The organism is Pseudoalteromonas sp. A25 (genome assembly GCF_009176705.1).
Lineage (GTDB): Bacteria > Pseudomonadota > Gammaproteobacteria > Enterobacterales > Alteromonadaceae > Pseudoalteromonas.
In genome coordinates, this window is sequence record NZ_AP021846.1 from 2759871 (window position 1) to 2875213 (window position 115343).

Annotated in this window: 95 protein-coding genes and 26 tRNA genes (2 of these 121 cut by a window edge); 62 read left to right on the forward strand and 59 right to left on the reverse strand. The window is 42.3% G+C overall.

Annotated elements, in window-relative coordinates:
- Positions 1–174, forward strand: partial view of a helix-turn-helix domain-containing protein gene (locus GDK41_RS11810; RefSeq protein ID WP_152086604.1) — the 3' end only. It extends 873 nt beyond the left edge of the window; only the last 174 of its 1047 coding nucleotides appear in the window; its start codon lies beyond the left edge, outside the window; its stop codon occupies positions 172–174.
- Positions 175–602: 428 nt separating this feature from the next.
- Here the strand turns inward: GDK41_RS11810 and GDK41_RS11815 are convergent, their stop codons facing one another.
- Positions 603–1499 carry a DUF2306 domain-containing protein gene (locus GDK41_RS11815; protein WP_232056455.1) on the reverse strand — a complete coding sequence of 299 codons (897 nt, stop codon included), beginning with the start codon at positions 1497–1499 and terminating at the stop codon, positions 603–605.
- A gap of 342 nt (positions 1500–1841) precedes the next feature.
- Here GDK41_RS11815 and GDK41_RS11820 point away from each other — a divergent pair, with 342 nt between their 5' ends.
- From GDK41_RS11820 to GDK41_RS11840, 5 genes are all read left to right on the forward strand, one after another.
- Entirely contained in the window at positions 1842–3437 is a 1596-nt protein-coding gene (locus tag GDK41_RS11820; RefSeq protein ID WP_152086605.1) for an L-lactate permease, read from the forward strand.
- Positions 3438–3595: 158 nt separating this feature from the next.
- Positions 3596–5506 (forward strand): aminotransferase class V-fold PLP-dependent enzyme, encoded by a 1911-nt coding sequence (locus GDK41_RS11825; RefSeq protein ID WP_152086606.1) that lies wholly within the window; start codon positions 3596–3598, stop codon positions 5504–5506.
- A gap of 273 nt (positions 5507–5779) precedes the next feature.
- Positions 5780–6295 (forward strand): class II glutamine amidotransferase, encoded by a 516-nt coding sequence (locus tag GDK41_RS11830; protein ID WP_152086607.1) that lies wholly within the window; start codon positions 5780–5782, stop codon positions 6293–6295.
- A gap of 112 nt (positions 6296–6407) precedes the next feature.
- Positions 6408–6701, forward strand: a complete 294-nt coding sequence (locus tag GDK41_RS11835) for a nuclear transport factor 2 family protein (RefSeq protein ID WP_152086608.1) — start codon at positions 6408–6410, stop codon at positions 6699–6701.
- Positions 6702–6925: 224 nt separating this feature from the next.
- Positions 6926–9343 (forward strand): PAS domain-containing hybrid sensor histidine kinase/response regulator, encoded by a 2418-nt coding sequence (locus GDK41_RS11840; RefSeq protein ID WP_172971605.1) that lies wholly within the window; start codon positions 6926–6928, stop codon positions 9341–9343.
- Between the two features lie 454 nt (positions 9344–9797).
- Here GDK41_RS11840 and GDK41_RS11845 read toward each other — a convergent pair whose 3' ends face one another.
- From GDK41_RS11845 to GDK41_RS20240, 10 genes are all read right to left on the reverse strand, one after another.
- On the reverse strand, positions 9798–10946 hold the full coding sequence (locus GDK41_RS11845) for a hypothetical protein (RefSeq protein ID WP_152086609.1): 1149 nt from the start codon (positions 10944–10946) through the stop codon (positions 9798–9800).
- Positions 10943–11911 carry a GlxA family transcriptional regulator gene (locus GDK41_RS11850; protein WP_152086610.1) on the reverse strand — a complete coding sequence of 323 codons (969 nt, stop codon included), beginning with the start codon at positions 11909–11911 and terminating at the stop codon, positions 10943–10945. Before GDK41_RS11850 ends, GDK41_RS11845 begins: the two co-directional genes overlap by 4 nt.
- Before the next feature lie 165 nt (positions 11912–12076).
- Positions 12077–14491 (reverse strand): ABC transporter permease, encoded by a 2415-nt coding sequence (locus GDK41_RS11855; protein ID WP_152086611.1) that lies wholly within the window; start codon positions 14489–14491, stop codon positions 12077–12079.
- Positions 14484–15203, reverse strand: coding sequence for an ABC transporter ATP-binding protein (locus tag GDK41_RS11860; RefSeq protein ID WP_152086612.1), 720 nt, complete (start codon positions 15201–15203; stop codon positions 14484–14486). The genes GDK41_RS11855 and GDK41_RS11860 overlap by 8 nt, the downstream gene beginning before the upstream one ends.
- 14 nt (positions 15204–15217) lie before the next feature.
- Positions 15218–16489 (reverse strand): efflux RND transporter periplasmic adaptor subunit, encoded by a 1272-nt coding sequence (locus GDK41_RS11865; RefSeq protein WP_152086613.1) that lies wholly within the window; start codon positions 16487–16489, stop codon positions 15218–15220.
- Positions 16490–16646: 157 nt separating this feature from the next.
- On the reverse strand, positions 16647–18716 hold the full coding sequence (locus tag GDK41_RS11870) for a winged helix-turn-helix domain-containing protein (protein ID WP_152086614.1): 2070 nt from the start codon (positions 18714–18716) through the stop codon (positions 16647–16649).
- 144 nt (positions 18717–18860) lie between these two features.
- Positions 18861–19421, reverse strand: coding sequence for a hypothetical protein (locus GDK41_RS11875; RefSeq protein WP_152086615.1), 561 nt, complete (start codon positions 19419–19421; stop codon positions 18861–18863).
- A 45-nt stretch (positions 19422–19466) separates the two neighbouring features.
- On the reverse strand, positions 19467–20030 hold the full coding sequence (locus GDK41_RS11880; RefSeq protein WP_152086616.1) for a hypothetical protein: 564 nt from the start codon (positions 20028–20030) through the stop codon (positions 19467–19469).
- Between the two features lie 220 nt (positions 20031–20250).
- Entirely contained in the window at positions 20251–20397 is a 147-nt protein-coding gene (locus GDK41_RS20235) for a hypothetical protein (RefSeq protein WP_172971606.1), read from the reverse strand.
- A 547-nt stretch (positions 20398–20944) separates the two neighbouring features.
- A complete protein-coding gene (locus tag GDK41_RS20240) occupies positions 20945–21091 on the reverse strand; it encodes a hypothetical protein (protein ID WP_172971607.1) in 147 nt (48 codons plus the stop codon).
- Between the two features lie 222 nt (positions 21092–21313).
- Between GDK41_RS20240 and GDK41_RS11885 the strand changes: the two genes are divergently transcribed.
- Together GDK41_RS11885 and GDK41_RS11890 are read left to right on the forward strand one after the other, a co-directional pair.
- On the forward strand, positions 21314–22174 hold the full coding sequence (locus GDK41_RS11885; RefSeq protein ID WP_152086617.1) for a LytR/AlgR family response regulator transcription factor: 861 nt from the start codon (positions 21314–21316) through the stop codon (positions 22172–22174).
- A 133-nt stretch (positions 22175–22307) separates the two neighbouring features.
- Entirely contained in the window at positions 22308–22847 is a 540-nt protein-coding gene (locus GDK41_RS11890; protein ID WP_152086618.1) for a cytochrome b, read from the forward strand.
- 65 nt (positions 22848–22912) lie between these two features.
- Here GDK41_RS11890 and GDK41_RS11895 read toward each other — a convergent pair whose 3' ends face one another.
- The gene (locus GDK41_RS11895) at positions 22913–24520 is read right to left on the reverse strand and encodes a cyanophycinase (RefSeq protein ID WP_232056456.1); all 1608 of its coding nucleotides are present in this window, start codon (positions 24518–24520) and stop codon (positions 22913–22915) included.
- A gap of 437 nt (positions 24521–24957) precedes the next feature.
- Here GDK41_RS11895 and GDK41_RS11900 point away from each other — a divergent pair, with 437 nt between their 5' ends.
- From GDK41_RS11900 to iadA, 3 genes are all read left to right on the forward strand, one after another.
- Entirely contained in the window at positions 24958–27885 is a 2928-nt protein-coding gene (locus tag GDK41_RS11900; RefSeq protein WP_152086619.1) for a TonB-dependent receptor domain-containing protein, read from the forward strand.
- A gap of 138 nt (positions 27886–28023) precedes the next feature.
- A complete protein-coding gene (gene yfcC / locus GDK41_RS11905; protein ID WP_152086620.1) occupies positions 28024–29433 on the forward strand; it encodes a putative basic amino acid antiporter YfcC in 1410 nt (469 codons plus the stop codon).
- A gap of 12 nt (positions 29434–29445) precedes the next feature.
- A complete protein-coding gene (gene iadA / locus GDK41_RS11910; RefSeq protein ID WP_152086621.1) occupies positions 29446–30612 on the forward strand; it encodes a beta-aspartyl-peptidase in 1167 nt (388 codons plus the stop codon).
- A 121-nt stretch (positions 30613–30733) separates the two neighbouring features.
- Here the strand turns inward: iadA and GDK41_RS11915 are convergent, their stop codons facing one another.
- The 9 genes from GDK41_RS11915 to GDK41_RS11955 all read right to left on the reverse strand — a co-directional run bounded on the left by GDK41_RS11915 (position 30734) and on the right by GDK41_RS11955 (position 33943).
- Positions 30734–32335, reverse strand: a complete 1602-nt coding sequence (locus GDK41_RS11915; RefSeq protein ID WP_152086622.1) for a methyl-accepting chemotaxis protein — start codon at positions 32333–32335, stop codon at positions 30734–30736.
- 224 nt (positions 32336–32559) lie between these two features.
- Positions 32560–32635: transfer RNA gene (locus GDK41_RS11920), tRNA-Glu, on the reverse strand.
- A 73-nt stretch (positions 32636–32708) separates the two neighbouring features.
- A tRNA-Glu gene (locus GDK41_RS11925) sits at positions 32709–32784 on the reverse strand.
- 211 nt (positions 32785–32995) lie between these two features.
- A tRNA-Glu gene (locus GDK41_RS11930) sits at positions 32996–33071 on the reverse strand.
- 71 nt (positions 33072–33142) lie between these two features.
- Positions 33143–33218, reverse strand: a tRNA-Glu gene (locus GDK41_RS11935).
- Positions 33219–33291: 73 nt separating this feature from the next.
- Positions 33292–33367, reverse strand: a tRNA-Glu gene (locus tag GDK41_RS11940).
- A 73-nt stretch (positions 33368–33440) separates the two neighbouring features.
- A tRNA-Glu gene (locus tag GDK41_RS11945) sits at positions 33441–33516 on the reverse strand.
- 238 nt (positions 33517–33754) lie between these two features.
- Positions 33755–33830, reverse strand: a tRNA-Glu gene (locus GDK41_RS11950).
- Positions 33831–33867: 37 nt separating this feature from the next.
- Positions 33868–33943 (reverse strand) — tRNA-Ala (locus GDK41_RS11955).
- 579 nt (positions 33944–34522) lie between these two features.
- On the opposite strand from GDK41_RS11955, the gene GDK41_RS11960 reads away from it, so the two are divergent.
- From GDK41_RS11960 to GDK41_RS11995, 8 genes are all read left to right on the forward strand, one after another.
- A tRNA-Val gene (locus GDK41_RS11960) sits at positions 34523–34598 on the forward strand.
- Positions 34599–34700: 102 nt separating this feature from the next.
- Positions 34701–34776 (forward strand) — tRNA-Val (locus GDK41_RS11965).
- Positions 34777–34792: 16 nt separating this feature from the next.
- Positions 34793–34868, forward strand: a tRNA-Val gene (locus tag GDK41_RS11970).
- Between the two features lie 215 nt (positions 34869–35083).
- Positions 35084–35159, forward strand: a tRNA-Val gene (locus GDK41_RS11975).
- Between the two features lie 16 nt (positions 35160–35175).
- Positions 35176–35251, forward strand: a tRNA-Val gene (locus GDK41_RS11980).
- 33 nt (positions 35252–35284) lie between these two features.
- Positions 35285–35360 (forward strand) — tRNA-Val (locus GDK41_RS11985).
- A gap of 281 nt (positions 35361–35641) precedes the next feature.
- A tRNA-Val gene (locus GDK41_RS11990) sits at positions 35642–35717 on the forward strand.
- Between the two features lie 440 nt (positions 35718–36157).
- Positions 36158–37789: a tetratricopeptide repeat-containing response regulator gene (locus GDK41_RS11995; protein ID WP_152086623.1), complete on the forward strand. Its 1632-nt coding sequence runs from the start codon at positions 36158–36160 to the stop codon at positions 37787–37789.
- Here GDK41_RS11995 and msrB read toward each other — a convergent pair.
- Entirely contained in the window at positions 37786–38232 is a 447-nt protein-coding gene (gene msrB, locus GDK41_RS12000) for a peptide-methionine (R)-S-oxide reductase MsrB (protein WP_152086624.1), read from the reverse strand. The genes GDK41_RS11995 and msrB overlap by 4 nt on opposite strands.
- A gap of 22 nt (positions 38233–38254) precedes the next feature.
- A complete protein-coding gene (locus GDK41_RS12005; RefSeq protein ID WP_152087582.1) occupies positions 38255–38740 on the reverse strand; it encodes a DUF2919 domain-containing protein in 486 nt (161 codons plus the stop codon).
- Positions 38741–39027: 287 nt separating this feature from the next.
- On the opposite strand from GDK41_RS12005, the gene GDK41_RS12010 reads away from it, so the two are divergent.
- A complete protein-coding gene (locus GDK41_RS12010) occupies positions 39028–39453 on the forward strand; it encodes a GNAT family N-acetyltransferase (RefSeq protein ID WP_152086625.1) in 426 nt (141 codons plus the stop codon).
- A gap of 23 nt (positions 39454–39476) precedes the next feature.
- On the opposite strand, the gene GDK41_RS12015 is transcribed toward GDK41_RS12010, so the two are convergent.
- Positions 39477–40286, reverse strand: a complete 810-nt coding sequence (locus GDK41_RS12015; RefSeq protein ID WP_152086626.1) for a helix-turn-helix domain-containing protein — start codon at positions 40284–40286, stop codon at positions 39477–39479.
- Between the two features lie 95 nt (positions 40287–40381).
- Between GDK41_RS12015 and GDK41_RS12020 the strand changes: the two genes are divergently transcribed.
- The gene (locus tag GDK41_RS12020) at positions 40382–41614 is read left to right on the forward strand and encodes a hypothetical protein (RefSeq protein WP_152086627.1); all 1233 of its coding nucleotides are present in this window, start codon (positions 40382–40384) and stop codon (positions 41612–41614) included.
- 49 nt (positions 41615–41663) lie between these two features.
- Here GDK41_RS12020 and ligA read toward each other — a convergent pair whose 3' ends face one another.
- From ligA to GDK41_RS12050, 6 genes are all read right to left on the reverse strand, one after another.
- Positions 41664–43682: an NAD-dependent DNA ligase LigA gene (ligA, locus tag GDK41_RS12025; protein WP_152086628.1), complete on the reverse strand. Its 2019-nt coding sequence runs from the start codon at positions 43680–43682 to the stop codon at positions 41664–41666.
- Positions 43683–43758: 76 nt separating this feature from the next.
- Positions 43759–44490, reverse strand: coding sequence for a cell division protein ZipA (gene zipA / locus GDK41_RS12030; protein ID WP_152086629.1), 732 nt, complete (start codon positions 44488–44490; stop codon positions 43759–43761).
- Between the two features lie 18 nt (positions 44491–44508).
- Complete coding sequence (locus GDK41_RS12035) at positions 44509–47907, reverse strand: AAA family ATPase (RefSeq protein ID WP_152086630.1); 3399 nt, start codon at positions 47905–47907, stop codon at positions 44509–44511.
- A 55-nt stretch (positions 47908–47962) separates the two neighbouring features.
- Positions 47963–48694, reverse strand: coding sequence for a TrmH family RNA methyltransferase (locus tag GDK41_RS12040; protein WP_152086631.1), 732 nt, complete (start codon positions 48692–48694; stop codon positions 47963–47965).
- A 68-nt stretch (positions 48695–48762) separates the two neighbouring features.
- On the reverse strand, positions 48763–49488 hold the full coding sequence (locus GDK41_RS12045; RefSeq protein WP_152086632.1) for a DUF6445 family protein: 726 nt from the start codon (positions 49486–49488) through the stop codon (positions 48763–48765).
- A gap of 233 nt (positions 49489–49721) precedes the next feature.
- Positions 49722–52217 carry a S8 family serine peptidase gene (locus tag GDK41_RS12050; RefSeq protein WP_152086633.1) on the reverse strand — a complete coding sequence of 832 codons (2496 nt, stop codon included), beginning with the start codon at positions 52215–52217 and terminating at the stop codon, positions 49722–49724.
- Positions 52218–52699: 482 nt separating this feature from the next.
- On the opposite strand from GDK41_RS12050, the gene GDK41_RS12055 reads away from it, so the two are divergent.
- The 5 genes from GDK41_RS12055 to GDK41_RS12075 all read left to right on the forward strand — a co-directional run bounded on the left by GDK41_RS12055 (position 52700) and on the right by GDK41_RS12075 (position 56558).
- Positions 52700–53167, forward strand: a complete 468-nt coding sequence (locus GDK41_RS12055; RefSeq protein WP_152086634.1) for a curlin subunit CsgB — start codon at positions 52700–52702, stop codon at positions 53165–53167.
- 23 nt (positions 53168–53190) lie between these two features.
- Positions 53191–54849, forward strand: a complete 1659-nt coding sequence (locus GDK41_RS12060) for a curlin (RefSeq protein ID WP_172971608.1) — start codon at positions 53191–53193, stop codon at positions 54847–54849.
- Between the two features lie 77 nt (positions 54850–54926).
- On the forward strand, positions 54927–55310 hold the full coding sequence (locus GDK41_RS12065) for a CsgE family curli-type amyloid fiber assembly protein (RefSeq protein WP_152086636.1): 384 nt from the start codon (positions 54927–54929) through the stop codon (positions 55308–55310).
- A 2-nt stretch (positions 55311–55312) separates the two neighbouring features.
- Positions 55313–55735 (forward strand): curli assembly protein CsgF, encoded by a 423-nt coding sequence (locus GDK41_RS12070; protein WP_152086637.1) that lies wholly within the window; start codon positions 55313–55315, stop codon positions 55733–55735.
- Positions 55722–56558, forward strand: coding sequence for a CsgG/HfaB family protein (locus tag GDK41_RS12075; protein ID WP_152086638.1), 837 nt, complete (start codon positions 55722–55724; stop codon positions 56556–56558). Before GDK41_RS12070 ends, GDK41_RS12075 begins: the two co-directional genes overlap by 14 nt.
- Here the strand turns inward: GDK41_RS12075 and GDK41_RS12080 are convergent.
- Positions 56503–57198: a helix-turn-helix transcriptional regulator gene (locus GDK41_RS12080; RefSeq protein ID WP_172971609.1), complete on the reverse strand. Its 696-nt coding sequence runs from the start codon at positions 57196–57198 to the stop codon at positions 56503–56505. The two genes, GDK41_RS12075 and GDK41_RS12080, sit on opposite strands and share 56 nt — an antisense overlap.
- A 396-nt stretch (positions 57199–57594) precedes the next feature.
- Here GDK41_RS12080 and GDK41_RS12085 point away from each other — a divergent pair, with 396 nt between their 5' ends.
- A complete protein-coding gene (locus tag GDK41_RS12085; RefSeq protein WP_152086640.1) occupies positions 57595–57891 on the forward strand; it encodes a hypothetical protein in 297 nt (98 codons plus the stop codon).
- Between the two features lie 65 nt (positions 57892–57956).
- Here GDK41_RS12085 and speB read toward each other — a convergent pair whose 3' ends face one another.
- From speB to GDK41_RS12110, 5 genes are all read right to left on the reverse strand, one after another.
- Complete coding sequence (gene speB / locus GDK41_RS12090; protein ID WP_152086641.1) at positions 57957–58880, reverse strand: agmatinase; 924 nt, start codon at positions 58878–58880, stop codon at positions 57957–57959.
- Positions 58881–58883: 3 nt separating this feature from the next.
- Positions 58884–60797, reverse strand: coding sequence for a biosynthetic arginine decarboxylase (gene speA, locus GDK41_RS12095; protein WP_152086642.1), 1914 nt, complete (start codon positions 60795–60797; stop codon positions 58884–58886).
- Positions 60798–61024: 227 nt separating this feature from the next.
- On the reverse strand, positions 61025–61615 hold the full coding sequence (locus tag GDK41_RS12100; RefSeq protein WP_152086643.1) for a CBS domain-containing protein: 591 nt from the start codon (positions 61613–61615) through the stop codon (positions 61025–61027).
- Between the two features lie 53 nt (positions 61616–61668).
- The gene (locus GDK41_RS12105; protein WP_152086644.1) at positions 61669–61950 is read right to left on the reverse strand and encodes a hypothetical protein; all 282 of its coding nucleotides are present in this window, start codon (positions 61948–61950) and stop codon (positions 61669–61671) included.
- 77 nt (positions 61951–62027) lie between these two features.
- The gene (locus GDK41_RS12110) at positions 62028–63329 is read right to left on the reverse strand and encodes a hemolysin family protein (RefSeq protein ID WP_152086645.1); all 1302 of its coding nucleotides are present in this window, start codon (positions 63327–63329) and stop codon (positions 62028–62030) included.
- Positions 63330–63588: 259 nt separating this feature from the next.
- Between GDK41_RS12110 and cysZ the strand changes: the two genes are divergently transcribed.
- The gene (gene cysZ / locus GDK41_RS12115) at positions 63589–64314 is read left to right on the forward strand and encodes a sulfate transporter CysZ (RefSeq protein WP_152086646.1); all 726 of its coding nucleotides are present in this window, start codon (positions 63589–63591) and stop codon (positions 64312–64314) included.
- Between the two features lie 135 nt (positions 64315–64449).
- Entirely contained in the window at positions 64450–65784 is a 1335-nt protein-coding gene (locus GDK41_RS12120) for a glycerophosphodiester phosphodiesterase family protein (protein WP_152086647.1), read from the forward strand.
- Positions 65785–65843: 59 nt separating this feature from the next.
- On the opposite strand, the gene GDK41_RS12125 is transcribed toward GDK41_RS12120, so the two are convergent.
- From GDK41_RS12125 to GDK41_RS12135, 3 genes are all read right to left on the reverse strand, one after another.
- Positions 65844–66611 carry a substrate-binding periplasmic protein gene (locus tag GDK41_RS12125; protein ID WP_172971610.1) on the reverse strand — a complete coding sequence of 256 codons (768 nt, stop codon included), beginning with the start codon at positions 66609–66611 and terminating at the stop codon, positions 65844–65846.
- A 91-nt stretch (positions 66612–66702) separates the two neighbouring features.
- Positions 66703–69021 (reverse strand): response regulator, encoded by a 2319-nt coding sequence (locus tag GDK41_RS12130; RefSeq protein WP_152086649.1) that lies wholly within the window; start codon positions 69019–69021, stop codon positions 66703–66705.
- Positions 69018–70043 carry a cytochrome-c peroxidase gene (locus tag GDK41_RS12135; RefSeq protein WP_152086650.1) on the reverse strand — a complete coding sequence of 342 codons (1026 nt, stop codon included), beginning with the start codon at positions 70041–70043 and terminating at the stop codon, positions 69018–69020. The genes GDK41_RS12130 and GDK41_RS12135 overlap by 4 nt, the downstream gene beginning before the upstream one ends.
- 233 nt (positions 70044–70276) lie before the next feature.
- Between GDK41_RS12135 and GDK41_RS12140 the strand changes: the two genes are divergently transcribed.
- Complete coding sequence (locus GDK41_RS12140) at positions 70277–72031, forward strand: winged helix-turn-helix domain-containing protein (RefSeq protein ID WP_172971611.1); 1755 nt, start codon at positions 70277–70279, stop codon at positions 72029–72031.
- A 499-nt stretch (positions 72032–72530) separates the two neighbouring features.
- On the opposite strand, the gene GDK41_RS12145 is transcribed toward GDK41_RS12140, so the two are convergent.
- The 14 genes from GDK41_RS12145 to hemA form a co-directional block, all read right to left on the reverse strand.
- A complete protein-coding gene (locus tag GDK41_RS12145; protein WP_152086652.1) occupies positions 72531–74132 on the reverse strand; it encodes a formylglycine-generating enzyme family protein in 1602 nt (533 codons plus the stop codon).
- A gap of 195 nt (positions 74133–74327) precedes the next feature.
- Entirely contained in the window at positions 74328–74693 is a 366-nt protein-coding gene (locus GDK41_RS12150) for a cupin domain-containing protein (protein ID WP_152086653.1), read from the reverse strand.
- A 338-nt stretch (positions 74694–75031) separates the two neighbouring features.
- Entirely contained in the window at positions 75032–76117 is a 1086-nt protein-coding gene (gene rlmM, locus GDK41_RS12155; RefSeq protein ID WP_152086654.1) for a 23S rRNA (cytidine(2498)-2'-O)-methyltransferase RlmM, read from the reverse strand.
- A 12-nt stretch (positions 76118–76129) separates the two neighbouring features.
- Positions 76130–76498: a DUF423 domain-containing protein gene (locus GDK41_RS12160; RefSeq protein WP_152086655.1), complete on the reverse strand. Its 369-nt coding sequence runs from the start codon at positions 76496–76498 to the stop codon at positions 76130–76132.
- Entirely contained in the window at positions 76491–77120 is a 630-nt protein-coding gene (locus tag GDK41_RS12165; RefSeq protein ID WP_152086656.1) for an alpha/beta fold hydrolase, read from the reverse strand. The genes GDK41_RS12160 and GDK41_RS12165 overlap by 8 nt, the downstream gene beginning before the upstream one ends.
- Positions 77120–78013, reverse strand: a complete 894-nt coding sequence (locus GDK41_RS12170; protein WP_152086657.1) for a transcriptional regulator GcvA — start codon at positions 78011–78013, stop codon at positions 77120–77122. The genes GDK41_RS12165 and GDK41_RS12170 overlap by 1 nt, the downstream gene beginning before the upstream one ends.
- 56 nt (positions 78014–78069) lie before the next feature.
- Positions 78070–78924 (reverse strand): 3-deoxy-8-phosphooctulonate synthase, encoded by an 855-nt coding sequence (gene kdsA / locus GDK41_RS12175; protein ID WP_152086658.1) that lies wholly within the window; start codon positions 78922–78924, stop codon positions 78070–78072.
- A 12-nt stretch (positions 78925–78936) separates the two neighbouring features.
- Positions 78937–80187 carry a DUF819 family protein gene (locus GDK41_RS12180; protein WP_152086659.1) on the reverse strand — a complete coding sequence of 417 codons (1251 nt, stop codon included), beginning with the start codon at positions 80185–80187 and terminating at the stop codon, positions 78937–78939.
- A gap of 23 nt (positions 80188–80210) precedes the next feature.
- Positions 80211–81014, reverse strand: a complete 804-nt coding sequence (locus tag GDK41_RS12185; protein WP_152086660.1) for a tetratricopeptide repeat protein — start codon at positions 81012–81014, stop codon at positions 80211–80213.
- A gap of 174 nt (positions 81015–81188) precedes the next feature.
- Entirely contained in the window at positions 81189–81563 is a 375-nt protein-coding gene (locus GDK41_RS12190; protein WP_152086661.1) for a SirB2 family protein, read from the reverse strand.
- A gap of 12 nt (positions 81564–81575) precedes the next feature.
- Positions 81576–83123, reverse strand: coding sequence for a response regulator (locus tag GDK41_RS12195; RefSeq protein ID WP_152086662.1), 1548 nt, complete (start codon positions 83121–83123; stop codon positions 81576–81578).
- 34 nt (positions 83124–83157) lie between these two features.
- Positions 83158–84012, reverse strand: coding sequence for a peptide chain release factor N(5)-glutamine methyltransferase (gene prmC, locus GDK41_RS12200; protein WP_152086663.1), 855 nt, complete (start codon positions 84010–84012; stop codon positions 83158–83160).
- Positions 84013–84014: 2 nt separating this feature from the next.
- Positions 84015–85100, reverse strand: coding sequence for a peptide chain release factor 1 (prfA, locus tag GDK41_RS12205; RefSeq protein WP_152086664.1), 1086 nt, complete (start codon positions 85098–85100; stop codon positions 84015–84017).
- A 7-nt stretch (positions 85101–85107) separates the two neighbouring features.
- A complete protein-coding gene (gene hemA / locus GDK41_RS12210; protein WP_152086665.1) occupies positions 85108–86364 on the reverse strand; it encodes a glutamyl-tRNA reductase in 1257 nt (418 codons plus the stop codon).
- Positions 86365–86447: 83 nt separating this feature from the next.
- On the opposite strand from hemA, the gene lolB reads away from it, so the two are divergent.
- The 17 genes from lolB (at position 86448) to GDK41_RS12295 (ending at position 93381) form a co-directional block, all read left to right on the forward strand.
- Complete coding sequence (lolB, locus tag GDK41_RS12215) at positions 86448–87032, forward strand: lipoprotein insertase outer membrane protein LolB (protein WP_232056457.1); 585 nt, start codon at positions 86448–86450, stop codon at positions 87030–87032.
- A gap of 1 nt (position 87033) precedes the next feature.
- Positions 87034–87882 (forward strand): 4-(cytidine 5'-diphospho)-2-C-methyl-D-erythritol kinase, encoded by an 849-nt coding sequence (gene ispE, locus GDK41_RS12220; RefSeq protein ID WP_152086667.1) that lies wholly within the window; start codon positions 87034–87036, stop codon positions 87880–87882.
- Between the two features lie 80 nt (positions 87883–87962).
- Entirely contained in the window at positions 87963–88910 is a 948-nt protein-coding gene (locus tag GDK41_RS12225) for a ribose-phosphate pyrophosphokinase (RefSeq protein ID WP_152086668.1), read from the forward strand.
- A gap of 166 nt (positions 88911–89076) precedes the next feature.
- A complete protein-coding gene (locus GDK41_RS12230; protein WP_152086669.1) occupies positions 89077–89694 on the forward strand; it encodes a 50S ribosomal protein L25/general stress protein Ctc in 618 nt (205 codons plus the stop codon).
- A gap of 19 nt (positions 89695–89713) precedes the next feature.
- On the forward strand, positions 89714–90298 hold the full coding sequence (pth, locus tag GDK41_RS12235; protein WP_152086670.1) for an aminoacyl-tRNA hydrolase: 585 nt from the start codon (positions 89714–89716) through the stop codon (positions 90296–90298).
- A 46-nt stretch (positions 90299–90344) separates the two neighbouring features.
- Positions 90345–91436 carry a redox-regulated ATPase YchF gene (gene ychF, locus GDK41_RS12240; protein ID WP_152086671.1) on the forward strand — a complete coding sequence of 364 codons (1092 nt, stop codon included), beginning with the start codon at positions 90345–90347 and terminating at the stop codon, positions 91434–91436.
- 263 nt (positions 91437–91699) lie between these two features.
- Positions 91700–91776 (forward strand) — tRNA-Met (locus GDK41_RS12245).
- 45 nt (positions 91777–91821) lie between these two features.
- A tRNA-Leu gene (locus GDK41_RS12250) sits at positions 91822–91906 on the forward strand.
- 44 nt (positions 91907–91950) lie between these two features.
- Positions 91951–92025: transfer RNA gene (locus GDK41_RS12255), tRNA-Gln, on the forward strand.
- Position 92026: 1 nt separating this feature from the next.
- A tRNA-Met gene (locus GDK41_RS12260) sits at positions 92027–92103 on the forward strand.
- Positions 92104–92119: 16 nt separating this feature from the next.
- Positions 92120–92204 (forward strand) — tRNA-Leu (locus tag GDK41_RS12265).
- Positions 92205–92357: 153 nt separating this feature from the next.
- Positions 92358–92432, forward strand: a tRNA-Gln gene (locus GDK41_RS12270).
- Between the two features lie 57 nt (positions 92433–92489).
- Positions 92490–92574, forward strand: a tRNA-Leu gene (locus GDK41_RS12275).
- 147 nt (positions 92575–92721) lie between these two features.
- Positions 92722–92796: transfer RNA gene (locus GDK41_RS12280), tRNA-Gln, on the forward strand.
- A gap of 1 nt (position 92797) precedes the next feature.
- A tRNA-Leu gene (locus GDK41_RS12285) sits at positions 92798–92882 on the forward strand.
- A gap of 249 nt (positions 92883–93131) precedes the next feature.
- A tRNA-Gln gene (locus GDK41_RS12290) sits at positions 93132–93206 on the forward strand.
- Between the two features lie 90 nt (positions 93207–93296).
- A tRNA-Leu gene (locus GDK41_RS12295) sits at positions 93297–93381 on the forward strand.
- A 142-nt stretch (positions 93382–93523) separates the two neighbouring features.
- On the opposite strand, the gene GDK41_RS12300 is transcribed toward GDK41_RS12295, so the two are convergent.
- A complete protein-coding gene (locus GDK41_RS12300) occupies positions 93524–94681 on the reverse strand; it encodes an FAD-dependent oxidoreductase (protein ID WP_152086672.1) in 1158 nt (385 codons plus the stop codon).
- A 241-nt stretch (positions 94682–94922) separates the two neighbouring features.
- Between GDK41_RS12300 and miaB the strand changes: the two genes are divergently transcribed.
- The 7 genes from miaB to GDK41_RS12335 all read left to right on the forward strand — a co-directional run bounded on the left by miaB (position 94923) and on the right by GDK41_RS12335 (position 101488).
- The gene (gene miaB / locus GDK41_RS12305; protein ID WP_152086673.1) at positions 94923–96356 is read left to right on the forward strand and encodes a tRNA (N6-isopentenyl adenosine(37)-C2)-methylthiotransferase MiaB; all 1434 of its coding nucleotides are present in this window, start codon (positions 94923–94925) and stop codon (positions 96354–96356) included.
- Between the two features lie 51 nt (positions 96357–96407).
- Entirely contained in the window at positions 96408–97448 is a 1041-nt protein-coding gene (locus GDK41_RS12310) for a PhoH family protein (RefSeq protein ID WP_152086674.1), read from the forward strand.
- Positions 97445–97903: an rRNA maturation RNase YbeY gene (gene ybeY, locus GDK41_RS12315; RefSeq protein ID WP_152086675.1), complete on the forward strand. Its 459-nt coding sequence runs from the start codon at positions 97445–97447 to the stop codon at positions 97901–97903. Before GDK41_RS12310 ends, ybeY begins: the two co-directional genes overlap by 4 nt.
- A 60-nt stretch (positions 97904–97963) precedes the next feature.
- A complete protein-coding gene (corC, locus tag GDK41_RS12320; RefSeq protein WP_152086676.1) occupies positions 97964–98842 on the forward strand; it encodes a CNNM family magnesium/cobalt transport protein CorC in 879 nt (292 codons plus the stop codon).
- Positions 98820–100397 carry an apolipoprotein N-acyltransferase gene (gene lnt, locus GDK41_RS12325; protein WP_152086677.1) on the forward strand — a complete coding sequence of 526 codons (1578 nt, stop codon included), beginning with the start codon at positions 98820–98822 and terminating at the stop codon, positions 100395–100397. The genes corC and lnt overlap by 23 nt, the downstream gene beginning before the upstream one ends.
- A 327-nt stretch (positions 100398–100724) precedes the next feature.
- Positions 100725–100970, forward strand: coding sequence for a helix-turn-helix domain-containing protein (locus GDK41_RS12330; RefSeq protein WP_152086678.1), 246 nt, complete (start codon positions 100725–100727; stop codon positions 100968–100970).
- Complete coding sequence (locus GDK41_RS12335) at positions 100967–101488, forward strand: GNAT family N-acetyltransferase (RefSeq protein ID WP_152086679.1); 522 nt, start codon at positions 100967–100969, stop codon at positions 101486–101488. Before GDK41_RS12330 ends, GDK41_RS12335 begins: the two co-directional genes overlap by 4 nt.
- Before the next feature lie 20 nt (positions 101489–101508).
- Here GDK41_RS12335 and GDK41_RS12340 read toward each other — a convergent pair whose 3' ends face one another.
- Positions 101509–102255, reverse strand: a complete 747-nt coding sequence (locus tag GDK41_RS12340; protein WP_152086680.1) for an SDR family oxidoreductase — start codon at positions 102253–102255, stop codon at positions 101509–101511.
- A 55-nt stretch (positions 102256–102310) separates the two neighbouring features.
- Complete coding sequence (locus GDK41_RS12345; RefSeq protein ID WP_152086681.1) at positions 102311–102844, reverse strand: hypothetical protein; 534 nt, start codon at positions 102842–102844, stop codon at positions 102311–102313.
- A 364-nt stretch (positions 102845–103208) separates the two neighbouring features.
- On the opposite strand from GDK41_RS12345, the gene GDK41_RS12350 reads away from it, so the two are divergent.
- The gene (locus tag GDK41_RS12350; RefSeq protein ID WP_152086682.1) at positions 103209–104399 is read left to right on the forward strand and encodes a type III PLP-dependent enzyme; all 1191 of its coding nucleotides are present in this window, start codon (positions 103209–103211) and stop codon (positions 104397–104399) included.
- 72 nt (positions 104400–104471) lie between these two features.
- Here GDK41_RS12350 and GDK41_RS12355 read toward each other — a convergent pair whose 3' ends face one another.
- Genes GDK41_RS12355 through GDK41_RS12365 form a run of 3 tightly spaced genes read right to left on the reverse strand, consistent with a single transcriptional unit; the run spans position 104472 to position 107881 of the window.
- A complete protein-coding gene (locus GDK41_RS12355; RefSeq protein ID WP_152086683.1) occupies positions 104472–104954 on the reverse strand; it encodes an FKBP-type peptidyl-prolyl cis-trans isomerase in 483 nt (160 codons plus the stop codon).
- The gene (locus GDK41_RS12360) at positions 104954–107377 is read right to left on the reverse strand and encodes a Lon protease family protein (RefSeq protein ID WP_152086684.1); all 2424 of its coding nucleotides are present in this window, start codon (positions 107375–107377) and stop codon (positions 104954–104956) included. Before GDK41_RS12360 ends, GDK41_RS12355 begins: the two co-directional genes overlap by 1 nt.
- Positions 107378–107422: 45 nt before the next feature.
- Complete coding sequence (locus GDK41_RS12365; protein ID WP_152086685.1) at positions 107423–107881, reverse strand: zinc ribbon-containing protein; 459 nt, start codon at positions 107879–107881, stop codon at positions 107423–107425.
- Between the two features lie 173 nt (positions 107882–108054).
- On the opposite strand from GDK41_RS12365, the gene leuS reads away from it, so the two are divergent.
- The 7 genes in view from leuS to mrdA are tightly spaced (at most 55 nt apart) and all read left to right on the forward strand, a layout consistent with a single transcriptional unit that may run on beyond the window.
- Entirely contained in the window at positions 108055–110643 is a 2589-nt protein-coding gene (gene leuS, locus GDK41_RS12370) for a leucine--tRNA ligase (protein WP_152086686.1), read from the forward strand.
- 7 nt (positions 110644–110650) lie between these two features.
- Positions 110651–111145 carry an LPS-assembly lipoprotein LptE gene (locus tag GDK41_RS12375; RefSeq protein ID WP_152086687.1) on the forward strand — a complete coding sequence of 165 codons (495 nt, stop codon included), beginning with the start codon at positions 110651–110653 and terminating at the stop codon, positions 111143–111145.
- Complete coding sequence (gene holA / locus GDK41_RS12380) at positions 111145–112182, forward strand: DNA polymerase III subunit delta (RefSeq protein ID WP_152086688.1); 1038 nt, start codon at positions 111145–111147, stop codon at positions 112180–112182. Before GDK41_RS12375 ends, holA begins: the two co-directional genes overlap by 1 nt.
- Positions 112183–112186: 4 nt before the next feature.
- Positions 112187–112816, forward strand: coding sequence for a nicotinate-nucleotide adenylyltransferase (gene nadD / locus GDK41_RS12385; protein ID WP_152086689.1), 630 nt, complete (start codon positions 112187–112189; stop codon positions 112814–112816).
- A 55-nt stretch (positions 112817–112871) separates the two neighbouring features.
- Positions 112872–113189: a ribosome silencing factor gene (gene rsfS, locus GDK41_RS12390; protein WP_152086690.1), complete on the forward strand. Its 318-nt coding sequence runs from the start codon at positions 112872–112874 to the stop codon at positions 113187–113189.
- A gap of 3 nt (positions 113190–113192) precedes the next feature.
- A complete protein-coding gene (gene rlmH, locus GDK41_RS12395; RefSeq protein ID WP_152086691.1) occupies positions 113193–113663 on the forward strand; it encodes a 23S rRNA (pseudouridine(1915)-N(3))-methyltransferase RlmH in 471 nt (156 codons plus the stop codon).
- A gap of 10 nt (positions 113664–113673) precedes the next feature.
- On the forward strand, positions 113674–115343 hold the 5' portion of the coding sequence (gene mrdA / locus GDK41_RS12400; RefSeq protein ID WP_152086692.1) for a penicillin-binding protein 2. Its footprint extends 199 nt past the window's final position; only the first 1670 of its 1869 coding nucleotides appear in the window; the start codon lies at positions 113674–113676; its stop codon lies beyond the right edge, outside the window.

The window sequence follows — 115343 nt, forward strand, 5'->3', positions numbered from 1 at the left end:
ATGCGTGTTGAATACGCAAAAACAATATTGAGCGCGCCAGATAAGCAAGACTGGCCTGTACTTGTTGTTGGAATTGAAAGTGGCTTTGCTTCTGCCGCCCCTTTTACACGCGCGTTTAAAGAGTTTACAGGTTGTACACCCGGACAGTATCGCAAACAAAAGCTGGCACTTTAGTTCATTAAACCAAGAGTGCTAGCAAGCAAAGTAATCTCCATATACTTAAACGTGAGTGAGCACACAGCGTTTTTGCAACTTCGCTATGAGCGCTAGATAATACCAATTTTATTAATACATTGATCATTCTATCGAGCTAAATAACTCATTAACTGCGTTAAATATTTCTCATGTAGAATAATTTATCTGCCGCAATATCTGATCACCAATTTAATGCAATTGGTATAACAGCCTTATTCGAAATGCTTAAAAACACCCAGCATAAAAATAAAAGTTTAAAAATTAATAACTTAACTAAAACCACAAAAACTGGTTTGCTACTTTTTTAGCTAACCTCATAGTTTAGGGCACTGTTACTCCTACTTGTTGCAGAAATGAAAGTGCCCTCAACCCATTGAACTAAAATATGCCACAACATACCCAGCGGACTAAAATACAATTGGGTCCCCACTCATTACCTGCAATAAAAATGGCGTGAAGCCAAATATCCCAGCCGACATAAGCACAGTAAGCACAAGCATTACCAGCGCAGTCATCATTTTTACATCAATGCGCTTGCTCTTAGCACCATAAAAATATAGTTGCGACGCCGCTAATGGTAAAAGAAAGCAACCAAACGTCCAGATAGGAAAAAACAGATCTCCAAAAGCTGGGTTACCACCCACGGTAGTGCCAGTGATAAAGTAACTAAACACACCGACTCTAAGGAACCACTGCGCATTAGAGACTAAAAATAGACGGATAGCCCATTTACGATGACTCGCTATGTTTTTGTTTATAGCAGTTTTAACCGTCATGTAGGCAAAACCTAGAATAAGAAATCCGTTAATACTCGTGCCTATCTCAGAGATAAGATCTGGGCTCGCGCCTCTTATCCAGGATAAGTAAAAGCCTGACATCGCTAAGAAAAATACCGTTGCTAAGTAAACATACCCATTGATTTTATGAAACTTCGGTGCCAGCGCTCGCACTTTTGGTATGAGTTGTAAAGCGCCGCCAAAGGCGACAATACCAGCACCAATTACATGAACAAAAAAGAGCACGTTGCCTGCTGTATCGCCTTCTTTGTGTGGCGTACTACCAAACACTTCCCAGCGATTCCAAATTTCCATGTTGTCGTTAATGACCGAAAATCCGTAAAACTTGATAATGTAATAAAAGAAAAACCACTGACCGGCCATTACAGCTAAAAACCAAAATATTGCCGAATACTTTATCACCTTGTCAGCCAAATTTACTTTTACCTTTTTGCTCGGTTGTGCTCCGTTAGCCCCATTTAGCTTTTTTTCGTTTGCCATCGAAAAGTTGTGTGATGTTGACCCCATAATATGTTCCTTTAACGCTATTAAATTTTCATCAAATTTATAGCAAGGAGCTATTTAGATCGTCCGAATGGGCATATTCGTACTAATCAAGCAAATAGCTGGGTGTTTTTTAGACAAAAACCACTTTTTATCCGCTATTGACACTGCCGTAACTATTTTTTGTAAACTGAAGAGAATGCACTTTTGGTGTCATAGTTTCACTGCTATGGTGCGCTACTTACTAAATCCTATGCACAAAACTACCTTAAAAGTACTTAACTTTTTAGATTGCTTTGACGATATTCATTCATCCACTCGCATGTTAAGCTGAACAAAAATAGGTCATGGATTCCTTATTAACTTATGACGCTCCTACAATTTCTCACCGCACTAGTGCCTATTCTCAGCGTTTTTGTGTTGTTGGTTTTGTTCAGACTGCCAGCTAAACAGGCCATGCCTTTAAGTCTAATTTTATGTGCATTAACCACATACATTTTTTGGCAAGTACCCGGGCTACAAATAGTCGCAGCTTCGTTTGAAGGGCTCGTCATCGCATGTACCATTTTGTGGATTGTCTTTGGGGCTATCTTGTTACTCAAAGTCTTACAACAAACTGGCGCAACGACCACGATTAAACAAGGTTTTACTCAGGTCAGCCCAGATAAACGAGTACAACTGATTATCGTCGCTTGGTTATTTGGCAGTTTTTTAGAGGGCGCAGCAGGCTTTGGAACCCCCGCTGCAATCGCAGCCCCATTGCTTGTCGCATTGGGCTTCTCGCCTTTAAGTGCGGTAGTTTTAGCACTCATTGCCGACTCAAGCGCTGTTTCGTTCGGTGCTGTTGGCACCCCGGTTATTGTGGGCATTGGGCAAGGTGCGGTAGGAATGAGCTATCAACAGATCTCAGCCATTGCATTAACAGCTATTGGGATTGATATATTCGTTGCCGCTTTTTTACCACTGATCATGGTTTTAATTTATTGTCGCTTTTTTAATGACCATTCAAGCTGGCGTGAGGGCTTTGTTATGGCCCCATTTGCTATTTTTAGCGCACTGGCTTTTACCATTCCAGCATATTGTGTTGCCTGGTTATTTGGCCCAGAGTTTCCTTCTGTGCTTGGCGCTATGGTTGGGTTGGTTATTGTCTGTCCGCTCGCTCAAAAAGGCTTTTTGCTTCCTAAGTCAACTCAAACACTCTGTACTGCTTCGCTCGATATATCGCCACAAAACGCAACAGCACCAGAGCTAAGTTTGTTCACGGCGTGGATGCCCTATGTGATAGTAGCGTTGCTGTTAGTGCTGACTCGACTCCCCTCTTTACCCTTCAAATCAGCATTGCAGAGCGTAAATATCGAGTGGAATCAAATTCTTGGCTCCCCTATTTCAACAAACATCATGCCTTTATATCTGCCGGGCAGCGTGTTTGTGATCACCGCTTTGCTGGCCATTTGGCTACAACGTGGCACATTCACTCAATTACGCACAGCATTCACGCAAAGCACGAAAATGCTACTGCCTTCAGTCATAGCACTGTGTACAGCCGTGCCTATGGTGCGCATTTTTTTGCGCTCTGATATAAATGGATCTGGGCTCAGCGCCATGCCCATGGCATTGGCTGAAATCACCGCGCACCATTTAGGTCATATTTGGGTTTTTATCGCCCCACTTGTTGGCTCGTTAGGAGCATTTATTGCGGGCTCAGCGACGTTCTCAAATTTAATGTTTTCAAGCTTTCAGCAAGCCATTGCCAGCGGCGCAGGGCTTGATGTTCATCTTGTTTTGGCGCTGCAAATGCTAGGCGCAAATGCTGGTAACATGATAGCGGTGGTAAACGTCGTTGCGGCTGCAAGTGTTGTAGGACTAAGCGGCAAAGAAGGAGAGGTGATCCGCTACACACTATTACCTATGCTTTATTACTGTATGTTTGCAAGCCTTGTTGCATGGCTTGTCTACGTGTAGCTAAAGGCGATGCTTTTTCGCTGTAGATTGGATAAGCAAAGCAGCGCTATATAACGTGACAGTACATTGCCGAGAAAATTTTCGAAGTATTCATTTCACAAATCTTAGTGGTTTGTTTACCCTATTGAAAATTTTCAAATTTTAATGCGAACATCATTATGCTACCTGTCCTTCGTATCTTGCTAATCGAACAAGAGCCAGCCGTCTTACAAGCGCTTTCAACAAATCTGGCAAAAACAATCCCTAACTTTGAACGAGAAGATGTTCAGATAGATATTATCGAATGTCTCGACCTCCCGAACGCTTTGGAACATGTCACCGAAGATGGTGATATTCAGGCTGTGGTTCTGAGTTGGGATGCGCTCAATAAAAGTGAAGAGCAAGTTTACAGTCGATTTATCGACCAGTTAAAGAGCATTCGCCTTGAGTTGCCTGTGTATGTTATCGGCGACGATACCAAAGGACTAGAGATAGTCAACGAATCCGAAGAGATAGAGTCTTTCTTCTTCAAAGATGAAGTTATCTCCGATCCGGAAGCTATTTTAGGCTATATGATCAACGACTTCGACGACAGATCAGAAACCCCATTTTGGACGGCGTATCGCAGTTATGTTGGCGAAGCAAACGACTCTTGGCATACACCGGGGCATAGCGGTGGTTCTAGCTTTAGAAACTCCCCTTATATCAAAGATTTTTATCAGTTTTATGGTCGCAATGTATTTGTTGGTGACTTGTCGGTATCGGTCGACTCGTTAGGTTCGTTGTCCGATAGCACCAACACCATTGGCCGTGCGCAAGAGTCGGCTGCTGCAACGTTTGAAGTTAAGCGCACCTATTTTGTTACAAACGGGTCGTCTACCTCTAATAAGATCATTTTGCAGACCCTGCTTCGCAAAGGCGATAAGGTGATCATCGACCGCAATTGCCATAAATCTGTGCACTATGGCATTTTGCAATCGGCCAGTTTCCCTATTTATTTATCGAGTATTTTAAATCCGAAATACGGTATTTTCGCACCACCGTCGCTTGCTGATATCAAGATGGCGATTGAACAAAATACCGATGCGAAGTTGTTGGTGCTTACCGGTTGTACCTACGATGGTCTGCTGAGTGATTTAAAACAAGTGGTCGATTTTGCCCATCAACATGGGATAAAGGTATTTATCGATGAGGCTTGGTTTGCGTACTCTCTGTTTCATCCCAGCTTACGTTACTATTCCGCGATTCATGCCGGTGCTGACTACGTCACGCACTCTGCGCATAAAGTGGTATCGGCGTTTTCTCAGGCGTCTTATATTCATATTAACGACCCCGATTTTGATGCCGATTTCTTTCGAGAAATTTACAGTATTTACGCCAGTACATCGCCAAAATACCAGCTTATTGCCTCGCTCGATGTGTGCCAAAAGCAATTGGAAATGGAAGGCTATAAATTGCTCAATGCCCTGTTGAACCACGTGGAAGAATTTAAGCAGCAAATGGCCTCGCTTAAGCATATTAAAGTGCTCTCTAAGCAAGACTTTATGGAGATATTCCCACATTTTAGTGGCGATAATATGGGCCATGATCCGCTCAAAATTCTTATCGACATAAGCCAACTGCCCTATTCGTTAAAAGACATTCATAAATTCCTGCTGGATGAAATTGGCCTAGAAATCGAAAAGTACACCCATAGCACCATCTTGGTTCTACTTACGTTAGGCGGCACACGCTCTAAGATCATTCGTTTGTACAATGCCTTGAAAAAACTCGACAGCGGTAAAGTAAAGTTGTCTAAATCGACGCGACGCGCTCGCTTACCTGAGAATTTACCTGCCATAGATTTGGCGTGTATTCCAAGTGATGCATTCTATGGCGAACGAGAATCAGTGCCTATGAGCAAAGCCAACAACCGCATTTGTGCGGGTTTAGTTACCCCATATCCACCAGGTATTCCGCTGTTGGTGCCAGGCCAGCACATAACTGAAGATCATATCGATTACCTAAAAGAGTTGGCAGGGCAAGGCTTGACGATACAAGGCAGCTTTGATGGCGAGATCTATGTACTTGAAGAGAAAAAGGACAAGTAAAAAGCGCCACAGTCTTTGACAACCTCTCTTGGCAGCAAGGTCGCAAGACATTGCTGCTCTATCTGCATTGCGAAAATCTAAGTACAGTCTGCTTGATAGTCGTTGTTTGATTAAAGATTTGCGCGAGTTTAAGGGTTAGGCGGCATAATCTGGCTATTATTTCTTGAGTGTTCTATTGTAGTCGTTTTGAGTATCCCCATTGGCCATGGGTAACTCTTTAATTTATAAAGTCTAAATTGAAGAGGCAAAAGTGCAGCCTCGGATAATGGACGGTTGGATCAATTTCCCAATTTTAAGCGCAGTATTTTAAATAGCTTGTCAGATAAGGCTTTTAATCTGATCAAAGGCAACACCGACTCCGAATACGCTTTTGCATTGTTTATGGATACGATTGATTTTCGTGACAACTTATTGGCTGAAGAGTTAAAGCTCGCACTCTATGAAACCATCAGACGTATTATTCAATTTCGAATAGATAATGGCGCAAATACTAACGCGTTTATTAACTTTGCAGTGAGTGACGGTATCAGTACAGTTGCCACCCGTTTTGCAACGGATGCCAATAGCCAACCTGCCTCACTATTTTATACGCAAGGTACTTTTGACTACGAGCAATTGGCTGACGATATCACCGTTAATAAAGAGTCAAATGGCAATATCATTATATGTTCAGAGCCACTTACCGAAACATCCGAAGGATGGATAAAAGTAGCGCGTAATCACGCCATCGTTGTGGATTCTAATAATTCGGTCACGGTTGAAGCAATTCCAATCCCTTTTCAAAGCTAATGTGTCGTGTATGAGATAGAAAACCAGAGCTGAACGACCATAATTTGAGAATGTGCTCGCAAAGCATAATAATAGTACTTATAAACAACACAACCGCAATCTCCCAGATAAAATGACCGGATTGGTTGGCTTTTTACAAGAGTTTGTAGAAGATTACCCGGAGTATTCCTATGACGTTAAGCGTATTCTGGTCGACGGTGATTTTGTTATCTTCCACTCCCATGCAACGCTTTTCAAAGATGATAGAGGCAACGGCCAAAAAGGGATGAATATAATCGATACTTGGAAGGTTGAAAATGGGCATATTGTTGAGCACTGGGATTCTATTCAAGCACTTGATGGATTTATGCGCTTTTATTCGCAGGTAAGCGGTGGAACTATCCGTAATGATAACGGTGTTTTTTAACGATTAACCCGATGTAAGTAGAATAGTTTGATCCGATTTCTACGACTATTCTACTCTATACTTCCATATTAGAAACCAATAGTTACTTACTATTTAAAGCCATAAAGCTGACTTTTACGATTTCTTAAACATTACTGTTCACCTAAATAAATAACTCTGCCTGTAAACAAAGAGCAAGTTCCCTCTATACTAAGCATAATGCAGATAAAATATTTAACGGACCTATGCACACAAAGCTCACATTACTTGAACACAGAGTTCAGCAATTAGAAGCCCAACTTGAAGAAACAAACGCCGAACGCATAAAATACAAAAAGTTATTCGATGTATCTGGCGATGCGCTCTCTATTATCGACTTGAGTACCGGTCGCTTTATTGAATGTAACCAAGCCGCTGTTGTGTTGCACGGAGTAGCAAGCAAAGCGCACTTCCTTAAGCTACGCCCTGCGGATATTTCTCCGCAATTTCAGCCCTGTGGCAGATCCTCTGAAGAAATGGCGCGTGAATATATCGAAAACACATTTACATCAGGGCCTCAGCTGTTTCAATGGACTCACTCTCATTCAGATGGTTCAACGTTTCCTTGCCTAGTTTCTCTCACAGCGCTTCCTCTTGAAGATAAAAACCTCGTACTAGCTATCGGTCGAGACATTACAGAGCTGTATGAAACACAAATTCAATTAGATAATGCTATCAGCGATATAGAGCGATTTCAGTCAGCATATTTAGAAGAAAAAGAAAAATTTGAGCAATTTGTTAATTTAGCGCCAGTTGGTATCGCTATTAGCCGTTTGTCTGATGGTTCTTTTGAATATGTAAATGATGAGTTCAGCTATTTTAGTGGCTACAACGTTGATGAGTTAAACAATATGGATTATTGGCAACTCACACCCAAAAAATATGAGCAACAAGAACAACAACAGCTCGAGTCTTTAATGGCGCATGGACGGTACGGCCCTTACCAAAAAGAGTATATTCATAAGCGTGGCCATATGTACCCAGTTTTACTATCTGGTGTAAAAATAGCTAAAAGTGATGGTAGCGAATACATATGGTCTGTTGTTCAAGATATATCAGTACAAAAAAGCATTGAAAAACAATTGCAGGCAACAAAAGAAGAGGCAGAGCTGAGTGCCTTTAGAATGAAGCTTGCGAATGACTCTGCAGGCATCGGCGTGTGGGAGTGGGATGTCATTACCAATGAGCTAATATGGGATGAGTGGATGTACACGCTCTATGGTATCGATGAAACAGACTTTTCGGGAGCCTATGAAGCATGGGAAAACAGTGTTCACCCTGATGATATAGCAACGACTAAAGCGCAACTATTCGACGCAATCGCTGGAAAGGGCCGCTATGATCCCGAATTTCGAGTGGTTCATCCAGATGGGCAAATAAGAACCATGAAGGCAAGCGCTGAAGTCATTAGAGATAATAAGGGTCAAGCCCTAAAAATCATCGGCGTGAACTATGATATCACTGACAAAGTCAATGCGATTGCTGAATTAAAACAAGCTACACAAGCGGCCGATGAAGCCAATCGCGCTAAAAGCGAGTTTTTAGCCAATATGAGCCATGAGATCCGCACTCCAATGAATGCAATTCTGGGCAGCTTGCAGTTGCTACAAGCTACCCCACTCAATGAAGATTTAAAAACTATTCTCGTTAATGCATCGTCTTCAGCTAAGTCGCTACTCACACTTATCAATGACATACTGGATTACTCTAAAATAGAGAACAATAAACTAGAGCTTGAACAACAACCTTTTTTATTTGCCGAAGTAGTCAGTTCGGTAAGATTTGATGTTGATACACTGGTTAGCAATAAAGGTATTAGCCTGACCCATACCCTTGATGAAAGCTTTATCGACGGTTGGTTAGGTGACATTGTGAGAGTAAAGCAAATTCTACTTAATTTGGTGTCAAATGCGGTTAAGTTTACCGAAAAAGGCAGTGTTAAAATCGTACTTAGCTGTAAAGAGCATGAAGGAAAAAAAGCCGTATGTGTCACTGTCATTGATTCAGGGATCGGCATGAGTGAAACCGCACAAGCTCGCATATTTGAGCGTTTTGAGCAAGCCGATAGCTCCACCACACGAAAATTTGGTGGCACGGGACTTGGCATGTCTATTACCATGAGCCTAGTAAAACTGATGGGGGGTACAGTTAAATTAACGAGCAAGTTAGGCGTTGGCACAACCATAGATGTCATATTGCCACTGGAGCCAACTGATAGAAATATTAAAAGCCAAGTACACAAAGCAGTAATCGCACCTCAGCTAGATGGAAAGCACATCCTTGTCGCCGAAGATAACCCAATTAATCAGGTACTTATTAGGTCGATGCTCAAAGATACCCATGCCACAATCTCACTAGTGGAAAATGGTAAGTTGGCAGTCGATGCCGTTAAAAATGAACACTTTGATTTGATCCTTATGGATATACAGATGCCTGAAATGGATGGCGTTGAGGCGTTAAATGAAATATCTAAAATCAAACCTGATATTGATATCGTCGCACTTACTGCAAATGTCATGGTGGCAGACGTTGAAAGGTATTTACAACAAGGCTTCGTAGCGCATATTGGCAAACCCGTCGATATGAATCACTTATACGGTGTATTAACTCAATATTTAACCTAAACTCGGGGTAATAGATATGACAAAGTTAGTTATATCAGTCCATTACCAAATCATACAGTGCTGCTATTTTGTGCAGTTCATGGCGAGTTCGCGTACGTAATAGCGAGCGATTGCTAGCGAATTCAACGCAGAAATACGCAAAAAGTGCAGTGCTGTAGCATGTTGCTTATCCCAAGTTCAGGTTACTTAACTTAAAGTTGCTCACATAGTCACCTATATGAGTAACTTTCCAATCGACATAACCGAAACGTTAAACCATTAAAAGATTATATTTTTTAATAGTTTGGCATAATTTTAATGCTTACAAATGATACCGATTTGCTGAATTGAGTGGCCTCTATTTAGTTGAGAAAACCTACCGATAGCAAGGCAAAATAAGTCGCTATTCAGTTGCTCTAAATAAGAAACTTTTAACACAGCGAGTGTTACGATTTAGTATATGGAATACAACTTATTACTCGTAAAGATAAGCCGCTGCAGCTTGGCTCATTTTCTTAAAGTCATGACCAACGCCCTTTACCGTATGGTGCTGCCAATTAAAGGTTGCTCCCAACTTATTCGCGTATCGCTCACTATGCTCAAAAAAGTGGTGGCTTCTTGAGAGTCTACCTAACCCTCGTTTATCTGTTGTAGGCGTATGGAGCATACTGCCTCGGGTTTCATTTTCATTATCCAACTCACCAATTAATAAGGTAAGCTTTTTGGCAAAACTATGGCGCAAATGCTCATCTGACAAGCGGCTATTTTTTAATCCAAACGGAATATTTTCGTTGCGATTAGCTTGGGTGTAAAAGCCCGAGTTTGCAGCCACTATCCGCTCGGCTTTTGAATCCGCTTGAAATATGGCAAAACGGTGTAGTATTTGTCCACCGGCCGAATGGCCAAAAATATCATAATGAGTTTGTGGTGCCGCCAACGCGCCAATGGCACTTTCAAAAATTCGGTCAAAGTCGTTAAACATCCAAGTTTGTGCCTCATTATTGATATCAAATACCAATTCATTGTTTTTAAAACGGTATTTACTGGTTTTTTGTCCCTCAGCCAGTGCTTGTTTATTATTAAAAACCAAGTTCGACACTATGCCAGCCAAATGGTAGCTAGCAAAGTCATACTCCTGTTCAGCATAAGCTGGTGATAGTATCAGTACGTTATGCTTCTCTGAAGCCTCCACCCAACTATCTCGGTAACTCCAAGCATTTCGCCCCGCCCCAGGGATAACCAATAATACCTTCGAGTTGCTATTGAAATCGCGTGGCTTATGGTAGAACACATTGATGAGTTTATCCTCACGCCCTTGCCCACCTGAAATAAAATAGTTCCCGGAGCCTGTGTGAAGTGTTAAACCTTGAGTAACCGTTCGCGGGTGCAGCTCGATGAGGTTCATTTTACAAATTGGGCACTGTCCGTCCTGCTCATAGACGGTCGTTTGATATATATTCTTAACGTGAGGGCACAGTTGACAGACATACTTTACCTTTGTGTCATTGCCTACTTTCACCAACGGTGCGTGTTCATGATTATGAGTTAGCTGTGAAGGGACTGATTGAGCAGTAGCTTGATTGCTAAATACCAGCGAGATAATAAATAGTGCTAAAAACTTCATAATAATTCCTCACTCTGTGTTAAAAAAGCGCTGCGATAAGCGCTTGGACTAACAGAAAAATTGCGCTGAAAAGCGCGATTAAAGCCATGACTGGTATGATAACCAAGGCTAAACGCTATCGATTTTATGCTTTTATCAGACGTAGCCAGCAGTTCACTAGCTAGTTGCATGCGGTACTTTTCAATATATTGTGCAGGTGTATTATCGGTCTCTGATAAAAACAATCTGTGACATTGTCGCTCACTCAGATGCACCACTTGTGCTAGGTCTTGCACCGAAATCTCTTCATGCACATGCTCTTTTATCCATTCATTGACCATTTCCATACGTGGCGTTCTGGGCTTTTGCATGTTTAATAAATCAGAAAACTGCTTTTGATTGCCTGAGCGCTTTAAATACACCACTAAGTGTTTTGCAACCTGATGAGACGCCGCTTTTCCTAGGTCTAGCTCAATTAAGCGCAACGTTAAGTCAATACCAGACGTAACCCCAGCAGACGACCAATAGCGCCCGTCTTGAACATAGAGTTTTTCGCAATCGACATTTAAATGTGGAAATTGCATTTTAAGGTCTTCGATAAACGCCCAGTGAGTCGTGACATTGGTGCCTTCTTTAAGTCCGGCTCTGGCAGTAAAGTATACGCCTGTGCATATTGATACAACTCGCTCACAGCGCGACATCAGGCTCGCAAGCGCCTGCAGTTGTTGCGCCGTAAATGATTCACTTCTGGAGCCCTTTCCTCCAGGGATCACCAAAGTATGACACTCCTCAACCTCGCTAATTGCCAATTCAGGCATAATTTGCAACCCTGCTTCACAACGCACGGGCCCGTTGTTAAAACCAATCACTTTGAGAGAATAACTGTCTGATACTGCCTGACTGGCTTCGTAAAAGGCAGATTGAGGGCCCGACAAGTCAAGTAACTCCATACCTTCGTAGGCTAAAAAACAAATACGTTTATACATTGCGCTTTTCTACTTAATAACACAGTAGCCAAGTATACATCTAAACCAAGTATGGCTTAAACGACACCAAAGCAACCAATGCTGCCATTATTAATCAAAAATTAGTATCCGTTTAGCCTAACAAAGATAAGGGGTAACGATAGGTTTACCCCTTATCTGCGTTGTTTATTCGCTCGCAAGCGCCGCGGCGGGCTTAGCATGAATCGCTTTAAATGCAATCACCATAATTGTTACGTAAGCAATTACCAAGCTTACAGCAACCCCCACAGCAAACGCACTTACCGGCAACTCTATACGATAGATAAAGTTATTCAACCAGTTGCTTACATGCCAATACGCAACTGGTAATGCCAGTATATTTGCCAGTAATATCAATATCGTAAATGGACTTAGTAACATAATGCATAACTGATAGTTTGCTGCGCCCAATACCTTACGAATGGCAATTTCTTTCACTTTACGTTGCGCCATAAAGGCTGCCAGTCCAAGCAAACCTATACTTGTCACCACAAATGCAAGTACGGTAAATACGTTCAGTAACTTAGTTTGTAAGGTTTCGTTTCGATAAGAGGCTGAAAACAAGTCATTGAGCCAGTCATATTTAAATGCCACATTACTATCTAGGCTCAACCAGATCTGCTCTAACTCTTTCACTGTATCTAGGTCCGCGTTGCCTGTTAGGCGTATTGATAACCAACGTAATGATAAGTCTTGTGGTTGCTCAGATAATACGTACAGCATGGGGGCTAGTTGGTTTTTGGCATTAATATAGTGAGTATCTTCAGTAACGCCTATGATTTGATGAGTATGAAAGCCCTCATTGGTCCCCCCCAATACGATGCTCTTGCCAACAGCGTCCTCTGCGCTCCACCCCAAAGTTTGCGCCAACGTTAAGTTGATCACTAATTTGCCCATACTATTTGCAATGTTTTGTTTATCTTCTTTATAAGCATCATTGACATACGCCTTCCCAAAGCCTCTTCCCGAGAGTATTTTAATGCCAAATGTAGCAAAGAAATCATAGCTCACAGGGTTATTCCCGACCCATACTTCAGTATCCATCGCATCGGGTCGTCTAACCACATGAGAAGTGCGCGTAGCCTTGGTTGGCACGGTATGAGACATCGTAACCGCTTCTACTTCACTGAGCTGCATTGCTTGAACTTTAAAAGCGTTGTAAACACTGGCACCGCGGCTCACTACCAGTACATTGTCTCGGTCATAGCCTTGGGGCATATTTTGCACGTAGTGCATTTGCCAATTCACCACTAAGCTCACGACCAATAACAAAGCCGCAACGGCAAACTGAGACACAATCAGCAGTTGCCTAAATAACACATTACCGCGAGATGTATTAATTACCCCTTTAAGCACCAGTGCAGCGCTTTGACTACTTAAGAAAAATGCAGGGTACCCACCAGCTAGCAATGACACTAAAACACAAATAGCAAGCAACTGCCCACACAACTGACTATTTAACTCAATTGCTAAGTTCACGTTCATTAACTGATTAAACCACGGCAAACAAAGATATACGCCAAGAATAGCGAATACAGCTGCCAGCAATGTGAGTAAAGTAGACTCAAATAGATATTGAGTAACCAGCTGCAGGCGGCTTGCACCGATGGCTTTTCGCACCCCCACATCTTTACCTCTGCGCATCGCAGCAGCAGTCGCCAAGTTGGTAAAGTTAACACTTGCCAAAAACAAAATAAGCACAGCAATAATACTAAACGCCTTGACCATCATTTCACTGCCTGATGCAACGAGTGATCGCGTAGTGGTATTGTTTAAATACACATCAAGTAAAGGTTCAAATTCAACACGGTAGCGCTTGTAAGAAGTCAGCCCTTTGACTCGTTGGTCATAAAAGTTACTCACACTGTCGTTTAGCGCAAGCACATCAGTGGCACTTTTAATTTTGGCAAAAGTTATGGTTGCATTAAAGTTCCAAAGTTGTGTCCACTGTATATTGGGTAACAAGCCAAAGTAACTTTTTAGTGGTAACAATATTGTTTCTGGTAGGGTATGCGGCTGCAGTGTTTTTTTGATTACGCCAGTTACCAAATATTGTTCACCATTAACCGTTAATGATTGACCAATTATATTGTTCACTCTGCCAAAATATTTTTGCGCTAATAGTTGATGAAGCACCACACTATTAGGTGAATTAAGCGCCGTGTGAATATCTCCTTCGATAAGCTCAAAGTCGAAAAAAGTGAAAAAGTTGCTATCTACAAAGATGGCTTGTTGAGCATATACACCGTCGTTTTGCTTTATCGAGACTGACGATGATGAAATACGCGTTACGTCTTCTACTTGTTGAAAATTGCTATTTAATTCACCGGCCAGCCGAATAGGTGTTAACGCTTGAGGTTTGTTGTCATCTCTAAACAAATTTATCCGATAGATATCTTTTGCATCTGTAAACTGGGTATTGTAACTCGATTGATGAGCAACATATTGCTGGATTAAAACATAACATCCAATCCCTATCACCAAACCCAATAACTGGATAAGACTAGTGAGTTTATCTCGGTATAAGTGCCGAAATGCCACAAGAAAATAAAGCTTAAACATTTACAGCCTCCTTGCTTTGGCCACGTCTTGCTTTAACAACGGCACTGTCTGTTCGTACTTGGCCATCTAAAAGTTCAATAACACGCGTGCCAAAATGTACATGTTCAGGCGCATGCGTTACCATCAAAATAGTCGTGCCATCTTCTTGGTTTAATTGGCGAAGCAACTGCATTACCTGCGTTGAGTTGTTTGAGTCTAAATTTCCGGTTGGCTCATCCGCCAAAATAAGCGCAGGTTTAGTTACAATAGCGCGCGCAATCGCAACTCGCTGCTGTTGACCACCAGAGAGCTTTGCGGGTAAATGCTCGCGGCGATGTAAAATATCAACACGACGCATCACCTCTTCTACGCGTTGTTTTCGCTCTTGCTTACTTACTTTATGATAAATGAGCGGCAGCTCAATATTTTGCTCTACTGTGAGCTCATCTAACAAATTAAAGCTTTGAAAAATAAAGCCAATATACTGCTTACGCAATACTGCTTTACTTGCCTCGCTGATGCGCTCTACTTGAGTATCAAAAAAAGTAAACTGACCTTCGTCGATGCTATCCAGCATACCTAACACATTAAGCAAGGTAGATTTTCCACAGCCAGAGGGCCCAAGAATTGATACAAACTCCCCTTGTTCAATACTCAAACTCATATTATTAATGGCTAGAGTTTCAACATGCTCTCCAACAAAAGACCGAGATATTTTATTTATTTTAATCATTACGTTACCTGCTTTTAGTTATTTTTGATTATGGTTAGGTGTTCAGCGTCAGCAAAGCTGGCATAAGAAGAAGTGATCACCTGCTCTTGAGGGGCAAGCCCAGACAGCACCTCTATATTTTGTGGATTTTTTCGACCTGTGGTGATCATGCGCTTAGTGGCTTGCTCACCATTTTCTGATAATACAAACACCCAGTTGCCTGCGGTGTATTGCATAAAACCACCATTAGCAATCTGTAGTTTGCTTTCACTGCTTGAGAGGTTAAATTTAAGTTGTAAGCTTTGTCCTAAGCGCAGTTGCGACATCACACTTAGCTCATTGATATTGAAATCTATTTTAAATGTCCCCTGCTCAATACCGGGATAAATTTTAGCAACTGATAGCTCTATGGTTTGCTGACCCAACAAAAAGGTGGCTTTTTGCTCCTTGTGTACGCGACTGATATAAAACTCATCAACTAACGCCGACACTTTATAGCGCTCAATCAAGTCAACTTGCCCGATACGTTGCCCGTTACTTTTTGACTCCCCTACTTTGGCATCTAAAAAGGTTAGCTGCCCGGCACGCGGTGCTTTGATCACCAGCTTATCTAAGCTAGCGCGAGAGATAGCTAAGTTTGCTTCCAATGTTTTGATACTTTGTGACAGTTGCTCTAACTGTTGAGTTTGCAGCAACGCCTCTTTTTGCTGGCTCTGTTTGACCGTTTCACGGTATTTTATTTGATACTGCAACTCGTCTTGCGTCTGTTCAAAAGCCTGCTGAGAGATCAGTTGTTGATCGGCCAAGCGCTTGTTACGTGCAAACTCCTTTTCAAGCTTAAGCACCTCATAATCAAGCTCTATTACATCTCGCTTGAGTTTGAGTTGATTTTGCTCAAGCGCCAAGCGCGTGTTACGCATGTTATTGATCTGCTCCGATACCTCGGCCTCTCTGGCCAACACATTAAGCTGTAAGTTGGTGTTGCTAAGTTTTAGTATTGGCTGATCTTGTGCGACCAATGCCCCTTCTTGCACATAAACTTGTTCAACACGTCCGCCATCTATGGCATCAATATAAATCGTGTCTTGTGGTTCAACCACTCCTCTTAGAGGAAGGTACTCAGTGAATGCCCCTTGCGAAACCGCGCTCACCGATAACGAACCTTGCGGTACGTTATAAGTCTTACCTTGCGAGACATTGTTACTTGCAAAAGTGATCGCGCCATACACGCCAACTGCGCTAAGGCCACCAATAAGCACCTTGGTGTAAACTCTTGAGTTTGTTTTTTTTGAAATTGGTATATCCATACATGCTCCTGCCAAACTGGTTAGCTAGAGCATGCTCATGAACGTGTAAAAAGTAAGGAACGCTAAATGATTTATGAGTGAATTGTTTGCGCAAAGTTGTGACCAAGTGAGTGGTCACAACTTTTATAAGTATTAATTACAATAAGATAAACTAATACTATGGTGAGATAGTTACCATAACATCGGCAATGGCTTGCGTCATTTTGGTTGCTAATATGCCATGTTTGTTCACACTAAAGTCGAGTGTTTCTGGCTGGATACCCCATTGTGATACACGTTCATCATCTATTGATGCATATTGAATCTGCGTACTATTTTGAGTTGGGCACAGCACACCTTGTTCAAAACGATGCAAATTCAGTTTTCGCTCACTTAACGCAGGCTGACATACCAAGGGTAAATCTCTCATTCGCTCAGCGTGTGCTGACAATAAGACAACCTGACCGCTTTGCTGTGCAACCAGTGCATATTGCTGCTGGGCTGGTAAATACAGGCCACCAACATAGCCTTGCACAAAATCTGTGAGCTCGTCGTTCGTTAAGTCAAACAGCATCATATGCCAGCGGTTGTCAATCAGCGAGCTAAACAGCAGTTTCTCGTTCGATTGCCAACTAGCTGCTTGGATCGATTGATTGTTTAGTGGTAGCTGTCGCATAGTTTTCGTTGCTATATCAACAACAAATAATTGATTGTCAGCTAATACCAACAACTTTGAATCATCAAAAGAGAATGCCAAGTGATACAACTTTACCTGATGCTCAAAAGATGAAATAGCCATGGGCGCTGTCATTGTGTCATCAGTTTTTTGGACCAAGTATACCTCAGAGCCCGTTGAGCGCTTTGATACAAACGCATAACTGCTGGAATGATTTGCTAATGCTGGCAAGTAATCCATTACCGATGAGTTATTTTGCTCAACAACTTGTGAGCGCATATGAGTTTGCTCAAAAAAGCTGTGATAAACCAAATCGCGATTAAGAAGATAAGAAACGAAAACATAATCTTGCCCATTATTAACCCGCTGCATATGTTTAACCCGAGAGGTGTTACTAGCCACAACTGCGCGTTTTTCGCCAGCTAAACTGCTTTGCCATAACTCATACGCGGGATGTGGCGAAGGGTGAACAATACTTTCACTATCATGGCTAAACACAACAGACCGCATTAAATAATTGAGTTGCCCTGTTTTAGTTAGCACTGCACCATCTAAAGATAAGGTATAAATAGCAGTGACAGGCGCAAACTCGCTATTAAGCATCACCAGTGATTTGCCATTTGGTGCAATATCAAAGGCATAATTACCTTTACCGGCGGTAATTGGCTGATTCAGGATCTCTTTTTTACCCGTTGCTAAGTCCAGTCTAAATATTTGATAGCCCTGTTTTAAGGAAACCCTATCGTTAAAAAATAGCGATTTCCCGATGGGTGAAAACACTAGGTGTGGCGCGCTTTGCTCACCGCAAGCGCTTAGCCGCTGCCATGATTGCACATTGTCTACTTGCGTGAGCGCTGCTTTATAAATCACACATTGCTCCGCCGATTTTGCAACAAATGCCACCTGTTTACCATCTGGCGACCAAGCCAAACGAGACAATTGCCAGTCAGGCAAACTTAGTACAACACGCTGATGGTCGCCCAGTTGCTCTATCACAATTGTAGAAGCGCCTTGTGCACTGACGTTGGTGTAAGCAATACGTGTCAAGTCGGGCGACATAGCAGGAAACAGCTCTTGCCCTACATCTCGAGTAAGCGGTTTAATTGATTTGGTATGTAATGTACTGGGTGCAAAATATTGCGCTGCCAACATACCTATGCCCACCAGTAACACCGCCACGAGTGAGAACACCGTTTTTCGAGTAGTAGCACGTCTATGAGGCAGCTCTAGAGTGCTGATGTTTTTTTGAGTGGGCTGCTCACTGGCAGTAACAACCTGAGTTAGGCAGTAGCCTTTACGCGGCACCGTAACTATAAACTGTGGCGTTTTAGGATCATCGCCCAGCGCCCTTCTTACTTTAACTAAGGTGCGGCTAATAGCATTGTCAGTCACTATTGTGCCCGCCCAAACTTGTTCCATTAGCTCATCTTTGCTGATCACCCGTTGTGGATTTTGGAAAAAATATACCAATAGATCATATACTTTTGGTGCCAGCGGCACGACTAACCCAGCACAACGCAGCTGTTGATGATGCGTGTCGATTTCAAATTGTTGGCAGTGTAAGTAGCGCAACCTTAAACCTTATTCTTTTTATTTTATAAATACACCGCTGTAGCTTACTGCAAATCGATAAATTAGGTAAGCCAACGCAGCTTAAAGATGAAGTTTTGTGTTATCACGCATTTAAGTCATAACAATCAGCTTTCATGTTGATATTTACGCAGCCTCAGTACGCTGCTTAAAGTAGGCTAAAGTTTGCCGGATTGGGTAGATAGACATCGCAGTTACTGCAATTATATTGCAGCTCCAAACTCCGATTGTATAAATGGGAGAAAGCTCATGATAATCAAAATAGCCTCTGGCCAATAACTGAATAAATATCAACGTAATAACAGTAAACTTTGCGTACAAACAAAATCTCGCTGTTTGCGAAAACAAACAGCCTTTCATCCTGTGTGCAATAGTAAGCATTGCAATAAATAAAAAGAGGTTTCCAATCATTCCAGCATAGAACACTCTAATGCGATAGACCTGTTCAAACTGCAACGACAGCAGATATTGCTCAATTTCACTTCCATAAAGATGAGATAACCCAAAACACAATATCGTGATAAAACAGGAATGCATTTCATGCAGTTGTAGTGATTTTAAATCTTTCCCTCGCGCATAAAATAATGACCAGCCATGTTTTGGCAATTGCGTTACTAAAAACCAGAGTACAATAAGCGACTCATAGCCCTTCAATATCCATCCTAATTGATATAAAAACTCATTCATGGACAACTGCTCTATAAGTGCCGATTTCGAGTAAGCTAATAAGCACTATAAAGCCTCTCTACGTTGTTTAATAAAAACTAGGGTTTGACGGATGGGGTAAACAGACATCGCAGACACTGCGACTATATTGCAGATCCAAACTGCCACAAAGTAAACCATCACAAGCGCATGGTAATCAACATACCCCCTTGCGATAAGCTGTATAAATTGCAAGGTGATTACAGCAATCGTGGTGTACATACACACTCTAGTCGTTCTAGAAAATAAACATTGCCGAGCCCGATGATAACTGAAGATCACTATCAGATAGATGAACTGAATGATCATACCTGATATGTAAAAAACTTTGATTTTATTATTTAAATCAGCGATGAGCGGACTTACAAAAAACTGCTCGATTTCAGAGGCGAACACATGGAAAACGAACATACAAAGAATAGTCATAAAGCAAGAATGCATTTCGTGATGCTCTAAGGATTTGAATGACTTTCCTCGTACGTAAAATAATGACCAACTATATTTTGACCATTGCGATACGAAAAACCAAAGAAGAAGAGCAAATTCATACCCTTTAATTATCCACTCTAACTGATACAAAAACTGACTCATGAACGGTAACTTTATGTTGATTATATTTGTAAAGCTTCATGTGACTAAAACTATCGTTCACTTCTAAGCATTTTTTTACCCTTAAAACAGTGCAGTCACCTCTGGTTTATTCGAAAGCATTACTGATCTTTTGCTAAACCCTAGCCTATTATTAGAATCATTAAACTGTGTTGGATACCTTTCTAAGAAACAAAATTTATCACAAGTGGATAACTTATGTTCACTTTTTAAAATAAACCAAAATTTGGCGGACTGGATAGATTGAAATAGCAACAACACCAATTAAGTTGCTCGTCCAAAATATTGACTTATAAACAGGCTTTAATTCATGATAATCAAAATAACCTCTTGCTATCAACTGCATCATGGCAACTCCCATTATAATGAATGTCGTATAAGAGCATATCCGAGCTGTTAAAGAAAACAATAACCTTTGCATTCTATGCAAGCAAAACAGAGTTAGCAAAAACATGAACTGGTTAACTAATATAACCAGGTAAAAAACCCTTATTTTGTCCCCCAGTTCTGGCAAAAATAAGGCTAGAAGAGCTACTTCTATTTCGGTTCCGATCAAATGGAAGATTAAAAAGCACACAATAGTTGTAGAGTAAGAGTGAATCTCATGAGATCTTAAGGACACGAGAGAGTTACCGCGCACATATAACAATGACCAGCTATAGGCGGAAAAATGAGTTACAAAAAACCAACTCAATATCAAGATCTCATACAATAATACAATCCGATTTACTGAAAATAAAAACTCTTTTAGGTCCATAGCGCCATTATCTATAATAATTTCATGAAATTTGAGGTTATGAGGTAGGAGAGTATAAGAATTTAAAACGATATATCTAATAAAAACATGCAATTATCCTAAATCTATTTTTTACTAAAAGTCTAAGCATTCCTACTACCTACAAGTGTTCTTCACTTAAACTAACTAAATATGCATAGAGCATCAGTAAACATACCATATCTTCTGTAAGCATGCTTTGTAAAACAGTCAAAGCCCACGCTAAACAAAGTACCTGAGCTATTAGATAAGTACTGAGTAAAAACATGGTTCACCTTCAGTCAATCAAGCTTCGGAGTAAAGATATAAAATGCTAATTTTTAGAAAGTAAGATGAAAAAACATACTCAACACTGTTTATAAAATCCGGCATACATTACATCTAACGAGACTTCTAAGTATTGCGAACTTTATCCCCAAATCCGGGTCTATTTATGCTAATTTAGAACCTTGAAACATTGCTCACAACACACATAGTTAGGTATTGGCTAGTGGACACATTACTTAAACAACACTTTTATCGATTGAAAGATTATCAACTCATGTTGATTGGCTGGGCAGTGATCCTCACTGTTGTTTGCTTAAACTGCACGGCGCACAGTTTATTGATTGCTAAAGAGCGAGTTGATATTGCCTCTTCTATCATTTGGTCACTGCAAAAGTTTGGTGTATGGCTAGTCATGACGCCTGCGCTGTGTAATGCATTAACTAATCGCGATAATACATCATTAACCGCGCACTATACTTTGGTCGGTGCTTATGCGGTGAGCTTTGCGCTTGCCGTAAATACCGCTTTAGATATCACCTTAGAGCAATTAACTTGGCAAGAGAGCTTAGTGTATCAGTGGCATCATCATGTCATCGCGTACATCTCGATTGTATGCGTGTGGCATCTAAAGCATCGCATTTTATATAGCAACGCCTCGCTGACCAACGCCGATGTACGTAAGTTATGTCAGCCCAAACCTTTTCAAAAAAGTGAAGCGACCAAAACAGCGCACACTCACCCACAGCAAATAAACGAAAGTCAAACGCTAGCAAAGTATTTAGACCTAGATAATACTCAGATCCCCCTTGATGATATTATGTTTATAAAAGCAGCTGGCAATTACATTGAAGTGACCAGCAATACAAAAACGTACTTACTGCGCGCTACGATGAAAGAGCTTAACGAGCTACTACCCAGTGACCAGTTTTTCCGCAGCCATCGCTCGTACTTCATTAATATGGCTTACGCGCAAAAAGTGATTAACGAACGCTCTGGCCACGGAATAATCATATTAAAAACCCAGCAGCACGTTCCTGTTAGTAAAAGTAAACGCCAAGCTGCACATGCTATGTTAGGTCAATAATCACAAGCAACTGGGACGAATGGAGGATATTAAACAGGTCATCCCAAAATGAGCGATTTCATCACTGAAGTGTTGGCTCATACCCAATTGCTCTTTAACTTATGCGCTACGCAAGTTTAAGGAGCAAGTTATTATGAACCAACACACTTTAGGTACCACAACCCGTTTACTACATTGGCTAGTAGGACTGACCATGTTAAGTCTTATTACTATCGGCTTTTATATGGTTAACCTTGAAGCATGGGGGCTATACCCTATTCACAAATCTCTTGGCGTATTAGCTTTACTGCTCATATTACCCCGAGCTATTCATCGTGTTAGGCAGGGCTTTCCCAAACCTGTGGCCGAGATGTCGGTGACCATGCAAAAGCTCTCGCACGGTGCGCATTGGTTACTATTACTCGGTACCCTTTTGATGCCAATAAGCGGTATGCTTTATTCTGGGTTTGGCGGTTATGGTATTGATATATTTGGTTTGATTTTGGTTCATGAAAACATCGTCAACGATGAAGTAGTGGCGATTAATGACCACATATTTATCGTTGCCAAAAATGCACACAGTCTGATTGGCTACGCTTTGAGCGCCCTTATCGTTGCACATATTGGCGCTGCCGTTAAACACCATACTATTGATAAAGATGCCACGCTCAGAAGAATGCTAGGTAAAGCATAACTAACCTTAAGTAGCTCAATTACACCATCTAACTGGCAGGCCTTTCTGGCCTGCCTAATTTATTACTACTTATTGTTTAAAAAGCTTATTTTTAAGTTCTCTATCGCACAACCAAACTGGCTTTTGTTCACCCGCATAAAGCGTGTGTGCTCATCCGCTTGAAAAGTAAAATAAAACTCGCCATGTAGCGCTTGGGCTTGTTTTTGCTTGGCCAAGCACATCGCTTGGGTCAACGAGCGTAACTTCGCGTCATCTAAAATATTAGCAAATCGCTGCTTAGGCAACGCGGGTATTTTGATATCTGGTAACGCGTTGTGCACAGTGCGCTCATTCAGTACAAAGCCTTGCTGTTTTTGTTCAATTTGCGCACCGCTTGGCCAGTAAGAGTAGCTAAATTGTTGCTTTGACAGCGACTTTATATGCACCACACCATGTTTGCCGACCACTGTCATAACTTGTCCTGATGAAGAGTTAATAACCGCTAGTGCCGTTGTTTCATCTACACCAAAGCCATATGGCTGGCTTGTCTCATTTAATAAGACTGCTAGTCGCAGGGTACGGTTTCGTTCGCTGAAGTGCGTATCTAAAATGCCCAAGCTAAAGGAGCCAAGCCCTCCTGCACTTTGATATGTAAGGGCATCTACCGATAGCCCCTGCTTGCAATCTTCAACGCATCTAGCACTGGGTGCAGCTTGGGCAAATGCCCCGTCTTTTAACGCCAACTCACTGCTGCCATTACTGATCATCGTCACTTGACCAAACTGATTTTTACCGCCACTTTGCACTGCAGTGCCTGCACTTGTACCAATTAACAAAGGCCGGTTTAATATCGCTTGAGTCCAAGGATACGCTTGCCCCTTATCATCGAACATTACTTGTCTTGTTAGGCTCTGATCTCCCCCGTTGAACATAACCCCAGTACTTTGCTCTATCATTTTAACAAGGTGCGTCACGCCTTTTTCGCATAACTCTTGCTCGGCAGCAATGCGGTCACCATAGATATTTTCACGGTTGTATAGCTGCATAGTTTGTTGGCGTATTTCATCTAGCTTATTACACTGGCCTGTGGTGATAGCTTTTGCAAGGGCTGGAGTAAGCGCTAACCACTGAGCTTGCTCTACCGTTTGACTAAGTAACCCTTCATAAAAATCAGCTGATTCATACGGGTCTCGACTTGATGCGGTAACGGCAAGTAGGCTAGGATTTTGCTGTGCTACTCCAGCGGAGGCCTTTATAAAATTGACAATATCATTACTAGCACCCTCACGATTACTTTGAATGTTCACTTGTTCTTTGATACGACTTCCCTGCTTATTCAAGATTGGCTTTTCGAGCATATCTAGAACAAAATAATACTCAAGATCAGTCAATTGGCTTAACAGCGCGTTATCAACATCACGCCACAGCCAAAGCAACGTCTTTTTATTCACTGCGCTTGAATGCTGCTTAGCTATTTTTGTAAGCACTGCGTTCACTTTATTTTTACGCTGCAGATTTGTACTTGGCCAAAGCGTAAGAATACGCGCTATGGTTTTAGCATCTACTTTAAATTGATTGGCTGACTTACCCTTTGGGATACCTTTTTTATTGCAATTTTCAGGATTTAAACTGGAACAAGTCGTCAATGCTCCGCCAATTAATATCAATGTTTGCGATTTTTCATTTGCAGTCATTTTCGCCGAAAAAGAAGCTAAAAGCAGAAAAAACGGCCACAAAAATCTTGTTTTAAAGTTATCGGATATAACCTTGTGAATTCTAAACATCACGTTCTCACTCATGTTGAGGTTAAAAAAAGTGCTTGCAGACACAATTATGCCTTGCTATAAAAAAAAGGAACTTTAAAACGCGAGTAAGCTAGCACTGACCGGTTAGCTTTGTCAAAAACCTATTTGGATTGGAATTATGTTTAAAAAAGCAACATCGCTTTGTACATATTTCTACTCTCCTCACTACCTTTCGGAGTGGTTTGACGAGTAGCCAACACCTCACAACTCATTGTTTTGTGAGGGGCTGTTTGTGTTCATCCATCACTGCCCTGCCTGAATAACCATAATAATCGAGTTTTTGGCACACTTGCGCCTGCTCGTTAAAGACATAAAGGTAATCCGTCATGTTTCGTCGATTAACTATTGCAACGGCAGTAAGTACTTTACTGTGCCCAGTTGCAAGCGTGTATGCACAGCAAAGTAACGAATTAGATAACATTGAAAGAGTAGAAATTACAGGCTCACGTATCAAAGGCGTTGATCTTGAAGGCAGCGTCCCCCTAACTGTTTTAGATCAACAAAGTATCAAACAATCTGGTGCCAACACCATTTATGAGTTACTCAAAGACCTCTCAGTTTTAAAAGGCGGTACGGGCACTTTCTCAACGTCTGAAAGTGGTGGTACATCAACATCAACACCAGCTGGGCAGTCAGCCGCGAGCCTTCGTGGCATGGGGCCGTCATCAACACTCACTTTAATAAACTCACGCCGCGTTGCACCTAGCTCGTTTGCAGCGGGCACCGAAAACTTTGTTGATATCAACGCTATTCCTCTTGCAGCCATTGAGCGAATTGAGATTTTGGCAACTGGTGCATCCGCCGTATACGGTGCGGACGCAGTGGCTGGAGTGATAAACTATATACTCAAAGATGATTATAACGGCGCTGAACTTAACGCTTCGTTCTCAGACAGCACAGCAAGCCATGATGAGAGTAAGAAACAAATAAACTTTTTGTATGGCACACAAATTGGTGATAGCCACTTAAGTGTGTTTGCAGATATCTACGATAGAAACGCATTTAAGGCCGCAGATCGAGACTTTAGCGCTTCACCAAACTTAGCCAGTGCCTATTCGTACCTGCCTACACTCGAAAACTCACCCAATATTTATTATTACAGCAGTCGTGATGACAATGAATTACCAGCGCCTAATTGCCAAACAGCGCTCGTTACTACCGAATATGGTGAGCAAATATGCGCGTATTACGCAAATCAGCATGATTATTTAGAGACCCCTTTCGAAAGTCTCTCTACGGGCTTTATGTTTAACAGTACCTTAGCTGGCCTTGACTGGCACACTGACTTTTTTTATAGCCAAACTAAGTCTCAAGCCTACTCTTCTCCTGCCCCGATCAATCAGCTAAATGATAGCGATGGCCCATATATTCTCGAAGATGCATTGTTTATTTATGACCAAGCTGATGGTAGTAACCCCTTGTTAGATAAGTTGTATATTGATCCTTTTAACACACAAAGCGGCCGCGAAGTATATGGTTTTGCTTTTGATGCACGTTTTAACGACCCAAGAACTGTTGAAGTAGAGACTAATAACTTTCGTTTGGTGAGTACACTTGAGGGTGAATTAAATGACTGGAACTGGGAGTCAGGTATCACCCTTTCTAGGTCACGTTCTAAGCAACAAGCCATTGCAGGAGTCTATAATCGCTATCAATTTCATGCTGCGATTACTGGTGAACTCTGCTCCGATGGCTCTCTCGCCAACTTCAGCGATAACGCATTAAGTTGCCAAGCAGGGCAACTACTGCCGTTTTATAACCCTTTTGTACAAAATGACGTCAACAACGATGCAATACTTGCCAAAACACAAGCGCGCCCAACGCGTGATGGCGAAAGTACCGTTTATGGCTGGGATGCCAATATCAGTGGTGAGCTGTTCACTTTTAATGACCTACCCGCTTACGCGTCATTTGGTATTGAAGCCCGTAAAGAAGAACTCACGGATATTCCTTCTGCTAACTCACAAGCAAGAGCAGATAATGATTACTTAGTTGATGTGTTTGGCTTTGGCTCTAGTCTCTCTAGTGCTAAACGCACTCAATATGCCGCATTTGCCGAGCTCAATGTCTCAGTCACCGAGCAAATTGAACTACAACTGGCTGGTCGCTACGATCATTACGATGATTTTGGCAGCACCTTCAACCCTAAAATTGGTGTGAGTTACCGCCCGTCCGATTCACTCATTTTAAGGGGGTCTTGGTCAACTTCGTTCAGAGCGCCTTCTCTCACGCAAGCAGGCGTAAAGCTTAGAACCACTCAATCTTCATTTGATTGTGGCACCAACCAAGCCGTTTCAAATCTCTATTGCATGGGTGATGGAACACAAGTGAGTGTTAACTCTCTTGAGCTCGGCAATCCTAACTTAAACGCTGAAGAGTCCGAAGCACTTAGTATTGGTCTTGCTTGGAGCCCAAGTATAGATACCAACTTAACCATTGATTACTGGCACTTTGATCACGAGCAAGTGATTGATACTAACATGACTGCTGTACTAGATAGAGCAATGACGGATGCTAGCTTACGTCACTGTGGATTAGTACCTGATGGACAGCAAGGGATCTCCTACGAAGCTCAATTATGTGAAGTGACAGACAGCAGCGGCCTGACAATAGAGCAACAAGGTGCAGATCTACCGCAAATTCTCGATGCCTATATTACGGCCTTTGAGCCAAGAGAAGATGAGTATTACTTGCCACTGTATCGCGACCACGTTATTCCTTTAGAAAATACCGGAACACAAACGCTTTCGGGCATTGATTTTAAGCTAGATCATCGCTTCCACGTTGCCTCGGGCCAACTAACTGTATCTTTTAACGGTACTCACTATTTAAAGTTTGACCGTAATAAACCTGGTTCAGACTCTCTCGAGAAACTTGTTGGCAGTTATCAGTATCCTAAAAACATTGTCCGTACCTCCTTAGACTGGAGTATGAACAATTACTACATCACCTTAGGAGCCAATTACACCAGTAGCTACGAAGATGATATCGAAGGCTTGCGAGGTCGTGAAATAGATGAGCTAGAAGACTTAAACATGCTCAATAGCGAGGGTAAACGTAACGTCGATAGTTGGCTGGTTTGGGATTTATCCGCAGGCATAGACCTTAACGATAATTTCACCCTCAGAGCGCGCATTGATAATGTGTTTGATAAAGAGCCACCACGAGTATTTGGCTCACGCCGTGGCTTTGACTCTATCAATCACAACGCATTCGGGCAGCGCGTTACACTCAGTGCAACTTATCGTTTCTAATTGGTTTATGCCATAAATCAGTTTGCAACCTAACCAAGTTCGTAGTGGCTTTGCTCATGAGTGCTTAAGCCACTACGCTATCTATATTGATTGGGTAGTCAATTTTGCTATCCAATAACTCGCACATGAAGTGATCATATGAAAAATAAAAATTTTACTATGCCCGATGCCAGTATCATTTTGCTGGCCGTAGCATTACTTGCCTATGTCGCCTCTTTGTTGATAACACCTGGTAAATTTAACGCACCAAAGCAAAGCCATGCAGTTGCGCTGTCTGAGTATCAAGCAGTTGAAGGTGTGTCGCCTTTACCTGTATTTGCTCAAAACGGTGAGATAGGGCTTGCCAATGTACTGTTCGAGGGCTTGGTTGCTGGTGATAAATACGGCGCCACTATTGGCGTAATGGCGTTTATTCTCATAACTGGTGGAGCATTTGGCATCATCATGAAAACAGGTGCCATTAACAATGGCATTATGGCGCTAATCAATAAAACGCAGCGTATTGAGTGGTTGTTTATTCCTTTACTATTTTGTCTCTTCTCACTCGGTGGGGCCGTATTTGGTATGGGCGAAGAAGCCATTGCGTTTTGTATTGTATTGCTCCCCATCATGAAACAGCTTGGTTATGATGCCAAAGTAACGGTACTTACAACTTATGTAGCTACGCAAATTGGCTTTGCAACATCGTGGATGAACCCATTTAGCATCGCCATCGCGCAATCTATAGCAGAAATCCCCGTATTCTCGGGCGCAAACTTCAGAATGTGTGCTTGGCTGGTATTTACTCTTTTTGGTTTGATTTTTACCGTACGTTACGCCATCTCAGTTAAGCAAACCTCATCAAATACTCAGCAACAAAATACCTTACCTACCGCCCTTGGTACCGCTGATAAAGCAATCTTACTCACCTTTGTGTCTGGTATCGGCTGGGTTGTTTGGGGTGTGATGGCGAAGCAGTATTATATTCCAGAACTCGCGGCACAGTTTTTTTGTCTTGGTTTAGCAAGCGCCATTATCGCTATTATCTTTAACAAACTGAGCGCCAACGACTGTGCAGAGGCATTTAAACAAGGTGCGCAAGACTTGCTTCCCGCTGCTATGCTGGTAGCGCTAGCAAAAGGGGTGGTATTGCTACTGGGGGGAAGCGATCTTAATTCGCCATCCGTTTTAAATACGCTTTTATATCACAGTGCAAGTAGCATTGCCTCGGTACCCGACTTTATTGCCGCTTGGGGCATGTTACTTTTTCAAAGCTTGTTCAACTTCTTTGTTTCATCTGGTTCTGGTCAGGCGGCCATCACTATGCCGCTTATGGCGCCATTGGGCGACTTGCTTAACATATCAAGACAAATTGTGGTACTGGCTTTTCAACTGGGCGATGGTTTAACCAACATTTTTATTCCTACATCAGCAAGCCTGATTGGCTGCCTTGGCATCGTAAAATTAGATTGGGGCGAGTGGGCTGCGTTTATCTGGCGATTTACACTGGCGTTGTTTGCACTTGCCAGTGCTTTTATTTTTGTCGCATATTTCATTAACTACCAATAAAAAGAGCTTTATATGTTAACGCTTATTCAAGGAGCAAGTTTATACACTCCAACTTATCAGGGCACCAAGGATGTGTTACTAGCAGGCTCAAAGGTCATAGATATTCAGTCGCACATTGAGCTAGAAACGAGTACTTCGGTTAAAAAAATTAACGCCTGCGAGTATATCCTTGCACCTGGGTTTGTTGATTCTTTGGTACATATTACTGGTGGCGGTGGTGAAGCAGGTTTTGCAAGCCGTACACCAGAAATGAATTTAACCGATGCTACTTTGTCTGGCATTACAACAGTAATTGGCGCATTGGGCACAGACTCTAGTAGCCGCACTCTTAGCAATCTGATAGCCAAAGCCAAAGGGCTAAAAGAACAAGGTCTAAACGTATTTTGTCATACTGGGTCTTATCACTTACCCGCCAAAACCTTAACAGGCAGTATTACTGACGACTTAATGTATATCGAAGAGTTTGTTGGGGTTGGAGAGGTTGCAATCTCTGATCATCGCAGTAGCCAACCTACCACGCAGCAATTGGCCCAGCTTGCAGCTGAAGCCAAAGTGGCTGGTATGCTAAGTGGCAAAAGCGGCATAGTGAGTGTGCATGTTGGACCTCAAAAAAGCCATTTAGCTTTGCTACATGAAGTGGCAAACAGCACAGATATTAACCTTTGCACGTTTTACCCCACTCACATGAATCGCAATAAAGCGCTTTTGGACTCTGGTATTCAGTTTTGCAATGCCGGTGGCACTATCGATTTTACAGCGAGTACGACCCAATATGACCTTGAGCATGGCGAATATTCTGCCGCTCAAGCGCTAGCCTATTGTATCAATCAAGGAGTTAACCCAGCACAACTAACTATTAGCTCTGATGGTCATGCAAGCTTACCGATTTTTGACCAACAGCTAAATCTAGTAGGCCTAGAGATCGGTAAAGAAGACTCCTTGCACCATGCATTTGTTCAAGCTGTAAAAGAATTTAATGTATCAATCGAACACGCGCTAATGGCAATTACAAGCAACCCCGCAAATGTACTTGGTATTGAAAAGGGACATATCAGCGTAAATTGTGATGCTGACTTAGTGCTATTAGATAAAAACACTTTGTTACCTAACTACGTATGGAGTAATGGCATTTTAATGGTTGAAAACAGTACGCCAATAGTAAAAGGTATGTTTGAGTAATATAATATTGAGCCCTGTAACTTTTTGGGCTCAATGTCTCATATTTCTTTTGCTTAGTTATCGCTCTGAGTGGTTAAAAAACCTGAGGTCATTTTAATCCTTTACGCATGTTCTCATCGCTTTAAGGTGATAACGTGTTATTTCTACAATGAAACTTTCCAATAAATTGGTTAACCAAGCTTTCTTGATCCTGCAGTGAGTTTTGTGTTGCTGTTACCGAGCTTAAGCTGCGAGCCGCACTTTGCAAAGAATCATCAGCAAGCTGTGAAATGCTGACCGCGTTCTGATTGAGCTCATTTGAAACATCAGACATTTCTTCTGCAGAAGTTGCGATTTGATAACTGAGACTAGAAATATCGTTCACAATGTTTGTGATCGAATCCAAACTAGCTTTCGTTCCTTGGGCTTTTTCAACACAGCTAGCGGACTTAGCTACACCATTTTTAATAGCCGCTACGGCATTTTCTGTACGCAGCTTTAGGTCTGCTACTATCTGATCGATTTCTTTGGTTGATTCTTGCGTGCGCTGTGCAAGCGCCCTAACTTCATCGGCTACCACAGCAAAGCCTCTGCCTTGCTCTCCAGCCCTGGCAGCTTCAATAGCTGCATTTAGCGCAAGTAAATTAGTTTGCTCAGATATAGAGCGGATCACATCAACTACACTACCGATATTAGCAGTTTGGGCGTTTAGCTCTTCGATATCACTTTGAGTTTTTAGTAATTCGTCACAAAGTTGGTCATTGTTGGCAATATTCTCTTCTACCGCATGATTACCCGCAGCCACTGAGGTAAGCGCTTTTTCTGTTTGCTCTGCCGCCCCTGAGGTATTGCCCGCAACCTCTGAGATACTTTGTGTCATTTGGTTAAGTGCAGTGGCCAGAGAGCCAGTTTGCGCTTGCTGAGAGTTTAACAACTCTGAACTACATTCACATTCAGTCGCCATGTGCATGGCGTCGCTTTTTACCGTATCGCACGCATCTTTTACACGACCCAATACAGCCCTAAGCTCCCCCTCCCTAGCTAATAACGCCAGCTCTATGGCACTAATATCATTTACTTTATTTAAATATATTTTTTGCATCAGCGGATTATTACAAACTAGCTTCGCTTTTTCACTTAACTGACGAACAGGTTTTAACCGCCAATGTGTAATAGCCAAAGTGCCCGCTAGCAATATAGTCTCAAATATATATAGCCAAGGTGTTGGCAGGTACATGACAAGAAGTGTCAATAAGTAAAAAATACAAATAATAGCTATCATTTGTGACGATAAAGACCAAGAGTATCTCGCCAGCTTTTGAGCTGACACGCCTTGATTTAGCTGCTGATAAACTTTCTCTGCACGAGCCACCACCTCTCTATTAGGCTTGGTTCGCACCGATTGATATTCTATGGTTTTGCCTGCGCTATCTGTTATCGGCGTAACGTATGCGTTAACCCAATAATGGTCGCCATTTTTACAACGATTTTTGACCATACCCATCCATGACTTTCCTGAACCAATATAGCTCCACAAATCTTCAAATGCTGCTTTAGGCATCGTTGGATGGCGAACAACATTATGAGGCTGACCGACTAGCTCATTCAGATCATACCCTGCCACTTCACAAAAATGATGATTTGCGTAAGTGATCTTCCCCGTTGGATCTGTAGTAGACAACAGATTGAAGTGCGACGGATAATCGTTTTCTTTATTTGTATAATCCTGCTGACCATTGCGCATTATTTTTTCTCTTTAAGATAAAAATGCAATGATAAATTATTAGTTTTGTAATGGTTTGAGAATAGTTCCCTAAAATTTGTTTGCGATCAACGCAACAAACAATTTGTATAAAAAGCAAACAGAGAAATAGAAAGTTAGGATAGAGGCTAAAGTTAGGGTAGAAAATAAAATAGACTAGTTTTTTATAAAATAGCTTAAATGGATAGAATGACATACAGAAGAAATGGCGTCCCCTAGGGGATTCGAACCCCTGTTACCGCCGTGAAAGGGCGGTGTCCTAGGCCTCTAGACGAAGGGGACACAGAATGTGTCAATAGGACTGGCTATTTTAACTCGCACCATATGAGTTTTTTGTACTTCACCTAAAGTAAAGTGGCGTCCCCTAGGGGATTCGAACCCCTGTTACCGCCGTGAAAGGGCGGTGTCCTAGGCCTCTAGACGAAGGGGACGCAGAAATTGGTTTGCAAATCACTGATTTGCTATTTCTGCGTTAGATGAGGCCGAGCCTGCGAGGCGAATGGCCTTATTATCTTTTGCAGAAATTAGTTTGAGTATCGAAGATGCTCTTAGTGAGTATCTAGGTGCTCATTCCTGTGTCACTAGGACTGGCTGTTTTAACTCGCACCATATGAGTTTTTTTGTACTTCACTTAAAGTAAAGTGGCGTCCCCTAGGGGATTCGAACCCCTGTTACCGCCGTGAAAGGGCGGTGTCCTAGGCCTCTAGACGAAGGGGACACTGAATGTGTCACTAGGACTGGCTGTTTTAACTCGCACCATATGAGTTTTTTACTCTACCTTAAGTAAAGTGGCGTCCCCTAGGGGATTCGAACCCCTGTTACCGCCGTGAAAGGGCGGTGTCCTAGGCCTCTAGACGAAGGGGACACAGAATGTGTCACTAGGACTGGCTATTTTAACTCGCACCATATGAGCTTTTTTTACTTTACCTTAAGTAAAGTGGCGTCCCCTAGGGGATTCGAACCCCTGTTACCGCCGTGAAAGGGCGGTGTCCTAGGCCTCTAGACGAAGGGGACACAAAATGTGTCACTAGGACTGGCTATTTCAACTCGCACCATATGAGTTTTTTGTACTTCACCTAAAGTAAAGTGGCGTCCCCTAGGGGATTCGAACCCCTGTTACCGCCGTGAAAGGGCGGTGTCCTAGGCCTCTAGACGAAGGGGACGCAGAAATTGCTTTGCAAATCACTGATTTGCTATTTCTGCGTTAGATGAGACCGAGCCTGCGAGGCGAATGGCCTTATTATCTTTTGCAGAAATTGGTTTGAGTATCGAAGATGCTCTTAGTGAGTATCTAGATGCTCATTTCTGTGTCACTAGGACTGGCTGTTTTGACTCGCACCATATGAGATTTAATTTTACAAGCTACTCGAGAACTTGCAAAAACATCACTTAAAAATTAAGTGGCGTCCCCTAGGGGATTCGAACCCCTGTTACCGCCGTGAAAGGGCGGTGTCCTAGGCCTCTAGACGAAGGGGACACTAAAATGTGTTCTAGGACAATGCACTAATAAGAAATGGTGGAGCTATGCGGGATCGAACCGCAGACCTCTTCGCTGCCAGCGAAGCGCTCTCCCAGCTGAGCTATAGCCCCATTCCTTAACGAACCTAGCAAACAAAACTGTTTAACCGTATCGCTGAGTGCGGGGCGCATTCTATGCAGGCCCACAAACAAAGTCAACAATTTTTAGTGAACTTTTTACTAGGCGTTTTAAAAAACGTCAATTAGGCGACAATATAAACAAAAAACACCTTAACCACAATAAAAACCCTTGTTTTTGCTCAAAAAAGAACCGCCCTGCTAAATGAAGTAAACCATTTATTGCCTTCCCAAAAAATACAAATACCCCCTAAGCCACATCTTTACTTTTGAACAATCACTCACCACCTTACAGCGAATTGATATAGAGCTACCCTAATATCAAAAATAAACTTAGCTTAGCTGCAAACAAACGGCTCCCCTACCCTAAACCCCTTAGCAGTTCGTAAAAAAGTCATGCAGGCTTCTAATTTTAGATCTCGTATATAATGAAGGGTTATCTATATTTGGCGATAAAAACCGCACCTAAACTAAATTTGTAACTTCAAGTATTGACACTATTTCAAGTCTCCCTATAATAGCGCTCCACAACAACGCAGCAAACACTGTAACGTTGTTAGTAAATTTAGATATGGGTCGTTAGCTCAGTTGGGAGAGCATCGCCCTTACAAGGCGAGGGTCACTGGTTCAAGTCCAGTACGACCCACCACTTTTAAGTGGTAAATTGGAAGAGCATCGCCGCCCTTCTTAACGAAAGGCGAAGATAACTGGTAAATCCAGTCTCATCCACCATTATCTAAGGTTCTATATTGGGTCGTTAGCTCAGTTGGGAGAGCATCGCCCTTACAAGGCGAGGGTCACTGGTTCAAGTCCAGTACGACCCACCATGTAGAACACAGCTTAGGGTGATTAGCTCAGTTGGGAGAGCATCGCCCTTACAAGGCGAGGGTCACTGGTTCAAGTCCAGTATCACCCACCACTTTCTTAAGTGGGCAATTTGGGAGAGCATCGCCGCCCTTCATAACGAAAGGCGAAGATAACTGGTTAAGTCCAGTATCACCCACCACTTTATTAAGTGGAAAATTTGGGAGAGCATCGCCGCCCTTCATAACGAAAGGCGAAGATAACTGGTTAAATCCAGTATCACCCACCACTTTCTTAAGTTCTATAACTTAGAAAGTCAAATATCTAAATGGGTCGTTAGCTCAGTTGGGAGAGCATCGCCCTTACAAGGCGAGGGTCACTGGTTCAAGTCCAGTACGACCCACCATTTAGATACTCTTTGCGGGTCGTTAGCTCAGTTGGGAGAGCATCGCCCTTACAAGGCGAGGGTCACTGGTTCAAGTCCAGTACGACCCACCATTAATTTGGTAAACGTAAAGAACTGATTACTTGGGGTCGTTAGCTCAGTTGGGAGAGCATCGCCCTTACAAGGCGAGGGTCACTGGTTCAAGTCCAGTACGACCCACCATGTAATCAAAAACATAGTGGAGTGCATCGCCACCTTTTATTAGGCAAAGGCGAGACTGGTTCAAATCAAGCGCAACCCACCATGTAATCAAAAACATAGTGGAGTGCATCGCCACCTTTTATTAGGCAAAGGCGAGACTGGTTCAAATCAAGCGCAACCCACCATGTAATCAAAAACATTGTGGAGTGCATCGCCACCTTTTATTAGGCAAAGGCGAGACTGGTTCAAATCAAGCGCAACCCACCATGTAAAAAAATATTGAAGAGTTTCCAAATATATGTGGGTGATTAGCTCAGTTGGGAGAGCATCGCCCTTACAAGGCGAGGGTCACTGGTTCAAGTCCAGTATCACCCACCACATATCTAACTTACCAACCCTACCTAGCACATATTAACAATATCTAGTTCAAGTCAATAGACGATAACCGTCACCTTAAACAAACATAGATTGATGATAGCCTCACTGCTAATTTATTTTATTTAACTCAAGCTCGGTTGTCGGTTGCTACACTTAATACCAATTTTATTAATACATTGATCATTCTAGCGAGCTAAATAACTCATTAACTGCGTTAAATCTTTCTCATGTAGAATAACTACATAGCGAAATATTTGCCTTGTTACTAAGCCATTTATCTGTCGCAATATCTGATCACCAATTTAATGCAATTGGTATAACTTCTTTTAAAACCAGTACTTTTGGGTCATTTATTTTTGTCATACAGCGCTAAACATTTTAAATCTTTGTATAAACGACTAAACTTGAGACAAGCTAATTATTAGAAGTAAATATATTTCGTGAGTATTCAATCCTTTGTAAATACAAAAATTTTAATTGTTGAAGAGCAAGCTCTTGCACTTAGTTATATGAAGCGCTCTTTAGAACAATTAAGCTTTCGTGATATACAATTCGCAGATAATGCGGTTGTTGCAAAGGAGCTATGCAAAATACATAATTTTGAGCTTATCATTTGTTCTTTTGACCTTACCAACGGCCAAGACGGTTATCAGCTGTACGAAGAGCTAAAACATAGAAAGTTGATCCGCAAAACGACTGCATTCATTTTTGTATCTGCAGAAGCAAGCCCTGGAGTTGTACACAGTATTTTAGAGCTCAACCCTGATGAGTTTTTAGTAAAGCCATTTTCTATCAAAGAACTCAAAACACGTATAGACAGAGTACTCAAACGAAAACACTCACTTAAAAACATTTATGCTTTAATAGACGATGGTAATGACTCTAAAGCTTTAAAGCTGATAGACGATACCTTAGACAAACAAGACCATGCATACAGCCCTATTTTACTCAAGTTAAAGGGCGATATTCTGATCAGGCTCAAACGCATTAATGATGCAAAACACTTTTATAAATCTGCGCTAGAGCTGCAAAAGTTCACATGGGCAAAAATAGGCCTCATCGAGGCATTAATTTTAAATAATGAAGACACGTTAGCCCAGCGTATGCTTGCAAGTATGATAGAGCAACCCGAAACTAGATTGGTCGCGTTAGACTTACTGGGCAAGTTAGAGATAAAGCTCAATATGCTAGAGCAAGCGCAAGAAAGACTACAAGAAGCATCAGAAATAGCCCCCAGAAATATTGATAGGCAAAGATCATTGGGCCGTATCGCCTCATTAAATCATGATTATGAATCTAGTTACAACGCGATGAAAGAAGTCGCGCATTATGCAAAAAACTCAATTCATGATGGCCCCGATGTTTACCTTAACGCAGTCAGGGCCGGTATCGACTTTGCCTTAACAACCGATCAAAGCGACCAAATTCACAGGATCACACGTCAGAGCCAACAATATCTTGGTGATTTAAAAAAACAGTTCCCTGACGCCAATAACCAAGCACAAATAGATGTTTTACATGCCCGCATACATTATCTCAAAGATGAAAACAAAATGGCGCGACAACTCATTGAGCAATTAGACGATGAACCAACTATACGTTCAGTTGACGCTGCGCTAGATAAAGCAAAAGCTTTTCACGAACTCGGATTTCAGAACAAAGCACAAGCATTATTCACGCAAATTATCGACCACTGTAAACATCATAAGCAGGTAAGTGATCCTATTACCATGCGCTATATTGAACAACAACAAAAAGAGCGTAACGACATTACCATGGGTCCTAAGGAGCTTAACAATCATGCCGTTACTCAGTTTAAGCGTGGACAATTAGAAGTCGCAATGGAAGCATTTACTCAGGCGTTTAGGATCATGCCCAAAAACACCAGTATTGCACTAAATTTACTTCAGTGCATGTTAGATCATACGGGAAAAAGTGGTGGTACTTTCAACTCAGCTCTTGCAAAAAAGTGTTATAAAACGCTTAGCACTGCGCCCTTAGATGCCGAGCAACATCAGCGATTTGCCAAGCTGTTAGCTCATATGCAAGAGCTCGGTTTATCTTTAGATTAGCGCTCAAGTTTCGTCATAGACAGCGCGTTCACACAATAGCGTAAGCCACTCGGTGGTGGACCATCAGGAAAAACATGGCCCAAGTGCGCATCACAAACGTTACAGACAATTTCAATACGTTGCATCCCAGCTGAGTTATCAGCAATGTACGCAATTGCATTGCTTTGCACTGGCTGTGTGAATGAAGGCCAACCCGAGCCACTTTCAAACTTTTCTTGCGCATCAAAAAGTAAATTATCACAACATACACATTTGTATTTTCCAGGTTCAAACAAACTGCAGCTTGCATTACTAAAAGGCCTCTCAGTGCCCTTCTTACGAGTGATATAAAAAACGTCTTCATTAAGCTCACTCTGCCACTGCTCTAGGCTCTTTTCCACTCGGTGTTCAGGCTTAGGCGTGCCATTATTGGCAAAGTTTAAAATATCTGTCCATTTCAACATAACTATTCCTCAGCTGAAAAGTTTAACTAGATTTGCTGTTACTTTCTGGTTCAGGCCAATCATTAAAAAAATAGCTTAAGTACTTACTTTTCAATAAATATAGAATGACCCATAGCAAGAGTACCATTTGTACCGCAATAAACATCGAAAATTGATAATGGCTTTGCGCTGCCTGCATAACTAGCCAAGAAAAATCAGCTATCGCAGTGATTAATAATGGCCAGCGCATGAACCGCCAATACTTAGCCAGTTTCACCGAGCTTGATGGTCGACGCAAAGAGAACAAAATAGTCGGAACAATCGCAATAGCCCCAATACCCAAAGCAACAAAAAAGTGGGTTTTAGATTCAAAAAACATCGACATTAAATCTAAATCAGGTCGCCTAGCTACAGCAGAAAATATCCACAATAAGTAAGCTCTCAAAAGTACTACGAGTGTTAAATTAAATCCAATCGGTGTGCGATACACACCATATTTATCCCAATACTCTGGGCCATACTGCCTCATTAGCTTACTCCAAGCAAAACATGAATTTGGCATTACGCTTATCCATAACTTAACGCCATTAGCTAACCTTATTGCGCTTAGCCCTAAAACTGATTAATAACTAAATAGCGACAACATTATCATTATTCAACCATATACCTGCGTTATTTATCTTTGTGAGTATAAAAATTAATTAACATCACGATAGGCAAAACACTTTCAGTCGTTGCGACTTAACTATGCTCTATAGTATAAATGTGCATTACACCACGCTCACCACACGAACATTGTGTTATCAGGATAATAATTTGAAGATTGAACTTTCAACCTCCCCTAGCCAAGCTCAGTTAAATGCAATAAGCCAAGGGATTGCCAATTTTAATGCTAAGTACCTCAGTAATGAAAACGCACATAACACAGGACTACAATGTGTGATCACCGTGCAAGATGAAAACAACAAAATTATTGGCGGCTTACAAGCCTGTGTAATTTGGAGCTATTGTATTTTAGAGCTTTTATGGTTAGATGATGAGATCCGAGGGCGTGGTATAGGCACAAAACTTATGCTGCAGCTAGAAGCCTTTGCCAAAAAGCATGACCTCTACCAAATCCGCACCGAAACATTAGACTTTCAGGCCAAACCATTTTATGAAAAACTTGGCTACAGGGTTTATGGTGAACTTGAAAATACCCCCCCAGGACATATCAGTTACTTTCTAGTTAAACAACTATGAGCTGTTATATAACCCGTTTAGTATCAAACCTTTAGTTTAGCGCACATGCTTGGCGTTAAACCAAAGCACTTTTTAAATTGTCTATTCATATGACTTTGATCTGCAAAACCACATTCAAGCGCAACCTGTGAAAGTGCCAATCCAGAATCTATCATTTGCCTCGCTTTGCTTAACCGCCTTAAGGTCAAGTAATGATAAGGCGTCGTGCCATATAACGCCCGAAAATCTCTCGTGATCTGCCACTTACTATAGTTTGCAATACTGGCCAGTAGGTCAAGACTAAAGTCGTTATGGGTATTGATTTTACTCGCAAGTTCGTCGTCTATATACTCTCTGACCAATCTGATTGCTTCGTAGTTTGCTAAGGTGTGTTTGATACTATTGTTGGCGGCACGCTGCAAACCCAGAGCAAAACTGTATAGTAGGTCTTGATACTCAAGAGTGTCTAATGGTCGCTCAAAATCCGACAATAAAGCTTTAGCTAACGACACCAATTCAGCCTTCTTTGTGACCACAGGCGCAAAAAATGGCAAACTAGCGCCTTGCAGTATTTCCTGTATTGCAACAGGATCTATACTCATTCCCCTGTAAGAAAAGCCACTGGCGAACAACGCTTGTCCATCATGCAGCTCATCAGGATGTAGTATGATCACTTCACCCGCAGCCGCATGATGTAATTGACCTAAATAATTAAAACTCTGCACCCCTGAGGTGGTGTAGGCTAGAGCGTAAGTCGCGTGTTTATGTGGAGCATAAGAAAAGCCACACAGATATTCTTCGATACGACCGGTACCGTCATTCGCGCGTCTTACCCAACTTTCATTTTTTGCCATTTACGCCTACTCCCATCAAAACAAAGCGCAATATCGTTCAATTAATAAAACGCCGCTACTGCTACTATAACGCAAAACTTACATCGGAGTGATATATGCAACCACGGTACCTTCTAAAACTCTACCAGCTATTTGCACTTGTGTGCTTACTCGCCCTACTCGCTGGCTGCCAAGCCAAAGGCATCATAAATTTACAAAGCGGTAATGCGCTTGCATCACAGCAATGGCAAGGAAGCAGTGATACATTCACGTTACCATTTGACTGGCATGATGGTCATATCATTATAGAAATGCGCATAAACAACTCATCGAACTTAAGATTTGCGCTTGACTCAGCAGCATCAGCAACGGTGCTGTTTGAAACCGAACGAACTAATCAAATAAAGCTCGATATAGAAGGTCAACTTGAACTGAACGGCAAACAAATCAACATCGTTAACAACACCCAAATTACAGTCGGTAATATCCAGCTATCCGATTTAACTTTAGTACATGTGCCACTCGAGCAGAATCCGCTATTTGATGACTTACAAAGTGCTTATTTTGATGGTGCTATTGGCTACGATATCTTTAATCATTACAACGTAACCATTCACTATGCTGAGCAGTTTATTACCTTCTCAAAGCATCAAGATACCGCTATTAGCAGTTTAAGTTGGCAACAATACCCACTCTTTATCCATAGCAGAATCCCTTATATAAAAGCGAATTTAGCAGAGCAAAAGAATAGCAAGGCGACTTATAAGTTTGTTGTTGATACAGGTGCACCTGATTACATCTACTTGAATGAGAATTTAGCAGAGGGCTTTTCTTTCCCCAATGCAGTATTTCACAGCCAATTCGAAAATTTTGACGGCATTCAGACAATAGAAACAGGCCGTATCGGCCAATTTGAACTATTTGGTGAAAGCTTTAATAATATTAGCGCGCATCATTTGCCAAAATTAGAAGACGAACATGGTGTTGGCTTGATTGGCAGTGCTTTGTTACGTAATTTTGATATTCATTTTAACTATCAACAAGGCTATATCGCAGTGCGAAAAGGTAAAAAGTTTAGCGACGACTCTTTTATCGACCGCAGCGGTTTAGTAATTGAGCCTCATAAACTTGGCGCGATAGTGAAACAAATAGACGACAAATCAGACGCATCAAAACTGGCTATCCAAAGTGGGACTATTATCACCCACATTAACAATCAAGCAATTACGACAAATAACTTTGATAAGTTGAGGCTACAGCTGAGCCAAGAAAAACCGTCGGTTAATGTGTGCTGGCTAGCAAACAGCAATAAAAAATGTGCCGATGTTAGGCTATATAACCGAATTTAATTTAACTAATGGCGCGGCTTAATACGCCGCGCTTAATTAAACACCAAACCTACTCATGCTCTGCAAGTAATGCAATAAGCGCCTCTTCATCCAGCACATCAACCCCCAGCTCTTGTGCTTTAGTTAGCTTAGAACCGGCCTTTTCACCCGCAACCAATGCATGCGTGTTTTTTGATACACTGCCAGACACTTTCGCACCTAATGCTTGTAATCTCGCTTTAGCATCGTTGCGATTGAGCTGACTCAAGGTGCCAGTTAATACATAAGTTAAACCTGCAAGCGGCTGCTGTTGCTCAGATTTTTTCTCTATTTGCGGCCAATTTAAGCCAACTTCAAGTAATGCATTCACCACTTCTTGATTGTGCGGTTCAGCAAAAAATGCGTGTAAATGTTTGGCTACAATCACACCTACATCACTGACTTCTTGTAATGCGTCAACAGATGCTGCCATCACGTTTTCCAGCGTCATGAAATGATTAGCTAAGTTTTGTGCTGTTGCTTCACCCACTTCTCGAATACCCAACGCGTACAAGAACTTTGCTAAAGTAGTTGCTTTTGCCGCCTCCAACGCTTCTACCAAGTTTTTGGCCGATTTCGGTCCCATACGTTCAAGCGATTCGAAGTGACCTTGTTTGAGAATAAACAAATCGGCTGGTGTATGAATGAGTTCTCGGTCAACCAACTGCTCGACAATCTTATCTCCTAGACCATCAATATCCAGCGCTTTACGAGATGCAAAGTGTTTAATGGCTTGTTTACGCTGAGCCTGACAAACTAAGCCGCCAGTACATCGGGTAACGGCTTCCCCTTCCACTCGTTCAACATGCGATTCACACACTGGACACACACTTGGAAATTCAATCTCTTTAGCATCGTCAGGTCTGCGCTCTAGCACCACCTGTGTTACCTGCGGGATCACATCGCCTGCGCGGCGTACAATTACCGTATCACCAATTTTTACGCCAAGGCGCTCTATTTCATCGCGGTTGTGTAACGTGGCATTAGACACTGTTACACCACCCACAAATACAGGCTCTAAACGTGCTACGGGTGTGATTGCTCCTGTTCGGCCAACTTGAAATTCCACATCTAATAGTTGGGTAATTTCTTCTTGTGCCGGAAATTTAAACGCTATCGCCCAACGTGGGGCTCTGGCCACAAAGCCGAGCTGTTCTTGATATGCCTTGTTGTTAACTTTGATCACCACGCCATCAATTTCATAAGCCAAGTCAGCGCGACGTTCAAGAATATCGCTATAATACGCCAGCACGTTTTGCGTTCCGGTTACCAAACGGGTTTCAGGGCACATCGGAAAGCCCCATTCGGTGAGCTTTTTGAGTTGGGCAAAGTGTTCATCGGGTAATTCAACGCCCTGTACAACACCGAGCGAGTAGGCATAAAACATCAACGGCCGCTTTGCGGTAATCTTAGAGTCAAGCTGACGCAAGCTTCCCGCAGCAGCATTTCTAGGGTTAGCAAAGGTTTTCTCTCCTTTAGCCGCTGCCGTTTCGTTCAAACGTGTAAAGCCCGCGCTATCCATAAATACCTCGCCGCGTACTTCCAGCTCTTGCGGAATGTCATCGCCACGTAAACGCAGAGGAATATTACGAATCGTTTTTACATTTTCTGTTATGTTTTCACCAACTTGACCATCACCACGGGTTGCCGCTTGTACCAGCACGCCGTCGCGATACAAAATTGATACTGCTAAGCCATCAAGCTTTGGCTCACAACAAAATGCCAATTCCTCAGACGTTAATAAACGTTCTTTTATTCGACGATTAAAGGCACTGAACTCTGCTTCATCAAAAGCGTTATCCAACGATAACATCGGCACTTGGTGTTGAACTTGCTCAAACTTACCAAGCGCTTCTCCGCCTACTTTTTGTGACGGTGAGTCTGGCGTAAGTAGCTCTGGGTGCGCTGTTTCAAGGGCGATAAGTTCACGCATTAAGCGGTCATACTCAGCATCAGGTACGGATGGATTATCCATCACATAGTACTGATAATTGTACTCTTCTAGCTGCGCTCTTAAGCTTAGAATTTGGCTATTTATTGACTCTGACATTACTACCTCTAAAACAGAAAAGCCACGAACATAACACTCAGTTCGTGGCTTAAATTAATTCATTAAAAGCGTGGACTTAAGAAAACTCACGTACCTTTTCAACATAAGCGCGCACTGTATTTACACTCAGTGGCTCTCGATTACTATCAAGTACCGTTGCACCAAATTCATCGGCTAATTTTTTAGCTGCACCATGGAGCATGTTAAACGCAGCTAGGCCATCGCCATCACAAGGTAAAGTCATAAATAAACTAATACCTGCAGTACTAAATTGTTCCATGTTATCAATATCAAACGTACCCGGGTTAAACATATTTACCAATCTAAACAGTACCGCCCCATTTCCAGATGGCTCAACATGGCGATTAAAGAACCCTTCTTCTGAGTATTTAAAACCGAGACTCAATACCGAGGGCAATAAACGAGAACCTGCCATGCTTAATCCTTCGGGCATCTCAATATGCAAAATAATGAAGTCTTGCGGTTGCGCTGCTTGCTCATTATCAGTGTCGCTGGCATGTGGTTCAGGCTCAGAGGCTGGCTCAACAACTGCGTCCACGTCGTCTACCTTATGGTGGGGCTCATCGTCAGTGGCAGCAAAGCTCAATTCGCCAATGTCGGGCTCATCGTCATGCAATACGTGCGCAGTGCTGTGCTCATCATTAGACTCTGTCGTATCTGGCCGATGTTTTGCGGGCGTTTGTTCATCACCACCTTTTTTACGTACTGACCAAAGTCCATGGATCAGCAATCCACCAATCACAATTGCGCTGATCACGATTAACGCCCATCTTAATTCTGTGGCCATCACTCACCTTTTTTATTATTACGCCTGTGCCATTTGCACTGCTTGTTCAATATCAACGGCAACCATGCGAGAAACCCCAGGTTCTGCCATGGTTACCCCCGTCAGCCTACCAGCCATTTCCATCGCTATTTTATTGTGGCTGATATAAATAAACTGCACTGTTTGCGACATTTCTTCTACCAAGCGACAAAATCGACCAACATTGGCATCATCCAATGGCGCATCAACTTCATCGAGCATACAAAATGGCGCAGGATTGAGTCTAAATATAGAAAACACCAATGATAATGCGGTCAGCGCTTTTTCTCCACCACTTAACAGATGAATTGTCGAGTTTTTCTTGCCTGGTGGCCTTGCCATGATAGAAACACCACTTTCAAGTAAGTCATCACTAGTCAATTCTAAATAAGCGCTTCCGCCGCCAAACACTTTTGGGAACAGCTCTGCTAAATCTTCGTTAACCTGATCAAACGTCGCCTTGAACCGTGTTTTTGTCTCACGGTCAATTTTTTTAATTGCCCCTTCAAGCGTATCAAGTGCTGCTGTTAAATCCTCTAACTGCCCATCTAAATACTCTTTGCGCTCTTTAGCCTGTTCAAACTCGTCAATAGCAGCTAAGTTAACCGCCCCCAGCTTTGATAAACTTTGACTTACAGTGTTTAAACGCCCCTGATGTGCACTTTGTGTTACGTCATTAGTTAACTGAGCTAACACCTCTTTTAAACTTTGCTGTAATTCTTGTAATGGCTCAAGCGCGGCTTGTGCTTTGATCATCACCCCCTGCTCATCAAGCCTAAGTTGCTGTAATTTATCATTGACTATCTGAACTTCAGATTGCGCAGATTTCAAACTTGCCTGCTTGTCTTGGAATTGTGCTTTAGCGTCTGCATGCTGTTGCTTTAGTTCTGACAGCAACGCTTGCTGTTGCTCATGCTTTTCCAGTAATGAAGCTATTTTTTCTTCTAATTCAGCAAGAGGCTCCTGAATAAACACCTGTTCTTCAAGCAACTCCTGTAATTGATCTTGTGCCTGCGCTTGGCTTTGCTGCAAATGCTGCGCTTTAGATTGACTTAACTGCCAGTCGCTCGTTGCCTTTTGCAGTTGCAATTTAGCATCATGTAAACGTTGCTGCGCTTTTTGCTTACTACTAAGTGCTACTTGCAGGGCCTGCTTGGCCTGCTCAAACTCAGCATAATAATTAGCACTATTTTGTTGCAACTTACCCAACTGCTGCTCGCAATTGTCAAGCACTTGCTGGCATTGTGTTACTTTATTAGCCTGTTGCGCTTGTTGTTGCTGTGTCGCATGCAATTGCTCAGACAGGCTTTGTTGCTTTTGTTGCCAAATGCTCACTTGTTCTTTGAGCATATCTATACGTGTTTGCGTACTTGCCATCTCTTGCGCGAGTTGGTGAACTTGTGCTTTGTTCTCTTGTAGTTGTTTATTACACTGATTAAAACCTTGCTCAGCATCCTCAAGTTCGGTGTTCAAAGCCATTGTTTGCTGTTCAAACTCAGGCAGCTGTTGTTCAAGCTCTCTAAGCTGGGCATGTTGTAACAATACACTACTTTTGCTCTGCTGCTCGCCATTACTGCTTAATCGCCAGTTATCACCATACAAGCATCCATCGTTATCAATCGCAAGCAACCACTTACTGTCAGCAACATATTTCTGATCACTGGCTAGTAATTGAATATGATTAAGCAGCGTTGGGTAACTGCCTGACTCAATTAAATTTGCCACTGAGCCTGGGTTAGCGGTGGTTTGTGTCGGCCAAACCGCATCACTTTGCGGTCCGTTTGCTTGTTTTAAGTGTGTTAACCCAAGCAATGCTCGCTCTACAACTGATTCAGACCCCGCTTGCACTCGTAACGATGCTAAATAGCTTTGCTCTTGCGTATCTTCATTCTTATTAAGCACTTGTTTTAGGGCATTAATATTAGCTTTGCAAGTTGCAAGCTCAGATTGATAACCACGGAGATCTGTTTGTAGCGTTGCTTTTTGCGTGCTCAACGCAGCTAATTGCTCATTAAAGCTTTGAGCATGCGCTTGCAAACGCGCCATTTCTTGGGCTTTTTCACTGTAAGCAGTGCGCTGTTCTGCAAGCTCATGATTAAGGTTTTGCGCTTTTAATTGATTTAACTGCTCATTAAGCGTTTGATATTTTTCTTGCTCATGGCGGTGTGCTTGCACTGCTGCAGATAAGTTTTGCTGAGCCAAGTGCAGCGCTTGCTGTGCTTCGTGTTGCTGAGTGTGGATAGCCTGTTGTTGAGTTTCAAGGTCTGCATACTCATCTAACAAGCTCTGATGGTTTGCCTCACATTCTTGATATTGCTCTGCAAAGATGAGCTCATCTTCAACACATTGCTGTAACGTGTCGTGCAGGTCGTTAACATAGTCTTGTTGCTCCACCAGCAAGCGCCCAGCTTCAACGTGTGCTTGCTGTTGCTTATCAACATTTTGTTGCAAGCTACGTTGCTTATCAAGCAAATGGAGTTTTTGTTGCTCAGTACGCGTAAGCTCGGTATGAATTTGATGAATGCCATTTTGCTGCTCGCTTATACCTTCACTAAAATAGCTTACTTGATTTTCAAGGCTTGCCAGCACATCATCATGACCGCCATGGGCGGTATTTAAAAAATCTAACTGCTGCTGTAATTGACTTATTTGCTCAGATTTTTCCAATTGCTTTTGGTGAAGTGCTTGCCATTTAAGTACCGCCAACTCGCCCTTCAACGTGCGCTCTTGTGCTTTTAACTCACGATATGATTTTGCGTCTTGCGCCTGAACGGCTAGTTTATCTAATTGGTTTTGAAGTTCTTGTCGAACATCCAGCAAACGCTCTAAATTTTCACGGGTACTTTTGATACGAGTTTGTGTTTCTCTGCGCCGCTCTTTGTATTTTGAAACACCTGCCGCTTCTTCTAAAAACACTCTAAGTTCTTGCGGTTTACTCTCTATCAAACGCGAGATCATACCCTGCTCAATAATAGCGTAACTGCGAGGGCCTAACCCTGTTCCTAAAAAAATATCGGTGATGTCTCGTTTACGACATTTACTGCCATTTAGAAAATATAGTGATTGTCCATCACGGGTTACCAAACGCTTTATCGCAACTTGGTTTCTGTCAGCAAGCGTACCTGGCAATCGCCCTTGCGCATTGTCAAATACCAGCTCAACAGATGCTTGAGAAATGGCTTTTCGATTGGTAGAACCATTAAAAATAACATCGGTCATGGCGTCGCCACGCAAGTTTTTAGCAGAACTTTCACCCAAGACCCAACGCACCGCGTCTATCACATTGGATTTGCCGCAGCCATTTGGACCGACCACACAGGTCATTGGATCTGGAAAAGGGATTTTGGTGGGTTCAACAAATGACTTAAACCCTGCCAATTTGATACTGCTTAAACGCATATTGTTATTTTTATTCGTAACTTAGGTAAAAAGATAGCAAAGCAAGCAGTAAAAATTAACCGCCACGTTTGATGTTATCTAAAATAATCCCTGTCGCCATCGCAACATTCAATGACTCAGCGCCACCAAATGACGGTATGGTGATCGGTGTATTAATATATTGCCCCACTTGCTGACGTATACCGTGAGACTCACTGCCCATCACTAAAACCCCTTTTGTCGCAAACTCAGTATTGTGTACACTTTGCCCATTTAAATATGCGCCATAGATAGCACCACTGTATTGTGCTAAAAATTCAACTAAATTAGTACGCACAATATTAACGCGTACAAAGGAGCCCATAGTAGCACTAATCACTTTTGGATTGAGATGGTCGGCACAATCTTCACTAACAACAATTTGCTTTAAACCATACCAATCAGCGACCCGAATAATTGTCCCCAAGTTGCCAGGATCTGATACGCCATCAAGGGCCAATACTATTGTCGACTCATCTATTGGCTGAGGCTCTGGCGATTTTACAATAGCTATCGCGGCATTGTTGCTAGTTAGCGTGCTCGCTTTAGTCAAGCTGTCAGCATCAGCTTCAACATAGTCTATATTTTGCAGCTGCGGTCTGTGCTCACTAATAAACTGTGGGCTTGCAAATAGCTGCTGTATTGGGATATTCGCAGCTATTAGCTCCTGAACATTTTTTTGTCCTTGCACTAAATACAGGCCATGCTGCTTGCGATATTTTTTCTGCGCTAATGCGCGTAAAAGCTTGAGTTGGTTTTTAGAGATCATAGCTACCCCAGTTGAAGAATCATGAATTATACCTGAGGCAGCGCAAAATGCGAAAGAGCAGTCGAGGTTTACTCGTCGTCTGTCATCCAAAAAAAGGTCACTGCCAAACGTTTATTATCATTGTTATCACCAAAATAATCGCTGGCGCTGTGCGCAAGATTCCCTTTAAACAAGGCTAAACGATTAAAACGATTTTCTATTTCGACGTCTTCATACCAAGCACTGATTGGCAAAGCTTCAATATTAAGCGCATCAACAAGATTACGATAAGGTGCATAAACCGCGTTACCACCCGCCGCATGATTAGCATAACGCAAGCGGTAAAATGAGGTTCCCGAATGTGCTCTAGGGTTTGGTGTAAGATATAAAACAGCTGCGTAGCGACATAGCTGCCTGTTGTCCACATGTGGACGAGCAGCCCCTTCTTCATCACCAACCAAAATAGCAGTGTTGGTATCAACAACAACTTTGTCTGAGTCTGCAACCCAAAGCTTATCTTTGCCCAATTTTGCTTTTACCCACTGCTCAACTTGCTCAAGCTCTTCACTCGTTAACGCATCTGGTGAACGTCTCCCTGGCCATAACTCTTCAGTATATGGTTTACCTAACTTCCAATCTTGCTTGTTAAGGCAACGCTTGCGAATGGCCATTGCTTGCTCATCTGAAAAAAAATTGTCAGCAACCCAAAAATTTTTCCCTTCCTGTGGTTTTTCATATGGGATCTGGGCAAACCCGTTTGGAATTGCAGGTAACTCCTCTTTACCCGTTAATTTGGTATGTACAAATTTTGCCAAAATGACTCCTTAGCCTAGATTCTATGATTACTCTCGGTCATTTTACATCCGCAAATAGACACACCCACCTGTGTACCTAATATTAGCTTTAAAGACCTTGTTTTAATTTGGTCAAATACTCTAAGTGATTTAGGCCAGGTTTGCACCTGTAAGTCGTTAGGTTTTTTGTCGCAGAACAATAAAACCAAAAAAAAGGGACCTATAAAAGGTCCCTAAACATAAATTACTATTGATTATCTAAAAGTAACCGTCACTTCCTCTGAGCAGATATTCTCACCGACACAGATTTTGTATACGTATTGTTGTTGTGTTGCTTGGCGAATAAAGTCACGGTAAGTTCCTGTATTCGCGGCTGTTGCAATCTTAGCGCCATCACGGTACACATCAATACTATCCGATGATGCACCTTGGTAAGCAAGTTCAATACGTGCATAGTCTAACCGTGTTTTGTTAGCACGTTTAACTTTTAGCTCCAACACTTGGTCAACCACAGTTACTGCTTGTGTTGTGGTGCTAGCCAGACCAGTCTCGTCAGTGACAGTCAAAGTAACTGTATATGTACCTGCTGCTGCGAAAGTATGGCTTGGGTTTTGATCCGTTGATGTGCTTCCATCGCCAAAGTCCCATGCCCAGCTAACGATGTCGTTGTTTGCATCAGTACTAGTATCTGTAAATGTTGCATTTAGCATGTCAGCTGCATAACTAAAGCCAGCTACTGGCTCTGCAGGAGAAACATCACCTAATCCTGTCAATGTAAGTGACCACTGATTTAAGGTACCCGTGTCTTGTGCGTAGGTATCTTCTACTTTCAGTGTCCAATCACCCGTTGCCACTTCTCCGTTAAAGGCATCAGATTCAAATGAACCATTAATATCGTCCGCACTACCACCTGCTTTATTATGCAGTGTTGCTGTCGTCCCGGCTGGTGACGTCAAGGTTACAACTAAATCGCCGATGTAAGTGTGTGTGATATCTAGGAAAGTACTAGAGTCAAAAATAGTCACTTGATCTGCAACTGTGATCACAGAAGTAATGCCCGTAGGGTCGTTATCAGGAATATCAGCACTCGTATCATTGCTATAAGTGAAATCGTTTAAGCCTTGTGGATTAACATACAGTGATACTTGCTTAGTTTGTACGAGTTCTCCACTGCTTGCCGTTACATTGAACGTATAACTGCCCCATTGTGTTTCCGCTGTGGTTGGTACTGACAATGAGAAGCTTTGACCAGGCTGTACAACATCAGAAGATAAAACTGCACCCGGTAATTCACCCTCAACAGTTAATGCCACATCTCCTGTCCAATCAGCAACTGATAACACATCAAAATTATAAGCTGCTGTATCACCTGCGACTATTTCTTGTGACGCAGGTACAACTGACAACCTAAATCCTGGCTCCGGATCTGCGTATTCAAGAGCGCTTGCTGCATTTAAACGCTTTCCAGATACCACTTTACCATTTAAAGCTTCGTTATCATCGCCAGAGTCCATTAATACAGCTTTTAACTCTTGTGTTGTTAATGTTGGATTAACAGACAACGCAAGTGCCGCGACACCAGCAACATGTGGTGTTGCCATTGATGTACCTGAGAAAGAGCTATAACCACCACCAGGAACGGTAGATAGAATTGAAGAGCCTGGCGCACCTAAGTCAACACTTGTTAATCCCCATTGAGAGAACCCTGACATGTCATCAGTATGTGTCGTACTTGCAACTGCTAAAATTGAGTCATGCTCATAGCTTGATGGGTAGTGAGGATTAACATCATTATCAACCGCACTGTTACCAGCCGCTGCAACAAATAAGATACCCGCTTCTTCTGAGGCAGTCAGTGCATCAGCCATTGCTTGGTTGAAACCGCCGCCGCCCCAGCTGTTATTTGATACTCGAACATCAACACCCGCTTCACGTAAACCGACTAGGTAATCGATACACTTGATCGCATCTGATGTTGAACCACTGCCTGATGAGTCTAAAAATTTACAACCAACAATTGACACTTCGTGGTTTACACCTACAACACCTGTTGCATCGTTACCGACCGCGCCAATTGTTCCCGATACATGCGTACCATGACCTTGGTCATCCATAGGATCACCCGCATTGGTAATTGCGTTAATACCGTGGATATCATCAATGTAACCATTGCCGTCATTATCGATACCATCGCCTGGGATCTCATTTGGGTTAGTCCACATATTAGCCGTTAAGTCTGGGTGAGTATGATCCACACCAGTATCGATTACACCAACAACTACGTCACGACTACCAACAGAAACATCCCATGCTTCTACAGCGTCAATATCTGCATCAGCCACACCGCCTGTTTGTCCTGTGTTGTGTAAGCCCCAAAGTTCACCAAATCTTGGGTCATCTGGCGTACCAAGTACAGTGACAGTGTAATCAGGCTCTGCATATTCTACGGCTGGGTGTTTGTTTAGCGCTTGAAGTGCGCTTTTCGTGTCTTTTTTGTCGAGCTTAAATTTGGCCAAGCGACCTTTTAGCACATGGCGGTACGCATCATCTATTTCATCTTGGTTAAGGTCACTGATTTTTGCAGCCACTAATTTTCTAGCTGAGATACGCTGCTCTTTTGTAGCTTCTTTTTTGTACACCACAATTAGTGCATCATCTGCTGCACTAACAGTTTGTTTATCAATGTGAATTGCAGCCTGAGAAAGACAAGGGATTAAAGCAAGCGTTAAAGCCGATAATTTTAAATTCATTGTTGGGATCCATTCAGTTTGTTTATCAAGTCATGTCTTAATGACATAAAACTTAAAATCACAAGTAGCCTCACCGATTGAGCCTACTCACTTTTGAGTTCCCACCTATGTATGTTGAGTATAAAAGCAATCTTGTTAGTACGTTACATGCACAATAGTAAAGTACCGAAAACATAAAATTAAGCAACGCATCTAGAAAACACTATATCGTCAAAGTGCGCAAGCCAATCTAAGTAAAACCACAAAAACAGACTAAAAATACAAAAACAAACATATAATTAACAAAAATGTATGAGGAACAAGTCGTAGCCAAATAAGGGAGGCTAGTTATTTTTTACTGCTTTTTGAGTAAAGAAAAACTAACAAAATTTAAAACGATGATTTAAAACATATTTTTTTTCACAAAAATTTCGTATTCCCTCTTTAGGTACTCTTGTCTAATGTGGGGTACAAGGTCTTCAATGCAGTAAAAGTGAAACAATATGCTAACAAAAGAAAAGGCGCAGCGCGTTACATTACTTAATACAGTATTGTGTAAATATGTAATGTTACCCGTGTCTTTATTTTGCAGCAGCTTTGCTTTTTGCGGCTCTGTTGACTTACAAGAGTCCCCCTTGTCTTTGAGTATAAATCCTTCGTTGTCAGTACATGCACAATTACTCGCAACGATAAAGCAAAATGGAACATTTAATAAAGCAACGATAACGCAAATAGGTGACGAGTTAAATCTGGTGTCACTTGTGCAATTGGGTTCAAACAACTTGGCCGAAATTACGCAAGCTGGCGCGCATAATAGCGTTAACCTCGTTCAGTATGGCAATAACAATTATACGTCCATCGTGCAGCAAGGTGACGCTAATGTCGTCAATCTAACGCAACTTGGTGAACAAACGTTGCTGATCCACCAACTTGGTAATGAGATGGTGCTCAATGTCAGCGTTAATAAATAATAATGATACACAAGGAAAATATCATGCTAAAAAAATCACTCATTTCCTGTGCCATAGTAATGGCGCTGGGTTATGGTAATGCAGCACTCGCTGCACAGCCACAGAGTAAAAATACGCAAGACACTATCCAAAGCGACTTTATGGCTGGCGCTGCGCAAAACCGCGTTGAAATAACCCAAAACTCCACCGCTGGAGCCACTTCGGGCAATGAAGTTAACTTGCTACAAAGCGGCGAAACCAATGGCGCAAAAACAACTGTAACAGGCGACGCAAACCATATTACCGCTGAGCAAAAAGGCAATGACAATCTTCAATTAACCACTGTAACTGGACAAAGCAACCACATTACTCATTATCAAACTGGCAACAATGCGAAGTCTAATACAGAGCTAACGGGTGACGCTAATATGGTGTCTTTCAACCAAAGCGGTGATACTGGCCGAGGCGGTATTTCAAACCAAATCAGGTTAAAAGCGCAAGGCGATGACAACACTGTAAATGTTACGCAAAGCTCGGGGGGACACTGGACATTTATTGATGATTTACAAGGTCATAATAACGAGATAAATGTAGAACAACACGGTGAGTGGGGAGAAGTGCGCCTGAAAGAGATCGTAGGCGAAGAAAATGAGTTCATCATTGAGCAAGATGGTTTTTGGAATATCGCCGAGGTTACCGAACTTGAAGGCAATGAAAATACCATAAAAGCAACTCAAGAGGGTGATAGCAACCGCTTTAACTTAAACCAACTTGTTGGCGACGATAACCGCATAGACGCAGAGCAAAGAGGTAATGATAATGCCGTAGCAGTTACCGAACTAACAGGGCAAGACAACCGTTTAGAGTTTGAACAAGCGGGCGATAGAAATAACTTACAAATTGACCTACTTAATGGTAACAGCAATAGCCTAAGCACCAATCAAAGTAATGATGGAAATAGTATTTCATTCGCAGTGGTTGAAGGTGATGATAACGACCTATCAGTAGGACAACAAGGTGAAGAAAATACCTTTACCAGTGAGTTAATTGTAGGAACTGACAATAAAGTATCAGCACAACAAACCGGCAACTCAAATACCCTAGAAGCAGACGTTGTTGGTAATGACAACCAGTTCAACACATTGCAAATGGGTGACTCAAACACAACATATCTGGGTGTGATAGGCGACAATAATCATTTATCAACTCTGCAAAGCGGTGATAGCAACGACACGCATATCGCAAACTTCAACGGCTCTGACAATACCTTTGTTGTAAGTCAAGCTGGTGATTTAAATGTAATGAGAATTCAAAACTCATACCCTAATACGTCACTAGCAACGTCGGGTAACTCTATTTCTGCAGTCCAAGATGGTGATGAAAATGATTTAAGTGTCACTATGAGCAGCGAAGTGGCAAGCCAAGGCAATACATTAGATTTAATGCAAGACGGCAACTTAAACGCTATCGATCTCATGCTAGAAGGGTCAAATAATAGTGTTGATATCATGCAAATGGGTGACATGAACATGGTAACTGGTATCGACGAAGGCGCATTCGTTATTGCTGGCAACGATTTAAGCTTAAATATCCTACAAGAAGGTACTGGCAACTTAGTTGAAGGTGGTATGTCGCAGCTTAATGGTGATGTAACCGTAAATCAGTTAGGTGACTACAACACCACAACAATTATACAACAATAATTGCGTCATTTAATAATCGATAAGCGGTGCCCGTTGGCACCCTTATTACTTGCACTAAAGAAAAAGTGGAAGAGCGAATGAACTGTCTCATTAAAATATTCATTGTTTGCACTTTTCTCATACTCAGCCCGTGCAATAAAGCAAACGAAATCAGTGGCTTCTTACTTGATCAAAGTATCAGCCGCTCAGGTCATGAATTCTATCGCCAGTTAAGTACTTTATGGCTAGATATTCCCTCTACTGCGGGGGCGACCGTAACCATAAAAGAAACTCTTATACCAAAAGCAGGAACCATTTTAACCGTAGAGCTCAACAATCAAACAGTGTACTCAACTTACCTAGGTCGCAGGTTAAAACCCGTTGACGATCAAGTAGAAGAAGCTGCACTAACCCTAATTAAAGTGCTTGCGAGCAATAATTTCAGCAAGTTTAGTGATGACTTATCAAGCAGTGGTCTTTAACTATGAAAAAAAACCTTTTCCTTTTACTAGCACTCAGCCAAGCAAGTTATGCTAGCGAACTCGTTTACACACCAATCAATCCAAGCTTTGGTGGCAACCCACTTAACGCCAGCATGCTTATGAATAAAGCACAGGCACAAAATAAGCATAAGGCTCACGTTGAGCCCAAGAGCTATGCAGAAAAAATGCAGGAGTCTTTAGAGAGGGCCTACATAAATAGAATTGTACGTGAAGTAACGGACCTTGCATTCGGTGAAAGCTCAGATGAAAATGTGTTTGGTCAAGATTCTGTTTTTGTCAGCGGTGATCATCAAATAAGAATGCTAACAAGCAATGCTGACAGTATTACCATAGAAATTACCAACCTCGTTTCAGGGGAAGTCACAACAATAGAAATTCCGAGGTTTGGCAATGCGCTTCCATAAGTCATATTTTATTAGTTTACTAGTCATTGTGTTGAGTGGCTGCTCTCATATTACAAATACGCTGCCACCGGATATCTCCCAAGCGCAAACGTTAGAACATACCCTAACCTATAAAGAACTGAAATCGTTGCCAAAACCCATGGGCAGCATTCCTGTATCCGTATATTCATTTAGAGATCAAACGGGTCAATACAAACCAATCGCTAACGTAAGCTCATTTTCTACTGCGGTAACACAAGGTGCCTCGGCCATACTTGTGCAAGCACTTAGTGAAACAGATTGGTTTGTGCCCGTAGAACGTGAGGGCTTACAGAACATACTCACAGAGCGAAAAATTATTCGAGCAGCTCTGGATAACAGCGACAATGAAAGCCATGCACTGCCCCCGCTGAAAACGGCAAAGATCATTCTTGAAGGTGGGATCATCAGCTACGACTCAAATACCAAAACAGGTGGACTTGGTGCTGAATACTTTGGTATTGGGGTTTCTGAGTTATATAGAGAAGATATTATCTCAATTTACATGAGAGCAGTCGATGTTCGAACTGGTGTAGTATTGACGTCAGTGGCCACAACCAAAACAGTACTGAGCTTTGAAATGCGAGCTGGCTTTTTCCGCTATGTCAGTTATAAGCGACTAGCAGAAGCCGAAGGAGGATATAGCAATAACGAGCCAATGCATATATGCGTTAAACAAGCAATTGAGAAAGCGTTGATAGACCTTATCAACAGTGGTATTGATAAAGGGTTATGGTCAGCTACGCCCGTTACTCAGAATACGAACGAGTTAACGCATCAGGAAAAAACTGCCTCGCCCAATTAAGTAGCTCTATGCGGTTTCTTGATTTGGTTTTTCGAAACGCACTGTACAGGTGCGTTTTGACTGTATGATCGCTAATATGAAGTTTATTGGCGATCTCCTTATTTTGCGCTCCCTCAGCGATTAACTTAACGATGGTTTTTTCTCTTTTTGTTAAATTAAAAGCCCCGTCTTCTAACTTTGGCGCCGGCGCTGGGTTACTAAAAATGGCATGCTCAACAAGTAACTCTGAAAAAGTACTGCTGATAATGCTGCGCCTAAACCACAGCTCACCGTCTTTTACTGCTTTAATACCTTTTAATTTGATATCAGGCTCATCTTTGGCATATATCACCCCTTTAACGCCTGCTAACAATGCCCGACGTTCATCAACTTGACCTTCAGTGGCATTAAATAAAATGAGCGATTTTCTTTTAGCCAATACCGCCATATCGAAGGAATATACTTCTTCACAGCTAAAGCCTGTTAAATCGACAAAAACCAGCTGCTCAATCGGTAGTTCAACCAATGCCTTATCACATTGCAGTACACTAGATGTAATATTTAAAAGCTTGAGTAAACTCTGAATAAGCTCAAGATTGTCATCCGACCTACATACAGCAGTTCGGGTTACTATTGTCGCTTTACAATTCACTTTGCCCATATAAATTCCTACTATACTGAATACACAACCCGCTTGTGCCTGACTTATTGCCATGAACCTTCAAACTACACAAAATCCCTTTACATGTAAATAAGATGTTTTAATTTAAAATAAAAATCATTTACAAATAAAAACAAAAGAACATTTTAAACAACAACTTAAAAAACATCACCTCACAAGCTTCCCATGCCTTTTTTTTAACAAAATATATTCAATATGCTTTCATTCGTTCCCTACTTCAAGAAACTAATAAATTTTTATTAAAGTAAATTAATCTCGGGCCGATTTACATTAACTATAGATTTATACATTTGCTGTAGCTGTATAACCGGATTGGCAGCATTTAAAGCAAAGCAAACATGCTGGATAACAGCAATCAAAATAGGCAATGCGATTATGGGAATTGAGTTTAATGTGATCATATTAAATATGATCGTGCTCAGTATTGCGTATGGGTTAATCTACCCTTATTGTGCGAATACTTTAAAAAAAATATCACTGCAAGATATCATCGCGGCGTGCGTTTCGCTATCTGTTGTGGGATCTGTGTTTTATGCAAGTGGCGCCAAATTTAGTATCGTATGGATTAACGTAAATTGGTTTTGGTTTACCCTCATAACGTTTATTGCGCTCGAGCTACCATTATTTATTTGGTATGCAAGACGCTATCATTTACCCTTTCCCAGTAGATAAAAAAATGCCGAATGTTACTTCGGCATTTCGCATGACAGGCTCACTTTTTAGTGAGTAAAAAGACATCAAGGCCTGTGTTTTACAGCCCAAAGGTGTAACAACTCATGGGCGATAGTCGCAGCCGCGATTGCCGTGAGTTCACTTTGATCGTATGCAGGAGATACTTCTACAACATCCATCCCCACCATATTTACCCCCTGTAGAGCACGTAAAATCTTTAATACTTTATCGCTTGTTAGCCCACCACATACCGGTGTACCAGTTCCTGGTGCAAAAGCGGGATCTAAACAATCAATGTCAAACGTTAAGTACACAGGTAAGTCACCTACCCTAGCCTTAATTTGTGCAGCAATCTGCTCGGCAGATAAATCGTTTGCTTGCATTGCATCAATTACGTCAAAACCATGACTTTGCTGGTTATATTCAGTTCTTATCCCGATTTGCACCGAGTGCTCAGCACTGATCAATCCTTCTATTGGTGCATGATAAAACATCGTACCATGATCATATCGAGAGCCTTGGCTATACGTATCTGTATGGGCATCAAAATGAACTAATGCCATTTTTCCATACACATTATGGTGCGCTCGAAGTAAAGGTAAGGTCACAAAGTGATCTCCCCCCAACCCTAACAATGCTTTTCCTTGCTGCAGTATTTGTCTCGCTGCTAACTCTAATTGTGCAGTAAAGTATTCCGGGTCGCCGGTTGGATATGTAAAGTCACCCGCGTCAGTAATACTCAGCTTATCCCAAAGAGAAAATGTCCAAGGGTATTTTTTTGACTCCCATGCCAAATGCACTGAAGCCCTGCGAATAGCATCTGGCCCCAAACGTGCCCCAGGGCGACCAGATGTAGCCAAATCAAAGGGTAAACCGAGCACCACAACATCTGAGTCAATATTTGTTATATCTCGCACCATTGGCTGACGTAAAAACGTCATGCCATTGGAATATAAAGAGTGATCGGTATGGTCAAACAACTGATTCATAAACTAAACATCTTCCAAATATGTATAACCATCCAAGCCTTGCTCTAGTTCCATTAAACACAGCGCTTGCTCATTTTTTGGCAACTTACTTTTTACTTGTTGGGCAAAATTTGCTTTAAATTGTGCGACGTCTAAATGTACATATCGCATCATGTCCGCAACACTATCACCCTCGTCAACATCGCTTAGCTCTAGTAGACCATCGTTATCTAAATTTGCGATGACGCTATGTGTATCACCAAAAAGGTTATGCATATCGCCCAAGATCTCTTGATAAGCACCAACCAAGAAAAACCCAAGTAAGTAAGGCTTGTTTGCGTTGTATTCAGGCACTGGCAAAGTACTTTCAATACCCTGTCCATCCACATAATGTTCAATCGTACCATCTGAGTCACACGTAATGTCGAGCAGCACCGCGCGCTTTTTAGGCTCCTCGGTTAGACCACTGAGCGGCAGTACAGGAAAAACTTGCTCTATCCCCCAAGCATCAGGCAAAGACTGAAACAAAGAAAAATTAACAAAAAACTTATCTGCCAACTTGGCACTTAGCTCATCTATTATTGGTCGATGAAAACGGTTTTTGTTGTCCATCCTTTTATTAAGTTCATAACATACGCGCAAATTAATTTGCTCAGCCCATGCTCTTTGCTCTAAGTTAAGTAAACCCATCGCAAACTGGCTATGTACTTCAGCTAAATCGCTCTGAGTATCATGATAAATCTCTATCAATGCTCTATCGTCTTTTTGACCACTTAATCCCTGCCAAGAAGTCCACATATTATGTAGTAAACGCGGGGCATCATGCTCTGGCGCTAAAACCACTTCAGGTTGATAACTTTCGGTACCAATCACATCTGTGATCAATACAGCATGGTGCGCAGTGAGCGCACGACCAGACTCAGAAATAATTTTCGGCATTGGCTGCTCGTACTGCTTACACGTATCACCGACTGTGTATACAATGTTATTTGCATATTCAGCCAAACTGTAATTCATTGAATTGTGAGATTGACTGCGAGTACCGTCATAATCGACTGCAAGCCCACCACCGACATCTAAGCATTGCAAGTTAGCACCTAAACGACGCAATTCGCAGTAAAAGCGTGCAGCTTCGCCAACCCCTAAGCGCACATCACGAATATTAGCCATTTGCGAGCCAAGATGAAAATGCACTAGCTGTAGCGCACTTAACAACTTGGCCTGCTCTAGCTGGCTTATCACCGCCAAGACTTGTGACGCTGATAAACCAAACTTAGACTTTTCACCACCACTGGCTTGCCATTTACCTTTGCCTTGTGACGCTAAGCGAACACGCAACCCTAACCGTGGCGTTACGTTTAACGCTTTGGCCTGCGCCATAACAATGTCAAGCTCAGAGCGCTTCTCAAGTACAATGTACACTTGATGTCCTAGCTTTTCGCCAAGTAGTGCCAAACGCACATATTCTTTGTCTTTATACCCATTACATACAATAACGGCCGATGTTTGCTCACTCATAGCAAGTACTGTTAACAACTCGGCTTTGCTACCCGCTTCTAGGCCTAATTGTTTTTTCTCATTACCAGCTTGGCTTGCAATCAACCCTTCTACCACTTCACGTTGTTGATTTACTTTTATTGGGTAAACCAGCAAGTAGTCTTCAGGATAATTGTAATCTGCAATTGCTTGATTAAACGCATCACAAATACTGTGAACACGCTGACTTAATATTTGCGGAAAACGCACTAGAGCAGGCAATGCATACCCTTGTGCTTTGATCTGCTGAGCGATATTTTCTAAAGTCACTGCATGCTCTGGCTGAGACAGTTTTGGCATTGCGGTAACCTCTCCCTGATCATTAATACCAAAGAAGCCTTGGCTCCAATGGCGCACGTTGTAACAGTCACGTGCGTGTTCAGAAGAGATGTTTTTGGCCATTAAAGTTCCTTAAAGAAGTAATTGGTTGTAGGACTCATTTTTGCGCATTACAAAGAATTCAGGTCGTCATGTCTAATGAAATATTTCACTCTTTAAGAGTAGTGAAATCACTCGTTACAGAGAGGATACAGACATGAAAAAGGCACCTTCCGGTGCCTTGATTTTCATTAACTTTATTTTTGGAGTATCGAATTACTTTACCGCTAGGAAAAGTAATTGGAATGAGTTTAAATTTCAGCGTGGTGCCATAAGCTGTCCACTATTTCGCTAAAAGAATTGGCACTTTTTACTTGATTAAGTTGATAACCAATCATGCGACTGATATCAATCAAGTCAAAATAGCCACATATCCGCTCAGGTGTTTGACTCACCACCAGCAAGTGCTCTTGGCCCGACGTTTCCATGCTTTTAACAATATCTCCTACTCGGGCTGTGTGCAAAGCTAGCTCATTGACACTGCTTAAAGCCGACAATGGGATCATAATATCTGCAACAGTCATATCTGCACGATGAATGCCTTTTCTTGCGGAAATTTTGAGTACATAGCTACTAGCCAAACGCGCTTTAGAAATAAGCCCAAGCATATTGTTGTAACTATCTACAACAAAACTGATACGCATATGGGTCTGTTTCATAATAAGCATCGCATCATCCAGCCCAGTATTACTGTCTATTAGTTGCGGTGGTACTTGGTGAAAACCATGCATGGCCTCACTGGCCGGACTATCGAGTGAAATGACGATATCGCTATCCAGTGAAGTATTAAAGTGAGTATTTTTGGCAAGCGCTTGGCTGCCTATAGTTTGGTATTTAGACATAACACCACCTCTAAAATAAGCTGACGACAAAAGTTATATTTGTTTTATAAAGCTTACTTTAGAGGTGGGGCACGAATAGCTAAATTGAGGTACTGTGACGCGGGAGGTGATGATACCTTGCGCTCAGTAACACTTGTATCTACGATACCCCAATCGTAATTTATTGAGCCAACAATAAGCTCTTGAGGATCGTGATCAATTGGGTCTGAATCAATAAAAATGCTTTGCTGTTGTTCGTAGTGGTTTTCTACTTGGGCATAACTCATTGGCGCGCTGATCACTGATAGGAACAACACACACAAACAAGAAATGACAAACCAATTACGAGACCGCATTAACACTCCAAATTAGGTTAGGCGCAAAAAACCGTGCCTAACCTCAGTGTATGGGCGAGGTTTAAAATTAGCAAGTATTAAAGTGTTACCTCAGTTAAAGAATCTTTTATTCGACTAACCAGCAACTGCTCCACTCGCACTCCTTCAATATCAATGGCCTCAAATTTAAAGCCATCGCATAAAATATGGTCAGCTCGCTTTGGTAAGCGCTTTAATCTATAGATCAAAAACCCAGCAACTGTTTCATACTGATTGGCCTCTGGTGGCTCTTCCCAACCAATAACTCGGCAAAGATCTACCATTGGCGTTGAACCATCAACAAGCCATGATTCATTATCACGTTGCACAATTTGCTCTTCACCATGAAATGTCACCAAATCTCCCATAAAACTGCTCATGAGATCTTTTATTGTGACAATGCCAACAATTAAAGCATATTCGTTCACCACTACCGCAAATTGTTCATTGGCTGATTTAAATGCATTGAGTGCCTCAGAAAGCGTTAGTGTCTCAGGTAAGTAAAAAACTTCCTTTTCGATAATCTCTTCGGTTAAATGTACCGCTTCGCCGCGCAATAATTGCTTAAGTATTTGCTTGGTATCAACAAAACCAATTAACTTATCCAAATGTCCATCACATATTAAAAACTGGTTGTGGGGGTTATCTAAAACCTTCTGACTGATCGTTTCACTGTCATCGCCGATATCTAAAAATGCAATGGACTCTCGTGTAGTCATGGCCATGGGTAAAGTGCGGCACTCCAATTCAAGTACATTACCGATCAGCTGATACTCTTGTGCCTGTAACGTACCATTTTTTGCTCCCGCATCCATCATTGCGACAATTTCTTCTGTTGTCACTTCATCTTTTCGCTCAGTGGGAAAGCCAAGTAATTTCAATACCAAATTAGTCACTCCATTAAAAAATAGGACCAAGGGCTTGAACGCCGTTGTGACAGTATTCATCAACCCGACCACCCTAACAGCAACAGCTTCAGGCATTAACATTGCCACGCGTTTTGGTAATAAATCTGCGAATAAAATAAATAGTGAGGTAATGATCATAAATGATATAACAAAACTGATCTGATCTAACATAGCCCCTTGATACACGATTGTAAGGTAAGAACGTACCGTATCGGTAAGTGCTTGCTCACCCAAGATCCCTCCAAGAATAGCAATGGCATTCAAAGCGATTTGTACCATTGCGAAGAACGCCCCAGGCTGAGCTTGCAATTTTAGTACTTGCTCCGCACCATGAAAGCCTTCATCCATCATTATTTTTAGCTTGATTTTACGTGCAGCTGCAATGGCTATCTCTGACATTGCAAACAAAGCACTGATAAAAATCAAACATACTATCCCAAGCAATTCGCTCACTTAATGGTTTCTCCAGTAGAAGTCGGTTGGCGCTTTAAAAATCAGTTAAAAAGCGAGCAATTGTAGCGCAACGCTCATACTAAGCAACATATATAAACAACCAAAAATCAAACACTTAAAAAATATATTTTAAAAGATTTGGCATTCACCCATTGGCTGAGTATCTGTAGCAATAGTTTGTTACTCATTTGGGTTTATTCACTTGCCACACTCAGCGTATACTGTGGTAAGAAATTAACAGATTTATTTGAGGTAAGGTGTGCAGTTAACCCAAGGTATCGAGTATTTTCTTTCTGGATTTTCTTTGATCACACAAAAAGGTTTGAAACGCTTTGTGTTTATCCCACTACTGATCAACATATTGCTCTTTGGTAGCTCATTATTCTTTTTATACGACTGGCTCATCCAAGGGTTCGACTACTTGAATAACTTATTACCAAGTTGGCTAAGTTGGTTGGAATGGTTAATGTGGCCCATCGCTATTATGGTTATTCTATTTAGCTACAGTATGGTGTTTACCGTGATCACAAACTTTATTGCTGCACCGTTTAATGGTTTGTTAAGTGAAAAAGTAGAGATGCATCTAACAGGGCAAAAAGTAAATGATGACGGCTTAGCAGATCTGCTCAAAGACGTGCCACGTATGCTCGGTCGTGAGTGGACAAAGCTATGTTATTATTTACCTCGCGCTATTGGCTTTTTTATCTTACTTTGGGTATTACCTTTAGTAGGGCAAATATTATGGGTTATGTTCACTTGTTGGATGTACAACGTACAATACAACGATTACCCGTTTGACAATCACAAAATTCACTTTCAACAAATGAAAAATGATCTAAAAAGCAAACAAGGTCTATCTTATGGATTTGGTTTTGCGGTGTTTGCTCTTACATCAATTCCGGTGATTAACCTTATTGTGATGCCCGTTGCTGTATGTGGTGCCACACGTTTATGGGTGGATAACTATCGCCAAAATTATCGATAGAAATCACTATTCAAAACATTAGAGTGTAAATTCTAATTATGCTCTAATGTTTTGTTTGTCATATAGTTATCATTTTTCCTTCACTTTACTTCTGTAGCGTTTGTTTTCTTTATATAAACAAGATGATGTACTAACATGAAGTATAAATTACTACTGTCTATTAGCGCTTTATTGGCGTTAAGTGGATGCAACGACGACACAAAAGTCAAAGAAGTAACCAAAGAAGTTGTGGTGGAAAAACCAATCACAGTTGTTGAGAAAGTGGAAGTGCCTGTAATTGTTGAAGTTGCCAAAGGCGGTGCCAACGATGCCTATATAGGTGCTAGAGCGCAATTTTTGGTTAACCAACTCCAAGAAGGCAACCTCAAAACAAAATTGCAAGCATGCCAAAATGGGCCGTTCTATAAAACTGACTTCTCAATTGGTCACAGAGGTGCGCCAATGCAGTATCCTGAGCACACCAAGGAGTCATATGTTGCCGCAGCAAAGATGGGCGCTGGCATTTTAGAGTGTGACGTTACCTTTACCAAAGACAAAGAGTTAGTTTGCCGCCACTCCCAGTGCGATTTACATACCACCACAAACATTTTAGCGATCCCTGAGCTTGCAGCAAAATGTACGCAGCCTTTCACACCAGCAAACGCTCAAGCGGGTACGCCGGCAAGCGCACAGTGCTGTACCTCAGATATTACTTTGGCTGAATTCAAACAGCTAAAAGGGAAAATGGATGGTGCTAACCCAACGGCGACAACCGTTGAAGGTTACTTAAAAGGCACAGCTAACTGGCGCACAGATCTCTACTCAAGCCAAGGTACGTTATTAACCCACAAAGAAAGCATTGAGCTATTTAAGTCACTTAACGTAAAAATGACACCAGAGCTCAAGTCCGCAAGTGTTACGATGCCTTTTGAAGGCATGAGTCAAGCTATGTACGCCCAAAAAATGATCGATGAATATAAGGCGGCAGGCGTTGCTGCTAAAAATGTTTTTGCACAGTCTTTCAACTTGGAAGATGTGAAATACTGGATTAACAACGAAGCAGACTTTGGCGTACAAGCGGTCTATTTAGATGATCGCTACGATATTGCCGGATTTAATCCAAACAACCCTGACACATGGCAGCCCACTATGGCAGAGCTTAGTAATGATGGAGTTAAAATCATAGCGCCCCCTCTGTGGATGCTTGTTACCTTAGACAATGATAAAAACATTGTACCTTCAGCATACGCAAAAGCAGCAAAAGAAGCGGGTCTGGATATTATTACTTGGACGCTAGAGCGCTCTGGTCCCCTTGCCACTGGCGGTGGCTGGTATTATCAATCAATTAGTGATGCTATTAACAGTGATGCCGACGCTTTAGTATTGCTTGACGTGTTAGCCAAAAAGGTTGGGGTTATTGGCGTGTTCAGTGACTGGCCGGCAACAACCACATTTTACGCAAGCTGCATGGGTATGACACCAAGTATTTAATCATTTCTGAGGGCCCCAAAGGCCCTTCTTAAAGCTCTCAATATGGCACCGATTGCGAGCTATTCTATGCGCTCGCGTATCAATTCATACCTACCCGACGCTTTTAATTGCTGCAGCGCAAAATTAAAACTATCTCTGAGCTGAGCATCACGAAAACCGACATAAAACCACAGCGGGTTGTTCTCAACGGGTAACAAGGCCTTACCCCAGCTTGAATTCGAATATCGATACCTTCGCTCTTTCAATTGCATCAAATGCCAACGCAACAACGTATCATCAATCAAAATTACTTCACACTTTCCAGATATCCAATCAATCACTTGTTCACGCTGCTTAGGATATTCGACGTAATCTTTTTTATTGGCAACCATTTGTTCAATGCGCAAATGTTGTTTAGCATTTTGCCATGCACATATGCTGTAATTTTGCAGTGCATCCATCGTCGCTATTGAAAAGCCACGGTTGTTGTTATGGATTGCATAATTACTATAAGAGATAAAAGGAGATGAGTAAAAAAGCTCTTCATCACTTTGCTGAACTTCAACAGCGATATCAACCTTAGCAGATAGCAGTAAACGCTCCATACGGCGGTTTGAGACAAAAACGCTTTGATAATTCCAATTCAAGTTTTGTGCTAAATGAGCAAACAGCTCCACACTAATTCCAGATTGACTCGATTCATCAACATAAGGAGGACGACTTTGACCAAATGCGACTACCATCGTGCCAGACTCAGCAATTACCACACTGTGGTAAACAGCAACCACTAACCACAGCACACTAAAAGTAAGCTTTCTGGATAAACACTTAATGATCATTCTCCTCATACTACTTCGCCTACATGTATGTCGGCCTGCACGTGTAGTGCATTTAACACAGTGTAATGTACAACGGTAAAACACACTATTAGACTTCGAGCTAACAATCACCCACATTCACATAGTCTTGAAGAATCGCTTTAAGTTCATCAACTTTAAACGGCTTACCTATATGCGCATTCATACCTGCAGCGACATACTTTTCAACTTCAGAGCCCATAACATTAGCTGTTAATGCGATAATTGGTAACTGCTCTGAGCTAAACTGTTTGCGGATTGTCTGAGTTGCAGTCACCCCGTCCATCACTGGCATTTGTATATCCATAAGAACAATATCAAATTTATCAGTGCCGGCCATGACAGTATCTACAGCTTGTTGACCATTGACGACAACATGCACTTTCGCCCCCATATTAGTTAGCATTTTTTTGGCCACAATCTGATTAATTTCGTTATCTTCCACCAGCAACACCCTACACTTAAAACACGTTTGTTGCTGTAAATCAGTTCCCTTCGCACTTTGCTCTTTTTCGTTTTTAATTGCGCAATGGCTTTGCATAAGAGCATCAACAAGGTCTTGTTTAAGTAACGGTTTGTTAAGAACAGGAAATTTTAAATTGCTGTCCAAGCAGTTATTAGAATAAGCGGTATAAATAATTACACGCTCGGGAAGCAACGAAGCATTATCTAGACGAGTGAGTAGCGTATCTGCTTCGCAGTCCGGTAATTTCCAATCAAGTAACATTGCATCAAAATCACCATTCAACAAGCACTGCTCTGCACCTTGGCCTGTCGATGTTGTTGTTACGATTAGCCCAATGGACGTTGCAATATTTTCACTTATTTGCGTATAAACAGGATCGTCCTCGACAATAAGTAGCTTTCCTACAAATTCAACGGGTCGTTCAATTATTCCGTCTCCATCAGTTTTAAGTGGCAACCTAACAGTAAATACAGAGCCTTTACCCACCTCACTAACAACACTTATTTCTCCGCCCATTAGCTCAGTAAGCATCTTACAGATTGTCAGTCCAAGTCCAGTACCACCATATTTTCGTGTTGTAGAAGACTCCGCTTGCGTAAAACGCTCAAACAAACTCTGTAACTTCGATTGCTCAATACCAACCCCCGTATCGGCGACAGATATTTCTATCCACTGGCTATCTAAATCTGTTCTGTCAGGTATCCCTTTTACAGATAGCGTGACTTTACCTTGCTCGGTAAATTTGACGGCATTTGAGGCTAAATTAAGCATGATTTGACCAATGCGAACTGGGTCTCCCAAATATTGAGCTTGTAGCTGTGGGTCTATATCAAAAACCAGCTTAACCCCTTTGGTATTTGCTATAGGCGTGATCAACGACCTTAAGTTGTCCAGTAACTCCTCAAATTGAAAACATACCTGCTCTATATGCAATTTTTTTGACTCGATTTTTGAGAAATCCAATATGTCATTAATTATCGTGGTTAACGCGTTGGCAGAAAAACGTACCTTCTCTAAATAATTTCTCTGTATTGCCGTCAGTTTTGTCGACAATAAAATGTCAGTTAGGCCAACAATCCCATTCATTGGTGTTCTTATTTCATGAGACATATTTGACAAAAACATCGACTTTTTTTCTGCGGCTTTCGTCGCCACCTCATTTGCTCGTTTGAGTTCTACTAACAGCCTTAATAGTGCAACCAACACTAGCAAAAATGTTGAGACTAACGTGAGTAATGTATATTGGATCATTTTCCAATAATTTGAATTGATTGAGTGATTGAGCTCCTGCATATTTTTTTGAATAACATCAGAGAAGCTATTTTTTTGAATAGACTTAAGTAATTTTGACGCCTTAGTCGCATTGTCCATAATAAATTCTATATGCAACCGTGCAACTCGTAAGTCAGGTAAGCGCCGCTCAAGCTGCTCTAACATAGCCAATTGCACTCTCAATTGTGTTTGAACAGCATTAACAACAGGCTGAGAATTAGTCATCTGCAAATTAAAAATCAATGCAGCACATGTCCTCAAAATAGACTGACTAGTCTGAGAACTCTCAGGACTATCAATACTTTGCTTTGCTACATATTTAAAGGATGTTTTCAACATCGAGGCAAGTTGCATATATGTATCAACCCCAACTCGGAAAGCTTCCATGTCTTTACCGATTTGCTCACCCAGTAATCCCTGGCTAGCAAGTTGTCGACTCACTCTTTCAAACTCCAACTGTTTATGAGCGTGCTTATCAAAGTGATTAATATTTGCGTCAATCGCAGAAAGCGTTTCTAGTGCTAATTCAGTTGTCAGCCGATTGAGCTCCGCTTTTAATGTCAGCTCAGCCTGCAATGATTTTAACGTGTGATACTGATCGATGGCATGCGACCCTGTTAGCCAGACCAAAAATAATAATACAACCTCAATTAAATACTTCACTGCACAAGCGACCTTGGCAGCTGGCCTTCAAAGGCATGAAACAAGGCTTCCAAGTCTAAAATATCCTCATCACTTAAGTTTAAACCCAATTGACCTTTAGCCATTATCCTTATCGCTTCAGAGAGCTCATCAACAGAGCCATTATGAAAGTAAGGTGCTGTTAATGTGACGTTACGAAGGCTTGGCACCTTAAATACGTGCTTATCTTCCTCGTTATTCGTTTGATTGAATCGCCCTAAATCAGTTAGCAAAGATTGCGGAACGCTATCCAATCGACCAATCTTCTGATAAAGGTTACCGCCAATATTTTTCCCTTGATGGCAAGTTATACACCCAAAGTTCATAAATTTTTGTAAGCCCCGCTGTTGTTGTTCGCTCAATGCACTTATATCTCCCAACAAATATCGGTCTATGGGGGTGTCTTCTGACACTAAGGACTCCTCAAATAAAACCAGCGCTTTGACAATATTTTCGGCGTTTATTCCATCAGCAGAAAGTGCATTAAAGCTTTTCAAAAAACCAGGTTGAGCGGTCAGCTTGGCTATCACTTGCGGCCAATTGGTCGCCATTTCTACTGGGTTATGAATAGGCCCATGAACTTGCTCCGCTAATGTTGCGCTACGCCCATCCCAAAATTGCCTAAAGTTAAACGCTGAATTAATAACGGTTGGTGAATTTCGTTCACCAAGTTGCTGATTGACGCCCAACGACACAGGAAAACCGTCATCGCCTCCGTTATACAGATCATGACATGATGCACAAGACACCGTATTATCGACCGACAACAAGGGGCTTTTAAATAATGCCTTACCCAATTGCACCCACTGTTCATTATATTGCTCAATAAGCGGTAAAGGTTGTAGAGCTGCATCGACCTGTCGCTCAATAAACTTAGCGTCAACTGACGCAGTCTCACTCCCCTCAAGCAAATCGCTCGGTACAGCACGACTCAGTTGCAGCCAAAAACTGACGAAAATCGCACATAAAACACTTAAGATCAGTACAATATACTTGGTGGTCATAATGACTCCAACGCCTAATGAGTCACTGAAAATATAGGAAAAGTATAGTAGATAACATCAATTTTAAGAGACTCCAACAAAAAAATGATTTGCAGAATTACAATTTTGACCACCAGATTGATCACTTAATTACGATGCAGGTTAGCTATAACATTGCCCTTCGGCGCATTCAGATTTACCTTCTTTCAAGAATGTTTAATAATAACAATCCCCAAAATAGTAAGTTTGAGTGCATGCTTGTAACGTTTGACAAATTTCAGTTAGATACAAAAAATGGCTTATTGATGCACAAAGGTCAGGAAGTCGTACTCAAACCTAAGCAACGTGCTCTTTTATTATTTTTTGTTGATAATCCTGATGTGGTATTAAGTAAAGATCAGATCCTCGATGCAGTCTGGCAGCAAAGAGTGGTCTCTGAACAAGTCGTGTTCCAAACCGTTAGTCAATTGAGAGCAATCGTTGGTGAGCGAGCGATTCAAACCTACGCCCGACAGGGATATAAATGGACATATGCAATTAACCACAGCGCCCCTCAATCTTCAGAGCTGGCAGCTATCGCTGAGCAAAAATCAAACAAGCCCATTGCTTACGCGGTATGTGTGTTGGCATTCATAGTTATCGCTATGGGTTACACATTATTAGACAGCAAGCCCACTCATAAAACCCAAATATTTTTCTTGCCCAATAAAAACAAGCAAACAGTTCCACTCATTACCTCAAGCAAGCTGTTTGCTTTACAAGCGCTGGAAGTAGATGAAGGTAGTCAAATAGATCCTTTAAATGCACCTAAATTGGCCTTTGATGAGTTGCAACTTACTAAAACCAGTTGGCTTATTGGCACACGTATATTCGAGGTATCTAACGGGACATACTTAGAATTTAAACTACAAAACCATCAAACGCAGTGGCACGACTATGTATTTTCAGACAACAAGACTGAGCTCGCTAAAGAGCTCCATCAGCGCTTAGCCAAGCTTGCTAAATTGGGGCTGTTTGAGGCCCAAAAACAGCCAAAACTTTGGCTAGACACGCTTGAGCAAAAGAAAAATCAAACGCTCAGCACCTTATTCTTTTTAGCCAAGCACTATCAAACGTCTGGCCATATCGATGTTGCCTTAGCTTATTTGGATGATATTGCAGAGTTTGAACAGCGCGCAGAAACATTGCCGATCCGTACCGAAGCCGCGTTACTTAAAGCCTCAATTTACAAGCAAAATGGACAGTTTACGCTTGCGAAAAGTACTCTAGACCATGCTGAGCAAGACCTTAAAGAGCAAATCTGGCCACTGCAGTTTGCACTGATAAAAAAACGCGCATTCTTAGCTTACGCAATGCGAGACCAAGAACAAGTTAGAGCGCAACTTGAACGCGGTACGCAATTGGCACAACACAATATTGATGCGATGGGCCGCTTTCAATTGCATATTCTAGATTCAATTTTATCCGCAAAATTAGATTTATCTGATCGCAAGTACATACAACTTAATGAAGCGCACCAGTTAATTACCGAAGAAAACCTACACCCTGCTAATCTCGCATTTGTATATTTTCATTATGCATTGTTTGCCAATGAAACCAATATACGTAGTAAATACCTAACTAAAATACTCGAATTACCTCGCAGCCAAACAAACTTTTGGGTTATAGATGATGCTTTTGAACGACTCTTTGATTTGTATATAGAGCATAAACACTTTGCCCAAGCAGATGCCTTACTATCACAAAACATCAATCATACGATTAACAGTAACCTGCTACGAGCAAAACTGCTCCTTGCAAAACAACATACGTCACAAGCTATTAGTCTATTAGAAGAGGCCTATCAGCAATCTCAAAAGGCCTTCGATAAAAATGACAGCATTAGCGCTGCACGAGCTTTATATCTGAATTTGGATGAGCAGAGTAATAAACGGCAAATTTATTACGACTATTTACTCCGTAACGGTGAGCAAAATTGGCTGCTAGGCAACAGCAGTGAAAAAGGCTAAAAATACATTTTTGGCCGGTCTTTTTGCACAAATTATTTTACAACCAAAAACGAAGAACCCACTGGATGACGCTGCGAAGTCAAAATATTTGGGTACAGTCAGAGCTCACAAAAGTCCACCCCGCCTTCGAGTTCAAACAGAGATTAACGGCTTATACCAATTGCATTAAATTGGTGATCAGATATTGCGACAGATAAATGGCTTAGTAACAAGGTAAATATTTAGCTATGTAGTTATTCTACATGAGAAATATTTAACGCAGTTAATGATTTATTTAGCTCGCTAGAATGATCAATGTATTAATAAAATTGGTATTATATACCTCTGTGAATAAGGCGCTGACTTTAACAACGTTGCAAACTTAACACCTAAACCAACGAGTAATAAATTCAGCACCACCTTTACACCTGAGGGTGGTGCTGCATTTAGAGTAAGCTATTTTGTTAGCACTAAACCAAGGCTATCTGTACGAACATAACTGACTCAAATAAGACATTAATTATTTTAACTCTAGCCAATCTAGCTCAAACCAAAGCGAATTGCCCATGCGCACCTCTAGCGGAGCGTCACTAGCTATAAGCTGTGCATCGCCAGAATGAATAGTAAACTTATCCCCTTTTGCAAACTCATAACGGCCAACTAAGTGATTACCCTGCCAAAGTTCAAATTGACCCCCTTGCTCCGCGCGAGCTCTAAATTTCAGCTTGGCTTGTTGTGCTTTTTTAACATCAAATGCGAGTCTAACCCAAGCCGGTTTGTGCGGCAGGGTGCCAGTAGGGAAATGATCTGGGTTGTCATTAAACCCAACCACAGTGGCTGCATCACGTTGACGCACCCAGTGGTAACGTCCAGCGAAAAAATGCTCAACCTCGATACGTTCGTTAACCGAAAACTGCCATGGTTTACCATATGTAACTATTTTACTGCCTAAACCTTCGCCTATTTCATTATATGAAAACACCTGATAGCGAGCGAAAGACTTATTAGGTAGAGTACTATCAACAAACTCAGCATCGGTAATACCATCTACCAGCTTTACAAATCCCTTCGCTTCACCCGTGTTAAAGTCGCTCAATGATCGATAAATCGCATATTTAACCCCTTTGCCTTTAATGTCTAACCAATTAAGTTTTATCTGGTTATTCTCTAAAACACTTAACTGAACGCCCTCTGGCGTTGCAGGGATTGTTCTCATTTTTGCGTGTTTATCTTGCTCAGCTATTTGGGCCGCTTTTAATCTTGCAGCAAACGCTTTTGTTGCCGCAGTCATCGTGTCGGCGTTGTCTGACTCAAGTACTAGGCGAAACCCCTCTATACTGCCTTGAAAGTCGGCGTCCATCCAATCAAGCGTCTGTACTCCTCTTGGCTGCCAGTGCCAAGCCTCACCAACAACGACATATTGCTCACATATGCTAGGATCCTCCTTGCTACTAACTCGACATGTTCGAGTTAACTCTCTGGTATTTCCCATCATATCGTACAGCCCAAATTGATTCGGTCGATACATGCCCACAACCGTGTGGTAAATCGCACCATCATTACAGTTAGCACTGTGTCTATAGCGTATTTGATGATGCTTTTTCATCCCCGCTATATTGGCAATATCTTCCGTGTTTTCATATTCGCAAATCTGTGTTTGGTCGAAATCATCGGCAAATGCCATGCGCCCTGTTTGACCAGCTAACGCTCCATAGCGCCATTGCTCTTCGCTCGGTAGTTGATAGTTTTTCCCCGTTTTCTCAGATAACCATTTTGTATAATCTAACGCGCCCTGCATACCCGTGCATACAACAGGGAGATAAATGTTATTCACATAATCAGGCAGGTCCCAACGACCGGGCTTTTCTGGGTCGGGTAAGAGCTCATCTGTAAAGGCTAAGCATGTTTCGGGCAGCTGATAACCAGTATCACGCACAAACTGGCTAAACTGTGCAACCGTGATCTCATATTTACTCATATAAAAGCTAGGTAAAGACGCATCTTCATTTGCGGGTATACGCTCTAAAATAGGCTCTATTACAGCGTTATTTGATGCACAGGCGATACCGCTTACTAAAACATGGCTTGCTAACAATAAGCAATAAGGAAAGGGTGTTTTCATTTTTGGCTCCTATATAATTTAGGAGCACCTTAAAAAAAAAAGCGAAGTACCGTCTTATCTTACTTCTATCATTTAATTTAAAATAAAAGTTAGCCTATTTATCAAAAGATTACATGATTTTCTATTCTTTTATCAAATCGCTTCTACGCGACTAAATACTTGCAAAAACTAAAGCCAATCCATAATCGCTTGCTGCTATATCCATTGTTGCTGTTCGGTAGCAACCGTTAACTCACTTTCAACGCTGCCAGTGTGAGCTGTTGAAGCAGGTTCAACCATCAAAAAGTGCGTATCAGGTATTGCCTTTGGGCAATGCTCAACGCCTTTAGGTACAACATACATTTCACCTGGATTTAAGACGATATCTCCCTCTTTCATCTGTAACGTTAATTGGCCCTTAAACACAATGAATAGCTCATCTTCATTATCGTGCTTGTGCCATACTAATTCCCCGTCTCCTTTGGCTATTTTAACGAGTTGATTATTAGACTCAGCTATGATTTTTGGTGTCCAATGCTCTGAAAATTTTGAGAACTTTTCCGCTAGGTTGATTTTTGACATTGATGCCTTCTTTTTATACCAATTGCATTAAATTGGTGATCAGATATTGCGACAGATAAATGGCTTAGTAACAAGACAAATATTTCGCTATGTAGTTATTCTACATGAGAAATATTTAACGCAGTTAATGAGTTATTTAGCTCGCTAGAATGATCAATGTATTAATAAAATTGGTATTATAGTTGTTACTTTTTTCCATACTCCCACTACTGCTTTGTAAAGTAAATGGTTGCTAAAAAATGGGTACTCTGGTGGAGCGTAACGAAATCATCAAACAATGATAATAGAATAAATGAGGAGGGAGTAGCTCCTAAAAGTTATTTAGGAGCTACTGACAACTAGCTGTATAGTTTTTCTGGTACCTTTTTTACTTGAATATGTACTGTTACCTCTTCTCGGTCATGGTACAAGTGCTTAGCTTGAAGCGTATAGTCCACTTCATACTTGGCTAATTCTTCATGGACCAAAGTCAAACACTCATACACACTATCAAAGCGCTTTTTCATTGGTAACTTAAGATTAAAAATTAACTCTTTGGCAAAGGCATTTACTATCCAATCTAGCATTAAGTTGGTCACCTTTAATGGCTTCTCCACCATATCGCATACTAGCCAATCTATATTGCGCTTTTCAGGTAAATACTTAAAACCATCTTCTCGGTAGTGTTTAACTTGTCCAGATTCCATCAACATATCATTCATCGGACCATTATCAATCGCGGCTACAAACATACCACGACGCACCAACTGATAGGTCCAACCACCAGGACAAGCACCCAGATCAACAGAGCGCATCCCAGGCTGCACACGCTTTTCAACTTCCTCTTTGGGCACAAACACATTAAATGCTTCATCAAGTTTCAACGTCGAGCGGCTCGGCGCGTCTGATGGCATCTTTAAACGTGGGATCCCCATAAAAAATGGCGAGTTGTTATGGCTAAATGAAAACCCCACATAAGCCGTATTATTTGTTAAAAATAACACGTGGAGTACAGGTTTAAGCGGCTTGTGTTCTCGGGTTAGCTTGTTTTGCTTTTCTAAACTTTTAGCCAGTGGCGTTGAAAACTTTTTACAAAACTTAGACAGCTCTTTGCCCTCGTTAGTATCTGGTGTTTCAACACGTAAATCTCCACAAAGTGGAAAATCAGCTGCAGCGGCTTTTACTTCGCTCACCCTGTCTTCAATAGGCATGTCATTAAGTAAAACCCCAGAAAACCACTGTCTTGCAAATACAAGGCTTTTAAAGTCAACCTGCTTGATAAGCAATTGCGCATCATCTGGCGAGAAGCACTCGAACGTCACAAAACCGGTGTTTGGCTTTGCTTTTACATAACCCGCAACCCCTTGCAAGGCTGCATGATGATTGATCTCAGCAGCGGCATCATTTTCAAACCCGCTGCGGCAATAAATTACAACACTCGACATCTGTGCTCTCTTTTAAAAGGAATGCTTACTAATTTTAACGATTAAAACCACCCAAGCTGCAATAAAGCAAACGCCACCAATGGGCGTAATTGCTCCAAGCCATTTAATGCCCGTGATAGCCAGTAAGTACAAACTACCACTAAACAGCACAATACCCGCTATCAACAACCAACCTGAAATACTAACCTTAACACCCCATTTGAGTAACAACCCCACTGCAATTAATGCAAGGCCATGGCTCATTTGATAGTCGCTGGCTGTTTTAAAAACACCCAAAGCATACTCATCTAGATGCTGTTTTAGACCATGCGCGGCAAAAGCACCGAGTGCCACCGATAACATACAAAACAAACTCCCCACTAATAAAAACAGCTTAATCATGGCCGTGCTCCTGCATAAATTGCACGGCATGCTTTGCTGTATCTAACAAGTGCTGTTGTTCACTAAAGCCACTTTTTTTACGCGGTTTAAGGGAGTGATCACCATCAGCAAGCCAAATCATAGTCGGTGCTTTTTCAAATTGCATTTGCGAAATTTCAATTCGATTGCCAAAAGTATCACGCTCACCTTGAACAATTAAAAATGGGCAAGGGATCTGGCTAAAATGTTCAACTCTGAGCTTATCTGGCTTACCAGGCGGGTGAAATGGGTATCCCATCGCAATCACGCCTTTAATTGGCATCTCGCTTTGTGCTGCGAGCATCGAAGCCATTCTCCCACCCATTGATTTACCACCAATGAACAAAGGCAAATCACTTTGGGCTTGTTCAAGTATCTTGGTAAAATAAGCGAGCAGTTTAGGTGCTCTATCTGGTGGGCGGCGTTTATCTAACGCTTTGGCCTGCTGCATATACTCAAAATCAAACAACCCAACCGCAACACCTTGTTCACATAAATGCTGTGCCATAATTTGCATAAAATCAGAGTCACAGCCTGCGCCAGCGCCATGGGCAAAGATAAATTGCGCGATGGGTTTTGTTGGTTTAAACCATTGTATTGTCATTACAATTGCTCTTGTTCTACGAGACTAAGCATCCAATCTCTAAATGATACAATTTTGCCAAGCTCAGCTTGAGACTCCCTTAATACCAAGTAATACGCATTTTTACTCTCAAGCACATGATTAAAGGGGATAATTAAGCGCCCTGAGTCTAAGTCTGGCTTTGCCAACACACTGTTTCCCAGTGCTACCCCCTGACCATGCACAGCCGCTTGTAACACCATTGAAGAGTGGCTAAAGATAGGCCCTTGGTTCACTTGCACATTACGTACTCCAGCGGTTTTCATCCACGCCTTCCACGCCCGCCGTGTTGTGTCATGCAATAGGGTATGTTGTGCTAAGTCGCTTGGTTGATCTAACGGTTTTGGACCGTTGAGTAGTAATGGACTACATAAAGGCACTAAGTATTCAGTATGCAGTTTATGAGTTTGCACACCACTCCAATGCCCTCGGCCGTAGTAAATAGCCACATCAACATCATCAGTTAGCGAATTTTCATCATGATCTTGTGCTTTGATACGCACATCAATTTCAGGGTGTAGTTCGTTAAACAAGCTTAACCGAGGAACCAGCCATTGAATCGCAAAACTTGGCGTTAAGCTCACTGTGAGTGAACCTTTAGCGCCTCTTGCTAACAGTTTTTCTGTCGCATCAACCAATGAAGTGAATATCTCTTTAATATCTAAAAAGTATCCTTGTCCTTCTTCAGTCAACAACAATGAGCGGTTTTTACGTAAAAAAAGTTTTAAGCCCAAATGTTCTTCTAAGATCTTAATTTGGTGACTTACTGCAGCCTGTGTCACATAAAGTTCTTCAGCGGCTTTAGTAAAGCTAAGATGCCTTGCTGCTGCTTCAAAGGCTTTAAGTGCATTTAACGGAGGAAGTCGTCTAGACATGAATATGGGCCTTAAACATTATGCAAGCCCATTGCATCTTGGGCTTGCTGTATTGCTTACAGATCAGCCGCGCTGGTATCAAGCGCAGGAAAGCTCTTAACCAGTTCATCAACCGCTTTCATTTGCTGCAAATACCCTTCTAGTTTTGCCAATGGCAAAGCACAAGGGCCATCACATTTTGCTTCGTTTGGATTTGGATGCGCTTCAATAAACAACCCAGCTAATCCAAGAGCCATGCCGCTGCGCGCTAATTCAGCGGCTTGCGCACGACGGCCATCTGCTGAATCAGTGCGCCCTCCTGGGCGCTGTAGCGCATGTGTGGCATCAAAAATAACAGGGGCCATGTGTTTCATATCATCCATACCTAGCATATCAACTACTAAGTTATTGTAACCAAAGCTACTTCCGCGCTCACACAGGATGATTTGTTCGTTTCCAGCTTCATTGAGCTTTTTAATAATATGGCGCATTTCATGCGGTGCTAAAAACTGAGGCTTTTTCACATTGATCACAGCGCCCGTTTTGGCCATCGCCACAACCAAATCGGTTTGACGTGCCAAAAATGCAGGCAACTGAATAATATCTACAACTTCTGACACTGGTTGAGCTTGGTAAGGTTCATGCACATCGGTGATAAGTGGCACGTTAAAAGTGCTCTTAATTTCTTCAAAAATCTTAAGACCTTCATCCATACCTGGACCGCGATATGAATTAATAGAGGAGCGATTCGCTTTATCAAAAGAAGCCTTAAAAACATATGGGATATTAAGTTTGTTAGTCACTTCAACATAGTGTTCAGCAATACGCATCGCTAAATCACGAGACTCAAGCACATTCATGCCACCAAATAGGACAAACGGTTTGTCATTTGCGATCTCTATGTTAGCTAGGCTAATCGTTTGTGTGTTCATATTTTTCCCAATTTAACTGCCAATAATACGTAGCAACTGTCCACAGAGCCACGCCATATAAGTGCCTAATGCATACCCTAGCACCGCCAACAACACACCAACCGGTGCAAGTGCGGGGTGAAATGCGGAGGCCACAACCGGTGCAGATGCGGCACCACCTATATTCGCTTTACTGCCTACAGCAACATAAAACACTGGTGCTTTGATCAACTTAGCGACCAAGAACAGTAAACCAACATGAATGAGCATCCAAATGGCCCCAATGATCATATATTTTGGTGCTTCAATAATTTTGGCTATATCCATATGCAAGCCTATCGTGGCAATTAATACATATAAAAAGCTTGCCCCGATTTTTGAAGCCCCGACCGCTTCGAATTGCCTTGCCTTTGTAAAAGATAATCCCAGGCCAATGGTCGTAACCAACACAATAATCCAAAACAGTTTGCTATGCAGTGAAAACTTTTTCAGTTCAGGATAGTTTTCAACAAAAAATGGTACCAGTAAATCAGCAGAAAAATGCGCAAGCCCAGTGGCACCAAAAGCCAATGCCAGCATTATCATAAAGTCATGCAATTCAGGCTTGCGAGCATGCTGAGCTTCAAATTGCTGGACTTTATCAATAAGTCGGTCAATTGAACTTGTATCCGCACCGGTTTTAGCGTCTATCTCTTTATGACGTGCAGCTAGAAGCAACAACCCAGCCATCCACAAGTTAGCCACCACAATGTCAACGGTAACCATCACAGTAAAAATTTCACCGCCAGCACCATATATCTCCTTCATGGCTAGCATATTCGCACCACCGCCAATCCAACTTCCCGCTAATGCCGCCATACCTCGCCAGAGCGCCTCTGGGCCCGCTACGCCTAGTAAGTCAGGCATCACAGTAGCCACTATCAGCAGTGCAATAGGGCCGCCAATCACAACCCCTATGGTGCCAGTCAAAAACATAATGATGGCTTTTTTCCCCAACCCCATAATGGCTTTAAGATCGATACTCAAGGTTAGTAGAACTAAACATGCTGGCAGCAAAAAGTACTTTGCAACGCTATACACTTCATTGTTACTACCATCAACAATACCAAAGGTGTTTAGCAAAGAAGGCAAGAAATAGCACATCAGCAATGCAGGTACATATTTGTAGAATTTGGCCCAAAAGCCTTGTTTTAGATTAGAGGTATAAAAAACAAAACCCAAAATGAGCGCAAGTAGGCCCAATATAACTGCATTATTGGTAATTAAAACTGACTCTTGTGGCATCGCCGTCCCCAGTATTTTTCTTATTAGTGGAGTATATTGTTATGATCGGCAAGTTCAGCAATTTGATGTTCAATGATCTCTATGGTGGGATCATCGGGGCACTCATCTACAAAATACTGTAAATCTGCTTTAGCCATTTTAGGGCAATTTAGTTGGTTAAGTAGGTATCCCCTATCTCGGCGTTCATAAGGATCATCACCGATTAAGTCCATCAGTAGTTCTACACAACTTAATGCATGGCTAAATTTGTCAACGGCAATAAAAGCCCATTTTTGTTGTGCCAAATAGAGTTTTACAGCTTCATCCCCCATCACCATCTCAATGGGTTCCTCTGGCTTTTCTTGCTCATTTTCCGGGGTGATATACCAAGTTTGCTGTCCACTGTTAGGGTCAATCAAGTAACCTTCATCATTACTAATTGCCACATGAACCATAACCTCACCTTGGCTTAAGGCCATATTTGCATTAAATTCGCCACGTTGTAGTAGATGACTTAAAATTATTGCTAATGCGGTCGGTGAACCTGAACGCATTTTTAACGTATAACAAACACTATTTAACAGGTACTCCGGAATATCCTGATCACTGCCACTAAATAGCCAGTGGGTATAAAAGGCATCTAAAAGATTGTCTAGTCGTTGGTGCAGCTGTGAGTGCTGATTGCAAAGCTGGTCCACCTGAAGTTCTAATTCTGCTAATTGACAATAGCTATCTTCCAATTTAGCTTGCGCATCCCAATGCAGCTCAGCTTCAATACACCTAAGCAGAGGGTCTTGAGGTATGTAATCTGCACTACCGCCTTGTTCTTCGAACCAGATATCAGTCATATATACCGCATTAACTCACATAATCTAATAAACGAACGACTAGTCTATCACTTTTTAGTAAAGACCCAAATAGCGAAGCTGCTCTAGGAGTCTGAATTCTTTAAACTCATAGGCCATAAAAGAAGAAAATAACGAAGCGTATGGCAGGCCATACGCTCATGGTTGAAATACCGTTTACATAATAAGCGCCGATTTAGAGCCTGCTAAATAGCCGATACCGAGCAAAGAAAGCGTTGCGAATATCAAAGCTGACAGTTGAAGTGAACGCGTTTTAGCCTTAGCACTAATCACTCCCAGAGCAATATATGCCAACACCAGTAGTATTTTTTCTAATAACCATGGCTGCCCTAGGGGGTTAATGCTCCCCATAATAAGCAAACTAATCGCAGACACAAGTAACAGCGTGTCGATACCATGACTGGCAATGAATACGCCCTTATTAGCGGCAATTTTTCCTGACGCTAAACGAGAAACCGAGCGAGTATAAAACAATATAATACTCAAAACGGCAAATAATACATGGGTGTGCTTAAGTGCAATATAATCCATAATGTCTCTTTGTTATTGTTTATCTGGGTAACGAACCAAAATGCCTTCGATATCATCAATGTATTCATTAAGTATATCTACAAGTTTGGGATCAAAGTGTTTACCTTTTTGTTTATTGATTTCTTCTAATGCTTGCTCTTGTGTCCAAGGAGCCTTGTAACAGCGCTTGTGTCTGAGCGCATCATACACATCAGCTAATGCCACAATACGACCAAATATATGAATTTCTTCGCCTTTTTTGCCATCCGGGTACCCCGAACCATCCCACTTTTCATGATGTTCTTTGGCGATAATCGCACCAGCATTAACAATTTCGCGCCTTGAGTCTTGCAAAATCTTATAGCCCTTTAAAGTGTGAGACTTCATCACATCCCACTCTTTATCATCTAACTTGCCAGGTTTATTTAAAATGGCATCAGGTATACCCACCTTACCTACATCATGAAGTGGTGATGCCATTCTCAGAAGCTCGACATCATGATGACTCAGCTTACAGTGTGTAGCAAACAGCTCACACATATACGCAACCCGCTTTACATGATTGCCTGTTTCAGTGGAGCGTTGTTCAAGTGCTTCGCTCAAACGATATACTAACTCTTGCTGTGTGCTTTCAATTTCTGCTTGTAATTGAACATTTTCATAAGCAAGTTGCACATTTTGAGAGAATATTTTTATCAGGTGTTTTTGCGTGTCTGTTAAATACTCCGGAATACCAGAAACAAACAACATTGAGCTATGGTTGTATTCACTCGAACAATAGGCGAACAAGTAATTATCTTTATAAACTATGCCTTTATCACTCAATGCTTGGTTACACGCATCTAACTGCTCGGGGGTCAAAACTTCATTAATGGGCTTACCTTCGCAGCGTTCAAACTCACCTCTTCCCGTAAAAACAACGAGCTGACCGCTGGACTTGCTGCTTTGATTACTCGCCACTAAAGACGTCGCATACATCGCCTCGTCAACCGTACCGAGTAGGGAGGTTAATTGTTGCATAACCCCTTGTATAAAATGCTCTATGGAGTGCGTGGCAAAAATATCTCTAGAGGCACAAATGATTTTTTCTAAGCCCTGACGAGATTGTTCAATCGCTAATATATCTCTGTAAGAACGCAGGCTCGACATAACCACAGTGAATAATTTTTGAGCCGTCAATTCTGTTTTTGATTTGTAGTCATTAATATCATAGTTAACAATAACTTGACGCTCTGGCGCTTGGCCGGGCTGACCGGTTCGTAAAATTATGCGTATATGGCTATTTTTTGCCTCTTCGCGAATAAACTTCGCAACTTGTAAACCTGCATCATCTGTTTCCATAACCACGTCAAGTAACACAATTGCAGCATCAGGGTGGTCGATTATAACTTTGCGAGCTTCCTCTCCAGAGTATGCACTTAAAAACTCTAATCGCTTTTTTTGAAATTCAAAATCACTGAGCGCGAGCTTGGTGACAGCGTGTACTTCAGGTTCATCATCAACAATAATGACCTTCCACTTACCACTGTTTTCCGGCTCTATGACTTCGTTAGGTTCATCAGAAAACAAAAAATCATCCATATAGGGATCCTTTAAGTGCACATCTACATAGTTATTATCGGGACTCCCCTAGCCATTGCGCTAGAGTGACACGATCACAGCCTGCCATATCTTTAATTGTAAGTATATTGATATACGCCATTTGTGCAAAATACTGCTGCAATTTAGTAGCTTGTCTATAACCATGTTCAATGAGCAAATAGCCCCCCGGGTTGAGGTGCTGCGTGCCTTGAGCAATGATCACTTTAATATCTGCCATTCCCTCATCATCAGCAACTAATGCACTTAGCGGCTCAAACCTGACGTCTCCTTGTGACAGATGATGATCGTCATACTCTATATACGGTGGGTTGCTCACAATAAGATCAAATTTACTGTTATCAATTGCTTGATACCAGTCGCTTTGTTCAATGTGAACATTTTCAAAACCAAGCTTTTGTTGATTTCGTTTCGCAAGCGCGACTGCCTCTGCAGAATAGTCCAATGCGGTTACCTGCCAATGCGGCTTTTCTGATGCTAATGCTAGCGCTATCGCGCCTGTGCCAGTGCCAAGGTCGAGTACTTTTGCGTGTTCAGGTAGAGCCAAATTTAGTGCATATTCAACCAATGTTTCGGTGTCTGGACGCGGAATAAGCGTGCTGGGGTTGACCTCTAAAGGCAAACTCCAAAACTCTCGTTCTCCTATAATGTGCGCAATAGGCTCACCTGTTTGCCGCCTTGCAACTAGTTCACTAAATTGCGTCTGCTGCGTGTCAGTAAGCTCGCCATCAGGCCAAGCAAATAAGTAGCTTTTTGGTTTATCAATAACATGTAGAAGCAAAACCTCACTATCCAGTTTTGCGCTATCTGAGGTGTCTTTTAGGAGCTGAGAAGCCCAAGCGACTGCTTGGGCAACAGTTTGTGTGGTCACGATTATTCGTCACCCATCGCTGCAAGTAAGTCTGCTTGGTGTTCAAGTAGAAGTGGGTCGATGATAGCCCCTAAATCACCCGCTACGACTTCGTTTAGTCGGTATAAAGTTAAGTTTATGCGGTGGTCGGTAATACGACCTTGCGGATAGTTATAAGTACGGATACGCTCCGAACGGTCGCCACTACCTACCAAGTTACGACGCTCAGACGCCTCAGCAGCTTGACGCTTTTCATCTTCCGCCTGTTGTAACCGAGCACCAAGGACCGACAGTGCTTTAGCGCGGTTTTTGTGCTGCGAACGCTCATCTTGACACTCCACAACAACACCCGTTGGTAAGTGAGTAATACGAATTGCTGAATCTGTTTTGTTTACGTGCTGACCACCGGCACCTGAAGCTCTAAAAGTATCTATTTTTAAATCAGCAGCATTAATCTGAATAGCTTCCGCTTCTGGGATCTCAGCCATTACAGCTACGGTACATGCTGAAGTATGAACACGGCCTTGCGATTCCGTCTCTGGGACACGCTGTACACGGTGTGCGCCTGACTCAAACTTCAACTTACCATAAACGCCATCACCACTGATATTAGCTATGATCTCTTTGTAACCGCCATGTTCACCTTCATTGGCACTCACCACTTCCACTTTCCACTTTTGTGTCTCGGCATAACGGCTATACATACGGAATAAATCACCCGCAAAAATTGCAGCTTCGTCACCACCTGTACCTGCACGTACTTCAAGGAATACATTGTTGTCATCCTTGGGATCTTTAGGCAACATGAGTACTTGCAAGTCATCTTCTAACTGCGCAATGGCGGCTTTCGCTTCTTTATATTCTTCTTGGGCCATTTCACGCATATCTGGATCGGAGTCTTTTAGCATCTCTTCAGATGTTGCTACATCTTCTTGCGCTTGCTGATAGGCTGCGAACGCTTTTACAACATCCTCAAGTTCCGAATACTCTTTTGACAAAGTACGAAAGCGATTTTGATCCCCTATAACTTCTGGGTCACTTAGCATCGCTTGCACTTCTTCATAGCGCTCAGCTAAGGTCTCTAACTTACGATATACAGACTCTTTCATTAACGTATTATTCCTGCTCAATTCCTAATGTTTGTTTAAGTTGTGCCAACTGCTCATAATCACCCAGTTTAGCAGCTTCCTGGATCGCTTTTGTGGGGGCATGAGTTAATCTATTGGTTAGTTTGTTGGCCAACTCTAGCAACACCTTTTCTGAAGGCTTGCCTGATTCTAGTTGGCTGAGTGCTTTTTCAACCAACTCTGTTTTCATTTGCTGGGCACTATCTCTGTATTGAACAATGACATCCACAGACTTTAACGAGCGTTGCCATTGGGCAAATTCGCGTGTTTTTTCTTCAATAATAGCTTGCGCTTGACGAGCTGCTTGCTCTCGGCTGGCCATATTTTCGCTGACAATGGCCTGTAAGTCATCTACTGAATACAGGTAAGCCGCGTCTAAATCTCCCACTTGGCTCTCAATATCACGAGGTACTGCAATATCAACAAATAGCATTGGCTTATAGCGACGCTGTTTTAGCGCTTGCTCAACAACACCTTTACCGATAATTGGCAAAGTGCTCGCAGTTGAAGAGATAACAATATCTGCATTATGCAGCTCTTGAGGTAATTGCGCCAAAGATATCACGTGCCCTTGCACTTCATTTGCTAAGCCTTGAGCACGTTCTATGGTTCTGTTTGCCACGGTGATAGATTTAGGGTGATGCTGATATAAATGTCTTGCTACTAACTCTATCGTTTCGCCCGCACCTATCAGCAACACTCTCGTTTTATCTAGTTGCCCATAAATATGTTTTGCTAAATTCACAGCCGCATATGCCACAGATACCGCGCTGGCACCGATCTCAGTCTCGGTACGCACTTGTTTGGCAACCGAGAATGTTTTTTGAAACAACCGCTCAAAGGTTGGCTTGATACCATTGTGCTGCTTGGCACTGTTATAGGCTTGCTTTATTTGGCCTAAAATTTGCGGCTCACCTAAAACCAACGAATCGAGCCCACATGCAACTCGCATTAAATGATTAATCGCATCTTGATTGTGATGCACGTAAACATTCTCGCTCAGTTGTGATTCATCGATATTATGAAAGCATGCTAGCCATTGAAGAAGCACTTGGGAATTCTCGCTCTCAAGGCTACAATAGATTTCGGTACGGTTACAGGTTGAGACAATAACAGACTCTTTAAATTGACCATGTTGAGCCAACTGAGTAAGAGCTAGAGATAGTTGCTCAGGGGAAAAAGCGACTTTTTCGCGTAATTCTACCGATGCCGTTTTATGATTTATACCTAGTGCTATGATGGTCATAGATGCCAGAATTGCCCGAGCCCTGTTTTAAAGCTGGCAATTTTACCAAAAATCAATCGAATATGGAAAGTAAGGAACATCATTTGACACGATTTCATTTGATTTTGCTCATGTTTTTTTTATTTATCAGTGGATGTGCGCAAAAAATCTCCCCCCCAAAACAGCAAATGCGTGATTGGAAAGTCTCATTGCAGTCTCAATCCGCCTGGCAAGCAAGCGGAAAATTAGCTTTTATCAGCGATACAGATCGCCAATCAGCTAACTTTAACTGGCACTACGAAAATGGCAAACAACATCTCATATTAACTAGCTTTATTGGTACACGTATTTTATCACTCAAAGAACTGGCTCAACACAGTGAGCTGCAATACGACGGCAATACCTATTTTGACACCAACAGCCAACAATTAGTTAAACGCCTTAGTGGCTTAGATTTACCCGTAGCGCAAGCGCCTGCTTGGCTTACCGGTACTGTTGATAACCCAACAAATCAATATGATGATCAAGCGCGGCTCACTTCAAGTGTTTGGACAGATGAAAACGGTCAACTTTGGCAAGCTCAATATCAACAGTTTAACCTCATAGAGGGCATGTGGCTCCCTACACGCATGAACCTCTCACATAATAAACTACGCATTAAGATCCAGCTTAATTCATGGCAATTTTAGTATGACTGCATTAACTTTAATGGCACCAGCCAAACTTAACTTATTTTTACACATCAATGCTCAGCGTGACGATGGTTATCACGAATTAGAAACTTTATTTACTTTTTTAGATTTTGGCGATGAACTCACCTTTGCTCTTTCCAATGAGCCTGAGATTTTAGTGAAAGGTGATACAGCTGACATCCCATTGGAAGATAATTTAATTTATAAAGCAGCCATGGCGCTACAACCGTTCAAGCAAGTAGAGCAAGGTATTTGTATTGAATTATCTAAAAAGTTACCTATGGGTGGCGGTGTTGGCGGTGGCTCATCAGATGCAGCCACAACATTATTAGCAATTAATCAATTATGGAAATGTAATTTAAGTAACGAAAAGTTGGCAGAATTAGGCCTTGAATTAGGCGCTGATGTACCCGTGTTTGTTAATGGTAAAACGGCGCTCGCACAAGGCGTAGGCGAACAGCTAACCCCCGTGACCCTGCCCCAGCGCTGGTTTTGTGTGGTTTTCCCCAATGTCCATGTTAGTACCGCAAAGGTGTTTACTCACCCCAATTTGCCAAGAGATACCAACAAGCTTTCACAGCATTGGGAACTGTCAAATACCCGTAATGATTGTGAGGCTTTGGTTAAAAAGCTATACCCCGAGGTTGAAAAGACCCTAGTGTGGTTGCTAAAATATGGCCCGTCTCGTATGACAGGAACCGGAGCGTGTTGTTTTGTTGAACTCGATTCAATGGATGCAGCACAGCGTGTGCTCAGTTCATTACCGTCATACTGGCAGGGTTTTATAGCCCAGAGCACCAATATATCAACTGCCCACGTGCAACTTGATAATTGGCTCAAAATGTAGAAGTAAATTGTTTAAGTTAGCCTGTTTTGACTCTGTCATTGCATGTTAGTCCAAAAATTCAGTGCCTGAGGAACCCTACCGTGCCTGACATGAAGCTCTTCGCTGGTAACGCAACACCTGAGTTAGCTCAAAAAGTTGCAAAACGTTTATTCATTGAATTAGGTGATGCTGTAGTTGGTCGTTTTAGTGACGGCGAAATCAGCGTTCAAATCAATGAGAACGTACGCGGATCGGATGTTTTCATTATCCAGTCAACTTGTGCCCCTACAAACGATAACCTAATGGAGCTTATCGTGATGGTCGACGCGCTGCGTCGTGCATCTGCGGGTCGTATTACTGCTGTAATCCCTTATTTTGGTTATGCTCGTCAAGACCGTCGTGTACGTTCTGCCCGTGTACCAATTACCGCTAAGGTTGTTGCTGACTTCCTATCTAGCGTTGGTGTTGACCGTGTATTAACGGTTGATCTTCACGCAGAACAAATCCAAGGATTTTTTGACGTTCCTGTTGATAACGTATTTGGTAGCCCAGTGCTATTAGATGATATGCAAGAGCGTGAATTTGAAGATGTTGTCGTTGTTTCACCTGATATCGGTGGTGTAGTGCGAGCAAGAGCAATTGCAAAACTACTCAACGATACTGATTTAGCTATCATCGACAAGCGTCGTCCTCAAGCCAACGTATCACAAGTAATGCATATTATTGGTGACGTTGCCGGTCGTGACTGCATCATTGTTGACGATATGATTGATACTGGTGGTACGCTTTGTAAGGCAGCTGAAGCGCTAAAAGAGCATGGAGCAAAACGCGTTTTTGCCTATGCAACTCACCCAGTACTTTCTGGTGCAGCAGCTGACAACTTGCGCAACTCTGTGATTGACGAAGTAATTGTAACTGACTCAATTCCACTTTCAGACGAACTTCGAGCTTTAGATAACATTAAAGTCCTTACGCTTGCTGATATGCTTGCAGAAACAATTCGTCGTATTAGTAATGAAGAGTCAATCTCTGCGATGTTCCAGCACTAATTTGCTGTAGTTACAATGATGTAATTAAGTGAAAAGCACCTCAGGGTGCTTTTTTTGTGCTTCTATGTTTTATTTATCGACCAGCAATGGTATAGTAGCGCGCCTTTTTAGGTAGGGTGTTTGGTCGCGAGCACCTTAAACATTAATTAAAAAACTTGGAGACATTATGTCTAACGAATTATATACATTGAATGCCGAAGTACGTGCTGACTTAGGTACTGGTGCGAGCCGCCGCCTACGTCGTGCAGACAAGGTGCCAGCAATCCTTTACGGTGCTGAGAAAGACGCAGTTGCGCTTACTCTTGACCACAACAAAGTATTAAAAGCGCAAGAAGATGAAGGTTTCTACAGCCACATCCTTACGCTAAACATTGCTGGTGAGTCTGTTGAAGCAATTCTTAAAGACATTCAACGTCACCCGTACAAGCCTAAGATCACTCACTTAGACTTCCAACGTGTTGATGCTAACCACAAGATCCACACTAAAGTACCTGTACACTTCTTAAACGAAGAAAAAGCAACTAAAGGCGGTAACACTGTTGCTCACCTAGTTACAGAAATCGATGTAACTTGTTTACCAGCAGCACTTCCTGAGTTCATCGAAGTAGACGTAGCCGCTCTTGAAGTTGGTGCAACTTTACACCTTTCTGATATTAAACTTCCAGCAGGTGTTACTTCAGTTGAGCTTGCTAAAGGCGAAGGTCATGACCAAGCGGTTGTTACACTAAACGCGCCTAAAGGCTCTTCTGCATCTGAAGAAGAAGCTGAAGACGCAGCAGAATAATTATTAAGGTGTCAGCACCTTGAATAATATTCAAATGCTAGTGGGCCTGGCTAATCCAGGCCCCGAATATCAAAACACACGTCACAATGCGGGTGAATGGTTCATTCTCGAACTCGCCAAACGCTACAACTGCCAACTAAAACCTGACGCAAAACACCACGGCCTAACTGGCAAAGTACTTATCAATAATCAAGAATTCAAACTTTTGATCCCAACCACCTATATGAACTTAAGTGGTAAATCGGTAAGCAGCCTCGCTAATTTTTATAAAATTCCCGTGGAAAACATTCTCGTTGCACATGACGAAATGGATTTAGAACCAGGTGTTGCCAAGCTCAAAAAAGGCGGCGGGCATGGCGGCCATAACGGCCTAAAAGACATCATCGCCAAAATGGCGAACAATAAAGAATTTATGCGTTTGCGAATTGGTATTGGCCATCCCGGACACAAAGATAAAGTGACGGGTTGGGTGTTAGGTAAAGCGCCTAAAGAAGACCAAGAGAAAATTGATGCTGCGGTTGATGAAGCCGTACGTTGTATGGAAATTCTAGCTAAAGACGGTGTGTTAAAAGCACAAAATAGACTACATTCATTTAAGCCGTAATTTAAAGTATATTGCGTTTATCTGAGTCAAATTAGGGTTCAAAACTATGGGTTTTAAATGTGGCATTGTTGGTTTACCTAATGTTGGTAAATCTACCCTTTTCAATGCGTTAACTAAAGCGGGTATCGAAGCCGCCAACTTTCCATTTTGTACTATCGAGCCAAATACAGGTGTAGTACCGGTTCCTGATAATCGCCTAAATCAATTAGCCGAAATCGTGAACCCGCAGCGCATCATACCGACAACAATGGAGTTTGTTGATATTGCGGGTTTGGTTAAAGGTGCATCAAAAGGTGAAGGCCTAGGTAACCAGTTCTTAGCTAATATTCGTGAAACAGACGCTATCGGACATGTAGTTCGTTGCTTTGAAAATGAAAATATCGTTCACGTAGCAGGTACTATTGACCCTGCTGATGATATTGATGTGATCAACACCGAACTTGTTTTAGCTGATATGGATGCCGCTGATCGCGCTATGCAACGTAACGCTAAAAAAGCCAAAGGCGGCGATAAAGAAGCAAAATTCCAGAACCAAGTACTTGAAAAAGTAAAAGCCCACTTAGATGAAGGCTTAACACTCCGTTCATTGCAATTGGAAAAAGAAGAAAAAGAAGCGATTAAGCCAATAAACTTCTTAACCATCAAGCCAACTATGTACATTGCAAACGTGAATGAAGACGGTTTTGAAAATAACCCTTTCCTTGATAAAGTACGTGAAATTGCAGCGGCTGAAGATGCGGTTGTGATCCCAGTATGCGCTGCAATCGAAGCGGAACTTTCAGAACTTGAAGACGAAGATAAACTTGAGTTTATGGAAGACCTTGGTCTTGAAGAGCCAGGGTTAAACCTTGTGATCCGTGGTGGCTACGAATTACTTAAGCTACAAACATACTTCACAGCAGGCGTAAAAGAAGTACGCGCATGGACTATTCCAGTTGGTGCAACTGCGCCACAAGCTGCAGGTAAAATTCACACTGACTTTGAACGCGGCTTTATTCGTGCGCAAACCATTGCTTTTGATGACTACATTCAATATCGTGGTGAAAGTGGTGCAAAAGATGCGGGTAAGTTCCGCCAAGAAGGCAAAGATTACATCGTTAAAGATGGTGATGTACTGAACTTCTTATTCAATGTCTAAAGTACATTAAATCAAAAAGGGCCCCAGAGGCCCTTTTTTGTTTTTGTAGATAAGTATGTTGCTTTACGATAAAACAAACGCGACTACTTTACATACAATCGATTAAAATAGCAGCGGCCAATGACATTAACGTGACCAATTAGGCTATTTAATCTGCAAATAGACACGCTAGGACAGTTTTTTGCAAAAAAGGTGTTGACGACTTTGGGGCATATCAGCATAATACGCCCCGCATCAGCGATGATGAGAAATAAAAAAAAGATGGCTATGTAGCTCAGCTGGTTAGAGCACATCACTCATAATGATGGGGTCCCCTGTTCAAATCAGGGCATAGCCACCATATTTTTTATTACTACCAAACTCATCGATTTAGCTGGTCAACCTTGCGGGGGTGGCGGAATTGGTAGACGCGCTGGATTTAGGTTCCAGTATCTTCGGGTGTGAGAGTTCAAGTCTCTCCCTCCGCACCAACTTCTCGATAAGAAGTAAAATTATCAAACTAAGTAAACGTTGTTGGAGTATCGCCAAGCGGTAAGGCAGCGGGTTTTGATCCCGCCATTCCCAGGTTCAAATCCTGGTACTCCAGCCATGGCTATGTAGCTCAGCTGGTTAGAGCACATCACTCATAATGATGGGGTCCCCTGTTCAAATCAGGGCATAGCCACCATTTACTTACCTCCTGTGCGGGGGTGGCGGAATTGGTAGACGCGCTGGATTTAGGTTCCAGTATCTTCGGGTGTGAGAGTTCAAGTCTCTCCCTCCGCACCATCTCTTAAAGATGTAAAAATTAAGACTCAATCGTTGGGTATCGTCTCGCTACGAAGTAGAAGCGGTAAGGCAGAAGAGAGAGGTTTTGTTCCCTCACTCATCCACCCCCAGATTCAAATCATGGGACCAACACTTTAGATTTGAGTTAATCGTTGGAGTATCGCCAAGCGGTAAGGCAGCGGGTTTTGATCCCGCCATTCCCAGGTTCAAATCCTGGTACTCCAGCCACTCTTTCTACCAATAAGAGTGGAAGATTAAAAACTAGGATTTTTTAAATCCCTCAGTGCGGGGGTGGCGGAATTGGTAGACGCGCTGGATTTAGGTTCCAGTATCTTCGGGTGTGAGAGTTCAAGTCTCTCCCTCCGCACCAACTTCTCGATAAGAAGTAAAATTATCAGACGTAAGTCAACGTTGTTGAAGTGTCGCTTCGCTGCGAAGCAGAAGCGGTAAAGAATAAACGAAGTTTATTCTCGGATTCAAACCTCCGGATCAACAACTGGTTTGAAATACCTTTAGTTGGAGTATCGCCAAGCGGTAAGGCAGCGGGTTTTGATCCCGCCATTCCCAGGTTCAAATCCTGGTACTCCAGCCATGCGGGGGTGGCGGAATTGGTAGACGCGCTGGATTTAGGTTCCAGTATCTTCGGGTGTGAGAGTTCAAGTCTCTCCCTCCGCACCATCTTTCAAAGATGAAAATAAAAGATTTGAATAATCGATTGATGGGTATTGCCTCGCTGTGAAGCAGAAGCGCTAATAAAGAATGAAATTCTTTTAAACCTGAGTCTTTTTAAAGATCTTACATATTGATTTGATTAATCGACTGATGGGTATTGCCTCGCTGTGAAACAGAAGCGGTAATAAAGAATGAAATTCTTTTAAACCTGAGTCTTTTTAAAGATCTTACATATTGATTTGAATAATCGACTGTTGGAGTATCGCCAAGCGGTAAGGCAGCGGGTTTTGATCCCGCCATTCCCAGGTTCAAATCCTGGTACTCCAGCCACTCTATCTACCAATTAAAGTGGAAAGTCGACGCTCTATAAAGCTAGTAGCTTAACTACTCAACATTATGCTTTTGAGCATATCCTGTGATGCGGGGGTGGCGGAATTGGTAGACGCGCTGGATTTAGGTTCCAGTATCTTCGGGTGTGAGAGTTCAAGTCTCTCCCTCCGCACCATCACATAAGTCACCTGCTTTCTTTTACAAAGCTATTTTCTCCTATAATCTCAAAAAGTAACTTACTTTTGAAACTCATAGCCACAAATTTCTTATTCCCATAAAAAAACGGACCTAAGCCCGCTTTATTCGACGTAATTTGATCACCACCCCATTGCATGCTCTAACACTTTGCGTTTTAAAGGTCCTGCTTGATCAGCTATTTTTAATACGCCATTGCGCAATAGCTTTAATGGTGCAACCTCATTTGAAAAACCAAAGTAGCAAGCATCCATCATACTCATCATTGCTAGATTATCACCACGGCGCTTGCGCTCATACGCCTTAAGAGCTTGTGTGCTTCCCATATCCTCTAGAGGTTCCAGACACTCTGCCAGTGCAGCCACGTCTTTAAAGCCTAAGTTCACGCCCTGCCCCGCTAATGGGTTAATGGTATGTGCAGCATCACCTACAAGTACCAATCGTCCCTGACTGTATTGATTGGCATGTTGGCGAGCTAATGGAAAAAGTGCTTTTTGCTCAACCGTAAAATCTCCTGGCAACTCAAAAAAGTGTTCAAGTATTTGCTCTTTTAATTGCTCATTTGAAAAGCTCTGCAAACTTGCCAACTTCGCACCGTCTTGATACCAAATCAAGTTAGCATAAGGCGCCTGCATTGGTAAAAATGCGATAGGGCCCGAGGGCTTAAATTGCTGCCAAGTTTTATACTGCTGAGGGGCATCAAGTTTAATTAAAATGCCCATGCACGCTTGTTGATATTGCCAACCTGTAACGCCAATTCCGGCTAACTGACGAATTTGCGAGCGTCCACCATCTGCCGCTATGATTAAATCGGCTTGGTACGCCTTATCTTCATAATGCAATGTGATTGAGTCAATATTTTGCTCCAAAGCAACTGGCGCTGACTTTACCTGCTCTACTTCAATGCTGTGCTCTGTAAACTGAGCCCACAAACTTGCTTGAATAAGTTTATTTTCAATCAAATGCCCTAAGTGGGTTTGCGAAACCTCTTCTCTATCAAATAACAAAGTGTTGTTTGGCTGCTCGTATGCTTCTAATTGGTGATAGGGTGCAATACGGCTATCTCTTAATAATGGCATAGCACCCAGCTCATCTAACAAGCTTTCAGAGAATCGATTGATAGCCGACACTCGAATATCAATTTGTGCATTGGCTAGTACCTCCTGAGCGTCGATAAGGTGCCTTTCTAGTACAGTAACCTGTGCCCCTTGCTTGGCTAACTTGAGCGCCATTGCAGCACCCACCATACCGCCACCAACAACCACTACCTTGTTTTTCATATTGTTTGCCCTGTCAATTTGAAACAGCTTTATTGTATCTTAACTCTGTGGCTTTTGTCCGTTTGTAATCACCGCAATACGCTTAACCTTGATCCACCTTTTTAAAGTTAAAATCTATACTTGGCTAGTGACCTTTGGTCATATAAAATACGCGTCCTTTAAGCTTTGCGATTGCATGGCGAAATTACCAATTGCGCGACGTTGTGCATTAAAACCGAATTGAAAACGAGGCAATATTTCAATGAGTAAAAAGTTGCATATTAAAACCTGGGGTTGTCAAATGAACGAGTACGACTCTCAGAAAATGGCTGATCTACTGGATGCCACTAACGGCTATCAAATAACAGACGAAGCCGAGCAAGCTGATGTTATCTTACTCAATACCTGTTCAATTCGTGAAAAGGCGCAAGAGAAAGTGTTTCACCAACTCGGTCGTTGGAAACTGTTAAAAGACGACAACCCAGACTTGGTGATTGGTGTGGGTGGCTGTGTAGCATCGCAAGAAGGTGACACCATTCGCCAGCGTGCGCCATTTGTAGATATCGTGTTTGGCCCGCAAACACTGCATCGTCTACCTGAGATGATTAAGCAAGTGCAAAGCAAGCAAGGCGCTGTAGTTGATATTTCATTCCCTGAAATTGAAAAGTTCGATCGCCTGCCCGAACCAAAGGCTGAAGGCCCAAGCGCATTTGTATCCATTATGGAAGGTTGTTCAAAGTACTGTACGTTCTGTGTTGTGCCATATACTCGCGGTGAAGAAGTAAGCCGCCCACTGGATGATGTCCTACTAGAAGTAGCACAGTTGGCAGAGCAAGGTGTACGAGAAGTAAACCTACTTGGCCAAAACGTCAATGCATACCGTGGTGAAACACACGATGGTGAAACATGTTATTTCTCTGATTTACTGCGTTACGTTGCCGCAATAGACGGTATCGATCGTATTCGTTACACCACATCACACCCTGTCGAGTTTACGCCAGATATCATCGAAGCCTATGCAGATGTACCAGAGCTTGTAGACCACTTGCATCTACCAGTGCAAAGTGGTTCAGATCGTATTTTGAACCTGATGAAACGTGGCCATACCGCACTTGAGTACAAGTCAACTATTCGTAAGCTACGTAAAATCCGCCCGAATTTAAGTATGTCGTCTGATTTCATCATCGGTTTCCCAGGTGAAACGGCTGCCGATTTTGAAGCAACCATGAACCTTATCAATGACATTGGCTTTGATATGAGCTTTAGCTTTATTTATTCAGCACGACCAGGCACGCCCGCTGCCGACTTACCGGATGATGTCTCAGAGCAAGAAAAGAAAGAGCGCTTGTACATATTACAAAATCGTATCAACCAAATGGCACAAGATATTAGCCGTAAGATGTTTGATACCGAGCAACGTATATTAGTCGAGGGTCCCTCTAAAAAGAACCCAATGGAACTAAGAGGCCGTACCGAAAATAACCGAGTGGTTAACTTTGAGGGTCCACATTCAGTGATCGGTCAGTTTGTTGATGTACGTATAACCGAGGCGTTACCAAACTCTTTACGTGGCGAACTTATTCGTACAGAATCAGAAATGAACTTGCGTAAGGATGTTGCACCGGCCGAGATTTTAAGCCGAGCACCAGTAGAGCCAGAAGCTGATGAGATAGGTGTAACTACTTTTACACCGTAAACACATTGACTGCGCCAGCCCATGCTGGCGCGCTTGTTACAGGAAGCCATTTTGAGTAGTCAGATAAAGAATATAGAGTTTTACCTAGAACCTGCCGATAACAACCGCCTTTCATCACTGTGTGGTCCTTTTGATGAGAACATAAAACAAATAGAACGCAGATTAGGGGTAGAAGTTGCCCATCGTGATAATTGGTTTAAAGTAACAGGGCAGCCTGCGCAAGCCAAAGCTGCTATGGACATTTTGAAGTCTTTATACGTAGATACTCAACCTTTGCGCGGTCAAATTAACGAGATAGAGCCAGATAACGTACACTTAGCCATTAGTGAAGCGAATGTGTTAGAACAAGATGCTCCTGCTGTTTGGGAGCAAGAAGTTTACATTAAAACCCGCCGTGGTGTAGTTAAGCCTCGAAACCCAAATCAAAGCCAATATGTGGCAAATATACTAAGCCATGACATTTGTTTTGGCATTGGGCCTGCCGGAACAGGTAAAACTTATCTTGCCGTTGCAGCTGCAGTTGATGCCCTAGAGCGACAGGAAATTCGCCGTATATTACTTACTCGCCCCGCAGTTGAAGCCGGCGAGAAACTCGGCTTCTTACCGGGTGACCTTACTCAAAAAATAGACCCTTATTTACGCCCACTCTATGACGCGCTATTTGAAATGCTTGGTTTTGAAAAAGTTGAGCGCCTGATTGAGAAGAATGTTATTGAGGTCGCACCTCTTGCCTACATGCGTGGTCGAACCTTGAATGACGCATTTATTATTTTAGATGAAAGCCAAAACACCACTACAGAGCAGATGAAAATGTTCTTGACGCGTATCGGCTTCAACTCAAAGGCTGTAATTACGGGCGATATCACACAAATTGATTTGCCCCGCGGCGCTCGCTCAGGGCTACGCCACGCCATCGAAGTGCTCAGTGACGTAGAAGAAATTTCATTTAACTTCTTTAAATCTCATGATGTTGTGCGCCACCCTGTTGTGGCACGAATTGTTGAAGCATACGAGAAAAAAGAAGAAGCTGAACGCAAAGAAAAGGCACTTAAAGAACAAGCCTACAGACAAGCCAAAGAGCAAGATAAATGAGCGTAGACGTAGATTTACAGATTGCTTGTGAGTTTGAAGATTTGCCATCTCAAGCTCAGTTTGAGCTATGGGCAAGTAAAGCATTGCAACCCTACTTAGAGCATAGCGAACTGACCATTCGAATAGCGGATGAGCACGAGAGCCAAGAGCTGAACCATCAATATCGTGGCAAGAATAAGCCAACCAACGTGCTATCGTTTCCATTTGAAGCACCACCGGGGATTGAGTTGCCACTAGTAGGCGATTTAATTATTTGCCCACAGGTTGTGAAGCAAGAAGCAATAGAGCAAGAAAAGTCTTTTCATGAGCATTTCGCCCATATGGTGATTCACGGTTGCTTGCATTTACTTGGCTTTGACCATATAAATGAACAAGACGCTATGGAAATGGAAAGTCTGGAAAAAGAATTTTTAGCGACGTTGGGAATTAGCGACCCCTACCGCGACGATTTGTAACCATTTTATGGCCAAATAACATCTTTATCTTTTTGATATTTTACGGAGTAAAACACGACAATGAGCGACGATAACTCGCAGAGTAGCCAGGGTTCTTCTGGCAAAACCTGGTTGGGACGCATCACGCAGATGCTGCAAGGGGAACCCCAAAACAAAGAAGAGTTGGTAGAAGTCATTGCTGATGCTCAGGAGCGCGATTTAATCGACCCTGAGACTAAGGATATGATGGAAGGTGTATTAGGTGTCTCTGAGCTTAAGGTTCGTGACATTATGATCCCTCGATCACAGATGATCACACTTGACGTAGACGAATCATTGGAGCAACAGCTACCTACGATGGTTGAGTCTTCGCACTCTCGCTTTCCTGTTATCTGTGAAGATAAAGACCACGTTGAAGGTATTTTATTGGCAAAAGATTTATTGCCTTTAATTTTGAATAAAGATGAAAACTTACCTGCGATCCGAGAATATTTGCGTCCCGCAATTGTGGTCCCAGAAAGTAAACGCGTTGATGCATTACTCAATGAGTTTCGTCAAAAACGCTACCATATGGCCATTGTTGTTGATGAGTATGGCGGCGTATCAGGTCTTGTTACCATTGAAGACATTCTTGAAATCATTGTCGGTGAAATTGAAGATGAACATGATGACGATGAAGATCAGCAAGATATTCGTCAGTTATCAAAGCACACTTATGTAGTCCAGGCTTTGACACCACTGGATGAGTTCAATGAATTTTTCAAAACTGGCTATGACACACAAGAAGCAGACACCATCGGGGGCATAATCTTGCACGCCTTTGGACACATGCCTAGCCGTGGTGAAACGATTGATATCGAGCCGCTGCAATTCAAAGTGACCAATTCAGATAACCGTCGTATTATCCAACTTCAAGTCACTGTTCCTAAATCAGAAGATGGCGACGACGAAGCTGAGTAAAATAGCATCCTTTTTATGTGATAAGCGAGCATGGCTAGCATTACTTGCTGGCTTTTCGCTTACTTTTGCCTACGCCCCTTTTAATCTCTGGCCTTTGGTGTTTGTCGCCATTGCGCTTGGCTGTTACGTCACTGACACAGCGTCGTGCAAGCAAGCTGGAAAATATGGCTTCATTTTTGGTTTTGGGTGGTTTGCACTTGGCATAAGCTGGGTGCATGTCTCTATTGCTCAGTTTGGTGGCTTGCCTCTTGCTGTGTCTTTGTTGCTCATGGCATTACTGTGTGGGTATCTTGCGCTTTACCCCATGTGTGCCTTTATGCTGGCCAGCAAATTCCATCGTAGCCCATGGCAACGTGTTGTTATGTTAGTTGTGGGATTTGCCATTTTTGAATATTTACGAGGCAAGTTGCTCACCGGTTTTCCATGGCTTAGCTTCGGCTACACCCTCACTGACAGTCCAATAAATCAACTCGCTCCAATCATTGGAGAGGCGGGTCTTACGCTAGTATGTGTTTTAATTGGCGCATCTTTTTATTACATAGCCAAACTCAAAACGTTTAAACCTGTGCTAGCTTTGGCACTGTTTAGTATCTTCTGCTTAGCGGGTACTTTGCTTATCGACAAACCCCAACATGCACAAAAGAGTATTACGACCTTGCTAGTACAAGGCAATATTCAACAAAGCTTGCGTTGGGAGCCTGAGCACTTTTGGCCAACCATGTCTAAATATAGAGATATGACACGGCCCTACTGGCACGATGTAGATCTAGTGCTTTGGCCTGAAGCCGCTATCCCTGAGATAGAAGACTTTGCAACCCCTTTTTTAAAAGAGCTCGACAAAGCAGCTGCATTTAATAGCACCGCCCTTATCACTGGGATCCCTGATTACCAACTGAATAGTAAAACCGTTTTTAATACTTTAATTGTGCTTGGTAAAAAGACCGCCGAAGACCCTCAAGGACATTACCAATATTTACATTCTAACCGCTATCAAAAACACCAGCTATTGCCCATCGGAGAGTTTGTGCCGTTTGAAGATATCCTTAGGCCGCTTGCACCCTTGTTCAACTTAGCAATGTCTTCATTTACTCGAGGTGAGCGAATACAAGACAATTTAGTGGCGAATGGATTACATATTTTACCCGCGATTTGCTATGAAATAGCCTTTAGCGAACTGGTGTTAGATAACTTTAACGAGCAATCTGATATCTTGTTTACGGTAAGCAATGACGCATGGTTTGGCGATTCTCATGGCCCACATCAACATATGCAAATTGCTCGTATGCGCGCACTAGAATTACAACGCCCGCTGCTTAGAGCCACAAATAATGGTATCACCGGCGTATACGACCCAATCAACAAAAAGCAACAAAGTATCGCCCAGTTTGAAGCTGGAGTACTGAAATCGGATATTAAATTAATTTCCGGAACTAGTGTTTACAGTCGGCTAGGACATACCCCAGTTTGGATTTTTGTTTTGCTTGCAGGGTTAACTGTTATAGGCGCTCGGTGCACCCCCAGGCTCAAACGCCACTTTGAAAGAAGCCTTTTTTAGTCTGATTGAAGATTTCGTTTTTCTCTGCGCACTTTCTTCTTTTCCACATACCAGTTAGTGCATCGCGCTAGTGCAGTATTGGTTTGCATTCACCCTATTTTGGTGCAAAACATCAATTTGAAAAGTATAGTAATTCACAACCATATGAATTATATATAAATTAATAGTTGGTATGGTTCTTTCTACTATTAGTCATCAATCACAATACAATAAGGTGGTTATCATGTATGACTTGTATCAAACTCTTTACCTATTATGGCACTTAGACGTTAGTATTTGGCAGATCCATGACACCCAGCAACCAGTTAGGCGCTTAAGGAGTTAACTATGCGCTCAATCTCTCCCACGCACCCTTTGGTGTTAGAGGCTGTTCACAAGGTACTTAGTGAGCAGTTTTCAATCTCAGAGGCTGCAGAACAATATGCGCTACCTAAGCGCACCTTGTATGATGCGGTGCGTCTTGCTCAGGCTAAACCAAAACAACAAAGTGATAAGTTAAAGGCAACTAAACACTTATTAGAACAACACTTGAAAGAAATCGAACAAACATTGCGCGGATTGCAACATTCATGAATATAAACGTAGTAGAAATAATTCAACCTGAGCAAATCAAGACTCTTCAAACGCAGCTTATTGAGTTGTTGGGGGCATGCATAAATGAAGGTGCATCATTGGGGTTTTATGCGCCAGCAGATACGCAGCAACTAACGTCCTATTGGCAAGATACCGAAGCTTCAGTGGCGCAAAACAAACGCTGCCTTTATGCAGTTTTTCATGGTGACACGCTGATTGCCTCTGTACAACTTGTTCCATGCCAAAAGCAAAATGGTCAACATCGCGCTGAAGTGGAAAAGCTCATTGTTCACCCACAAGCCCAACGACAAGGGCTTGCCCGAAAATTGATGGCTGCGTTAGAGGCTGACGCTTTGCAAAAAGGGCTGAAGTTATTATTTCTCGACACACAAACCGGTGACAAATCTGAGCTTTTCTATCAAGCGCTTGGCTATATTAAATCGGGCGAGATCCCAAAGTTTGTCACCGATAGCAATGGTACATTTAGCAGTACCAGCTATTACTATAAACTCCTATAGATAATCATTGCTAGCTGGGGCTATTTCCCTCCAGCTAAATCAATAAAACTGCCCGTGACATAGCTGGCTTCATCGCTTAACAGCCATGCGATAGCATTGGCAACTTCTTCACTGGTGCCACCACGTTTCAATGGTAATAGGGAAGCGAGACGCTCAACACGCGCAGGCTCACCGCCATCGGCATGGATATCGGTATAGATACAACCAGGTCTCACACAGTTAACTCTAATACCGCTGTCAGCTAATTCCAACGACAAACCAGTGGTAAAACTATCTATGGCACCTTTGGATGCGGCATAGTCAACATATTCGTTGGCCCCACCTAAGCGCGATGCAGCTGAAGACACATTAACAATAGCGCATCGATTGGTATCATGATGCGCTCTAAAGTGTTTAATGGCTTCTCGGGCACAAATAAAATACGGGGTCACGTTTTGCATCAAAATAGCATTAATACGCTCAGCACTCATTTGCTCTACGCGCATTTGGGTTTGCAAAACGCCAACATTGTTTACCAAATGACTGACCGGGCCCAACTGCGCTTGAACTTGTGAAAACAAATCAACTACGGCCTTTTCATCACTAATATCAGCTTGAAAAAGAGCACCTTGGCCACCGCTTATACGTATTTTTTCCAGTACTGAGGAAGCCGCCTCAGTGTTGCTTTTATAGTTTATAGCAACTTTGTAACCCTGTGATGCTAATTGAATAGCGCTAGCCGCACCAATTCCACGGCTAGCACCAGTGATCAAAACAACTTTATTCAAAATAACACCCCCACATTAAGCTTATTGGGGTCAATGTACACAACGACAGCTAAGATTAAAACTGATATCTAAATGCAATAGAAGCTGCTGCTTCGTTTTCCTTACTTGCCCTTTGTTCACCATAACCCGCCATTGCGCGCATTTTCCAACCACTTTCATGATACGCCCTCGAGAAAGAATAACTGTAACTCACTCCCAGTCCATAAACACTTTTCTCATCAAATGCTTGTGAAATAGCAGAGCCTAGAGCACAACCTAATATTCCACCAATAGATGGGTCTTTATCTTTTTCACACTCGGCTTCGCGATTACTTGCTTTTATGCCTACAGCTCCCACCACTAGCCCTAATGCATGCTTATCGTTGTCACTAACAACTCTTTCCCAACCAAAAGTGAATCCAACATCGAAACTTTGCCCAACCTGAAAGTACAGCCCGCCATCATCAGAATAACTACCAATTTCAGCATTTAAGACATATGGAAAACCAACACCAAGAGAGTAACCCATTGTACTCTCTGAAGAGTTCGCATTCGCACTTGATGCATATACACTTGTTATAAAAGCAAATGTTAAGGCAAGTTTGTTCATTTCATTTCCTTGAGATCGTTAAAGTAACAAGGTTCCTTTTGAAGGAACACAGACTGTTAAAATATACTCTCGTACCTGATTTCAAGCAATGAAATAAATGTAACAATTGTTAGCACCCACGCGATAGACAATCTATTTTGCATATTTCCAAAATTTTTCTTGCATCAAAAAAAAACAGCAACTAATATCCGACTGCTTCTTGATGATAGCCAATCCGAGTACATCACACTTAGCGTGTGGCAAGGCGATAGAGCAACTATCCAAGAGTGACTTTGACTGCGTATTTACGCGCTTATTGACGCTCAACTTTTCAACTTCATTTGAAATTAGTTTGGAAAGTTTGTTTCTATTTTTGGAGGCTCTTATGGCTAACTCGGCGTTGGATTTTTCTGCTTTTTCATCTTCAGCTCTTAGTGCTGAACAAATTCACCTAATTGAAACTTCGGTTGCGCAATTTGGTGCGCCATTACTTTTACTAGACTGTGATGTCGTTCGCCAACAATACCGTGAACTGGCAAGTGCTTTACCTAATGTCACTTTACACTTTGCGCTAAAGCCACTTCCTCATGAAGCGGTGGTGCGCACATTGCTAGCGGAAGGTGCCAGTTTTGATTTAGCCACCAGCGGTGAAGTAGATTTGGTCGCATGCCAAGGTGTGCCTGCAGAGAAAACCATTCACACCCACCCAATTAAGCGCGATAAAGATATTCTTGATGCGCTTGATTACGGCTGCACTGTGTTTGTGGTGGATAACCTCAATGAATTAGACAAGTTTATTGCCTACAAAGATCAAGTTGAACTGTTGGTGCGTTTAAGCTTTCGTAACGCAGATGCATTTGCTGACTTATCGAAAAAGTTTGGTTGTAGCCCTGCTATGGCCATTGAGATCATTACTCAAGCGCAGCAGCTCGGTATTCGTATTAAAGGTTTATCGTTTCATGTTGGCTCGCAAACAAGCAGCCCGCAAAAATATGTGGATGCTATTTTGGCTTGCAAGCAAGTAATGGAGAATGTGGTCGCACTTGGGTTACCCGCGCTTAGTACCCTAGATATTGGCGGTGGTTTCCCTGTGAGTTACTCAAAGCAAGTAACTCCTATTGATGAGTTTTGCTTACCTATCAATGAAGCACTGGCTCTTTTGCCAGAAACAGTGCAAGTATTGGCAGAGCCTGGACGCTTTATTGTGGCACCAGCCATGATGAGCATTTCCTCGGTAATGGGCCAGGCACAACGGGATGGCAAAACTTGGTATTACTTAGATGATGGCATTTATGGCTCTTTTAGTGGCTTAATGTTTGATGAAGCTGACTACCCAATTGTCACTATAAATCAAAGCGCTGAATGTTATCCTAGCGTGCTAGCTGGGCCAACCTGCGACAGCATTGATGTCGTCGCAGAAAACATTATGCTACCCAAGCTTGTTAATGGCGACTTGATTGTTGCGCGCATGATGGGCGCATACACCAGTGCTACAGCGACTGACTTTAACTTCTTTAAACGCGCACAAACCATCGTGTTAAATGAAGTGGCGATGCCAAGTGTAATGATTGGCTAATTAAAATGAATAAAACAAATATGCCGAGTTTATAACTCGGCATATTTTGTGTACGGTGGCTAACAATTGCTACTAAGACTCTATGTCGAGTAATTCAACCTCAAAAATCAATAACGATCCTGGTTCAATTTTGCCTGCGGCTCTATCGCCATAACCTAAATCAGGCCCAATGAAAAAGCGGTACTTATCGCCTTCTTTCATCAATTGCACTCCCTCGGTCCAACCTGGGATCACCTGGTTTAAGCCAAAACTAATCGGGCTATCACGCAATACCGAGCTATCAAATACCGCGCCATCAAGTAACGTACCATGATAATGCACTTTTACTTTGCTGGTTGCTGTTGGGTGAACCTCTCCACCACCGCTTTGCAATACTTCATACTGCAAACCTGAAGCCGTCGTTTGAATACCTTCTTTTGTGGCGTTCTGTGCTAAAAATTCCTGCGCGGCTTTACGATTGAACTGTGCAGTTTGTTTTTGAGTTTTAGACTGTTTGTAAACAAATCCTACTATGACCAGCACTACAACCAATAAAATGATGTTTGTCGTCGACATTACTCACCTTTCTCTTTGTCATTATCTTTGTCGTCTTCTTTATCTTCCCCATTAACCACACTGGCAATATGCGCCAAACGCGCAAGCGCCAAAGCGTTAATACTCCCCTCTGGGTACTCTCCTTGCTCTAGTTTACCCGCAGGTTTGTCCATTAATAACGTCAGCGCTTCATCAACACTTTCAACGGCATAAATATTAAATTTGCCCGTTGCCACTGCCGCAACAATTTCATCATCTAGAACAAGGTTTACACGGTTTGAATTGGGAATGATCACCCCTTGCTCTCCTGTTAAACCGCGCATTTTACATAGCTTAAAGAACCCTTCAATTTTCTCATTTACCCCACCAATGGCTTGCACTTCACCATGCTGGTTAATGGAACCCGTTAACGCTATCGATTGGTTAATAGGAAGTTGAGTGATCGCTGATATAAGTCCGCATAATTCCGCCAAAGACGCACTATCTCCATCGATGTAACCATAGCTTTGCTCGATTGCAATATTAGCACTCAGTGTTAAGGCAAAATTTTGTGCATACTTATTACCTAAATAACCGGTCAGTAGCATGACGCCTTTTGAGTGAATTGACTTACCTAACTCAGCTTCTCGTTCAACGTCAATCACCCCATCCGCCCCAGCATACACCGTTGCCGTTATGCGTGCAGGTGTGCCAAATGCCGTGTCACCAATGTGTAACACTGTCAGGCCATTTACTTTACCAACTGCTTTGCCTTGGGTGGCTATCAGTGTGTGGCCCTCTTGGATGTCACTGAGCATATTCTCGCTAAGTTGTCCGGTACGATACTGTTTGCCAGCAACCGCCTCATCAATATGTTCCGCTTCTATTTGTGTAACATCATCTTGTTTGGCATAAAAACTAGCCTCAGCTACTAACTCCAACACATCAGCAAAACGTGCGGATAACTTAGTATGGTGCTCTGCTTGGCGGTAACTAAACTTGAGCAAACGCACAAAAGCTTGTGCACTTAACGTACAGTTTAATGTGTTGTTAGCGTAGTTTTGTACTTTAGTAATGAACTGATACTGCATTTTATCTGAGCTTGGCAAATAATAATCAAAATCTGCCAGTACCCTAAATAACTCTGCAAATTCTTCATCATACTCACCAATGGTGTAATAAAGGTCACGTGATCCCAATAAAATAATTTTTACGTCTAAGGGGATAAGTTGCGGTTTCAATGTAAAGCTACTACCCACCGAGTTGTCTTGGTAAGGTAAATCATTCTTAATTTGGTGGGTTTTTAACGATAGCTTCAGCCCGTCCCACACTTGTGGGTTCGCCAGCACCTTCTCAGCATCCATGATTAAATAGCCACCATTTGCTCGATGCAAAGCGCCGGCTTGAATCGAGCGGTAACTGGTGATCAATGTCCCTTGCGATGTAGCGTATTCAACTTTACCAAATATATTGCCAAAAGTTGGGTTAGGCTCATACACCACAGGTGCAGGGTCACCATCTTTGTATTCCACTAAAATATTGGGTGCAAAGAAATCATTGAGCATCCCTTTTGCGTCAAAGTCATCTTTACCTTCATCGCTGTTGGCGTCATCATCTAGCCACTCAAGCACAGCATCAACAATTTCTGTACGCAAATCTTTTAAGTAACGCACCACCCCAATATGGCTCGCATACTTATGCTCTAAAGTACGCAACAGGGGCTTAGTAGCCATTTCAACAGTTGATTTTTTAAGATTGCGCAGTTTTTCTGATGACTCGCGTTTCCACCTTGGAAGCTCAAGTAACGCTTCAATTAACGCGTCTTCTAACTGCTCAATCGCATTAATAAAATGTGCTTGCAAGTGCTCATCAAGCGCTGCAAATTCATTATCATCAAGCTGCTTACCATCCACGACGGGCGCGAACCCAACAAGGTTGCTTTCTTCAAGCAAGGCAACACTTTTCTCGGCTGCCAACTGCTCTACTGCAGTGAGTGCCGCGTTATATTTGTTGTCAAAATCTCGGTCGATGGATTTCTTTTTACGTTGATAACCAGGGTTGTCAAACGCAGCAGGAAATGTATCTGCCACTTCATCCAAAAACTCATCAATATCATCAGCCAGCTCTTTACTTTGGCCCGCTTGCATAAACATCGCGATAGGCTCACGGTGATCATCGTAATTGTTTACGTATAACCACTCTTTTGGCGTTTGTCGTGTTTTACTATGAGATTCGAGCTTGTCTTTTACCATGGTAAAACGACCCAGTGCCGCCTCTCCCATAACAAATACATTGTAACCTGGCAGCTCCATCCCCAACGCAAAATCTAATGCACTTTGGGCACGCTGTTGGCCAATAAAGGGAAGCGTTTCTGGGTAAGGGTTGTGCATACAAGATTGCACATGAGTGACAGAAACTGACGGTGCTAACGCGTCAGTCGATAGTGGTGATATTTTTTTGGTCATTCCTAACTTCTTATTTCTAAACGCTAACTACAATCAAGCTAGGTTTTATGGGGACAATGCTTTACGTATAAACTCATCATGCCCGCACTCTGAGCAGGGCATAATTTCACTGGCGTAAAACACATCCGATTTATTGGAGCAATTCTTACATACTAATTGCCCCATTGCTATCCATTCTCCGCTCTTGTAGGTACCTTTGTGATTAAAATCTTGCACTAGCGCTTGCCACTCTAACTGCGTTCTATCTTCAAGTTGCGCCAACTCATACCAGATTGACGCTTTAAGCTCTTCCCATGCTAGGTCATCATAATCTTTTTTGTGCTTTTTAAGGTGCGCCAAGTCACGGCTCAAGTAATGCTGGTATGTCTGCAGCTTCTCCTGAGAAAAGTCTTTTAAAGCTTGCTGGTGCTCTATAAACTTCTCTACCAAGTCATCTACTTCATGCTCTTTTACATCTTTAACCCAATCAATGAATTGTGTTAACCACGCTTTATAACCTGACATGTCTTACTCCATCTTTGCCGTATCATCTTAACTATAGCTTATGGGATACACAGTGTGACTTTAAGCTCAGTGCAAATACTTAAAAATGCGCTGTAGCCACTGTGAATCGGTGCTTTTTTGGGGTATGCTATCGGGCAATTTTCTATCAATTTGCAAGAAGTCTGGAAACGTAGATGCAAGAGCAATATAACCCGCAAGACATTGAGTCAAAAGTCCAACAATATTGGGAAGAGAACAAGACATTTAAAGTCGTCGAAGACGAGAGCAAAGAGAAGTATTACTGTCTCTCAATGTTCCCATATCCAAGTGGTCGTCTGCACATGGGTCACGTTCGTAACTACACCATTGGTGATGTAGTATCACGCTTCCAGCGCTTACAAGGCAAAAACGTAATGCAGCCTATGGGCTGGGATGCGTTCGGTCTTCCAGCTGAAAACGCGGCGATTAAAAACAATACAGCGCCAGCAAAATGGACCTACGAAAACATTGATTACATGCGTAACCAACTAAAGCAACTTGGCTTTGGTTACGATTGGGATCGTGAAATTGCCACCTGTCATCCTGAATACTACAAGTGGGAACAGTGGTTCTTCACTAAGCTTTACGAAAAAGGCTTAGTGTACAAAAAAATGTCTACCGTTAACTGGGACCCTGTTGACCAAACCGTCCTTGCCAACGAGCAGGTAATCGACGGCCGTGGTTGGCGTTCAGGTGCGATTGTAGAGCAAAAAGAAATTCCACAGTGGTTTATTAAAATCACTGACTACGCACAAGAGCTACTTGATGATTTAGACAAGTTAGACGATTGGCCAGAGCAAGTTAAAACCATGCAGCGCAACTGGATTGGCCGCTCTGAAGGTTTAGAAATTGACTTTAAACGTGCTGATAACGGCGAAACCTTCACGGTTTACACTACGCGCCCTGATACCTTTATGGGTGTAACTTACGTCGGTATTGCTGCAGGTCACCCTATTGCCCAAGAAGCGGCTAAGAAAAGTGACGCCATTGCAAGATTCGTTGAAGAGTGCAAAAACACCAAGGTTGCAGAAGCTGACATGGCAACCATGGAGAAAAAAGGCATTGCAACGGGTTTAACTGCTATTCACCCGTTAACGGGTAAAGAAGTACCTATCTGGATAGCCAACTTTGTATTGATGGATTACGGCTCAGGTGCCGTAATGGCAGTACCAGGGCATGACCAACGTGACTTTGAATTTGCAACCGCTTATGGCCTTGAGATTAAGCAAGTTATCGCTCCAGAAGCAGGCTCTGAGCTGATCGCTGATTTAAGCAAAGAAGCTTTCACAGAAAAAGGCGTGTTAATCAACTCTGGTGAGTTCGATGGCCTTAACTTTGAAGCCGCATTTAATGCTATCGCTGACAAACTAGAAGCGCAAAACGCTGGTAAGCGTAAAGTAAACTTCCGCTTACGCGACTGGGGTGTAAGCCGTCAACGCTACTGGGGCTCACCAATCCCAATGCTCAGCGACGAAAATGGTCAAGAGCTTGCTGCAACAGAAGATATGCTGCCAGTACGTCTTCCTGAAGATGTGGTGATGAATGGCGTAACGTCGCCGATTAAAGCAGATCCGCAGTGGGCAAAAACCACGGTAAATGGTCAACCTGCGTTTCATGAAACAGACACTTTCGACACCTTCATGGAATCATCTTGGTATTACGCGCGCTATTGTAGCCCTCGTTACGATGAAGGCATGTTAGAGCCTGGCGCTGCAAACTATTGGCTGCCAGTAAACCAATACATTGGCGGAATTGAGCACGCTATTTTGCACTTATTGTACTCGCGTTTCTTCCACAAGTTATTACGTGACTTTGGGTTAGTGAATTCAGATGAGCCGTTTGAACGTTTGTTATGTCAAGGCATGGTGTTAGCTGAGACCTTCTACCGTAAAGATGAAAAAGGTGGTGATATTTGGATCTCACCAACCGATGTACAGACAGAAACAGACGACAAAGGCCGTGTCACTAAAGCATGGCACAAAGAAGACGGTCAGCCGGTATTCTCATCAGGCATGAGTAAGATGTCTAAGTCAAAGAACAACGGTATCGACCCACAAACAGTTATCAAGCAGTACGGTGCCGACACCGTGCGTTTGTTCATGATGTTCACTGCTCCACCAGAGCAAACACTTGAATGGTCAGACTCTGGCGTAGAGGGCGCACACCGCTTCTTAAAACGTGTTTGGAAATATGCCGTAGATGTTAACACTGCAGGTAAAGCTGAGCTAAATGTTGCTGCGCTAAATAGCAATCAAAAAGCACTACGTCGTGAAATTCACAAAACGATTGCTAAAGTAACGGACGATTTATCACGTCGCCAAACGTTCAATACCGCAATTGCCGCTATCATGGAGCTATCTAACAAGCTAGCTAAAGCACCGCTAACTGATGAGCAAGACATTGCACTTGCCAATGAGGCGCTTAACGCAATCGTCATCATGCTTGCGCCAATTACGCCGCATATGTGTCATGAGCTGTGGACTCAGCTGGGTAACCAAACTGACATTCTTGATGCCGCATGGCCAACAGTTGATGAGGCCGCTCTAGTCGAAGACGAGAAGCTCATTATCGTTCAAGTTAACGGTAAGCTTCGTGCCAAGTTAACGGTCGCAGCCGATGCCAACCAAGAACAAGTAGAAGCGCTGGCGTTTGCTGATGAAAACGTGACTAAATTCACTGACGACAAAACCATTCGTAAAGTGATTTATGTGCCTGGCAAACTACTTAATGTGGTTGCAAACTAAGATGCGCATGAGTGCTCTTATCAAACACAGACTAGCACTTGTGCTGGTCTGTGTTTTGTTATCTAGCTGTGGCTTTCATTTAAAGAAAGCCTCCTATTTGCCTGTAGAAATGCGGACTTTACAGTTAACTGGTGATGATACGCGTGCCCAATTGTATGCACTGTTGAGTAACGACTTACGACAAGCCAAGGTCACCTTGGTCGACCAAGATAAGAACGATAAATCTGTAACGAAGCTGCACCTGTTTCGAGATGCATTAGAAAGACAAACATTAAGCTTATTTAAAAATGGGCAGGTGGCACAGTATCAGCTCTCATACAGTGTGTCGTACCGTTTAACTCGCCCAAATCAAGACCCTGTAGAGCAACGCTTTGAGTTATACCGTAACTATCAAGACGATCCCGACAACGCCCTTGCAAAAGCGAAAGAGCTTGAGTTACTACTAAACGAGCTTCGCCAACTCGCCAGTGAGCGTATTGTTAGAGAGTTATCACAACTGTAATGCGCTATTACGCCAACCAACTGAGTAACCAATTACGCCAATCTCTAGCGCCATTTTATATGGTCTTTGGCGAAGAGCCTTTTCAAGAGAACAACTGCATACAACAAATAAAACAAACAGCAAAAAGGCAAGGCTTTGATGAAGTAATTAAATTTACTTTGCTACCCGGTTTTGATTGGCAAGAATTAATCGCACAATACAACAGTATGTCACTCTTTAGTGCCCGCACGCTGATTGAATTTGATTTAAACCAGCAAAAGCCGGGAACTCAAGGCAGTCAAGTGTTTAAAACACTTACTGAACATCCGAACCCTGACGTTGTATTCATTTTAAAAGGCGCAAAAGCAGGGCAAGATATACAACGCAGTGCTTGGTTTAAAGCACTTGATAAGCTGGGTATATTTGTACCTTGCTATTCCCTATCCGGCGCGCATTTAACCCGCTGGTTGGATGAGCAATGTAAGTCTCTCAAGTTAAATTTGGCCAACGATGCCAAGCGTAGTTTACTCAATGCAACTGAAGGGAACTTACTCGCAACGTTCCAAGAGCTTGAAAAGCTATCCTTGTTATATAAGTCAGAACTCATTGATCAGACTCAAGTACTTACGGGTCTGCTTAATCAGTCAAAGTTCGATATCTTTGACTTAAATAATGCGTTGTTGTTAGGCAATGCAAAGCAGATAGTCAAAATCATACTCAAACTTGCTGATGATAATGTCGAGCCCGCCAGTGTAGTGTGGACTTTAAATAAAGAGGCACAAACTTTATTGAGCTTGAAGCGAGGGTTGCAAGAAGGCCAAAATATAACGCAACTGTTCAAACAACATGGCGTTTGGAAAAACCAACAAGCGGCCACAACACAAGCCATAGATAGGCTGACGCTAGTGCAACTGGAACGTATTATACAGCTATTAGCTCAGTTTGACGTTAGCTATAAAAGAGCCAATATTGTCGCGCCTTATCAAGCATTAGCACATATTGCCCTCTCTTTTTGCCAACCTGTGATGTTCGATCTCCCATACCAGCGTTCAAGTTAAAGATATGATTGCATTATTTGGTGGAACTTTTGACCCGACTCACCTTGGCCATATCAATATGGCTGAGCAGTGTGTTAATGAACTCAACTTAGACAAACTTAATTTTTTGCCTTGCGCAATGCCCGTTCACAAAGCACAGCCAGGAATAACAGACTCTCATCGTCTCGCAATGCTCACGCTTGCGACAAGGCATAACGCCAAATTTTCCATCGACCATAGAGAGTTGCTTAGGCAAGGCCCATCTTATTCGCTATTAAGCTTACAAGAGTGCCGAGCAGCGGCTCCACATACCCCATTGCTCTTTCTGATGGGAATGGATTCGTTTAACAGTTTGCCTAGTTGGTATCAGTGGCAGGATATTATTCAGCTTTGCCATATCGTTGTCTATCAACGACCAGGAGAGACGTTAGCAAGCACACCGCAGATAGCACAGTACTTAGCACAGGCGCGCACCTCTGAACGTGATTTACTGGCACAAAAACAAGGAGGATTATGTTACTTTTTGGCTGGCGATACCTTTGATGCAGCCTCTAGTGATATCCGTAAGCGCATAAAAAATAGAGAAAATACTGAACATTTGCTCGATAATGAAGTCAGAGACTACATTGATGAAAATCACCTGTATGCTGAATAAGCCTTAGCGCTGTGTTAGAATCGCCGATTATTTTATTTAGTGAAGAGATACAAACTTGAATTCTGAACAACTTTTAGACTTTGCTTTGGACAAAGTTGACGATATGAAGGCCCGCGATGTAGTGAAACTTGACGTGCGTGATGTATCTTCAGTAACCGATTACTTGGTGATTTGCTCTGGTAACTCTAAGCGTCATGTCCAGTCAATTGCAGAGCATGTTGCAAAAGAGGCACGCCATGCTGGTGAAGAACCACTGGGTCAAGAAGGACAAGATGTTGGTGAGTGGGTGTTAGTAGATTTAGGTGATGTGGTAGTACACGTTATGCAAGATCAAACTCGCGATCTATACGACCTAGAAAAGCTTTGGGGCTAAGGTTTGAAAATTCAACTAGTTGCTGTTGGAACCAAAATGCCAGCTTGGGTCGAAACTGGTTTCAAAGAGTATCAACGCCGATTTCCAAAGGATATGCCGTTAGAACTCATTGAAATCCCCGCAGGCAAACGCGGTAAAAATGCTGATATAAAAAGGATTTTACAAATTGAAGGCGAAAAAACGTTAGCTGCAATTCCCAAGGGAAACCGCGTAGTGACTTTAGAAGTAACCGGAAAACCGTGGGATACGCACCAATTAGCCAATAATATGCAAAAGTGGCAATTAGATGGCCGCGATATCAGTTTATTAATTGGTGGCCCAGAGGGGTTAGCACCTGAATGTATTGCTGCCTCAGAGCAAAAGTGGTCTTTATCGAATTTAACACTACCTCACCCACTAGTACGTATTATTGTTGCAGAGAGCCTCTACCGTGGCTGGAGCCTAAACAACAATCATCCTTACCACAGAGAATAGTTATTTTACAATGATAAAAACAAGGCCAACGATCCGCGACCACTCCGCCGAAGCAAATTTATTTGCCCGTCGCGCTTTCATTGGCTTTGTTTTTGTTGTTTCTCTTATCGGTCTTTTGATATTAAATGTATACAACTTGCAAGTTGTGGACTTTGATACCTACAAAACACGCTCTAATGATAACCGTATCAAGGTGATCCCTGTTGCCCCAAACCGTGGACTGATCTACGACCGAAATGGGGTATTACTGGCTGAGAATCGGCCTGTTTATAATTTGGAAGTCGTTCCGGAAGACGTTGATAACCTAGATAAAAGCCTACAAGAGCTCAGTAAATTGCTTCCCATATCAGAGCAACAAATTGCTGATTTTAAAGAAGACATACGGCACAATCGGCGCTTCAAAAGTCAGGTATTAAAATCCCGTCTTAATGAAACAGAGGTTGCCACTTTTTCAGTCAATCAACACAAATTTCCTGGGTTTAGCATCGAAGCTCGCTTATCTCGCTATTATCCATACGGTGACACACTTACTCATGCTTTAGGGTATGTGGCGAAATTAAATCAACAGGAACTTGATGAGCTGGAGCGACAAAATCGTGCTACTAACTATCGCGCGACACATGATATTGGTAAATTAGGCATAGAAAAGTACTACGAACAACAACTACACGGAACAGTTGGGTCGCAGCGTGTTGAAGTAAACAACCGTGGCAGAGTACTTCGCACATTGAGTGTTGAACCCCCAACTCCCGGCCAAGATTTAGTCCTCACTTTAGACATTGGATTGCAACAAATTGCTCAGCATGCTCTTAAAGATACACGAGGAGCCGTTATTGCGATCGATCCTAAAGATGGCGGCATACTCGCGCTCTATTCGAACCCCAGTTATGACCCAAACTTATTCGTACACGGCATTAGCTCGCAGGACTACAAAAAACTGTTAAATGAAGATAGACCATTGATTAATCGAGTGACACAAGGCCGTTACCCGCCAGCTTCAACAATAAAACCACACTTAGCAATTCTAGGGCTAGAAGAGGGCATCGTCACCGAAGAGACAAAAATTAAAGACCCAGGCTTTTTCCAAATTCCCAATGTCGATCACAGGTGGCGAGATCACGTCAGTTGGGGCCATGGCCTTGTCGATGTATATACCGCAATTGAAGAGTCTTGCGACACCTACTTTTACCGAATCGCCTATAAACTAGGGATTAGCAAAATTGCTAACTTTATGGACCAATTTGGCTTTGGTGATTTATCCGGTATTGATATTCATGAAGAGACAACCGCCATATTACCAACGGTAGAGTGGAAACGCGCACGATTTAGAGAAAACTGGTGGCCAGGTGATACCATCTCTGTCGGTATTGGTCAGGGTTACTGGACCGCAACGCCAATTCAAATTGCAAATTCAGTGAGTATTTTGGTAAATAGAGGCGCACACCGCCAGCCCCATTTAGTGCAAGTAGCCAAACAAGAAGAAGCCGTTACGCAGCTATTTACAGAAGAAAAACCGCCAGTCACGCTTAAAAACCCTCATCATTGGAAAATTGCATTAGATGCGATGCACAATACCGTACTTCGAGGAACCGCGCGTAGAGCTTTTAAGGGCGCAACCTATGACCCAGCAGGTAAAACAGGGACCGCACAAGTCGTGAGTATTGCTCAAGACCAAGAATA

Excerpts from the sequence above, each read along its gene's own strand:
- GDK41_RS11815 (WP_232056455.1), bottom strand. The coding sequence starts at position 1,499 with ATGGGGTCAACATCACACAACTTTTCGATGGCAAACGAAAAAAAGCTA.
- GDK41_RS11820 (WP_152086605.1), top strand. The coding sequence starts at position 1,842 with ATGACGCTCCTACAATTTCTCACCGCACTAGTGCCTATTCTCAGCGTT.
- GDK41_RS11825 (WP_152086606.1), top strand. The coding sequence starts at position 3,596 with ATGCTACCTGTCCTTCGTATCTTGCTAATCGAACAAGAGCCAGCCGTC.
- GDK41_RS11835 (WP_152086608.1), top strand. The coding sequence starts at position 6,408 with ATGACCGGATTGGTTGGCTTTTTACAAGAGTTTGTAGAAGATTACCCG.
- GDK41_RS11840 (WP_172971605.1), top strand. The coding sequence starts at position 6,926 with ATGCACACAAAGCTCACATTACTTGAACACAGAGTTCAGCAATTAGAA.
- GDK41_RS11845 (WP_152086609.1), bottom strand. The coding sequence starts at position 10,946 with ATGAAGTTTTTAGCACTATTTATTATCTCGCTGGTATTTAGCAATCAA.
- GDK41_RS11850 (WP_152086610.1), bottom strand. The coding sequence starts at position 11,911 with ATGTATAAACGTATTTGTTTTTTAGCCTACGAAGGTATGGAGTTACTT.
- GDK41_RS11855 (WP_152086611.1), bottom strand. The coding sequence starts at position 14,491 with ATGTTTAAGCTTTATTTTCTTGTGGCATTTCGGCACTTATACCGAGAT.
- GDK41_RS11860 (WP_152086612.1), bottom strand. The coding sequence starts at position 15,203 with ATGATTAAAATAAATAAAATATCTCGGTCTTTTGTTGGAGAGCATGTT.
- GDK41_RS11865 (WP_152086613.1), bottom strand. The coding sequence starts at position 16,489 with ATGGATATACCAATTTCAAAAAAAACAAACTCAAGAGTTTACACCAAG.
- GDK41_RS11875 (WP_152086615.1), bottom strand. The coding sequence starts at position 19,421 with ATGAATGAGTTTTTATATCAATTAGGATGGATATTGAAGGGCTATGAG.
- GDK41_RS11880 (WP_152086616.1), bottom strand. The coding sequence starts at position 20,030 with ATGAGTCAGTTTTTGTATCAGTTAGAGTGGATAATTAAAGGGTATGAA.
- GDK41_RS20235 (WP_172971606.1), bottom strand. The coding sequence starts at position 20,397 with ATGATGCAGTTGATAGCAAGAGGTTATTTTGATTATCATGAATTAAAG.
- GDK41_RS20240 (WP_172971607.1), bottom strand. The coding sequence starts at position 21,091 with ATGTTTTTACTCAGTACTTATCTAATAGCTCAGGTACTTTGTTTAGCG.
- GDK41_RS11890 (WP_152086618.1), top strand. The coding sequence starts at position 22,308 with ATGAACCAACACACTTTAGGTACCACAACCCGTTTACTACATTGGCTA.
- GDK41_RS11895 (WP_232056456.1), bottom strand. The coding sequence starts at position 24,520 with ATGACTGCAAATGAAAAATCGCAAACATTGATATTAATTGGCGGAGCA.
- GDK41_RS11900 (WP_152086619.1), top strand. The coding sequence starts at position 24,958 with ATGTTTCGTCGATTAACTATTGCAACGGCAGTAAGTACTTTACTGTGC.
- yfcC (WP_152086620.1), top strand. The coding sequence starts at position 28,024 with ATGAAAAATAAAAATTTTACTATGCCCGATGCCAGTATCATTTTGCTG.
- iadA (WP_152086621.1), top strand. The coding sequence starts at position 29,446 with ATGTTAACGCTTATTCAAGGAGCAAGTTTATACACTCCAACTTATCAG.
- GDK41_RS11915 (WP_152086622.1), bottom strand. The coding sequence starts at position 32,335 with ATGCGCAATGGTCAGCAGGATTATACAAATAAAGAAAACGATTATCCG.
- msrB (WP_152086624.1), bottom strand. The coding sequence starts at position 38,232 with ATGTTGAAATGGACAGATATTTTAAACTTTGCCAATAATGGCACGCCT.
- GDK41_RS12005 (WP_152087582.1), bottom strand. The coding sequence starts at position 38,740 with ATGAGGCAGTATGGCCCAGAGTATTGGGATAAATATGGTGTGTATCGC.
- GDK41_RS12015 (WP_152086626.1), bottom strand. The coding sequence starts at position 40,286 with ATGGCAAAAAATGAAAGTTGGGTAAGACGCGCGAATGACGGTACCGGT.
- GDK41_RS12020 (WP_152086627.1), top strand. The coding sequence starts at position 40,382 with ATGCAACCACGGTACCTTCTAAAACTCTACCAGCTATTTGCACTTGTG.
- ligA (WP_152086628.1), bottom strand. The coding sequence starts at position 43,682 with ATGTCAGAGTCAATAAATAGCCAAATTCTAAGCTTAAGAGCGCAGCTA.
- zipA (WP_152086629.1), bottom strand. The coding sequence starts at position 44,490 with ATGGCCACAGAATTAAGATGGGCGTTAATCGTGATCAGCGCAATTGTG.
- GDK41_RS12035 (WP_152086630.1), bottom strand. The coding sequence starts at position 47,907 with ATGCGTTTAAGCAGTATCAAATTGGCAGGGTTTAAGTCATTTGTTGAA.
- GDK41_RS12040 (WP_152086631.1), bottom strand. The coding sequence starts at position 48,694 with ATGATCTCTAAAAACCAACTCAAGCTTTTACGCGCATTAGCGCAGAAA.
- GDK41_RS12050 (WP_152086633.1), bottom strand. The coding sequence starts at position 52,217 with ATGAATTTAAAATTATCGGCTTTAACGCTTGCTTTAATCCCTTGTCTT.
- GDK41_RS12055 (WP_152086634.1), top strand. The coding sequence starts at position 52,700 with ATGCTAACAAAAGAAAAGGCGCAGCGCGTTACATTACTTAATACAGTA.
- GDK41_RS12060 (WP_172971608.1), top strand. The coding sequence starts at position 53,191 with ATGCTAAAAAAATCACTCATTTCCTGTGCCATAGTAATGGCGCTGGGT.
- GDK41_RS12065 (WP_152086636.1), top strand. The coding sequence starts at position 54,927 with ATGAACTGTCTCATTAAAATATTCATTGTTTGCACTTTTCTCATACTC.
- GDK41_RS12070 (WP_152086637.1), top strand. The coding sequence starts at position 55,313 with ATGAAAAAAAACCTTTTCCTTTTACTAGCACTCAGCCAAGCAAGTTAT.
- GDK41_RS12075 (WP_152086638.1), top strand. The coding sequence starts at position 55,722 with ATGCGCTTCCATAAGTCATATTTTATTAGTTTACTAGTCATTGTGTTG.
- GDK41_RS12080 (WP_172971609.1), bottom strand. The coding sequence starts at position 57,198 with ATGGGCAAAGTGAATTGTAAAGCGACAATAGTAACCCGAACTGCTGTA.
- GDK41_RS12085 (WP_152086640.1), top strand. The coding sequence starts at position 57,595 with ATGGGAATTGAGTTTAATGTGATCATATTAAATATGATCGTGCTCAGT.
- speB (WP_152086641.1), bottom strand. The coding sequence starts at position 58,880 with ATGAATCAGTTGTTTGACCATACCGATCACTCTTTATATTCCAATGGC.
- speA (WP_152086642.1), bottom strand. The coding sequence starts at position 60,797 with ATGGCCAAAAACATCTCTTCTGAACACGCACGTGACTGTTACAACGTG.
- GDK41_RS12100 (WP_152086643.1), bottom strand. The coding sequence starts at position 61,615 with ATGTCTAAATACCAAACTATAGGCAGCCAAGCGCTTGCCAAAAATACT.
- GDK41_RS12105 (WP_152086644.1), bottom strand. The coding sequence starts at position 61,950 with ATGCGGTCTCGTAATTGGTTTGTCATTTCTTGTTTGTGTGTGTTGTTC.
- GDK41_RS12120 (WP_152086647.1), top strand. The coding sequence starts at position 64,450 with ATGAAGTATAAATTACTACTGTCTATTAGCGCTTTATTGGCGTTAAGT.
- GDK41_RS12125 (WP_172971610.1), bottom strand. The coding sequence starts at position 66,611 with ATGAGGAGAATGATCATTAAGTGTTTATCCAGAAAGCTTACTTTTAGT.
- GDK41_RS12135 (WP_152086650.1), bottom strand. The coding sequence starts at position 70,043 with ATGACCACCAAGTATATTGTACTGATCTTAAGTGTTTTATGTGCGATT.
- GDK41_RS12140 (WP_172971611.1), top strand. The coding sequence starts at position 70,277 with ATGCTTGTAACGTTTGACAAATTTCAGTTAGATACAAAAAATGGCTTA.
- GDK41_RS12145 (WP_152086652.1), bottom strand. The coding sequence starts at position 74,132 with ATGAAAACACCCTTTCCTTATTGCTTATTGTTAGCAAGCCATGTTTTA.
- GDK41_RS12150 (WP_152086653.1), bottom strand. The coding sequence starts at position 74,693 with ATGTCAAAAATCAACCTAGCGGAAAAGTTCTCAAAATTTTCAGAGCAT.
- rlmM (WP_152086654.1), bottom strand. The coding sequence starts at position 76,117 with ATGTCGAGTGTTGTAATTTATTGCCGCAGCGGGTTTGAAAATGATGCC.
- GDK41_RS12160 (WP_152086655.1), bottom strand. The coding sequence starts at position 76,498 with ATGATTAAGCTGTTTTTATTAGTGGGGAGTTTGTTTTGTATGTTATCG.
- GDK41_RS12165 (WP_152086656.1), bottom strand. The coding sequence starts at position 77,120 with ATGACAATACAATGGTTTAAACCAACAAAACCCATCGCGCAATTTATC.
- GDK41_RS12170 (WP_152086657.1), bottom strand. The coding sequence starts at position 78,013 with ATGTCTAGACGACTTCCTCCGTTAAATGCACTTAAAGCCTTTGAAGCA.
- kdsA (WP_152086658.1), bottom strand. The coding sequence starts at position 78,924 with ATGAACACACAAACGATTAGCCTAGCTAACATAGAGATCGCAAATGAC.
- GDK41_RS12180 (WP_152086659.1), bottom strand. The coding sequence starts at position 80,187 with ATGCCACAAGAGTCAGTTTTAATTACCAATAATGCAGTTATATTGGGC.
- GDK41_RS12185 (WP_152086660.1), bottom strand. The coding sequence starts at position 81,014 with ATGACTGATATCTGGTTCGAAGAACAAGGCGGTAGTGCAGATTACATA.
- GDK41_RS12190 (WP_152086661.1), bottom strand. The coding sequence starts at position 81,563 with ATGGATTATATTGCACTTAAGCACACCCATGTATTATTTGCCGTTTTG.
- GDK41_RS12195 (WP_152086662.1), bottom strand. The coding sequence starts at position 83,123 with ATGGATGATTTTTTGTTTTCTGATGAACCTAACGAAGTCATAGAGCCG.
- prfA (WP_152086664.1), bottom strand. The coding sequence starts at position 85,100 with ATGAAAGAGTCTGTATATCGTAAGTTAGAGACCTTAGCTGAGCGCTAT.
- hemA (WP_152086665.1), bottom strand. The coding sequence starts at position 86,364 with ATGACCATCATAGCACTAGGTATAAATCATAAAACGGCATCGGTAGAA.
- ispE (WP_152086667.1), top strand. The coding sequence starts at position 87,034 with ATGACTGCATTAACTTTAATGGCACCAGCCAAACTTAACTTATTTTTA.
- GDK41_RS12230 (WP_152086669.1), top strand. The coding sequence starts at position 89,077 with ATGTCTAACGAATTATATACATTGAATGCCGAAGTACGTGCTGACTTA.
- ychF (WP_152086671.1), top strand. The coding sequence starts at position 90,345 with ATGGGTTTTAAATGTGGCATTGTTGGTTTACCTAATGTTGGTAAATCT.
- GDK41_RS12300 (WP_152086672.1), bottom strand. The coding sequence starts at position 94,681 with ATGAAAAACAAGGTAGTGGTTGTTGGTGGCGGTATGGTGGGTGCTGCA.
- miaB (WP_152086673.1), top strand. The coding sequence starts at position 94,923 with ATGAGTAAAAAGTTGCATATTAAAACCTGGGGTTGTCAAATGAACGAG.
- ybeY (WP_152086675.1), top strand. The coding sequence starts at position 97,445 with ATGAGCGTAGACGTAGATTTACAGATTGCTTGTGAGTTTGAAGATTTG.
- corC (WP_152086676.1), top strand. The coding sequence starts at position 97,964 with ATGAGCGACGATAACTCGCAGAGTAGCCAGGGTTCTTCTGGCAAAACC.
- lnt (WP_152086677.1), top strand. The coding sequence starts at position 98,820 with ATGGCGACGACGAAGCTGAGTAAAATAGCATCCTTTTTATGTGATAAG.
- GDK41_RS12330 (WP_152086678.1), top strand. The coding sequence starts at position 100,725 with ATGCGCTCAATCTCTCCCACGCACCCTTTGGTGTTAGAGGCTGTTCAC.
- GDK41_RS12335 (WP_152086679.1), top strand. The coding sequence starts at position 100,967 with ATGAATATAAACGTAGTAGAAATAATTCAACCTGAGCAAATCAAGACT.
- GDK41_RS12345 (WP_152086681.1), bottom strand. The coding sequence starts at position 102,844 with ATGAACAAACTTGCCTTAACATTTGCTTTTATAACAAGTGTATATGCA.
- GDK41_RS12350 (WP_152086682.1), top strand. The coding sequence starts at position 103,209 with ATGGCTAACTCGGCGTTGGATTTTTCTGCTTTTTCATCTTCAGCTCTT.
- GDK41_RS12355 (WP_152086683.1), bottom strand. The coding sequence starts at position 104,954 with ATGTCGACGACAAACATCATTTTATTGGTTGTAGTGCTGGTCATAGTA.
- GDK41_RS12360 (WP_152086684.1), bottom strand. The coding sequence starts at position 107,377 with ATGACCAAAAAAATATCACCACTATCGACTGACGCGTTAGCACCGTCA.
- GDK41_RS12365 (WP_152086685.1), bottom strand. The coding sequence starts at position 107,881 with ATGTCAGGTTATAAAGCGTGGTTAACACAATTCATTGATTGGGTTAAA.
- leuS (WP_152086686.1), top strand. The coding sequence starts at position 108,055 with ATGCAAGAGCAATATAACCCGCAAGACATTGAGTCAAAAGTCCAACAA.
- GDK41_RS12375 (WP_152086687.1), top strand. The coding sequence starts at position 110,651 with ATGAGTGCTCTTATCAAACACAGACTAGCACTTGTGCTGGTCTGTGTT.
- holA (WP_152086688.1), top strand. The coding sequence starts at position 111,145 with ATGCGCTATTACGCCAACCAACTGAGTAACCAATTACGCCAATCTCTA.
- nadD (WP_152086689.1), top strand. The coding sequence starts at position 112,187 with ATGATTGCATTATTTGGTGGAACTTTTGACCCGACTCACCTTGGCCAT.